Origin of the sequence: Acidovorax sp. NPDC077693, from assembly GCF_044542805.1 — a bacterium.
Classification (GTDB): domain Bacteria; phylum Pseudomonadota; class Gammaproteobacteria; order Burkholderiales; family Burkholderiaceae_C; genus Acidovorax.
In genome coordinates, this window is sequence record NZ_JBITVD010000005.1 from 1 (window position 1) to 114,835 (window position 114,835).

Consider the following 114,835-nt stretch of genomic DNA (forward strand, 5'->3'; position numbering starts at 1 on the left):
GGGCGACTCCCGGCCTCCGCCCTTGAACCAGGCACGCGGTACAAACCAGCGAGCCTGCGAGCGCACCCCGGTTTCGACAAGCTCAACCCGAACGGACGTGGATCGATGTGCCCTGGTTTCGACAGGCTCAACCCGAACGGCCATGGGTCGATGCGCCCAGGTTTCGACAAGCTCAACCCGAACGGCCATGGGTCGATGCGCCCAGGTTTCGACAAGCTCAACCCGAACGGACGTGGATCGATGTGCCCAGGCTTCGACAAGCTCAGCCCGAACGGATGGGCGGCAGGACAACCTCAATCCACAGACAGCACCGCTTCAGAACGGATAGTGCCGCGCAGTCGTCTGCACCGTAATCCACCGCAGCTCCGTAAACTCCCGCACCCCCGCCATCCCCCCAAAACGCCCATACCCCGAACTCTTCACGCCCCCGAACGGCATCTGCCCCTCGTCATGCACCGTCGGCCCGTTGATATGACAAATCCCCGACTCAATGCGCGCCGCCACATTCCACGCCTTCGCCACATCGCGGCTGAACACGGCAGATGACAGGCCAAACTCGTTGTCGTTGGCGCAGCCGATCGCCTCCTCCACGCCGTTCACCCGCACCACCGGCTTGACCGGGCCGAACGACTCCTCGCGGTAGATGTCCATCTCGGCCGTCACGTGGTCCAGGATAGTGGCGGCCATCAGCGTGTTCTCGCTCTTGCCGCCGCACACCAGCGTGGCACCCTTGGCCAGCGCGTCGTCGATCAGCGCGTTGCAGCGGTGCACCGTGGCCATGTCCACCACCGACCCCAGCACCACCGGGCCCTTGCGCGGGTCGCCCAGGGGCAGGGCCTTGGCGCGCTCGCCCAGCTTGGCCACGAACTCGTCGGCCACGGCGTTGTCCACGATGATGCGTTCGGTGGACATGCAGATCTGCCCCGAGTTGGCGAACGAGCCGAACACGGTGCCTGCCACGGCGGCATCCACGTCCGCATCGTCCAGCACCAGCAGCGGGGCCTTGCCGCCCAGCTCCAGTACCACCGGCTTGAGGTACTTGGCACACGTCTGCGCGATGATGCGGCCCACCTTGGTGGAGCCGGTGAAGTTCACGCGGCGCACGGCCGGGTGGGACACGATGGCCTCGACCACCGCACCGGCGTCGGCGGGTGCGTTGGTCACGAAGTTCACCACGCCCGGGGGCAGGCCGGCTTCCTGCAGGGCCTCGATGATCAGGCCGTGCGTGGCGGGGCTCAGCTCGGAGCCCTTGAGGATGACCGTGTTGCCGCAGGCCAGCGGTGTGGCGATGGCGCGCACCCCCAGGATGATGGGCGCGTTCCACGGCGCGATGCCCAGCACCACGCCTGCGGCCTGGCGCACGCCCATGGCCAGGCTGCCGGGCACGTCGGACGGAATCACCTCGCCTGCGATCTGCGTGGTCAGGGCCGCAGCCTCCTGCAGCAGTCCTGCCGCCAGGTGCACGTTGAAGCCCGCCCACAGGCCCGATGCGCCGGTCTCTGCGGCCATGGCGGCAGCAAAGGCGTCGCCCTTGGCTTCGAGTGCGTTCGCCGCCTTGAGCAGCAGCGCGCGGCGCGCATTGGGGCCCAGGGCCGACCAGGCCGGGAAGGCCTTGGCGGCGGCGTCTGCGGCGGCCTGGGCATCGGCCACGGTGGCAGCGGGGGCCGTGGTGGCCACGGAGCCGTCGAGCGGGTTGCGGCGCTCGAAAGTCGCGCCGCCGGTGGCCTGCACGCGCTCGCCGTGGATCAGCATGGAAATGGCAGTCATGGAATCAGTCTCCTGAAGGACAAGGGAAAAAGTCGGATACGAGTGGGTCGAAAAGATTCAGGCCACGCCCAGGTAGGCCTGGCGTACCGCATCGGATTGCAGCAGCGTGGCAGCCTCGCCAGAGGCCACGATGCGCCCGCGCTCCAGCACATAGCCGCGCTGGGCCACCTGCAGCGCCTTGCGCACGTTCTGCTCCACCATGAGCACGGTGACGCCCTGCGCCGCGATGCGCTGCACGATGGCCAGCAGTTCGTCCACCATGCGCGGTGCCAGCCCCAGCGAGGGCTCGTCCAGCATCAACAGGCGCGGGCCGCTCATCATGGCGCGGGCCACGGCCACCATCTGCTGCTCGCCGCCGCTCATGGTGCCGGCCAGTTGCTGGGCGCGTTCCTTGAGGCGCGGAAAGTCCTCGAAGGCCTGGGCCAGGCGCTCGGCGCGCACCCGCGAGGGCACCAGCCAGCCGCCGAGTTCCAGGTTCTCGGTCACCGTCATCTGCGGGAATAGTTGGCGGCCCTCGGCCACCAGGGCCAGGCCGCGCTGCACGCAGGCCGTCGCATTCATTGCGGGCATGGCCTGACCGTCGAGCAGTACCGCGCCCTGGCGCGGGAGCAGCCCTGCCAGCGCCTTGAGCAGCGTGGTCTTGCCCGCGCCGTTGGGGCCGACGATGACGGTGATGCCGGGCTGGGCTTCGAGCGACAGGTCCTGCAGCACCTGGAAGCCGTTGTAGCCCGTGGTCAGGCCCTGTACCGAGAGGTGTGCGCCGCTCATGCCGCAGCTCCTTCGGGCGTGGCCTGTGTGCCCATCTCGTCGCCCAGGTAGGCCTCGATGACCTCCGGGTTGCGCACCACCTCGGCCGGGGTGCCGTCGGCGATCTTGCGGCCCTGGTGCAGCACCAGCACGCGCTCCACGTACTTGAGCAGCGTGGTCACCGCATGCTCGATCCACACCACAGTGAGGCCCCAGTCGTCGCGCAGGCGGCGGATGCGTTGGGCCATCGCGTCCACCTCGGCCTCGGTCAGGCCAGCGGCCACCTCGTCGAGCAGCAGCAGGCGAGGGCGCGTCCCCAGGGCCATGCCGATCTCCAGCAGGCGCTGCTGCGAAGGCGTCACGTCGGCTGCGGGTCGGTCTGCCAGGGCCGACAGGCCCAGCATGGCCAGGATCTCGTCCTCATTGCGCAGGCCCACGGGCCCCTGGCGGTGGCGGCCCGCGAACTGCATGCCGAAGCGCACGTTGTCGCGCACCGTCATGTCCGGGAACACGCGCGGTGTCTGGAAGGTACGCGCGATGCCGTGGGCCGCATAGTGGTGCGGCCCCTTGCCTGTGAGGTTGTCGGCACCGCAGTGCAGCGTGCCCGAGGTCGGTGGCTGCACGCCCGAGATCGCGTTGAAGAACGTGGTCTTGCCCGCGCCGTTGGGGCCGATGATGCCGATGAGCTCGCCCGCATGCAGCGTGGCGCTCACGCCGTCCACGGCGGTCAGCCCGCCAAAGCGCACGGTCACGCTGTCGATGGTCAGCAGGGCCTCAGACATGGCCAGCCTCCGTGGCAGGTGCGGCGGGCGTGGCCGCCCGCTTGCGCTGCCACAGCGTGGCCAGTCCGTTGGGCAGGTACATCACGCACAGGATGAGGAGCAGGCCCAGCACCATCATGTAGCCATAGGGCAGCTGCAGGCGCAGCGTCTCGGCCAGCAGGCTGAAGACGATGGCCGCGAGCACCGGGCCGCCGATGCTGGCCGCGCCGCCGATCAGCGCGATCAGCACCGTCTGGAAGCCGATGAAGGGGCTGAACACGGCCGCCGGTTCGATGTAGGTCCAGCGCACCGCCATGGCCGCGCCCACGGCGCCGGCAAACGCGGCGGTGATGCCGAAGCCCGCGATCTTGGCCAGGCGCGTGTCCACGCCCAGCGTCTGCGCGCGCTGCTCGTCGGCGCCGATGCCCGAGAGCGCCAGGCCAAAGCGGCTGCGCTGGATGGCAATCGATGTGGCAATGGTGGCCGCCGCGATCAGCAGCACCGTGAGGTACACCGTCTCGTTGCTGGGCACCACCGTGAGCACACGGCCCACCGTGCCCGAGACCTGCTTTTCGACAAAGGTCACCGCATGGCGGATCAGCTCCGTCATGCCGAAGGTCAGCACCGCGAAATAGGTGCCGCGCAGGTGCAGCACCGCCGCACCCATCACGATGGCCACCACGGCGGCGATCAGCGCGCCGGCCACGATCACCAGCGGCCAGGGCAGGCTACCGAGCAGCGTGGCGCTGGCATACGCCCCGATGCCGAAGAAGGCAGAGGTGGCCAGCGAGAGATAGCGCGTAGCGCCGCAGAACAGCGACCAGCTGGTGGCGAGTGCGATGTACATCAGGCAGCTGAGCAGCACCGAGGCCATGAACTCGGACACCAGCCAGGGCAGGGTGCCGACTACGGCCGTGCCCACGGCGAGCGCGAGCCAGGGCTTGTTGGAATGGAGTTTCATTTTTTGCTGAACAAACCGTTGGGGCGCCAGATGAGCACGCCGATGAAGACTGCGTAGCTCAGCAGCATCTTGAGAGATGGGCTGCTGAGGTGCATGCCCAGGGCTTCGACCACACCCAGCAGCAGGCCTCCAGCCAGGCTGCCCGCCAGGCTGCCGAAGCCGCCCAGCGTGATCACGATCAGCGAGGTCACGGTGTAGGGCTCGCCCATGGAGGGCGAGATCTCGTAGGTCATCGACAGCAGCGCCCCCGCCACACCCGACAGGCCCAGGCCGATGCCGAACATCATCGGGTGCAGGCGCCGGGTGTTGATGCCCACGAGCTGCGCCCCCGTGGGCGACTGCATCAGCGCCCGCACGGCCTTGCCCAGCAAGGTGAGCTTGAGGAGCGCGATCAGCGCGGCCGACAGCGCCAGTGCCACGCCGAACAGCACCAGCTTGTTCTCGGTGAAGCGCATGCCTGCCACCTGCACCGGGTCGGCCAGGTATTCGTAGCCGCGCAGGTCGCCGCCCCAGATCAAGAGGGCGGTGTTCTGCACCAGGAACATCAGGCCGAAGCCCACCATCAGGCTGCGCGCCTCGAACACGTCCACGTTGGGTGCGCGCGCCGCCAGGCGCTTGAAGCACAGCGCATGCACCGCCACCCCCAGCGCGAACAGCGCGATGAAGGCGATGGGCATCAGCAGCAACGGCGACCAGCCCCAGGCGGTGTGCGCCCACCAGGTGATGAAGGCACCGAGCATCAGGAATTCGCCATGCGAGATGTTCATGATGCGCATCAGCCCGTACTGCAGGTTCAGGCCCATGGCCACCAGCGCGTAGATGCCGCCGGTAATCAGGCCGCTGGCGACCAGTTCGGCCCAGGAAGTCAAAGACACTGTGTTATTTCCAGGCTGGTTTTGCGGTGTTCAGCTGCGCCGTGGCGCGGTCCTTGGGCCACACCACTTCGAAGTCGCTGCCCTGCCACTGGCTCACCGTGCCGGGGATGGAGGCGTTCTCGCTGCCTGCAAAGCGGATGCCGCCCAGGATGGTCTTGAACTCGTTCTTGGCGATGTGCTCGCGCAGCGCCTTGCGGTCCAGGCCCACCTTCTCCACGGCCTGCTGCAGGATCTGCAGGCCCGCCCAGGCATGGCCGCTGGCCCAGCGGTCGGGCTCCTTGCTGAACTTCTTCACGTGGGCGTCGAAATACGCCTTGGCCTCGGGGCTGGTCTTCACGCTCCACGATCCCATGCCGATCACGCCTTCGGTGTTGGCCTGCATCACGTTCTTGTACAACTGGAAGGCGGTGCCCACCGAGGCGTAGAAGAACTTGGGGTTCAGGCCCACCTCGCGCGCCTGGCGGCTGGCCAGGATGGTGTCGGGCGGGTAGGTGATGCCGATGAAGGCGTCAGGGTTCAGGTCCTTGATGCCGCGCAGCACGGGCGCCAGGTCCTTCACGCCCAGCGGGTAGCTCTTCCTCTCCACCACCTGGATGCTGGTCTTCTTGAGCGCGCTGTTCAGCGCCGCGAAGTTTTCCAGGCCGAACAGGTCGTCCATGTAGACGATGGCCACAGACTTCACGCCGTTGGCGACCAGCATGTCCACCAGCGCGCCCATCATCTTGTCGGGCTGCTGCAGCAGCGAGAAGAAGTAGGGCAGGTTCATGTCGATCAGCTTGCGCGACAGGGCGGTGGGCGCCAGCAGCGGGTAGCCGAAGCGGTTGGCCAGCGGCGCGATGGCGAAGTTGGCGCCCGAGCCCCAGGGCGGCAGGATCAGGTCCACCTTGTCGCTGCCCATGAGCTTTTCAAACGTGCGCACGCAGGTCTCGGTTTCGCTGCGGTCGTCGTAGCCGATGAGTTCGATGGGGCGCTTGGCGCCCTTGATGCTCAGGCCGCCGGCGGCGTTCACCTGTTCAGCCCACAGCAGGTAGTTGGGCTCCTGGCTGACCTGGGCGCCCGCAGCCCAGGGACCCGTGCGGGCAATCGCGTAGCCGATGCGCACGGGGCCGCTGCCATTGCCTTGGGCCAGCAGTTGCGGCGCCACGGCCAGCGCGCCCACGGTGGCGGCGGCCCCCTTGATCCATTGGCGCTTGGAGGGTTGGGACGGTGGATGCGTTGTCATTGTGTGTCTCCTCGGATGGGAGGCCCGCGCAGTGCAGGCCGTACCCGGATCGTAGGAAGACGCCGCCCGGTACGCTGGGCTGAGCGTGCACAAAAGCCTTGTCCCAGCGTGCACGGCGCAGGGGGTTTACCCGGATTTCCGTGCCCGCCGCAGGAATAGCGGCGCGGCCGATAATCCCGCTGAGACAGGCGGCACCGTCTGCATGACGACTGGAGACACCCATGGCCCACCCTCTTACCGAGGTATCGACCGACACCGTGCCACCGCGCGACCGCCTGCACCTGTGGGGCGATGCGGTGTGGCGCCTCATTGGCGGGCTGGAGTCCGATGCCTTCGGCGACGAGGCCTTTGCGGGCCACATCACGTCGGGCCAGGCCGGCTACGTGAACCTGTGCCAGCTCGACGTGAGCCGCCACCGTGTGGTGCGCACCCCCAGCCTCATCCGCAGCAGCGACCGGGCCTACATCAAGGTGGTGGCGCAGCTCGAAGGGCGCGCCTGCTTCGAGCAGAATGGCCGGCAGGTGTGGCTGTCGCCCGGCGAATGGAGCGTGTACGACACCACCCGCGCCTACGCCGTGAGCAACCCCGAGGCCGTGCGCCAGATGGTGCTGATGATCCCCAAGGAACAACTGCCCGAGCGCAAGCTCAAGCTCGACGACCTGATGGTGCAGCGGTTTTCAGGCACCACGGGCGTGTCGCGCCTGGCGTGGGACACCATGCGCGCGGCGTTCACCGAGCTGCCCAGCATGTCCGACGCTGCCGCCGACGGTGTGGCCGACGTGATCACGCACCTGGTGCAGCTGTCGCTGCTGGAGCGCAACGGCCAGCACAGCGCCGTGTCGCAGCGCGAGGCCCTGCGCGACCGCATCGGCCAGTTCATCGACCGCCACCTGGGCGACCCCGAACTCACCATCGACCGCATGGCGCAGGCGCTCAACTGCAGCAAGCGGCACCTCTACAACGCGGTGGCCGACGACGAGGAAACGCTGGCCGCCATGATCCAGCGCCGGCGGCTGGAGGCCTGCCTGCGCGACCTGCGCAGCAGTGCGCAGGCGCAGCGATCAGTGACGGACATCGCGCTGTCCTGGGGCTTTTCGAACAGCGCGCATTTCAGCCGCGTGTTCCGCACCCATGTAGGCTGCAGCCCCAGCGAGTACCGCGTGCGGGCCCGGGGGCCTGCACTGCCACACTGAGCGCGCCCGGGCTGCTGCGCAGGCCTGCCGGCAGGTCGTTTTACAAGAAAAAACGCCCCTACCGCTTGCGGTAAGGGCGCTTTCAGCTATTGAATCAATAGCAGTTGTGCTGGTGGCTGGTTGCCCGCCCTGTGTGGGCGGGCAACTGTGCAACAAGCGCAGCCGTTTACTGAATGCTCAGCGACGTGGCCCGGCTCACGGGCTCCAGGCGGGCCAGCGTCAGGGTCAGCACGCCGTTTTCCAGCTTGGCGGAGCTGTTGGCGGCGTCGATGTCGGTAGCCAGCTCCCAGGCGCGCTGCACCTGGCGGGGCGCGCCTTCCACGCTGTGCAGGCGGACCTGGTTGCCTTCGATCTGGATGGACAGTTGCTCGCGCGCCAGGCCGGGCACATCGAGCTGCAAGGTGGTGGTTTTTTCGTCCTGGGTCACGCTCACGCCGGCAGAGCCTGCAGGGGCTGCATTGGCGAAGCTGCCCAGCAAAAAGCGTTGCAGCGCCAGGTCGGCAGAGCGGGGTGCGTTGAAGGCGGAACGGCGGGCGACGGGGGCGAAGATCATGGAAAGTACTCCTATACACTGCGCGGCTCTCGACGTGGTCGCCGCATGGACAGGAGTTGTGTACGGCCGCATCGCTTTTCAAGGGAAAAAGTGGCATGAATAAATTGCGTTCCGGGGGCTTGAAAACAGGCACCACGGCATTACGTCCATCGGTTTTTGCCGCAGTTGTCGGCATCGCCGGGGTGTTGTTCTCGGCGACTCCGGCGGCGGCCCAAGGCAGCGCTTCGACAGCTGCCAGTGCGCCCGCCAAACCGGTGAAGGTGGCACTCATCGAAAGCCTCTCCGGCGCGTTCGCCAACACCGGCGAGGCCGTGTACCGCAACGTCTACTGGGCCATGGAGCGTGTGAACGCACGCGGCGGCGTGCAGCTGCCCGCCAGCAGCGGCGGCCCCCGCCCACTGGCGCTGGAGCGCTACGACAGCAAGGGCCAGAACGAAGAGGCCTTGTCGGCACTGCGCGCGGCCATTGACGACGGCGCCCAGGTCATCCTGCAGGGCAATTCGTCGGCCACTGCGGCGGTGCTGATCGAAGCCATCAACAAGCACAACGAGCGCGAGCCGAACAAGCGCGTGATCTTCCTGAACTACTCGGCGGTGGACCCCATCCTCACCAACGAGAAATGCAGCTTCTGGCACTTTCGCTTCGACGCCCATGCCGACATGCGCATGGCCGCGCTCATGGAAGTGATGCGCGAGGACAAGGCCTTGAAAAGCGTCTACCTCATCGGCCAGGACTACAGCTTCGGCCAGGCTGTGCTGCGCGAGGCGAAGAAGCAACTGGCCGCCCAGCGCCCCGATGTGGCCGTGGTGGGCGACGAGCTGCACCCCATCGGCCGCGTGAAGGACTTCGCGCCGTATGCGGTGAAGATCAAGACCAGCGGCGCGCAGGCCGTGGTCACCGGCAACTGGGGGAACGATCTCACGCTGCTGGTCAAGGCCGCGCGCGAGGTGGGCTACGAAGGCAGCTTCTACACCTTCTACGGCAACGCACTGGGTGCGCCCGCCGCCATCGGCGACGCGGGCATCGGCAAGGTGGTGGCCGTGGCCGACTGGCTGCCCAACGTGCCGGGCGCGCAGAGCGAGGCGTTCTACCAGTCGTTCCGCACACGCTTTCCCAAGCCGCAGGACGACTACGTGCACATGCGCATGCAGCTCATGGTCGAGGCGCTCGCCCAGTCCATCGAGCGCGCGGGCAGCACCGACGCCGTGGCCGTGGCGCGGCAGATGGAGAGCGCCAACGTGCAGCTGTCGGGCCAGGGCGGCAGCATGCGCGCGGCGGACCACCAGTTCCAGCAGGCGCTGGTGGTGGGCGTGATGGACAAGAAGGGCGCACCGGGCGTGAAGTTCGACGTGGAAGGCTCGGGCTACGGCTTTCGCGTGGTGCGGCAGATTGCCGCCGCCAAGGCACAGCAGCCGCACAGCTGCACCATGACGAGGTTCTGACCCACGGCGTGGGCGGTAGGCGGCGCAGCGCGCGCCGCATATCGATATGAAAAGTTAGCGCAACCGGTGCAGGCCGTCGGGCCACAGAATTTGTCGCATTGATCACCCATGCGCGAATCGCTGCCTCCACCGTGTCCTACGCCCTTTCCCTGCTCGACAAAAGTCCCATCCCCGAAGGGGCCACGGCGGCCGAGGCGCTGCAGCGCACCGTAGCGCTGGCCCAGCGCGCCGAGCAACTGGGCTACCGCCGCTTCTGGGTGGCCGAGCACCATGGCAACCCGGGCCTGGCCGGCTCGGCGCCCGAGGTGCTGGTGGCCCACCTGCTGGCGCGCACCTCGCGCATCCGCATCGGCTCTGGCGGCGTGATGCTGCAGCACTACAGCCCCTTCAAGGTGGCCGAGGCGTTCAAGGTGCTCGCATGCCTGGCCTCCGGCCGCGTGGACCTGGGCGTGGGCAAGGCGCCCGGCGGCCTGCCGCTGTCCACCCGGGCGCTGCAAGCGCTGCACGACAAATCCAGGCCGTCCGATTTCAGCGCGCGCTTTGCGGAGCTGGACGCCTTCCTGCACGGCACGCTGGACCCGGACCACGCGCTGGCGGGCGCCGTGGCCTACCCCGCACCGCCCAGCCTGCCCGAGCGCCATCTGCTCGGCGGCAGCCCCGACAGCGCGGCGCTGGCGGCGCGCCACGGCTGGCACTTCACGTACGCGGGCCATTTCAACGGCGACCCCGTCAACATCGAGCGCACGGTGCGCGTGTACCGCGAAGCCGCTGGCCGGGCCCCCTCGCTGGCGCTCTATGCGCTGGTGGCCCCCACGCAGGCCGAGGCCGAAAGCCTGGTGGGTGCCTTGCGCGTCTTCAAGTTGCATTTGTCCACCGGGCAAAGCGTGAACCTGCCCAGCGCCCAGGCCGCTGCGGAGTTTGCGCGCCAGGCCGGTGTGGCCGACTACCGGCTTGAAGAAACCCGGCCCCACGTGATCGCCGGCTCGCCCGAGCATGTGCGCGAGCAGCTCGATGCGCTCAGCGAGCGCTACGGCATCGAAGAGTTCGTGGTCGACACGCCCGTCACGGGCTTTGCCGACCGCCTGGCCTCGGTGGAGCTGCTGGCGGGCGCCTATGCCACCGCAGAGGCCTGACCCGCTGGCCGCCCCCCTTTCCCCAGGAACAGACACCATGAGCAACACCCCACAACCCATCCGTTTCGGCGTCATGCTGCACGGCGCCGGCGGCCACATGAATTCGTGGAAGCACCCCGCAGGCCCTGCGGATGCAAGCGTCAACCTCGACTTCTACATCGAGACCACGCGGAAGGCCGAGACCCATGGCATCGCCTTCGCCTTCGTGGCCGACGGGCTGTTCATCAACGCCAAGTCCATCCCGCATTTCCTGAACCGCTTCGAGCCCATCTCCATCCTGTCGGCGCTGGCCGTGGCGACGTCGAAGATCGGGTTGGCGGGCACCATCTCCACCTCGTACAGCGAGCCTTTCACGGTGGCGCGGCAGTTCGCGTCGCTGGACCTCATCAGCCAGGGGCGCGCAGGCTGGAACGTGGTGACCACTCCGCTGGAGGGCACGGCCAGCAACTACAGCCGCAACCACCCTGACCATGCGTTGCGCTACGAGATCGCCGACGAGTACCTGCAGGTGACGCAAGGCCTGTGGGACAGCTGGGACGAAGACGCCGTGGTGCGCAACCGCGCCACGGGCCAGTTCTTCGACCCGGCCAAGCTGCACACGCTGAACCACAAGGGCCGCTTCTTCCAGGTGGCAGGGCCGCTCAATATCGGCCGGTCGCCGCAGGGGCAGCCGGTGATCTTCCAGGCGGGTTCATCCGACGCGGGCATTGGCCTGGCGGGCAAGTACGCCGATGCGGTGTTCACCCACTCGCCGTCGGTGGAGGAGACGCGCAGCTTTCTGCGCAAGGTCAAGGCCAGCGCCGTGGTGCATGGCCGCCAGGCCGACGATGTGAAGATATTCCCCGGCATCGGCCCCGTGGTGGGCGCTACGCAGGAAGAGGCGGACGCCAAGTACCAGGCCATCCGCGAGCTGCTCACGGTCGATGAGGCGCTGGCCTACCTGGGCCGCTACTTCGACCACCACGACTTCAGCCAGTACCCGCTGGACGCGCCCTTCCCGGAGCTGGGCGAGATCGGCCGCAACAGTTTTCGCTCCACCACCGACCGCATCAAGGCCGATGCCATGGCGCGCGGCCTGACGCTGCGCCAGGTGGCGCTGGAGGCCGCCACGCCGCGCTCGCAGTTCGTGGGCACGGGTGAGCGCGTGGCCGACGAGATCATCCGCTGGGTGGACGAGGGCGCGGCCGATGGCTTCATCCTGGGCTTTCCCGTGCTGTCGCAGGGGCTTGATGATTTCATCACCCACGTGATCCCCGTGCTGGAGGCGCGCGGCCGCTACCAGCGCACGCTGCCGGGCCACACGCTGCGCGACCACCTGGGCTTGCAGCGCAAGGCCAGCCGGTATGCACAGGCCGATGTGGATGCCGCCACGGCGCCAGAGAAGAAGGTCGCGTGATGGGCGCCGCATTGCCAGCAGCGGCTTCGGCGCATGACATGCAGCGGGTGAAAAGCGTGGAAGAGGGCATTGCCGCCTTCATCCACGAGTTCCAGGCATTGCGCCGGGACCTGCACCAGCACCCGGAGCTGTCGTTCCAGGAGCACCGCACCTCGGCCATTGTGGCCGAGCGCCTTGCGTCCTGGGGCTACGAAGTCACCACCGGCATCGCGGGCACCGGCTTGGTGGGCACGCTGCGCAAGGGGCAGGGCACCAAGACCCTGGGCATCCGTGCCGACATGGACGCACTGCCCATCACCGAGGCCACGGGCCTGCCGTATGCCAGCCAGAACGCTGGTGTGATGCATGCGTGCGGACACGATGGGCACACCACGGTGCTGCTGGCTGCCGCGCGCTTTCTGGCCGAGTCGGGCCGCTTCGACGGCACGCTCAACCTGATCTTTCAGCCCGCCGAAGAGAACGGCGGCGGTGCACAGCACATGATCGGCGAGGGCCTGTTCGAGCGCTTTCCATGCGACGCGGTGTTCGGCCTGCACAACTGGCCCTGCGTGGGCGCGGGGCACTTCGGCTGCGTGACCGGGCCTGCCATGGCCTCGGTGGACCAGATCACCATCACCGTGCGCGGCAAGGGCGGCCACGGCGCCGCGCCGCACGAGACGGTGGACCCCGTGGTGGCCAGCGCGCACATCATCACCGCGCTGCAGACGGTGGTCTCGCGCAACGTCGATCCGCTGGACATGGGCGTGGTCACCGTAGGCTCCATCCATGGCGGCAACGCGCCCAACGTGGTGCCCGAGAGCGTGGAGCTCAAGCTCACCGCCCGCGCCTTCAAGCCCGAGGTGCGCGAGGTGCTCAAGGAGCGCATTCCGGCCATCGCCCGCGCGCAGGCCGAGAGCTTCGGCGCCACGGCCGATACGTTGTACCGGCCCGGCTATCCGGCCGTGCTCAACCATGAGGCCGAGACGGAGCTGGCACGCAGCGTGGCCATCGACACCTTTGGCGCAGCCCGCGTGGACGCAGGCTTTCGCCCGCGCACAGCCAGCGAGGACTTCGCCTTCATGCTGCTCAAACGCCCCGGCAGCTACGTGTTCGTGGGCAACGGCGATGGGGCATCGCTGCACAGCCCGTACTACGACTTCAACGACGCCATCCTGGCGCCCTCGGCCACGTACTGGGTGCGGCTGGCCGAGCGGTTTCTGGCCTGAGCCCCTTTCACGAGAAAGCCCTCCCCATGAGTGACCGCTTCATCTACACCTCGCCTGCCGATCCCCTGGCGCGCCCGCTCATCGACGAGCTGTCGCACGAGTACGAGTCGCGCTACGGCGAGTTCTATGACCGCGAGGGCGGGCAGCGCGAGATGGAGAAGTACCCGCCCGAACTGTTCACGCCGGAGCACGGTGGCAGCTTTGTACTGCTGCTGCGCGGCGGGCAGGCGATTGGCGGCGGCGCCTTCAAGCGTCACAGCGATGCGCACACGGCTGAGCTCAAGCGCGTGTGGACGCACTCGGCCCACCGTCGCCAGGGCCTCGCCGCCAAGGTGCTGCTGGAGCTCGAAGCCCAGGCGCTGCGCCAGGGCTATGCGCGGCTGTACCTCACCACCGGCTTTCGCCAGCCCGAGGCCGTCGGGCTGTATCTGGGCCATGGGTACACGGCGCTGTTCGACACATCCCTGCCGCACGAGACGTACCGCCATCTGCCGTTTGAGAAGACTCTGCGCGCCGTGGCGGGCCTGGAGTCCACCGCCACGTTGACGGCGCCCGCCACACCGCACGCCCTGGGCGTAGGGCGCGCCGCGGTGGTTGCGCAAGCGGCCTGAAACCGTCACGCGCACCGGCCCAGCCTGCCCCCGCTTTTTTTCCACGAACCCCGACAGCCTGCGAGACCTCACCACCATGTCCACCTCCACCACCCTGGACGCCGCTGCCGGTCTGCCGCTGGGCCCCGGCCATGCCGCACCCCCTGGTGCCCACAGCCATGGGCCCGGCGCGCCTGCCCTCACACCCTCGTCCTCCCCGGCCCCTGCCCCGGTGAAGGGCGACTATTCCCACTACAAAGTCGTACCCGCGCGCTACCGGGCACGGGCGGCCGGCACGGTGTTTGCCGCCGTGGTCATCGCGCTGGTGCTGTACTCGGTGTTCACCAACCCGCGCTGGGGCTGGAGCATCTTCGGCGAGTATTTCTTCTCGGAACCCGTGCTGGTGGGCCTGGGCCGCACGCTGTTGCTCACCGCGCTGGGGGCGCTGTTCGGATTCACGCTGGGCACGGCGCTGGCGTTGGCCCGCGTGTCGCGCTCGCCGCTGCTGGCGGGGCTGTCGTGGACCTTCATCTGGATCTTCCGGTCCATCCCGGTCATCGTGCTGCTGCTCATCATCAACAACCTGGGCTACCTGTACGAGACCGTGAGCCTGGGCGTGCCGTTCACCGGCTGGACGTTCTTCTCGTACCCCACCACGCAGCTCATCAGCCCGTTCGTGGCGGCGCTGATCGGCCTCACGCTGAACCAGGCAGCGTTTGCGTCGGAGATCGTGCGCGGCGGCATTTTGTCGGTAGACCAGGGGCAGCTGGAAGCGGCCGCCGCCCTGGGCCTGCCGCGACGCCGCCAGGCGTTTCGCATCGTGCTGCCGCAGGCCATGCGGTCCATCTTGCCCGCAGGCTTCAACGACATCATCGGGCTGGCCAAGGGCACGTCCAACGTGTACATCCTGGCCCTGCCCGAGCTGTTCTACACCATCCAGATCATCTACCGCCGCAACCTGGAGGTGATCCCGCTGCTGATGGTGGCGACCGTGTGGTACCTCGTGATCCTCACGGTGCTGTCGCTGCTGCAGTACTACATCGAGCGGCATTTTTCCAAAGGCGCGCTGCGCAGCCTGCCGCAGTCGATCTTCGGCGGCATTGCGCAGCGCCTGCGGCCAGCGCGGCGCGTGGCCGTTCAAGGTGATACAGCCGTGACCGCACCGGCAGCAGCGCCCACGCCCGCCGTGGCCACCGTGCCGCGCTGGACGGGCGAGCGCAACCGCGGTGGTGAAGTCACCATCCACGGCGTGTCCAAGAGCTACGGCGCCCTGCGAGTGCTCAAGGACGTGACGCTGACGGTGCCGCCCGGCAGCGTCACAGTGATCCTGGGTCAGTCGGGCTCGGGCAAGTCGACCTTGCTGCGCACCATCAACCACCTGGAGCGGGTGGACGATGGTTTCATTGCCATCGATGGCGAGCTGATCGGCTACCGCCAGGACGCGGACACCCTGTACGAGCTGGGCGAGAAGGACATCCTCCAACGCCGGGTGGATGTGGGCATGGTGTTCCAGAACTTCAACCTGTTCCCGCACCTCACGGTGCTGGAGAACATCGTCGAGGCACCGGTCACCGTGCGCCGGCTGCCCCGTGCAGAAGCCGAAGCGCTGGCGCTGGAGCTGCTGGCGCGCGTGGGCCTGTCCGACAAGGCACACAGCTATCCGCGGCAGCTCTCCGGCGGTCAGCAGCAGCGCGTGGCCATAGCACGGGCCCTGGCGCTCAAGCCCAAGGTGCTGCTGTTCGACGAGCCCACCTCTGCGCTCGACCCCGAGCTGGTGGGCGAGGTGCTCGATGTGATCAAGGAGCTGGCGCGCACCGGCACCACGCTCATCATCGTGACGCACGAAATCGGCTTTGCCCGCGAGGTGGCCGACACGGTCGTCTTCATGGAACAGGGCCGCGTACTGGAGACCGGCACCCCCGCCAAGGTGTTCAGCCAGCCCGACCACCCCCGCACGGCGGAGTTCCTGGCCAAGGTGCTCTGAGCAGCCGGCCGCCTCATATTCCCTCACCCGCAACGGCCCTTATGGGTCAGCCGGCCGGTAGCCCAGGCCGGGCTGCGGCATGGGTGCCGCTGTGATCTATCCGATTTTTTGCTTCTTCCTTTGTCTGTTTTCGTGACCCATCCATCTCATCCCCGGAGCCGATCCATGACCCTTGTGAACCGAACCCTCGCAGCCCTGGCACTGGCCGCTGCCTCCATCGCCGCACTGGCGCCCATCCACGCCTCTGCGCAGGCCATCGACCTGAGCCCCGAGCAGCCCACGCGTCCGCGGTCGCAGAAGGTGGACGAGGCGATCAAGCTCGTCGCCAAGGATTTCAAGTTTGCGAAAGATGGTGTGCTCACCGTGGGCACCACCACGGGCCGGCTGCCGTTTGGCGCCTATGCCACCGACAACAAGACGCCCGTGGGCAACGCGCCGGACATCGCGCAGCTGGTGGCCGACAGCCTGGGGCGCAAGCTGGAGCTGGTGTCGGTGGCCTGGGCTGACTGGCCGCTAGGCTTGCAGTCGGGCAAGTTCGACGTGGTGATCTCCAACGTCACCGTGACCGAGGAGCGCAAGGAGAAATTCGACTTCTCGACCTACCGCAATGACCAGCTGGGTGTGTACGTGAAGGCCGACAGCAAGATCACGTCGGTGAAGGAACCCAAGGATGTGGCTGGCCTGAAGGTGGTGGTGGGCGCGAGCACCAACCAGGAGCAGATCCTGCTGCGCTGGAACCAGCAGAACATCGCCGCAGGCCTCAAGCCTGTGGACATCCAGTACTACGACGACGATGTGGTGCTGTACCTGGCGCTGGCCTCGGGCCGCGCCGACGCGTACCTGGCCCCCAACGGCATCGCCGCGCACAACGCGCGCGATGGCAAGACGAAACTGGTGGGCACCTTCTCGGGCGGCTGGCCGCAGGCGGCCGAGATCGCCGTGACCTCGCGCAAGGGCTCGGGCATTGCCGACGCGATCACCGCGGCACTGAACGCGCAGATCAAGAACGGCAACTACGCCAAGGCCCTTGAGCGCTGGAACCTGCAATCCGAGGCGATCCAGGTCTCGCGCACCAACCCGCCCGGCCTGCCCAAGAAGTAAGCCTGCGGCCTTCAAGGACTATTCATGACTCTCCATTCCTTATCGCGCCGCAGCCTGGTGGCCCTGGCCTCGGCGTGCGCGCTGTGCTGCGCATGGACCGTGGCCATTGCTGCCACTGCGTTTGATTTCAGCCCCGAGCAAAAGGGCCGCATCCGCGCCGAGAAAGACGCAGCGGCTGTGCAGGCCATTCCGAAGAATTTCAAGTTCGTGAAGGAGGGCGTCTTCACCGTGGCGATCGCGCCGTTTGCGCCGCCCATCGCTACGTATGCCAGCGACGCCAAGACGGTGGTGGGGTCCGATCCGGACTATGCACAGCTGATCGCCGACGCCCTGGGGCTCAAGCTCGAATTGCTGCCGATTGCCTGGGCCGACTGGCCGCTCGGGCTCACCTCGGGCAAGTACGACGCGGTGATCTCCAACGTGGGCGTGACGGAGCTGCGCAAGGAGAAGTACGACTTCTCCACCTACCGCCTGGGGCTGCACGGCTTTTATGTGCGGGGCGACAGCAAGATCACCTCCATCAAGGAGCCCAAGGACATTGCGGGACTCAAGGTCATCACCGGATCGGGCACCAACCAGGAGCGCATCCTGCTGGAGTGGAGCAAGCAGAACGTCGCCGCGGGCCTCAAGCCCGTGGAGCCTGTGTACTTCGACGACGATGCTGCGCGGCTGCTGGGCGTGGTGTCGGGCCGGGCCGACGCCAACTTCAACCCCAACGCGCCGCAGGCCTACCACGCGACCAAGGACGGCAAGATCAAGCTCGTGGGCACGGTGAACGCGGGCTGGCCGCTCAAGTCCGACGTGGCCATCACGACGCGCAAGGGCTCGGGCCTGGCCGATGCGCTGACGCTGGCCACCAACGGGCTCATCAAGAACGGCAAGTACACGCAGGCGCTGCAGCGCTGGAGCTTGCTGGAGGAGGCCTTGCCCAAATCGGAAACCAATCCGCCCGGCCTACCGAAGTTTTGAGCCCTTGGAGCCCCCATTGCTTTAAAAAAATACAAAACCGTTCGCGCTGAGCTTGTCCAAGCGTCGCGCAAGGCTTCGACAGGCTCAGCCCGAACGGTATGGGTGTCCCGGGAGGGGGCGCATCTGTGGACTGGCGGAGCCAGATCCACGGGTGCGCTGGTATTGGGGCGCGCGGATTGCGAGTGCTGTGGGCACGTCGCACGAGATTCTGGAGCGCCTGCGACAGGACCCCGTCGTGCCGCAGGTGCAGGTGCAGGTGCAGGTGCAGGTGCAGGCGCTGCGGCTGGAGCTGCCGTACGACTTCAGCGTCGACAACTATGCGCAGATTCTGAGCGACACCGCGCGGTACATCGCACCGGAACTCGGCTGGTCACCGGCTGCTGCGGAGCCCGGGGCCCCCGGTGGTCACTGCCCGGCGCGTGCGGCGGACACTTCGCGGCCCAGCTCGATCACGGCCATCGCGTAGTAGCTCGACCAGTTGTAGCGGGTGATGGCGTAGAAGTTCTCGGTGCCTGCCACGTAGCTCGCGGCATCGCCGCCGTTTTGCAGTTCGATCAAAGCCAGCGGGCCGGTGTGCTGCACGCCCGCGGCGTCCAGCACCGCGCCCTTGGCCTGCATGCTGGCCACGCTGAAAGTGGGCAGGATGTCAGGGGCCATCAGGTCATCGAGCTGCAGGCGTGCGGCATCGAACTGCACGCCGAAATGCGTGGGCATGCCCGGCGTCCACCCGTGGCCGCGAAAGTAGTTGGCGACCGAGCCGATGGCGTCGGCCGGGCTGTTGAACAGGTCCACACGCCCGTCGCCATCGAAGTCGATGGCATAGCGCACCCAGCTCGACGGCATGAACTGGCCCAGGCCCATGGCGCCGGCGTAGCTGCCGCGGGCGTCGAACGGGTCGGTGTTGCTGCGGTTGGTGAAGCTCAGGAACTGCTCGAGCTCGCGGCGGAAGAACTCGGTGCGCTCCTTGGCGCGCGGGTGGGCCGAGGGGAAGTCGAAGGCCAGCGTGGCCAGGGCGTCCATCACGCGGAAGTTGCCCATCTGCTGGCCGTAGATGGTTTCCACGCCGATGATGCCCACGATGATCTCTGCGGGCACGCCGTACTCGCGCTCGGCCCGCGCAAGCGCTGCCTCGTTCTGCTGCCAAAACCGCACGCCCGCGCGGATGCGGATGGGCTCGACAAAGCGGCTGCGGTACACGCGCCAGTTCTTGGCCGTGCCCTTGGCAGGTGGCAGCATCAGGCGGGGCACGTGCGTGAGGAACTGGGCCTGACCGATGGCCTGGCGCACCCACTCGCGGTCCAGGTCGCGGCGCGCGGCCAGGTCGTCGGCAAACTGCAGCGCTTCGGGGCGGGTGGCGTACAGGACGGCGGGCTGCCGGGCGGGCGCTGCGCTGCTCTTGCCCGTGGGTTTCGGGGCTTTTTGCGTGTTAGCGCTGGCTGGGATGGAGAGGAATGCTACTAATGTGATAGCAATTGCAAGGGCGGTCCGGCTCAAGGGGTTCAGCATGTCCGATGTCGGTGGATTCAATGGGGTGCGGGCTTGGGCCACGGCAGGCTGCGGAACTCGCTGCGCAACGTGCCGAGTTCAGCGCCGGGGTCGGGGGCATAGCGCAGGCGCTCCAGGCGCAGCAGCCAGTCGGCCACCGCGGCGGCCGGGGTGCCGAATTGTGCCTGCACACGCTCGGCCATCGCGCGGGGCGGCAGGTTGTCCGGCAACGCCAGGCCGGCCCGCGCCAGCCGCTGGCGCGTGCGCGCCAGCAGCCGCAGCCACGGGTCGTGCTGGCTGCGCTCCCACAGGCCCCAGGCCCCGGCCACCACGGCAGCCGTGATGATCAGGTAGCCGAGCACCGTGGTCAGGTCCTGCCAGCTGGGTGATTCGAACCCCAGGGCCTTGAGCAGGTCCATCTGGCGGCTCTGGGTGTAGTTGAGCACCCATTGGTTCCAGCTGTTGTTGACGGCTTCCCAGACGGCGCGCAGGCTTTGCGCCATGCCAGGGCTGATCGTGCCGATGGCAGCTTCGAATGCGCCTTGCGGCGCGCGCAGGCGCTGGAATGCGCCCACCCGGTTGGGCGACACGGCGCCGGTCGGGTCCACGCGCACCCAGCCGCGGCCTTCCATCCAGACTTCGGCCCAGGCATGGGCATCGGCGTTGCGCACGGTCCAGTAGCCATCCACCGGGTTGCGCTCGCCGCCCTGGTAGCCGGTGACGATGCGCGCAGGCACGTCCATGGCGCGCATCAGGATCACGAACGCGGAGGCGATGTGCTCGCAAAAGCCCTCCTTGCGGTCGAACCAGAATTCGTCGGCGGTGTGCTCGCCAAAGACGCCCGGGTCCAGGGAATAGCTGTATCCGCCGGTGCGCAGGCGTTGCAGGGCGGCATTCACCAGAGCTTGCGGACCGCCTGTTGCCAACGCAGGGTCGGCACGCAGCTGCGCGGCCAACTCCAGGGTGCGGGGGTTGAAGCCCGGTGGCAGCTCGGTGTAGACCCGCAACTGCCGAACGGACTGGTGCGGGCCATGTCTAAAGCTGGGGTAGCTCACCGCTTGGTAGCGCAAGACATCGGTGATTGGTCTTGTGGTCAGCCACTGCAGGTCCTGCGTCATGTACGCCTGCATGTTGGGCAGGCTGGGCGCTTCGGGTGTTGCTTCAAGCACCATCAGCCACGGCTGGCGCTGAGGCTCCAGCGTGACCTCATACTTCACCGGCGTACCGCTCACCTGTAGGTTGGCAGGTAGAACGGCGCGCGCGGCCCAGGCGCTGTCTTCGCGGAAAGGCTCGGCCTGCCATTGCCTGCCGTCGAATGCCGTCATGACCGGACCGCGAAAGTACAGCATGGACTGCGGAAGTCCTTCGTTAGCTTCACCTTCAAAGCGAATGCGGATCGCCACGCGCTCATCAAGCGCAATCTCGGCCATGTCGCCGATCTTCATCGTGCCCGACAGGCCGCTGCGCCCAGTGAGGTTCTCGCTGGGCATGCCCCACAACGGCGCCATGCGGGGGAACAACATGAACAGCGCCACCATGATCGGGGCACCCAGCAATGCCATGGTGCCTGCGATGCGGAAGGTCTGCGCAAGGGCAGGACGCCCGACGGGCATGTGCGCATTGACCAGGGCCATGAGCAGGCCCAGCAGCGCCACCAGCATGGCCGCCGCCGTGGGCAGCGACTGCGAGAAGAAGAAATTGCTGAGCATCGTGAAGAAGCCCAGGAAGAACACCACCATGGCGTCGCGCCGGGCGCGCAGCTCCAGCATCTTGAGCACCAGCAGCAACACGATCAGCGTCACCCCGGCGTCGCGACCAAGGATGGTGCGGTGGGTGAGCAGCGTGCCTACCACCGCCAGCGCCAGCAGCGCGGCCACCGTCCAGCGGCCCGGCAGGGCCTTGCCCTGGATGGCCAGCCAGCCGCGCCACAGCAGCAGCCCGCCCGCAAGCACGGTGGTCCACACCGGAAGGTTAGGGACCTGCGGGGCGATGACCCAGACGATCACGAACAACAGGAACAGCGTGTCGCGCGCGTCGCGCGGCAGGGAGGTCAGCGTTTGGCGCAGGGTCATTGCGAAAGGGTCACGCTCGGCGTTCCGATGAATGGTTTGCTATTGAAAACATAGCTTTTGGGGCGGATGGGTGTTGCGGAGGGGGCTGATCCGGTGCTGTGGTCAGCACAGCGCCAGCGCCTCCAGGCAACGCCTGCGGTGCGCGACGCCGGTGTCGGGGTGGATTTCCACGCCCGGCAGGCGCAGTCCATATTCCAGCCCCAGCCGGTCGGCCTGCAGCACCCAGGCCGCAAGGCGCGAAATGCGTGCCTCATGGTCGGGCAGCGTGGCGCGCGCCAGGTCCAGCCACAGCTCCTGCCGCTGGGCCTGTTGCGCATCCCGGCTGACCAGGTCATCCGTGCCCGTGCCCAAGGTCTTGGCCGCCTTCTTCCAGACCACCAGCTTCAAAGGGTCGCCGCGCCGGTAGGCGCGCACACCGTCGAACTCGCCGATGCCCTGGGTCGGCGTGCTGCCGGAGCCGCCCGCGCGCGGCTCCCCCGCAGGCAGGGGTGGGGCGGGTGTTTCCGGCATGGGGTAGACCAGCACCTGGGCGGCGGGGCGCCAGTATGTCCACACCCGGAAGGTGCCCAGCGGAAACCGGGTCTCGGCGGTGAGGGTGGGCACACGGTGCAGACCCCGGCGCTCTGGCTTGAAGGCCACCTGCACGCTGGCCTGCCCCTGCGCCGGCACGTCCGTCCAGGCCCAGTGGTGCGGCTCCTTGCCCGTGCCGTGCACCGACAGCGCAATGCCGTAGCGGGGCGTCTTGCGCTCGCTGGACACCTGGATGTCGAACGCCGTGCTGGTGCCCATGAAATGCGGATCCGGCGCTTTCAGGTGCAGCGTGAGGCCGCGCAGGTTGGCGTGACAGATGTGCATGCCGATCACCGCGCTGCCTGCGAGCAGAAACGTCAGCAGATAGCCCAGGTTGAGCTGGTAGTTGATGGAGGCGATGAGCAGGACGATCAGCGTCAGCGCCAGCATCCAGCCCGCTCCGGTGGGCAGGATGTACACATTGCGCTGGGTGAGGGTCAGCGTGTCGTTCAGCGGCAACCGGCCCTGCCACCAGTGCTGAAAGCGCCGGCGCAGCGGGGCCAGGGGGCTCAGCCGGGCCGCCAGGGCGCGCCAGCGCGCCAGGGGCGATGGGGGGAGCGATGCGGCGGAGTCCATGGGTCAGGGCAGGGGAACGGCTTCCACCATGGCCCGCACCTGCTCCACCGCCCCGCGCCCCGCATCCCCCACGGGCACCAGGCGGTGGGCGATCGTCTGCGGCAGCACGGCCTGTACGTCGTCGGGGGCCACGTAGTCGCGCCCGCTGATGAGCGCCTGGGCCTTGGCGGCGCGCACCAGGGCAATGCCCGCGCGTGGCGACAGGCCCTGCAAGAACCAGCGGCCCGAGCGGGTGGCGGCGATCAGGTCCTGCACATAATTCAGCAGCGGGTCGGCGGTGTGCACAGCCACGACCTGGCGCTGCAGTTCGGCCAGCTCTTCGTCGGACAGCAGCGGCAGCATGGTGTCCACCATGTCGCGGCGGTCGGCGCCCGCCAGCAGCACGCGTTCGGCCGCGCGGTCGGGGTAGCCGATGGAGATGCGCATCAGAAAGCGGTCGAGCTGCGACTCGGGCAGCGCGAAGGTACCCAGCTGGTCATGCGGGTTCTGCGTGGCGATGACGAAGAACGGGTGGGGCAGGGCGCGCGTCTCGCCCTCGACCGACACCTGCTTTTCTTCCATGGCCTCGAGCAGCGCGCTCTGGGTCTTGGGGCTGGCGCGGTTGATCTCGTCGGCCAGCAGCACCTGGGCAAACACCGGGCCGGGGTGGAACACGAAGGACTCCTTGCCCCGCTCGTACACCGACACCCCGGTCAGGTCGCTGGGCATGAGGTCGGCCGTGAACTGAACGCGGGAAAACTGCAGGCCGAAGGTGCGTGACAGCGCATGCGCCAGCGTGGTCTTGCCCACCCCGGGCACGTCTTCGATGAGCAGGTGCCCGCCCGCCAGCAGGCAGGCCACGCAGTCCTGTACCTGGGCCTGTTTGCCCACGATCACCGTGTTAAGCTGATCCAGTAAGGATTTGATCTTGTGCTGTGCATTCATAGCGCGACGTTATCCGAAAAACACCAAAAATTGCGATACGCGGGGACAAGACTGTGAGCAAGACGGGCTATTTCACCCACCGGGACTGTTGGAAGCACGAGATGGGCCCGGGCCACCCTGAATGCCCCGAACGGCTGGATGCCATCGAAGACCGCTTGCTGGTCACCGGTGTGGGCGATGCGCTGGAGCGCTACGACGCCCCTGAGGCGTCGCTCGCCGATATCGAACTGGCCCACGGCCGCATGCACATTGCCGCGTTGCGAGGACTGTCCGACCGGCTCAACGAAGAGCTGATGGCGGGCGGCCCCCATTACGCGCAGATCGACACCGATACCTCCATCAACGCCCACACCTGGAAGGCCTCGCTGCGTGCCGCCGGTGCGGCGCTGGCCGCGACCGATGCGGTGATGGCCGGGGAGATCGAGAACGCGTTCTGCTCGGTGCGCCCGCCCGGCCACCACGCATGCCGCGACAAGGCCATGGGATTTTGTTTCTTCAACAACGTGGCGGTGGCGGCCAAGTACGCGCTGCAGCGCTACAACCTGCAGCGGGTGGCGGTGGTGGACTTCGACGTGCACCACGGCAACGGCACCGAGGACATCCTGGCCGGCGACCCGCGTGCGCTGATGGTCAGCATCTTCCAGCACCCTTTCTACCCCTACAGCGGCGACCAGGATCCGGCGCCCAACATGGTCAACGTGCCCGTGCCGGCGTACACCCGCGGCATGGACATCCGCGAGATCATCGAGATGATGTGGATGCCCCGGCTGGAGGCCTTCAAGCCCGAGATGATCTTTGTGAGCGCGGGCTTCGACGGCCACCGCGAGGATGACATGGGCCAGCTGGGCCTGACCGAGCAGGACTACGCCTGGATCACCCAGCGGGTGAAGGATGTGGCGCGCAGGTTCTCCAAGGGGCGGATCGTGTCGTGCCTGGAAGGCGGCTATGTGATGGGGCCGCTCGCGCGCAGCGTGGAGGCGCATCTGCGGGTCCTTGCGGATCTTTAGGGATGCTCTGCACGAATCAAGCGGAAAGTGGGCGCTGCGGATCGGGAGGGGCTGCAAGGCGCAAAACACAGCAATAGCTGGAGCTATTGCGAGTATTTGCAACGCTGCAGACTGCCCGAGCCCGCAGATGCCCACGACGCGCTGATTCGTGCAGAGCATCCCTGGCTCCCCCTGAGCCGCCTGCGGCGTCTTCCCCCTGAGGGGGACGCCACCCGTGGCCTGGCGGAGCCAGTTCCACGGTGGCGCTGGCATGGCAGCGTGCTTGGTTTGACGCTCGCTGTCTATGAATAGAAAAGATATGACGACCTTGAACTCTGAACAATTGCTGCTGGTCACCCGCGATGCGCGCGGCGTGGTCACCCTGACCCTGAACGACCCTGCGCGCTTCAACGCGCTGGGCACCGAGATGCTGTCCGCGCTGCAGCAGGCGCTGGACGCTGCGGGCCGCGACGAGTCCGTGCGGGTGGTGGTGCTGGCCGCAGCGGGCAGGGCCTTCTGCGCGGGCCACAACTTGAAGGACATGGCGGCGAACCCCGAGCCCGCCTACTACCAGAAGCTGTTTGCCCAGTGCAGCCGCATGATGCTCACCATCCACAAGCTGCCCGTGCCGGTGATTGCGCGCGTGCAGGGCATGGCCACCGCTGCGGGCTGCCAGCTGGTGGCGCAGTGCGACCTGGCCGTGGCGGCCGACACCGCCAGCTTTGCGACCAGCGGCATCCACTACGGTCTGTTCTGCGCCACGCCCAGCGTGCCGCTGGTGCGCAATGTGCCGGCCAAGCGGGCGATGGAGATGCTGCTGACGGGTGACTTCATCGACGCGCCCACGGCGTTGGCCCAGGGGCTGGTCAACCGCGTCGCACCGGCCGAAGCGCTGGAGGCCGAGGTGGAAAAGCTGGTGCAGTCGATCGTGAACAAGCCCCGCGTGGCGGTGGCCATGGGCAAGGCGCTGGTGTACCGGCAGCGCGAACTGGGCATGGACGCTGCCTACCAGTTGGCGGGCCAGGCCATGGCCACGAACATGATGGACGCCGCTGCGCAGGAAGGCGCGCGCGCCTTTGCCGACAAGCGCCAGCCTGCATGGAAACAATGAACGCCATGGCTGCCGACCCGACCTTGATGCTCGACGACCTGGGGCGCTGGGCCGAAGCCTTTGTGCGGCCCACGGTATTGGTGGAACTGGCCGCGCTGGTGGCCTGTGTGGGCCTGGCCTGGTGGCTGGTCACGCTGCTGCAGCGCGGGCTGCACCACGGGGACTCCCGATCGATCCTGTTCGGTGCCCGCGTCATCGACGGCGCGCTGTTCCCATTGGCGCTGCTGAGCCTGGCCTACGTGGCCCGCACCTCGCTGATGCACTGGATGCCGCTGGCGGTGTTCCGCGTGGCGATCCCGGTGCTGGTGTCATTGGTGGTGATCCGCATCGGCGTGAAGGTGCTGCAGGCCGCGTACCCGGACGCCGCCTGGGTGCGGCCCATCGAGCGGTCGATCTCGTGGCTGGCGTGGCTGGGGATGGTGCTGTGGGTCACGGGCCTGCTGCCGATGGTGCTGGAGGAGCTGGACCAGATCCACTGGAAGGTGGGTGGCTCCAACCTGTCGGTGCGCACCCTCATCGAAGGAGCGCTCACCGCAGGCGCCGTGCTGCTGATCGCGCTGTGGATATCGGCCGCCATCGAGGCGCGCCTGCTGCGCGCGGCCACGGGCGCCGAGCTGTCGCTGCGCAAGGCGGTGAGCAATGCGGTGCGGGCCCTGCTGATTTTCGTGGGCCTGATCATGGCGCTTTCGGCCGTGGGCATCGATCTGACGGCGCTGTCGGTGCTGGGCGGGGCCATCGGCGTGGGGCTGGGCTTCGGCCTGCAAAAACTCGCGTCCAACTACGTGAGTGGCTTCGTGATCCTGGCCGAACGCAGCATGCGCATCGGCGACAACGTGCGCGTGGACAATTTTGAAGGCCGCATCACCGACATCAGGGCGCGCTACACCGTGGTGCGCTCGTCCACGGGCCGGGAGTCGATCGTGCCCAACGAGATGCTGATCATCCAACGGGTGGAGAACCTGTCGCTGGCCGACACCCGGGTGTGGCTCTCCACGGTGGTCAGCGTGGCGTACGAGACCGATGTCGAGCTGGTCACCGGCCTGCTGGCCGAGGCGGCACTGGCCAGCAGCCGCGTGCTGCGCGACCCCGCGCCCAGCGTGGCCTTGTCGGCGTTCGGGGCCGATGGCCTGGAGTTCACCGTGGGCTTCTGGATCGCCGACCCGGAGAACGGCTCGCTCGGCCTGCGGTCCGAGATCAACCGCGCCATCCTCAAGGCTTTGCGCGCCCACCAGATCGAAATCCCTTACCCCCAGCGGGTCATGCATGTGCAGGTCGATGGGGCACTGCCTGCGGCTCTGGCGCCGGCGGCTGCGCCTGCCACGCCGTCAAATGCGGCGCCGTAGGCCCTGACGCAGACCCCGGTTGCCGCATGCGACAGCCAGACTGGACAAGTGGCCGCTGCAGTCGCCTATAATCCGTAAAAAGCACGATCGTTCTTTTTTCTGATCCTGCACGCTGTGTCCCGGCTCCGTAGCACTCTCGCTGCAGCGCGGCATAGAATGTTCTAGTTTACGTAAACGTCAATTCAACCAACTCTAGGAGCCGCAGCAATGAAGGTCTTGGTCCCTGTCAAGCGCGTGGTGGACTACAACGTGAAGGTCCGCGTCAAATCGGACAACACGGGTGTGGACATCGCCAACGTGAAGATGAGCATGAACCCCTTTGACGAGATCGCCGTCGAAGAGGCCGTGCGCCTGAAAGAAAAGGGCTTGGTGACCGAAGTCATCGCTGTGTCCTGCGGCGTGGCCCAGTGCCAGGAAACCCTGCGCACCGCCATGGCCATCGGCGCCGACCGCGCCATCCTGGTCGAGACCGATGCCGAGCTGCAGCCCCTGGCCGTGGCCAAGCTGCTCAAGGCCCTGGTCGACAAGGAACAGCCCGGCCTCATCATCCTGGGCAAGCAGGCCATCGACGACGATGCCAACCAGACCGGCCAGATGCTGGCGGCCCTGGCCGACCTGCCGCAAGCCACGTTCGCCAGCAAGGTCGAACTGTCGGCCGACAAGGTCAGCGTGACCCGTGAAGTCGATGGCGGCGCTGAGACGCTGTCGCTCACACTGCCAGCGGTCATTACCACCGACCTGCGCCTGAACGAGCCCCGCTACGTCACCTTGCCCAACATCATGAAGGCCAAGAAGAAGCAGCTCGATACCGTCAAGCCCGAAGACCTCGGTGTGGACGTGGCGCCGCGCCTGAAGACACTGAAGGTGACCGAGCCGGCCAAGCGCGGCGCAGGCGTCAAGGTGGCTGACGTGGCCGCCCTGGTCGACAAGCTCAAGAACGAAGCAAAAGTCATCTAAGGAGAACAAGAAATGACCGTACTCGTTATTGCTGAACACGACAACGCGACCATCAAGGGCGCAACCCTCAACACCGTGACCGCCGCTGTGGCGTGTGGCGGCGACGTGCACGTGCTGGTGGCCGGCCACAACGCAGGCGCCGCCGCAGCCGCTGCGGGCCAGATCGCCGGCGTTGCCAAGGTCATCCATGCCGATGCCCCGGGCCTGGAGCACGGCCTGGCAGAAAACGTGGCCGCCCAGGTGCTGGCCATCGCGTCGAGCTACAGCCACATCCTGTTCGCGTCCACCGCCAGCGGCAAGAACGTGGCACCCCGCGTGGCCGCCAAGCTCGATGTCGCGCAGATCAGCGACATCACCAAGGTCGTCGCCGCCGACACCTTCGAGCGCCCCATCTACGCCGGCAACGCCGTCGCCACGGTGCAAAGCGCCGACAGCGTGAAGGTCATCACCGTGCGCACTACGGGCTTTGACGCAGCGGCCGCCACCGGTGGCTCCGCCGCGGTGGAAACCGCAGCTGCAACCGCCGACGCCGGCAAGAGCACCTTCCTGGGCAGCGAGATCGCCAAGAACGACCGCCCCGAGCTGACCGCCGCCAAGATCATCGTCTCCGGTGGCCGCGCGCTGGGCAGCAAGGAAAAGTTCGACGAAGTCATCACGCCCCTGGCCGACAAGCTGGGCGCGGCCATCGGCGCATCGCGCGCCGCGGTGGATGCGGGCTACGCACCGAACGACCTGCAAGTGGGCCAGACGGGCAAGATCGTCGCGCCGCAGCTGTATGTGGCTGCCGGCATCTCGGGGGCGATCCAGCATTTGGCCGGCATGAAGGACTCCAAGGTGATCGTCGCGATCAACAAGGACCCGGAAGCGCCGATCTTCAGCGTGGCCGACTACGGCCTGGAGGCCGACCTGTTCACGGCTGTGCCTGAATTGGTCAAGGCGCTCTGAGCACGCCGCTGGCCCGCAAAAAGGCATCGCTTGCGGTGCCTTTTTTTTGAGTTTTTTCCGCTATCTCGGAGACTTTCATGAGTTACATCGCCCCCGTCAAGGACATGCTGTTCGCCATCGAGCACCTGGCCCGCATTGAACAGATCGCGCAGATTCCCGGTTTTGAAGACGCGGGGCTCGACACCGCGCAGGCCGTGCTGGAAGAATGCGCCAAGTTCAACGAGGGCGTGCTGGCGCCATTGAACTTCGAGGGCGACAAGAACCCGTCGAGCTGGAAAGACGGCGTGGTCACCACCACCCCCGGTTTCAAGGGCGCGTTCCGCCAGTACGCCGAGGGCGGCTGGCAGGGCCTGCAGCACCCGGCCGACTTCGGCGGCCAGGGCCTGCCCAAGACCATCGGCGCGGCCTGCATCGAGATGACCAACAGCGCCAACATGAGCTTTGCGCTGTGCCCATTGCTGACCGACGGCGCCATCGAGGCGCTGCTCACGGCCGGCAGCGACGAGCTCAAGGCCACCTACCTTGAAAAGCTGGTGACCGGCGAGTGGACCGGCACCATGAACCTGACCGAACCCCAGGCGGGCTCGGACCTGGCCCTGGTGCGCACACGCGCTGAGCCCCAAGCCGATGGCAGCTACAAGGTCTTTGGCACCAAGATCTTCATCACCTACGGCGAACACGACATGGCCGAGAACATCGTCCACCTGGTGCTGGCACGGGTGGCGGGCGCGCCCGAAGGCGTGAAGGGCATCAGCCTGTTCGTGGTGCCCAAATTCATGGTCAACCAGGACGGCACGCTGGGCGCGCGCAACGACGCGCACTGCGTGAGCATCGAGCACAAGCTGGGCATCAAGGCATCGCCCACGGCGGTGCTGCAGTTCGGCGACCACGGCGGTGCGGTGGGCTACCTGGTCGGCGAGGAAAACCGCGGCCTCGAATACATGTTCATCATGATGAACGCCGCCCGCTACGCGGTGGGCATGCAGGGCATCGCGATCTCCGAGCGTGCGTACCAGAAGGCCGTGCAGTACGCCAAGGACCGCGTGCAGAGCCGCCCGGTGGACGGCTCCATGGCCGCCAGCGCCCCCATCATTCACCACCCCGATGTGAAGCGCATGCTCATGACCATGCGCGCCACGGTGGAAGGCTGCCGCGCCATGGCCACCGTGGCGGCGGCCGCGTTCGACGCCGCGCACCACCACCCGGATGCCGACACGCGCAAGCAGAACCAGGCGTTCTACGAATTCATGGTGCCGCTGGTCAAGGGCTACAGCACCGAGACCAGCCTGGAAGTGACCAGCCTGGGCGTGCAGGTGCATGGTGGCATGGGCTTCATCGAAGAAACCGGCGCCGCGCAGTACTACCGCGACGCCAAGATCCTGACCATCTACGAAGGCACCACCGCCATCCAGGCCAACGACCTCGCGGGCCGCAAGACCGCGCGCGATGGCGGCCAGGTGGCCAAGGGCATTGCCGCGCAGATCGAGACCACCGAAGGCGAGCTGCTGGCCAGCGGCACCCCGGCCGCCCTGGCCGTGGCCAAGCGCCTCACGGCGGCGCGCAAGGCGCTGCTCGACGTGATCGACTTCGTGGCGGGCGGCACCAAGACCCAGCCCAACGCCGTGTTCGCGGGCAGCGTGCCCTACCTCATGCTGGCAGGCAACGTCGTGGCGGGCTGGCAGCTGGCGCGCAGCCTGCTGGTGGCCCAGGAGCTGTTGCACAAGGGACAGGACGCCGCGTTCATGCAGGCAAAAATCACGACAGCGCAGTTCTACGCCGAGCACATCCTGGTCAAGGCACCCGGCCTGCGCGACAGCATTGTCGAAGGTGCGGCCAGCGTGACGGAACTGGCGCTCGACGCGTTCTGATCGGCACCGGCCCACCCGGGCCCTGCCGTCGATGGTGAGGAGACTCGCCTTGGGTGATGACTCAAGGCGATTGCTATAAAAATAATAGCTGCTAGCGCTTGTCTATCAAGCGGTAGGGGCTGTTTTGAATCAAATTCTTTGTCCTGGAAGTCGCTGCCATGTCCACACTGCCTCCTGTTTTGCAGAACCTCTCGCTCCCCGTCATCGGGTCGCCGCTGTTCATCATCAGCAACCCCAAGCTCGTGATCGAGCAGTGCAAGGCGGGTGTCGTGGGTTCCATGCCCGCGCTCAATGCGCGCCCGGCCGAGTTGCTCGACGAATGGCTGGCCGAGATCACCGAGACGCTGGCCGCCTACAACAAGGCGAATCCGGACAAACCCGCTGCGCCCTTCGCCATCAACCAGATCGTGCACAAGAGCAATGACCGGCTCGACCACGACATGCAGGTCTGTGCCAAGTACAAGGTGCCGATCATCATCACCAGCCTGGGCGCCCGCGAGGACGTGAACCAGGCCGTGCACGCCTGGGGTGGCGTGGTGCTGCACGACATCATCAACAACAAGTTCGCGCACAAGGCCATCGAGAAGGGCGCCGACGGCCTGATCGCCGTGGCGGCCGGTGCGGGCGGCCATGCGGGCGTGAAGAGTCCGTTCGCGCTGATCCAGGAAATCCGCCAGTGGTTCGACGGCCCCGTCGCGCTCAGCGGCTCCATCGCCAGCGGTGATGCGGTGCTGGCCGCGCAGGCCATGGGCGCGGATTTCGGCTACATCGGCTCGGCCTTCATCGCCACGCACGAGGCGCGGGCCAGCGACGAGTACAAGCAGGCCATCGTGGCCGGCAACTCCGACGACATCGTCTACAGCAACCTCTTCACCGGCGTGCACGGCAACTACCTGGCGCCGTCCATCCGCGCGGCTGGCATGGACCCCGACAACCTGCCCGAGTCCGACCCCAGCAAGATGAACTTCGGCGGCGACGCCAAGAAGGCATGGAAGGACATCTGGGGCTGCGGCCAGGGCATTGGTGCCATCGACGCCGTGACCAGCACCGCCGACCTGGTGGCTCGCCTGCGCACCGAGTACCAGGCCGCCCGCGCCCGCCTCAAGCTCTGAGTTCTGCATCCCTGCTGGCCGGCTCTGGGGTCGGCCTGTTGATCTCTGTCTTGCGCCCGCAGCGTGTCACGCGCTGCGGGCGTTGTCGTTCGCGCCACGCCCTGGCAGGAGGTGTGTGGGCCGGTCGCGACAGGGCAAACCCCCAATAGACGGCGCTGCGTGGCGTGGTGAATGATGATGATAAATAACCAGATCAGCGCAGCATGCTGCAGCGCTGGTCGTCATCGCCGTGAGGGGACATGCCATGCTTCGTTCGTGTTTGCTGGGGCTGTTGCTGGCCTTGGGTGCCAGCCAGGGCGCGCACGCCCGCAATGAGGGCGTGACGAACGACGAGATCCGCCTGGGCGCCTCGGCCGTGCTCTCCGGTCCCCTGGGCCCGCAGACGGCGCAATACGGCGAAGGCTCGCGGCTGATGTTCGACGCCGTGAACGCGCAGGGCGGCGTGCATGGCCGCATGATCCGCTACACCACGCTGGACGACGCCTTCGACACCGCCAAGGCCGTGGAGAACACGCGCCAGCTGCTGGAGACCGACAAGGTCTTCATGATCTACAACAGCACCGGTACGGCGCAGACCGCTGCCATCCTGCCGCTGATCAAGGAGCACCGCACGCTGCTGTTCGGCCCGGTCACGGGGGCATCCGCGTTCCGTGAGACGCTGAACCCGCTGGTCTTTCACGTGCGCGCAGGTTACGCCAGCGAGGCCACCAAGATCGTGTCCCAACTGCGCCAGCAGGGCATCAGCCGCGTGGCGGTTTTCTACCAGGACGACGGCCTGGGCAAGACGCTGCTGGCCGAGCTGAAAAAAGCCTCTGACGAAGAAAAGCTCGCCTTCGCCGCCGAGATCAAGGTCGACCCCAAGCAACCCGACTTCGCGGCCGCCGCGCAGGCCACCGAGAAGGCGCAGCCCCAGGCCGTCATCGTGGCCACGGCGGGCACCACGTTCACCAGCTTCGTCAAGGCCGTGCAGGGCACGGCGGCGAGGCCGGCGTACTACGGATTTTCGGTGGCCAGCATGGACGTGATCCAGCGCGAGCTCAAGGACAAGGCGCGCGGCATCATCCTGGCGCAGATCATGCCGTCGCTGCGCAACACCACCGTGCTGGTGGTGGCCGAGTACCTGGCCCTGCTGCGCGCCAAGTCGCCCAACGCCCAGCCGTCGGCCTCGCAGTTCGAGGGCTTCGTGCACGCCCGGCTGCTGGTGGAGGGCCTGCGCCGCACCGGCCGCAACCTGACCACCGAGTCGTTCACCAAGACCATGGAAGACGCGGGCGAGATCTCGTTCGGGCGCTTCAACGTGAAGTACTCGCCCAGGAGCCACAACGGGTCTACCTATGTGGAGCTGGCCATCGTGGATGCGGAGGGGAGTTTGCGGTATTGAGCAGGTGCAAATGGTTAGGTGTTGGGTGGGTTGAGCGGATCGTCAGACGGAGCAACTTCTGCACCCCCACCGCCGTTCGGGCTGAGCCTGTCGAAGCCTTGCGCAGCACTTCGACAAGTTCAGCCCGAACTGTCTTGGTGGTGTGCGGCCTGCATCGCTGACCCTTCACAACCCATACGTCAGTTCCCGCGCCTTGCCCCAGAACACCCGGTACATGAACACCGTGTACACGATGATCGCCGGCAGCGTGATGGCCATGCCGATGCCGATCACGACCAGCGACTCCGGTGCGCTGGCAGCGTCCCACACCGTGAGGCGGTCGATCACGATGTACGGGTAGATGCTGTAAGCCAGGCCCAGGAACGCCAGCATGAAGATCAGCACCGTGGCCACGAACACGATCCAGCCGTAGCCTGCCTGCACCACGCGCGGCGTGCCCAGCACGTGGCGGATGGCGAAGAACGCCGCCACGCACGCCAGCGGAATCGGCAGCAGCGCGAACAGCTCGGGCAGCACGAACCATTTGGCGAACACCGTGTGGCTGACCAGCGGTGTGGCCAGCGAGATGCCCAGCAGCGCCAGGCCCATGGGCCACAGCACGCGCTGGCCCCACTTGGCGGCCTTGGTCTGCAGGTCGCCATCGGTCTTCATCAGCAGCCAGCCCACGCCCAGCATGGCGTACGCCGCTGGCAGCGTGAGCGCGATGCCCGCCGAGAACAGCAGGCCCCAGGCGTCGTTCTGGAAACCGGTGACGTACGCGCCCAGCATCCAGCCCTGCGCCAGCGTGGTGACCAGCGACCCACCGGCAAACAGCTTGTTCCAGGTGGCCTTGTGCGCATCGCGGGCCTTGACCCGAAAGTCGAACGCCACGCCGCGCAGGGTCAGCCCCAGCAGCATGGCGGCCACGGGCAGGTACAGCGCCGACAGCACCACGCTGTGCGCCATCGGAAAGCAGATCAGCAGCACGCCCACGCCCAGCACGAGCCAGGTTTCGTTGGCGTCCCAGAAGGGACCGATGCTGGAGACCATCACATCCTTTTCGGCATCGGTGGCCAGGGGCAGCAGGATGCCCACGCCCAGGTCGTAGCCGTCCAGGATCACGTAGGCCAGCAGCGCCAGCCCCATGACGGCCATGAACACCAGGGGCAGCGTATGGGCCAAGGTCATTTCCATGGTGTTCTCCTTAAGCGGCAGGGGGTGTGGGCAGCGGCGCCTGCGCCGGCGGCGGCACGGCCGGTACGGGCATGGCCGGGTGCTCGGACATGTACTTGATCACGCCGATGTAGGCCACGAGCAGCAGCACATAGACCGTGAGGTAGGCCGCCAGCGTGGTCGCCACCATGCCCGGCGGGTGCGTGGCCACGGCGTCCGCGGTCTTGAACAGGCCGTAGACCAGGTACGGCTGGCGGCCGATCTCCGTCACGTACCAGCCGGCCAGCGTGGCCACCCAGCCCGAGAATGTCATGCCCACCAGCGTGAACAGCAGCACGCGGGGCAGGGCGGCGGTTGCCTGCCTGCGGCGGCGGTACAGCACCCAGGCGCTGGCCCACGCCACCGCCAGCATGAGCATGCCCATGCCCACCATCACGCGGAAGGCCCAGAACACCGGTGCCACCGGCGGGTGAGCACCCGGAAACTCGTTCAGCCCCTTGAGCTCGGCGTCGATGTCGTGTGCCAGGATCAGGCTGGCGGCCTTGGGGATCTGCAGCGCGTAGTCGGTGCGGCCTTCCTTTTCGTTGGGCAGGCCGAACAGCGTGAGGGGCGCGCCTTTCTCGGTGTGCCAGATGCCCTCGATGGCCGCGATCTTGGCGGGCTGGTGCTGCAGCGTGTTCAGGCCGTGCATGTCGCCCATGAGGATCTGCAGCGGGATGGCGATGGCCACGGCCGTGACCGCGGTGCGCAGCGCCTTGCGCGTGCCCTCGTTGGCCGCCCCTTTGATCAACTGCCACGCGCTGACGCCTGCGATGAGGAAGCCCGCCGTCAGTGCCGAGGCCAGCAGCTTGTGCCCCAGGCGGTAGGGGAACGAGGGGTTGAACACGATGGCGAGCCAGTCCACCGCGTGGAACTTGCCGTCGATGATCTCGTAGCCTTGCGGTGTCTGCATCCAGGAGTTCAGGCTCAAGATCCAGAACGCCGACAGCGTGGTGCCGAACGCCACCATCAGCGTGGCGACCAGGTGCACCCGCTCGGACACGCGGCCCCGGCCGAACAGCATGATCCCGAGGAAGGTGGCCTCCAGGAAGAAGGCCGTGAGCACCTCGTAGCCCAGCAGCGGCCCGGCGATGTTGCCCACGTGCTCCATGAAGCCCGGCCAGTTGGTGCCGAACTGAAAGCTCATCGTGATGCCCGAGACCACGCCCAGCGCGAAGGTGAGCGCGAACACCTTGGTCCACAGGTAATAGGCCTGCTCCCAGCCCTTGGCCGCCGGCGTGCCGCGCGTGGCGGTGTACCGCAGGCGAAAGAACACCAGGAACCAGCACAGCGCGATGGTGATGGTCGGGAACAGGATGTGAAAGCTGATGTTGGCCGCGAACTGGATGCGCGACAGCATGAAGGTGTCCATGGCCTCAGGCCCCCTTGTTGTCCTTGGCCGGCGAGCCCTTGCCCGTCAGCCGGTCCTTGAACTCCAGCACCCGGGTCACCGCAGTGCCCATGCCCATGAGCTGCATCGCGGTCTCGGGCGCCAGGCGCTGCACGTCGTCGAACCAGGTCATGAGCCGGTCGATGAGCTCGTGCATCTCGCGCATGCGCTCCTGGGCGTGGCGCTCCGCGTCGGTCCCGGGGTCTTCGAGCAGCGCCATGCGCAGCATCGACAGCGTGGGCTCGATCTCGCGGCGGCGGCGCTCCTCGGCCAGCACGCGGAAGATCTCCCACACGTCCTTGGGCGCCTCGAAATACTCGCGCCGGTCGCCGGGCTGGTGGCTGAGCTTGACCAGGCGCCAGGCCTGCAGCTCTTTCAAGCCCATGCTCACATTGGAGCGCGAGAACTCCAGCGTCTCGGCTATCTCGTCGGCATTGAGCGGGCGGGGCGACAGGAAGATGAGCGCATACATCTGCCCCACCGTGCGGTTGATGCCCCATCGGCTGCCCATCTCGCCGAAGTGGGCGACGAACTGGCGGTTGAGGGGGGGCAGATGGCTGATGTACGTCATGGCCATGCATTGTGCCCGTAATTTCTGAATTTTCAGTATTTACTGAAAATTCAGAATATGCTGGAGTTGCGTGCGGGGTTATCGGTGGTCCCTGTGCGATGGGGTGTGCGGGTGGGCTGCAGACACCTAGGTGACGAGCATTTGTACTGCGTCAGGAGACAATAGAAGGTTTTTGGCCTGTGCACTTGTCGGTGCGGGGCCTGCGGCACCTTTACCCTGCGCCCTCCAAACACCATGTCTCCACCCACATCCCGCACGCCAGTCATCGATATGGCCAAAGGCCTGGCGTGCATCGCCATCGTGTGGCACCACCTCGCGTTCTACGGGCCGATGTCGGACATCGCCCAGCCCCTGGCCCCCGCACTCATCGCCTGGCTGTACGACTACGGCCGCATGGCGGTGCAGGTGTTTCTGGTGCTGGGCGGCTATCTGGCTGCCGCCAGCCTGGCGCCGCAGGGTGTGCCGCGTTTTGACCACGCGGGCCACGCCATCGCCAAACGCTTCGTGCGGCTGGTGGTGCCTTATGCGGTGGCGCTGCTGCTGACGGTGATCGTCGCCGCGCTGGTACGGCCCGGCCTGGACCACGCCTCCGTGCCGGACGAACCGACGCTGGCGCAGCTGCTGGCCAATGCGCTGCTGCTGCAGGACATCGTGGGCGAGAGTGCCTTGTCGGCTGGCGTCTGGTACGTGGCCATCGACTTTCAGCTGTTCGCCCTGAGTGTGCTGGTGTGGGCCGGCGCGCGCGCGTTTCCGGGCGCCCGGGCACAGCAGCATGCGGCGCTGCTGGCCAAGAGCGCCATCGTGGCCGGCATGGCGGCGTCGCTGTGGGTTCTGAACCGCATGCCCGAGCTCGACATGTGGGCGGTGTACTTCTTTGGCTCTTACGGTCTGGGCATGCTGGCCTACTGGGCGGTGCAGGCGCCGCGTGCGCAGGGCTGGGTGGCCCTGATGGTGGTGCTGGGGGGCGTTGCCCTGGCCATCGACCACCGTGGCCGCATCCTGGTGGCGCTGGCCACTGCGTTGTGCCTGGTGGCCGCCTTGCGCTCCGACAGCGTTCGGTCGTGGCGGGGCGTGGCGCCGCTGGTGCAACTGGGGCAAATGTCGTACTCGGTGTTCCTGGTGCACTTTGCGGTGTGCCTGCTGGTCAATGCGGTGATCAGCCGCCTGTGGCCGGAGTCGCCGGTGCTCAATGCCCTGGGCATGCTGCTCGCGTTCGCGCTGTCGCTGGCCGCGGGCCGGCAGCTGTATCTGCATGTGGAGCGCCATGTCCCTTCGTGGACCACGGCCCTGCGCTGGCAGGTGGGGCTGGTGGGGGCGGGCATGCTGGTGGCGGTGTCCAGCAACTGGGCCTAGCGCGGGGCGTGGCCCCTCAGGCGGGCGGCAGGCGTTCCCGGCGCTTGCGTTGCCGGTCCAGAAACCAGGCCATGAAGGGCAGGATCAGCATCGATCCGGGAATGACCCAGATGAAAAGATAGGGGCTCACGGACGAGGCCGAGCGCATCACGTCGCGCAGGTGCGTGCGCTCGTCGGCCGTCCAGTTGCCCTGGCGGCGCTGCTGCACCAGCCACACCACCGATCCCCGCATCGTCGCCATCTCGCGTTTTAGACGGCTCTTCTCGCGGCTGTTGCCGGCCAGGAACGAGCAGAACCACTCGGGCGCGCGCTCAATGCGGCGCTGGAATGCGAGGGTCGAGTCCGGATCGAACGCGTCGATGGACGGGGGCGTGTCCGGAGGGCGCGGCGTGGGCCGTGTAGGTGGCGGCGCGGGCGGCCGGGGCTGCTGGGGCGGCGTGGTCATGGCGGGTGCCATTGTCACTGCTCGCACGGCAAGCGCCAAGCCGGGTGTGGCGCCGGCGCCCGGGGGCGGGGCACCATCCGCGCAGCCGCGGTGCCTCAGCGGTGCAGTTCGCCAGCGCTTTCGGGCTGGTACAGCAGGTCCTTCACCCGCACCGTCATGGACTTGCCGCCGGGGCCCGGCCAGGCCAGTTCGTCGCCCACCGACAGGCCCAGCAAGGCACTGCCCACGGGGGCGAAGATCGACAGCCGGTCGGCGCTGCCATCGGTATCGCGCGGGTAGACCAGCGTCAGGCAGAACTCCTTGCCTGTCTCCAGGATGGAGAACTGCACGGTGGAGTTCATGGTCACCACGTTCGGCGGCATGTCTTCGGGCGCCACCACGTCCGCCCGGTCAAGCTCTGCCTGCAGCTCGGCCTTGCCCGGAAAGACGCTGGCCGGAATCACGGCCAGCAAGGCCTCGATGCGGTCAACGTCGAGCGACGACAGGATGATCTGGGGCTTGCGCGCCATGGCGGTACCTCTGGGGTTGTGGCAAAGCGCGGGACTGTAGACCATCCGCAATCTCGCACTGCCGCGCGCGGACATTCAGCGACCGCGCGCAACGCAGCGCACACCGTCAATCGCCCGTGATGTTGCGCGCCTTGATCAGCGCACCAAAGCGCGTGCTGTCGATGGCGGCGCGGGCATTGAAGTCGGCCGGCGACATGGGCGCGGGCACTCCGCCCAGCGCGTGGATGCGCTCCTTCACCGCCGGCGTGGCCAGCACCTTGTTGATCTCGCGGTTCAGCCGACTCACCACGTCGGGCGGTGTGCCTGCAGGGGCGTAGAAGCCGAACCACGTGTCGGCATCGAAGCCCTTGAGGCCCACCTCTTCCAGCGTCGGCACATCGGGGAACAGCGGTGAACGCCGGGAGCTGCCCACGGCCAGCAGCTTGAGCTTGCCCGCCTTCACATGCTGCAGTCCGATGCCCGGGTCGAACATGAAGTCCACCTGCCCGCCCAGCAGGTCCTGCATGGCGGGGGCGGCGCCGCGGTACGGCACGTGCACCGCGAACACGTTGGCCTGGGCCTTGAGCATCTCGGCGGCCAGGTGCGGCGAGCTGCCGTTGCCCGGCGTGCCGAAGCTCAGCTTGCCCGGATTGGCCTTGATGTACTTCATGAACTCCTCGATGTTGTTCACCGGCAGTGTGGGCCGAACCTCGAGGAACACCAGCACCCGCGCGGCGGCGGCCACGGGCACCAGGTCCTTGGTCGGGTCGAACGGCATCTTGGGGTACAGGTGCGGGTTGACCGACACCATGCCGCCCGAGCTCATGAGCAGCGTATAGCCGTCTGCCGGCGACTTGGCCACGGCCTCGCCGCCGATGTTGCCGCCAGCGCCGCCGCGGTTCTCGACCACGACGGGCTGGCCGAGGGCCGCCTGCAGCGGCACCGTCACCGCGCGGGCGATCTGGTCCGCGGCGCCGCCCGCCGGGAAGTTCACGATGACCTTGATCGGCTTTGCCGGCCAGGTCTCGGCCAGTGCCGTGGCGGGCAGCAGCAGGCCCGCTGCGGTGCCGGCCAGTGCCAGCGTGCCCAGCAGCCGGCGGGTGGTGCGAAGGGGAAAGGAATGCATGTTTGTCTCCGGTGGGTGCCCAGGTGTTCCGGGTCTTGTGCGAGGTATCCAGAAAGCCGCACGGTTTATGCCGTGCCGGGGTGGGTGTCGTCAGGCCACGTCCACCTCCACGAGGATCGGGCGGGGATGGGACAGGGCTTGCCGCAGCGCATGCGCCAACTGGGCCGCATCGCTCACGCGCACGGCGTCGCAGCCCTGTCCCCGTGCCAACGCGAGGAAGTCCAGGTCGGGCAGGTCGGTGCCTTCGAGCTTGTCGTTTTCGTGGAAGCCGAAGGTGGGTGCGAATTCCTGCAGCGCTGCATAGCGCCGGTTCTTCAGGATGATGAAGGTGATGGGGAGTTTGAGTTGCGCCGCGCTCCACAGCGCCTGGATGGAGTACATCGCCGAGCCGTCGCCGATGAGCCCGATGACCTTGCGGTCGGGCTTTGCCAGCGCCACGCCAACCGCGGCTGGCAGGCCGTAGCCCAGGCCGCCGCTGCACATGGTGTAGAAGGTTTCGCTCTGCAGGATGGGCAGGTGGGCATGCATGGCGGCGCGGGAGCTGGGCGCCTCTTCCACGACGATGGAGGCTGCATGGCGCACCTCGGCCAGGGTCTGCATCACGTAGGGCACGCTCATCAGCGCGCCCGGTGCCGACGGCTCGGAACGCGGGCGGGCTGCGCGGTGCGGGGGCAGGGCACGCGCTGCGGGGGCGGGCCGTGCCAGCAGGTCCTGCACGCCCAGGCGCACGCTGCCCACGGCCGAGGTGCCCTCGGGCGTCCAGGCGGCGGTGCCCGGGTCGTCGATGAGCTGCACCAGTTGCGCGCCCGGCGGCACGTGGGGTCCAAAACCTTCCACGTGGTACGTGAAGGCCGCAGCACCGAGCGCAAACACCAGGTCGTGTCCGCCCAGCAGCGCCACGATCTTCTCGCGCATGGCGGGCAGCACGCCTGTAAACAGGCGGTGGTCTTGCGGAAAGCCGCAGCGGCCGGACATGGGTGCGATCCACACGGCGGCGTTGTGCCGCTCGGCCAGGGCCAGCACATCGTCCCAGGCGCGGTCGCGGTCCACGGCGGCGCCGACCACGAAGACCGGGCGCTGCGCGGCGTCGAGTGCGTCGCCGATGGCCTGCAGCACGCGCGGCTCGGGGCGCGTCTCGGTGCTCACGGTGCGCGCCTGCAGCGGCTCGCAGGGCTTGTCCCAGTCGTCCGCAGGAATGGACACCAGCACCGGCCCGCGCGGCTGCTGCATCGCGATGTAGTAGGCCCGCGCGATGGCCAAGGGCACGTCTTCGGCACGGGCGGGCTCGATGCTCCACTTCACATAGGGCTTGGGCAGCTCGGTGGCCTGGCCCGAAAACAGGAACGGGTCGAACGGCAGGATGGACCGCGCCTGCTGCCCGGCTGTGATGACCATGGGCGTGCGGTTCTTGTGCGCCGTGAAGATGTTGCCCATGGCGTGGCCCACGCCAGCGGCGGAGTGCAGGTTCACGAAGGCTGCGTTGTGCGTGGCCTGGGCATAACCGTCGGCCATGCCCACCACCACCGATTCCTGCAGGCCCAGGATGTAGCGGAAGTCCGCAGGGAAGTCGAGGAACAGAGGCAGCTCGGTCGAGCCCGGGTTGCCGAAGATGGTGTCGATGCGAAGGCCGCGCAGCAGGTCGAGCACGGCCTCGCGCACGGTGGGGAGCAAGTTTTCTGAAGGCATCCCCCGATCTTCTGCGTGCATTGTTCATCCATCAATACAATGAAGTGACTAAGCGGTATTCATCCAATGCATATCAAGGACATCGACCTCAACCTGCTGCGCCTGTTCGATGCCGTCTACCGCACGCGCAACGTCAGCCGCGCTGCCGAGCTGCTGGACCTGACGCAGCCTGCGGCCAGCCAGGCGCTGACGCGCCTGCGCCTGCTGATCAAGGACCCGCTGTTCGTGCGCGCAGGCGGCGGCGTGGAGCCCACGCCCAAGGCCGACCGGCTGGCCGATGCGGTGCGCAGCGCGCTCGGCCTGCTGGAGGAAGCCCTCAACGAGTCCGCGCTGTTCAACCCCCACGAATCGCGCAAGGTGTTCCGCATCCACATGAGCGACATCGGCGAAGGCCGCTTTCTGCCGGACCTGATGGTGGCGCTGCGGCGGGAGGCTCCCGGTGTGCGGCTGGAGACGCTGCCCGTGCCACGCAGCGAGATCGCGCAGCGGCTGGACAGCGGCCGCATCGACTTTGCGTTTGGCTTCTTGCCCACGGTGAAGGACACGCAGCGCGTGCAGCTCATCAAGGATCGCTACGTGGTGCTGCTGCGCGCGGGCCACCCCTTTGCGGCACGCAGGCGCAGCGGGCCGGCCTTGCTCAAGGATTTGCGGCAACTGGAGTTCGTGGGCGTGCGCACGCATTCGGACACGCTGCGCATCCTGGAGATGCTGCAGCTGCAAGACCGGCTGCGGCTGACCACCGAGCACTTCATGGTGCTGCCTGCCATCGTGCGGGCGACCGACCTTGCGGTGGTCATGCCGCGCAACATCGCGCGCACCTTTGCTGCCGACGGGGGCTACGCCCTCATCGAGCCGCCCTTTCCTCTGCGCGACTTCACCGTGTCGCTGCATTGGAGCCGCCGGTTCGAAAGCGACCCTGGCAACCAGTGGCTGCGCGGACAGATCGAGACCCTCTTCAGGGAATAGGTTGGCAGGGCGATCCGGTGGCCGGTGGTTTTGCGGGCCTTGAGTGCCTGGGCACATCACTGCGTGCAGGGTGCTTCGAATAACTGTATATTTGTACAGTTATGACGCTGAAACCCGACTTCGACCCCGACCTGCCCGAGGGACCGGTGGAGGTGCGCGTCCCCATCCAGGCCATTCGCGGCCGGGGTGCCGCCACCGCCATGCCGCACCGGTTCACGCGCGATGTGCGGGAGGTGGCGGACGATGGCTGGGGGCCTATCGGCGAGAGCGGCGAAGGGTGGGGAGACGACGGGGAGGGCGGCGCATCGGCACCCTCCACCACCGTGCACCTGGAGACCGCGCGCAGCGCCATCTGCGCCAACGACTCGCCCGACATATTTTTCGAGTTGTCGGTGAACCCCTACCGGGGCTGCGAGCATGGCTGCATCTACTGCTACGCGCGGCCCACGCACAGCTACCTCAACTTTTCGCCCGGCCTCGATTTCGAGACCCAGATCGTGGCCAAGCAGAACATTGCCGAGGTGCTGCGCCACGAGCTGGCGCAGCCGCGCTATGTGCCGCGCCTGCTCAACATCGGCTCGGCCACCGACTGCTACCAGCCCGTGGAGCGCGAGCTCAAGCTCACCCGCAGCCTGATCGAAGTCATGCGGGATGCGCGCCACCCGTTCTCGCTGATCACCAAGTCGAGTGGTGTGGAGCGTGACCTGGACCTGCTCGCGCCGCTGGCCGCGCAGCAGCTCACGGCCGTGTACGTGACCATCACCACGCTGGACCCCGTGCTGGCCCGCCGCATGGAGCCCCGCGCTGCCGCGCCCCACCGACGCCTGCGCACCCTGCGCACGCTGGCCGAGGCCGGCATCCCGGTGGGCGTGAGCGTGGCCCCGCAGATCCCGTTCATCACCGAGGACATGGAGCAGGTGCTGGAAGCAGCGCGCGATGCCGGCGCACAGAGCGCGTTCTACACAGTGCTGCGCCTGCCCTGGGAGCTTGACGCCGTCTTTCGGGAGTGGCTGGAAGTGCATTACCCGCAGCGCGCGGCGCGGGTGATGGCGCGTGTGCAGGACCTGCACAGCATCGACCCCACCCAGCGCAGTGCGGGCAAGAGCTACGACAGCAACTTTGCGACCCGCATGAAGGGCAGCGGGCTCTGGGCGGATTTGTTGCGCCAGCGTTTTGCGGGCGCGTGCCGGCGGCTGGGGCTCAACCGCGCACGGGTCGAGCTGGACCTGTCGCAGTTCAGGCCTGGACTGGCGCGGGGGCAGGGCAGTCTGTTCTGAGGCTGCGCATGCACGGCCACGGGATGCGGGCCGAGTTTGCGGTGCGGGTGGATGCGGTTCGCCCTCTGCCCGGCTCGAACCGCCAAGGGGGTGGCGAAAAAATGTGCCGATGGCACGATGCAGTGCTACAGGGCCCGCGTTGTGTTGCACGGCTGCCCGCGCCCCGTGTGCCGCGCGCCGCGCCCCGTTCCCGTGTCCCGTGTCCCGTGTCCCGTGTCCCGTGTCCCTGTCCCTGTCCCTGTCCCCTGTGGGCGCCAAGACCTCAGGGCAGCGCCCGCACTGCGTTGGGCTGGCTACGCAACCACCCACACCTTGCGGACGGTTTGCACGGTGCGCCACGTCCCGGTGTAGCCCGGCTTCATGATGAAACAGTCCCCTGCCCGGAACGTGATCGGTGCGTAGCCATCTTCGGTGATTTCTGCCTCGCCGGAGAGGATGTAGCAGAACTCCCAGGTCTCGCCCTTGATGGAGCGGTTGGTGCCGGGCGTGGACTCGAACACACCGGCGCGCACGGTGCCTTCCTTGGCGCTGTCCACATCCCAGTTGCGCACGACGATGTCCCCGTCGATCACGCGGTCAGCCGGCGGGCGGTACTCACGGGGCTCGCCCAGGTCGTGCAAGTTGAAGGTGACGAGATGGCGTGTCATGGGAAGACCTTTGGTTTGAGGGGTAGAGGCTGGTGACAAGGGGCGCAGGGGCAGTGACTGGGATGCCTGTGCAGCTGCATCAGCGGGTGCCATCCCATGAAAGCTCGGTCGGCATCAACAACCGGGCGGCTGGCTGCTGTGCATCGACGCTGTCGGTAGTGGTCTGGATTTGTGGGGTGGTGGGGGAATCCGTGTGGGCCTGCATGGTTGATCTGCCAGGGACGGCCGGGGGCGCTGGTAGTGCGGGTGGCGCGGGTAGCGCGGGTAGCGCGGGTAGCGCTCGTGGCACTGGCGGGGCGCCTGGCTCAAGACTCTGTGGACAGGCGGTTGTGCGTGGCAAACCTTCCGATCGCGTAGCGCTCCAGCGGGATGCTGGTCCTGCTGGTGGCCATCAGCTCGGCCATGGTCTCACCCACTCCGGGGCTGATGGCGAAGCCTTCCCCGTTGAAGCCGAACGCATAGTGCAGCCCCGGCACCTTGGCGCTCTGGCCCATCACGGGCTGCCAGTCCGGGGTGTACCCCTCGATGCCGCTCCACACGCGGATCAGCTGCACGTTGCCGAAGGCCGGCACGAAACGTCGCAGCTCGCGCATCTGGCGCAGCACGTTGTCAGGCTGGACGTAGGCGCGCACGTGGTCGGCGTGCGCCGGGCCCTTGAGTCCACCGCCGAAGACAATGTTGCCGCGCGCGATCTGGCGAAAGTACAGCCCCTCATGCTCCACGGGTGACGACAGCCCGATGGACGGCCCGAGGGCATACGGCAGCGGCTCGGTCACGCCCATCTGGGGGCCCCGGGCCTCCAGCGGCACACGTTCGCCAAACTGCTCGGCCATATGGTGGGACCAGGCCCCACAGGCAACCAGCATCTGCGGTGCATGAAAGCGCCTGCCGTCGGCCGTGTGGGCTGTGAAGCCGCGACCATCGTGCTCCACCTGCAGGACTTCGGCGTGCTCGATGATCTGCGCCCCTGCGCGCTTCGCCGCCCGGGCAAACGCCGGTCCGGCAATGCGGGGGTTGGCGTGGCCATCTTGCGGGGAGTACGAGCCCGCCACGATCCCTGGCGCAAAGATGCCCCAGCGCCGATGCAATTGCGCCGCGGTGTACAGCTCCAGATCCAGCCCCAGCGGCTTTGCATCGTGCGCGTGCTTTTCCAGTGCGGCGGCCTGCTTTTCGGTGTAGCACACCCGCAGGTGGCCGTAGGGCACGAATTCGGCGTCCTCGCCCAGAAGTTCGCGGATGCGGCCCCACACGGCGCGGGCGCGGTTGGCCAGCGGCATCTGGTGCAGCTCGCGCCCCTGGCGGCGCACATTGCCAAAGTTGGTGCCGCTGGCCTGCCGGCCTACCAGTTCACGCTCCAACAGCGTCACCGACAGGCCGTGCTGGCGCAGGAAGAAAGCAGTGGTGGCGCCCATCAGGCCCCCACCCAGCACCAGCACGTCGGCCCCGCGGGTCGTGGTGGGGGGCGCGGTCATGCCTGCACCTCGCGCGTGTTCATCATCAGGGGCTTGACCGGGGCTTGCGAGCGCATACGGCCCACCTGCTCCACCGGAATGCCGCAGGCCTGCGCCACGATCTCTGCGGCTGCATGCCCGCAGAACCGCCCCTGGCAACGGCCCATGCCCACGCGGCTGAAGGCCTTGGCGCGGTTGAGTTCCTGGCTGTCCAGTTCGGTCACGCAGCGCCGCAATTCACCCACCGTGACGGATTCACAGCGGCACACCACGGCTGTGTCGGGCAGTGCTGCGGCCTGTGCGTGGGGCCATGGAAAGGCGTGCGCCAGGCCCTGTCTAAAGCGGTCCAGGCGTGCCAGCTGGCCGCGCAGTGCAGGCGCCTGCTGGAGGTGCGCGGCCTTACCCGCCGCATGGTGCAGGTCTGCCAGCGCAGCCAGTGCCGCAAGCCGGCCTGCGGCTTCGGCACCGTCTGCACCCAGGATGCGTGTGCCGTCGCCCGCCAGGTACACGCCCCGCGTGCTGCTGCGTCCGTCGGCATCGATGCGGGGCAGCCACTGCCGTGTGATGGGCTCGAAGTAGGAATCGCACCGTGCCAGGTCGGCCAATTGTGTCTCGGCGCGCAGATGCCAGCCCAGGCCGACGGCATCGCATTCGAAGCGGCGCTCCAGGCCCTGGTCAGTGCGCACGGTCACCGCATGCACGCCCTGCACGCTGTCGCCCTCGATGTTCAAAGGGGTCACGCCCTGCACCACCGGTACCCCGGCAGCGCGCAAGCTGCGGATGAGGCCCAGGCCCCGGAGGGCCAACAGGGGCCGGGCGAGCATGCCAGACAGCGCTTTCCATGACTTGATGGTCGGCGCGGTGTCAAGCACCGCTGCCACGCGCGCGCCGGCCTGCACATACTGAGAAGCCACCAGGTACAGCAGCGGGCCGCTGCCCAGAAAGACCACCTGCGAACCGATGGCACAGGCTTGTGCCTTCAGCGCGATCTGCGCACCGCCGAGGCTGTAGCAGCCCGCGTGTTGCCAACCGGGCACCGGCATGAGCCGGTCGGTGGCGCCTGGGCACAGCAGCAGGGCGTCGTAGGGCAAGGTGTCGGGCTCGCCCGCGCGCACCACGTGCAACTCGCCGGCGGTCACGTTCCAGGCCAGGGTGTCGGGGCGGTAGTCGATATGCGCGCGCAGGGCGGCAAAGTCTTTGTGCAGGGACCCCGCCTTGGATGCCTCGGCGCCATACAGCTTGGCGTAGGGGCGTTGGAATCCTTCGGGCTGGCGGCGGTAGATCTGGCCGCCATCGCGCTGGCCTTCGTCCACCACCGTGGGTCGCAGCCCCGCACTCACCACCGCCTGGGCTGCGCGCACGCCTGCGGGGCCTGCACCGACGATAACGATGCGCGGCGCTGCATCTGGTGCCGAGTCAGGGGAGGGGGCAGGCCGCCCAGGCGTGCGCGCAGCCAGCGTGCTCATGCAGAACCTCTGGCAGGTTCTTCGGGCGTGGCGGCCGCGCCATCAACGCCCAATGCGGCCGCAGCGGCGGCGCCATCTGCGGCGTCATCGGCGACTGTCCCGGTAATTGCCCGAGTGTGCCGTGCCAGAGACTCCCGCAGGTCGGGTGTGACCGGCCAGTATTGCGCTGGAGGGCGGGTCAGCACCACCATGCCAGCCTGCACCGGAGTAGAGCATGCACGCAGCCGCTCGCCTGCTGGCGTCCACACCCAGCAGTCCTGGCAGGCTCCCATCAGGCAAAAGCCGGCGCGGGGCCCGTCGCCAAACTCGCTGTCGCGCACCCTGCGCCCTTGGCACAGCAATGCCACCAGCAGCGTGTCGCCTTCCAAGGCCCAGCAGGGTGCGCCGTCAACAGTGAGCGGGATGGTCGAGCGGTGGGTTTCAGCCAGCCGCACAAAGCGCGCTGGTGGCATGGAGGCTGGGGCGTGCATGCGGGCCATCGGGCGGGTGTGGGGCGTCAGCGCTGATTGGGGAAGAGCCGCTCGATGGGGCAGTGCGTCTTGATAAACGGCGACTTGATGACGATGTAGCTGAAGTACTTGGCGATACCGAGGTTGCGCTCCAGCAGGTCTTCGATGATTTCCTGGTAGTGGTTCACCCCGCGGGTGACAAAGCGCAGCAGGTAGTCGTAGCCGCCGCTGACCAGATGGCATTCGAGGACTTCGTCCACTTCGCGCAAGGTCGTTTCAAACCGCGTGAAATCTTCGCGGCGGTGGTCGGCCAGCGTGATTTCGGTGAACACGGTGAGCGTATCGCCCAGCTTTTCCAGCCGCAGATGTGCGCCATAGCCTGCGATATACCCCGCCTGCTCCAGGCGCTTGACGCGGATGAGGCAAGGGCTGGGCGAGAGGCCCACGGCATCTGCCAGGTCCACATTGGTCATGCGGCCGTTTTTTTGAAGCTGCGCCAGAATGCGCAAATCCAGGCGGTCGATCTTGAAAGCTTCGTTCATCATGGTATGCAAGCGAGGAGAGAGTGCGTCGATTTTGCTCGGCGGCGGGCGGTTGAGGTCAATCTTTGAGGGCGGCGCGCACGTCGGGCGCGGCCAGCACCTCGTCCAATGTGGCGCGCACCCGCTCGAAAAGGAGTGCGAAGTCATCCCGTGTGTAAGTGAGCGCTGGCGCAAACCCCAGGATGTTGTCGCCAAAAGCCCTGAAGACAACGCCTTGGCGGTAGCTGGCGGCGGCGATGCGGTCTGGCAGCCCCAATGCTGGCGCGAAGCCGGTCTTGGTGCGTTTGTCGCTCACCAGCTCAAGGGCTCCCAGCAGGCCGAGATGGCGTGAGTCCCCGACCAGTGGGTGGTCCAGCAATGCGTCGAGCCCGTGGGCGAAGGTGCCGGCCATGCGCCGGCCATTGACCAGAATGCCGCCTTCTTCGTAGAGCCGCAGCACCTCCAGCGCCACGGCGGCGCTGACGGGGTGGGCCGAGTAGGTGGCGCCATGGCCGATAGCGGCGCCAGCGGGGGCCGCATCGGCAATAGCGGCATAGACCGTATCCGACATGAGGGTGGCGCCCATGGGTACGTAGCCGGACGTCAGGCCTTTGGCAACGGTCATGAGGTCGGGCTCCGCACCCTCGGCGTCGCACGCGAACATCGGGCCGGTGCGGCCGAACCCGGTGATGACCTCATCGACCACGAAGAGGATGCCCAGTTCGTGCGCGGTATCGCACATGGCCTTGAGCCAGCCTTTGGGCGGCACGATGACCCCGCCGGAGCCCTGGACGGGTTCGCAGAAGAAGGCCGCGACCCGGTCGGCTCCCAGCTCGGCCACCTTGGCGCGCAGCGCAGCCACCGATGCGGCAATGATGGCTGCCCCGTCTTGCGGGTCCGGCGCGCGGTAAGGGTGGGGCGAAGGGATGTAGTGCTGCGTGGCCAGCGGCAGGTCGAACCCCCGGTGGAACACCGGCAGCGCCGTCAGGCCCGCGCCGGTGGACGACGAGCCGTGGTAGCCGCGCTCCAGCGTGATGAAATGCTTCTTGTCGGGTTTGCCGATGGCGTTGCAGTACTGGACGATGAAACGCACCGCCGCGTCAATGGAATCGGACCCGCCGAGGGTGAAGTAGACATGCTGCAATGGCGCTGGTGTGATCTGCACCAGCTTTTCTGCCAGCCGGATGGCTGGCTCGCTGCTGAAGTGAAAGTAGCCCGTGGCGTAAGGCAGCTTGCGCATCTGGTCGGCGGCCGCTTGCACCACGCTCTCCTGCCCGTAGCCGACATTCACGCACCACAGGCCGGCAAAGGCGTCCAGCAGGCGATGGCCCTTGGCATCGGTCAGCCAGACGCCCTGCGCGGAGGACAGGATGGTGGGGCCCCTGTGCTCGTGGGTGCGCCATGCAGCTACCGGGTGGATCAGGTGGGCGCGGTCAATGGCATCCAGGGCGGCGATGTGGGGCAGGGCTTCGGCGTGGGTCATGGCGGCTATCCGTGAAAGCGAGGCACAAAGGGTGGTGGCAAGAGGCCTTTCCATCGACCGCTCATGACGCCAAGGTTACACGGCACTCTTGACAAGGTTGTGCTGCTTTGGTGCGTTTGTGTGCGGCAGGCTGCGGTTGTTTGGGGTTGGACGGCACATCGTTCTGCTGTGGTGCGCCGGGCAGGCCGCAGGCGGGCCATTGCGGACGGGCCGCCTCAGTAGCCGCGGCTTCGGTCCACCCGCCCAGTCATGGGTTGGCCGGCCTGGAATCGGCGCACGTTGTCGATGGTGGCGAGCGCCGCGCTGTGGGCCTGGGTCATGCTGGCGATATGGGGCGTCACCTGGACTTGTGGATGGCGCCACAGTGCATGGGCGCCAGGCAGGGGCTCGGGGTCGGTCACGTCCAGCACCGCCTCGGCCAGCTGGCCGCTGTCCAGCGCCGCGAGCAGATCGTCCGTGGCCAGTTGCGGTCCGCGGCCCGCGTGCACCAAAGACGCACCTCTGGGCATCTGGCGGAAGAGATCGGCGTTCAGAAGTCCTCGCGTGGCGTCCGTCAGCGGCAGCAGGCACACCAGGATGTCGAGGTGCGCGAGACATTGGCTCAGACCACCCGGGCCGGCAAAGCAATCCACGCCTGCCAGCGTGTGGCGGGAACGGCTCCACCCCGCACAGGCGAACCCCAGGCCCTGCAGTTGCCGCAGAACCGCCTGGCCCAGCGAGCCCAGGCCCAGCACGCCGACACGGCGCTGGTTGGCGGGGCGTACCGGCAGCGGGCGCCACACACCCTGCTGCTGCTGGCGCCGGTATTGGGGCATGTCGCGGTGCAGGTCGAGCACGGCGCGGGTCACGTACTCGACCATCCCTTGGACGATGCCGGGCTCCACCATGCGGACCACGGGCAGATGGGCGGGCAGGGCCTGCAGGTCGAATTGGTCCACCCCGGCGCCGGAAGAAAACAGTACCTCCAGCTGAGGGAACCGTTCGCCGATGCGATCGGGAGGCTCCCACGCCGCCAGAAAGCGCACGTTGGCAGGGGCGCCGATGTCGGGCCAGATGCGAAATTCGATGTCCGGCGCATGCTCGCGGAAAACTTCCGCCCACTGCTGCCCGCGGACGGGGTCTGCCTTGTAGACGAAGGTGGCCAGGGAGGGGGCGGCGGGGCCATTCATGGGCGCTATCCGGTACTGCGGTGTGTGGCGTGGCCGGGTCGGCAAGCGGCAGCCTCGGTCGGCGCAACTTGCTAGCCCACAGCCTGTGTGACCAGGGCGTAGAGCCTGGAGGCACCAGCTGGGTGCTGCAGGGGCTCGCCACGCACCATGGTGGTGGGCGCATCCACCCGCAGCAGGCCGATGCTCTCCAGCCATTCGGTCATGCCGCTGTCGAAGTCCACGTCGATGCGCGTGAAGCGGCCGGCATTCATGCCTGCCAGATGGGCGATCAGCGCCTTGGCGCCCTCTACATCGGGTGCGATCACCGGGCCGATGGCATGGCCGCGGCCGAATCGGCGCAGCATGGCAAAGCCCAGCTGTTCGCCCTCGCAGTCGAGCACCACGCAGGCTTCGGACTGCTTGAGCAGGTCGTCGATCAAGGCGGGGCGCGGCATGCCGCGCGCCTGGGCGTCCAGTCGGTGCAGCGCCTGCGACTCGTTGAGCCCCGCGGGGCGCAGGCGGCAGCCCCGTGCCAGCGCGATCAGCGGCGTCGGCAAAGCCATGCCCTGGTGCTGGCGGACTTCTCCGGTGCGCACAAAGCCCAGCCTTTCATACAGACCTCGCCCCTCGGCGGTGGCATGCAGCAGCACGGTACGGCCTTCCAGGTCCTGCAGCAGCGCGCTCATGAGGCGGTGGCCGATGCGGCGGCCCTGGTAGGCGGGGGACACGATGACCAGGCCAATGGTGGCGTGGCCATCGCCCCACAGCCAGCGCAGGGCCGTGGCGACGATGTGCCCGTCGCGCACTGCCACCATGCCCTCTGCGTGCGCGAACGTCTGCTCCCAGTCAGAGGCGCGATGGGGCCAGCGCAGTTCGGCCGACAGGGCATGCGCTGCTGGCAGATCTTCCGGTGTCATGGCGCGCAGCACAACGCCGTCGTCGGCAGTGAAAGTGCCGGGAGGCAGGGTAGTGGGGTGCGTCGAAGACATGAAAATCAACCTCGTGTCAATGGAAATTGGCGCCCATCTTGGACGACATCGCCTTTGTCTACCAGCTTGAATCGAGGTCTGCGCGCAACTTGCAAGCATCATCTGTGTAGCACCAGGGTTTTGCAATTCGCTGCGGCATATTCCACTCTTACGGGCACAAATGCTGGGGCTTACTGCCTAGCATCAGGCAACCGTCCACCGTTGCGGGGTCATCCCCCGCGTTCCCGACCATGCCTGTTTTCGACCCCCATGCCGTCGCTGTTCCCTTCGGCCATTTCATCGATGGCCGGCTTGTTTCCGACGCTCCCCGCCGGACAGTACTGCGTCCCTCCGACGGTCAGACCCACGCCGAACTGCCCGTGGCAGATACGGGCACGGTGGATGCCGCGGTCTCAAGTGCTTCGCGGGCCTGGCGCCATTCGGACTGGGCTCGCCGTGCCCCTCGGGACCGTGCCCGCGTGCTGCGGCGGTGGGCCGACCTGGTGGAGGCCGATGCGCCATTGCTGGCAACAATGGAAGCCGTGTGCTCTACCCGCCCTCTGCGCGATGCCCTGTCGTGGGACGTGCCCTTCACGGCAGAGGGGCTGCGGTTCTTCGCAGAATATGCTGACAAACTGGGTGGCGAGGTGGCCGCGACACGGCATGATCATCTGGGCATGGTGGTGGCCGAGCCCTACGGCGTGGTGGGTGCGATCACACCGTGGAATTTTCCGCTGGTGATGGTGTCCTGGAAGGTGGGGGCGGCGCTGGCAGCAGGCAATGCGGTGGTGCTCAAGCCGTCGGAGTTGACGCCATTTTCTGCGGTGCGGCTCGCGCAACTGGCGGTCGAGGCGGGCGTGCCGCCCGGGCTGTTCAATGTGGTGCAGGGCGACGGGCGTGTCACGGGGGATGCGCTGACGCGCCATCCGTTGATCGCCAAGATGACCTTCACCGGCTCGACCCGCACGGGCGCGGCGATCATGGCCACCTGCGCCCTGCAGGGCCCGAAGCCCGTGACCCTGGAGCTGGGCGGCAAAAGTCCGCAACTCGTGTTCAACGATGCGCCAGACCTTGACCGGCTGGCCAGCATCATTGCCGGCGCCATCGCGGGCAATGCGGGCCAGGTCTGCGTGGCGGGCTCGCGGCTCATCGTGCAGCGCGGCATCGGCGAAGCGCTGGTGGAGCGCATCGCAGCGCGGTTTGCCGCGCTGCGGCCCGGCGCCACCTGGGATGCCGACGCCACGCTGCCGCCCATCATCTCGTCGCCACAGGCGGCACGCATCCTCGACATCGTGGAGCGTTCACGCGACGCGGGCGGGCAGATGCGGTGTGGAGGGGGGCTTTTTGACGACGGCCCGGGCGGAGCGTATTTTCAGCCGACCATCATTGAAGGCGTGGCAGCAGATAACCCCGCGGTACGGGAGGAGATCTTCGGCCCGGTGCTCACGGTGCAGACCTTCGATGACGAAGCGGAGGGACTGGCGCTCGCCGGACACGGTCAGTACGGCTTGGCGGCGGGGGTTCATACGGCAGACCTCGGTCGCGCCCTGCGCGCAATGCGCGGTATTTCTGCCGGCACCGTCTGGGTCAACCGGTACGGGCGCAGCGCAGATTTCGTCATTCCGACCGGCGGTTACCACCAATCGGGCATCGGCAAGGACCTGGGGCGCCAGGCGGTGGAAGCCAACCTGCGTTTCAAGAGCGTGTTGATAGATTTTTCTGCGGCTCTGTAGCGGCAGTTCGTGCGTTCTCTCGGTGCGCGGGTGCACGGGGACGGTGCAGACCGCATTGCATGCTGCGGTGGTGCCGTCAAACGGGGCATTCTCGTGCTGTGTGCCCGCATTTCCCTACGAGTCGGTCGAAGCTGCATGCTTCAATTGCTCCACCCCATTTCGTAATGACACTGTCGCAAACCCCGCACAGGCAGGCGTCCCACCCCGGGCTGTGACCGCAAGACCCCAAGGACACACACCATGACTTTTCGTCCCAAGTACGTGACTTTCGACTGCTACGGCACGCTGACGAGGTTTCGCATGGGCGAAATGACGCGTGAACTGTTCGCCGACCGGATTCCGGCCGAGCGCATGGACCAGTTCATTGCCGACTTCACCGCCTATCGCTTTGACGAAGTGCTGGGTGACTGGCAGCCGTATGAGGTGGTGTTGAAGAATGCGGTGCGCCGGCTGTGCAAGAAGTGGAAGATCCAGTACCTGGACGCTGACGGACAGAAGATCTATGACGCCGTCCCCACCTGGGACGCCCATGCCGACGTCCCCGCAGGCCTGGCCAAGGTGGCCAAAGAGATTCCGCTGGTGATCCTGTCGAATGCATCCGACGATCAGATCCAGAAGAACGTCGCCATGTTGGGCGCGCCGTTCCACCGGGTGTACACCGCCCAGCAGGCCCAGGCCTACAAGCCGCGCCTCAAGGCCTTCGAGTACATGCTGGACTCGCTGGGCTGCAACCCGCAGGATGTGCTGCATGTCTCGTCCAGCCTGCGCTATGACCTCATGTCCGCCGACGACATCGGCATCGTCCACAAGGTGTTCGTCAACCGCGGCCATGGCCCGGGCAACCCCGCATACCGCTACACCGAGATTCAGGACATCGGCGGACTGCCCAGCGTGGTCGGGCTCTGAGCCATCGACCCCCGCCACCGAGCTTTTCCATCGCCGCCACGACACCCCGCCTGATATGAAGCTCGACTCCTACTGGAACGACGCCCTGCCCGTGTGGCCGACAGGGACGCGGCGCAGCCTGCCCGTCCAGGTGGATGTGGCCATCGTCGGTGCCGGATTCACGGGCTTGTCCGCAGCGCTGGAGCTGGCCCGCAAGGGGGCCACCGTGGCCGTGCTGGAAGCCGGCCCGACGGTCGCGCCGGAGGCCTCGGGCCGCAACGGAGGGCATGTCAACAACGGGCTGGCCGTCGACTACGCCGATGTTGCGGCGCGCGTGGGCGTGCAGCAGGCCCGGGCCTGGTACCACGCCTACGACGACGCCGTGGACACCGTCGCCAGGCTGGTGCGCGAGGAGTCGATCGACTGCGACTTCCTGCGCCACGGCAAGCTCAAGCTCGCCACGCGGCCCCAGCAGATGGAGGCGCTGCACCGCAGTGCGCAGCGGCTGGCGGACGATGGCGTCGACACCGACGTGGAAGTCCTCAGTGCCGCCAGCGTGCGCAGCGAGGTGCAGAGCGATCGATTCCACGGCGGGCTGCTGTACAAGCGCAGTGCGCAGATGCACATGGGCCGCTTTGCGCTCGGACTGGCGCGCGCCGCCCAGCGCAGGGGTGCCGAAATCCATACCGGCGCGCTGGTGGACCGGCTGGAGCGGGTGCAGGGGCGCACGCACAAGCTGCACACGGCCCACGGTGTGGTCAAGGCTGGTCAGGTGCTGCTGGCCACGGGCGCATCGCGCCACGGGGGCTACGGCAGCTTCGGCTGGCTGCGGCGGCGCATCGTTCCCATCGGTAGCTTCATCGTGGTGACCGAGCCCCTGGGTGCCGACCGCGCCAACGCACTGCTCGCCGCACGCCGCACCTATACGACCATTGCCAACATCCACCATTACTTCCGTCTCACCGCGGACCACCGGCTGGTCTTCGGAGGGCGCGCCCGCTTTGCGGTGTCGAGCCCTCAGTCGGACGCCGCCAGCGGCGAGATCCTGCGGGCCGGGCTGGCCGAAACCTTCCCCAGGCTGGGGCCTGTGGGGATCGACTATTGCTGGGGTGGCCTGGTGGACATGACGCGGGACCGTCTGCCCCACGCGGGTGAGCGCGACGGCCTGTTCTATTCCATGGGCTACAGCGGCCACGGCACCCAGATGTCCGTGCACATGGGCCAGTGCATGGCCGCTGTGATGGCCGGCAATGCCAGTGCCAATCCGTGGCAGGGCCGGGATTGGCCGGCCATTGCCGGCCACTTCGGCCCGCCGTGGTTTCTGCCGGCCGTGGGCCTGTACTACCGTCTGAAAGACCGGCTGACCTGAGGCCCAGGGCGACCTGCCTCCGACGAAGCTTTCCATTCGATCAACTCCCCCCGTGCTTTTCAACCAGGAGCTGCACCATGAGCGACAACCATCCACTGTTCGAGCAATTAGTCGGTTCCCGTGACAGCCTCCGCGTGATGAACGCGCTGCGACGCGGCGCCTCGCGCCGCGATGTGCTGACCATGCTGGCGGCGTGCGGCATGCAAGCCACGGTGGCCGGCAGCGTCGCCGGGCTGGCCATGACGGCGCACGCGCAGACACCCAGGCGCGGCGGTCGCATCCGTGTGGCCGGCGCGACGGCGGCGGCCACCGACACCCTGGACCCCGCCAAGCAGTCGAACCAGACCGACTACTCGCGCGGGACCATGCTGTACAACGGGCTCACGGCGCTCGATGGCTCGCTCACGCCCCAGCCCGCCCTGGCCGAGTCCTTTGCCTCGCAGGACGCCAAGACCTGGGTTTTCGCCCTGCGCAAGGGCGTGGTGTTCCACGATGGCAAGCCGCTGACGCCGGCCGACGTGGTGTTCTCCATCCAGCGCCACAAGGACCCGGCCACGGCCTCCAAGGCCAAGGTGCTGGCAGAGCAGATCGAGACAGTGCGCGCGAGCGGACCGAACGAAGTCACCATCGTGCTGTCGGCGCCGAATTCGGACCTGCCGGTCATCCTGGGGACCTTCCATTTCCACATCGTCAAGGACGGCACGACCGACTTCAATGCGGGCATCGGCACCGGCCCCTACAAGCTCAAGGAGTTCAAGCCGGGGGTGCGCTCCCTGGTGGTGCGCAACGATGCGTACTGGAAGCCCGGCAAGCCCTACCTCGACGAGATCGAGTTCGTGGGCATCGGCGACGAGAGTGCGCGGGTCAACGCGCTGCTGTCGGGCGGCATGGACCTGGTGGCCTCGATCAACCCGCGGGCGGTGGCGCGTGTGAGCGGCACGCCCGGCTACGCCGTCTTCACCACCCAGTCGGGCCAGTACTCCGACCTCATCATGCGCAAGGATGTGGGGCCGGGCATGAGCCCCGACTTCGCGCTCGGCATGAAATACCTGTTTGACCGCGAGCAGATGAAGAAGACGATCGCGCTGGACTACGCGGTGCTGGGCAACGACCAGCCCATCGACCCCACCAACCGCTTTCACTTCAAAGGCCTGCCGCAGCGCGCGTACGACCTGGACAAGGCCAAGTTCCACCTGCAGAAGTCCGGCGTGACGGGCAAGATCCCGGTGGTGGTGTCCCCTGCTGCCATGTATTCGGTCGAAATCGCGCTGCTGCTGCAGCAGTCTGCCCAGCGCGTCGGGCTCGACCTCGACATCAAGCGCATGCCGGCGGACGGCTACTGGTCCAACCACTGGCTCAACAGCCCGGTCGGGTTCGGCAACGTCAACCCCCGTCCGAGTGCGGACACCATCCTCACGCAGTTCTTCAAGTCGGATGCGGCCTGGAACGAATCGCGCTGGAAGAGCGCGCAGTTCGACCAGCTGCTGCTCGCATCGCGCGCCGAAACCGATCTGGCCAGGCGCAAGCAGATGTATGCCGACATGCAGACCATGATCCATGGCGAGGCGGGCATCGGCATTCCCCTGTTCCTGGCCAGCATCGACGGGCATTCCAGCAAGCTCAAGGGTTTGTCGCCGATTCCCTTGGGCGGGCTGATGGGCTACTCTTTCGCCGAGCACGTCTGGCTCGACGCCTGAGGCGCCGCGCCCGGCAATCGTCATCCCAGCCCTCGCATGAACCATGTGATCCTTTCGCTGTTGGCCAAGCGCCTGCTGCTCGCGATCCTGTCGCTGCTGGCGGTGTCGGTCATCGTGTTCGCGATCACGGCGGTGCTGCCGGGCGATGCCGCGCAGGAGAAGCTCGGTCAGGACGCCACGCCCGACGCACTGGCCGCGCTGCGCGCCCAGATGGGCCTTGATGTGCCCGCGCCCGCGCGCTACCTGCGTTGGCTGTGGGGCGTGGTACGGGGCGACCTGGGGCAATCGGCCACCACCCAGATGCCCGTCGGCGACCTGGTGGCCAGCAGGCTGCCCAACTCGCTGCTGCTCGCGGCAGTGACCGCACTTTTTTCCGTGCCGATCGCGCTGGCGCTGGGCATTGCATCGGCCGTGTGGCGGGGGTCCTGGCTGGACCGGATTGCCTCCAACCTGTCCGTGGCGGTGGTGTCGGTGCCTGAGTTTCTGGTGGCCACGCTGGCAGTGCTGGTGTTTGCCGTGCAGCTGCGCTGGCTGCCCGCCCTGTCGTACGTGAACGATATCGAATCCGTGGGGCAGTTGCTGCGCGCTTTTGCCATGCCGGTGCTCAGCCTGTGCTGCGTGATCGTGGCCATGATGATGCGCATGACCCGCGCGGCCGTCATCGACCAACTGCAGGCGCCTTACATCGAGATGGTGCGGCTCAAGGGCGCATCGTCGCTGCGCATGGTGATGGTCCACGCGCTGCCCAACGCGGTGGGCCCGATCGCCAATGCGGTGGCGCTGTCGCTGTCGTACCTGCTGGGCGGCGTCATCGTGATCGAGACCATCTTCAACTACCCGGGCATTGCCAAGCTGATGGTCGATGGCGTGACCCAGCGCGACATGCCGCTGGTGCAGACCTGCGCCATGATCTTCTGCACCGGCTACCTGCTGCTGGTCACGCTGGCCGATGTGTGCGGCATCGTCGCCAACCCGCGCTTGCGCCACCGCTGAAACCTGTCGAGCGAGGATCGCACCATGCAGACCTGTCCCCCCGCCGCCACGCCCGAGGCCACCGCCGACCGCCACCGCAACGGGCTGCTGCGCCGGCTGGGCAGCTTCGGCTGGGCGGGCTCGCTGGGGCTGCTGCTTCTGCTGTTCTGGCTGGTGGCCGCGCTGGCGGGCCCCTGGCTGCTGCCGCGCCATCTGGTGGACCTGCAGGCGTCAGTGGTGTACGGCCCCATCAACGCGACCCACTGGCTGGGCACCGACTACCTGGGCCGGGACATGCTCGTGCGCGTGGTGCAGGGGGCCCGCTACACCGTGGGTGTGGCGCTGGTCGCCACGCTGCTGGCCAGCGCCACGGGCACAGTGCTGGCCTTGTTGGCAGCTGCCAGCGGTACGGTAGTGGACAGCGTGCTCAGCCGCCTGCTCGATACGCTCACGTCCATCCCCAGCAAGATGTTCGCGCTGGTGCTGGTGGCCGGGTTCGGGTCCTCGGTCGGGATGCTGGTGTTCACGGCTGCGCTCATCTATGTGCCGGGCGCCTACCGCATCGCGCGGTCGCTGGCCGTCAACATCAATGAGCTCGACTATGTCACCGTGGCCCGCGCGCGGGGCGAGGGCACGCTCTACATCATGCTGCGCGAGATACTGCCCAACATCCTGGGCCCCATGCTGGCCGACCTGGGGCTGCGCTTCGTCTATGTGGTGCTGCTGCTGGCCAGCCTGAGCTTTCTGGGGCTGGGCATTCAGCCGCCCGCCGCCGACTGGGGCTCGCTGGTGCGGGAGAACATCGGCGCCCTGCCAGATGCGGGCGCGTCGGTGATCGCGCCGGCGCTGGCCATCGCCAGCCTCACCATCGCCGTCAACCTGGTGATCGACAACCTGCCCGGCCGGTCTGCCCGTTCGCGGGGAAGGTGCTGACATGGGCGCTTCTGTGGTGGTCAAGGACCTGCACATCACCGCCGGTGGCCAGACGCTGGTGGACCGGCTCAGCTTTGCCATCGAGCCGGGCGAGGTGCTGGCGCTGATCGGCGAGTCCGGCTCGGGCAAGACCACCACGGCGCTCGCCTTGATGGGCTATGCCCGGTACGGCTGCACCATCGCGGGGGGCAGCGTGCACATCGGCGATACCGATGTGCTCCACCTGTCGGCTGCAGGCCAAAAGGCGCTGCGAGGGCGCACCGTGTCGTACATCGCGCAGAGCGCCGCGGCGTCGTTCAACCCGTCGCGCACCATTCTCGACCAGGTGGTGGAGCCCACCCGCATCCACGGCACCCTGCGCCGCGGCGAGGCCGAAGCCAAGGCCGTGCAGCTTTTCAAGGAGCTGGCCCTGCCGAGCCCTGACACCATAGGCCAGCGCTATCCGCACCAGGTGTCGGGCGGCCAGCTGCAGCGCCTGATGGCCGCCATGGCACTCATCACCGACCCTGAGGTGGTCATCCTGGACGAGCCCACCACGGCGCTGGATGTGACCACCCAGATCGAGGTGCTGCGCGCGTTTCGCCGTGTGGTGCGGGAGCGGCGGACCACCGCGGTCTACGTGAGCCACGACCTGGCCGTGGTGGCGCAAATGGCCGACCACATCCTGGTGCTGCGCGGCGGGCAGACGCAGGAGGTGAACACCACGGCGCGCATCCTGCAGTCACCTGCGCACGCGTACACGCAAAGCCTGCTGGCGGCCGCCCGGCCCGCACCCCGAGTGGCCGGGCACTGCAAGGGCGAGGGCGAACTGCTGCTCGATGTGCGGGGCCTGTCGGCCGGCTACGGCCCGCTGGATGCACAGGGCCAGCCCTCCACGCTGGTGCTCAAGGACATCAGCTTCCAGCTGCACCGGGGCCAGGCCATCGGCGTGATCGGCGAGTCCGGCTCGGGCAAGACCACGCTCGCCCGTGCCATCGCAGGGCTGATGGCGCCGTGCCGGGGAAGCGTGCTGTTCCACCAGCGCGAGCTCCAGCCCGAATTGCGCGAGCGCAGCAAGGACGAACTGCGGCGCATCCAGATCGTGTTCCAGATGGCCGACACCGCCCTGAACCCGTCGCAGACCATCGAGCGCATCCTGGCGCGCCCCCTGCAGTTCTACCAAGGCTTGCACGGCGATGCGCTCAAGCACCGCATCCATGAGCTGCTCGACCTGGTGCGCCTGCCGCATTCCGTGGCGCAGCGTTTGCCGGGCGGGCTGTCGGGCGGCCAGAAGCAGCGGGTCAACCTGGCGCGCGCCCTGGCCGCCGAGCCCGATTTGATCCTGTGCGACGAGGTGACGTCGGCGCTGGACACGGTGGTGGGCGCTGCCGTGCTGGACCTGATGGCCGACCTGCGGCGCGAGCTGGGGGTGTCCTATCTGTTCATCAGCCACGACCTGCACACGGTGCGCGCCGTGTGCGACGAGATCATCGTGATGCAGCACGGCTGCAAGCTGGACCAGGTGGCCCGTGCCGACTTCGACCGGGGGCCGCACCACCCCTACTTCGAGCTGCTGGCGCGGTCGGTGCCAGAGCTGCGCCAGGGATGGCTGGACCAGCAGGATACCGCACGCGGCGCGGGGGTGGCCCCTGGATGACAGCCCCCGGGGGCTGCCGCGGGGCCGCGAATGCCGGCGTCCGGCGATCGCCCGCGTGCTCCTGTTTTTATAGCTGTTCGCGTTCTACACACCAGCGGCAGGGGCCAATTTCATTCCAATGGGTGATCTGGTGACAGTCCCGGGATGCCGGCAATGGCTCGTTCCAGACCTTCCACCCGCTTGCCCCGACCGCACGTCGGCCCAACCTGAGTGGGCTCTATCGGGGGTGGCGTGCGCCATTCTGGCGAGGTCGTGCAGTTCGGTGGCGCCAAGGATCGGGCTGTCGATGCGAGGGGCGGTATTGGCCGGCTGGAGGACTCGACCCTCTGCAGGCCCGCTACGTTTCGAGCCCCGACAGACCGACCCTGGGCCCGCTGGCTGCGCTGCGGCAACCTGGGCAACGACCGATTCCGATGGCGCTGCCGGAGCGCAGCCTACGGCCGGCTGCCGGCGGTACCCGCAGCAGCCACCGACTGCGCTTTCTGCCGGCACGGCGTGAACATGTCCAGGTCCTGGTTGTAGGCACCCGTTTTCACATCCATCAGGCCCAGCACCGAGTGGAAGTAGTTGTCGTGCGTGATGCGCCGCTGCGCCAGGTCCTGCTGCAGGCAGCCTGTGGGCAGGCTGGTGCGGGACTGCATGGCAGGCGACAGCCAGGTCACCCAGGGCACATGCTTTTGCACATCGGGCGCGATGGCGTAGGGCAGGCCGTGCAGGTAGATATTGTTCTCGCCCAGCGATTCCCCATGGTCTGCTACGTAAATCATAGCTGCTTGCGCTTTCCCGGAGCGCGCTGACAGCCATTTCAGCACCGAGTCGAGGAACACATCCGTCTCGCGGATGCTGTTGTCGTAGGCGTTCACCACCTGCTGGCGTTCGCATTCCTGCAGCGCGGTCGACGTGCACTCGGGCATGAACTTCTTGAGCTCGGGCGACGAGCGCTTGGAGTACGCGGGGCCGTGGCTGCCCAACTGGTGCAGCACCACCACCGTGCCGCGTTGGCGCTGCTCTGCAGGCAGCGCAGCGATGTGCGCGTCCAGGTCCTGGAGCATGATGCGGTCCAGGCATTCGCCGCGGGTTGCGCACAGTGTGGTGTCTTTCAGGGACGAGGTATTGATGTCGTTGCTCACCCGGTCGCACACACCCTTGCAGCCCGACTGGTTGTCCACCCACAGCACGGCCAGGCCGGCATGGTGCAGCACGTCGATCAGGCTCTCGAAATTGGCGGCGCGCGCCTCGTAGCCGGTGCGCCCCAGGTGCGAGAACATGCACGGCACGGAGGCTGCGGTGCTGGTGCCGCAGGACCAGGCGTTGCGCGCGCTGACCAGGTCGGTGCGCGCCGACAGCAGCGGGGTGGTGTCGCGCTCGTAGCCGTTGAGCCCGAAGTTGCCGCTGCGGCCGGTTTCGCCCAGCACCAGCACCAGCAGGGGCGGTGCTTTCTGGCCCACGTAGCTCGCACCCAGCTGCGCATCGCGGCCCAGCGGCAGCAGCTTGCTGCCGTCGATGCGCAAGGGCCGGGTGGCGATGTTGCCCAGCGCATACACGGTGTTGAGCGGGTTGATGAGGTAGCGCAGCTTGGTGTGGTTGCGCATGGTGGAGGCAAAGTCCTGGAACACCATCAGCAGGCACACCACGATGACGGCGATGGCACCCAGCAGCAGCGCGCCGTTGTGCGCCACCTGCCGCACCGTGCTCAAGCGCCGCACCGGCGTGCGGTACAGCCACACCAGGGGCGGCGCCAGCAGCGCGAACACGGTGCCGGCCATGCGCCAGCTGAGCAGGTCGGCGGCCTCATGGGCGTCGGTCTGCAGCACGTTGACAAGCATGCTCGCGTCGATGGTGATGCCGTAGGCCAGCATGAAATACGCGCCGAAGGCCGCCATGACCACCAGCACCGCAGCGGCGGGTTTGAGCGTGAGGCGCCACGCCAGCAGGCTGAGCAGCGCTGCATTGCCCGCCGCCACGATGACGAAGAATGCCGCCGCAAACAACCAGCCGCGCAGGCTGCCATGCCCGGGCAACTGGGCCACCTCGCGCCACAGCGGCACATTGCACGCCGCGGCCAGCCAGACGCTGATGAACACCACCACCCAGGCAGGGTGCAAGGCACGGGGCGCGGCGGCAGCGCCAGACCGGGGGGCAACGCCCACGGCCGCGGGGGAGAGCAGCAGGCGCTGCAGGATCAAAGGCATGGGCGCACTGTGGCGCCCGAGACTTAAGGCCGCATTAACGTGGAATGAGCTGCAAGTGAGCGGCGTGGTGCTTCAGGTGGTCGGCCATGAAGGTCTGGATGAAGTAGTAGCCGTGGTCGTAGCCGGCGTGCTGGCGCAAGGTCAGCGGCTGGCCGATGGCCTGGCAGGCGGCGTCGAACAGGTGGGGGTGCAGCTGCGTGGCCAAGAATTTATCGGCCAGCCCCTGGTCGATGAGAATGCCCGCGGGGTAGGGCGCCACCGGCTGGTGCTGCATCAGCACGGTGGCATCGTGCTCGATCCAGCCCGTGCGGTCCGCGCCCAGGTACCCGGCGAAGGCCTTTTCGCCCCAGGGGCACTGCGTGGGCGCGCAGATGGGCGCGAACGCCGACAGGCTCTTGAACCGCCCCGGATGGCGCAGGGCCAGCGTCAGCGCGCCATGCCCGCCCATCGAATGGCCGAAGACGCCCAGCCGTTCGCCGTCCACCGGCAACTGCGCCAGCACCTGGGGCAGCAGTTCCTTCATCAGATAGCTTTCCATGCGCCAGTGGCGTGCCCAGGGCTCTGCGGTGGCGTCGAGGTAGAAGCCCGCACCCACGCCAAAGTCCCAGCTCTCCGCCTCGCCCGGCACGTTGGCGCCACGCGGGCTGGTGTCGGGAGCGATCAACGCCAGCCCCAGCTCGGCCGCCAGGCGCTGCGCACCGGCCTTGACCATGAAGGTCTCTTCGGTACAGGTCAGCCCCGCCAGGTACAGCAGGGCTGGCACGGGCCCCTGCTGCGCCGCAGGCGGCAGGAATACCGAGAACTTCATCGGCAGACCGATCTCGGTGGAGGCGTGCTGGTAGAAGTGCTGCTCGCCGCCAAAGCAGGCATGGCTGCTGAGCAGTTCCAGGGAGGTTGTCATGGTTTTGCTCTCAAAAATATAGCTGGATGCGCTTGATAGGCAAGCGGTAGGGGCTGTTTTTATCTGAAATCAGGCCGCTGCACAGTCAAAAACGAGAACCCCGGTCACGCTGAGCCTTGTCGATGCGTAGCGCGAGGCTTCGACAGGCTCAGCCCGAACGGGTTGCGGGCTCGTCAGGCCACACGGCGAGGCGTCGCCAAGCTCGACCCGAAAGGGCGGAGGAAGGCGTCCGCGCATCGTTGCACGCGTGCTGGCATGCCAGCTGGGGCATGTGCACTAAGACCGACGCCCGGCACCTGCTTCCGCCACCCCCTTGTTCACCCGATCGATCAGGCAGCGTACTTGACCACCGAGCGGATCGACTTGCCTTCATGCATCAAGTCGAACGCTTCGTTGATGTCCTTGAGGCCCATCGTGTGCGTCACGAACGGCTCCAGCTGGATCTTGCCGGCCATGGCGTCTTCCACCATGCCGGGCAGCTCGCTGCGGCCCTTCACGCCGCCAAACGCCGTGCCCATCCACTTGCGGCCCGTGACCAACTGGAAGGGGCGGGTGGAAATCTCCTGCCCCGCACCCGCCACGCCGATGATCACCGACTGGCCCCAGCCGCGGTGCGCGCATTCCAGTGCCGCACGCATCACGTTCACGTTGCCGATGCACTCGAAGCTGTGGTCCACGCCCCAGGTCGTCATCTCCACGATCACCTGCTGGATCGGTTTGTCGTGGTCCTTGGGGTTGATGCAGTCCGTGGCGCCGAAGGTGCGGGCCAGGTCGAACTTGGAGGGGTTCGTGTCCACGGCGATGATGCGGCCCGCTTTGGCCAGCTTGGCGCCCTGGATCACCGCCAGGCCGATGCCGCCCAGGCCGAACACGGCCACCGTGTCGCCCTCCTGCACCTTGGCCGTGTTCTTCACCGCGCCCAGGCCGGTGGTCACGCCGCAGCCCAGCAGGCACACCTGCTCGGGGTTGGCCTTGGGGTTGATCTTGGCCAGCGACACCTCGGCCACCACCGTGTACTCGCTGAAGGTCGAGCAGCCCATGTAGTGGTAGATCGGCTGGCCGTTGTAGCTGAAACGCGTGGTGCCGTCGGGCATCACGCCTTTGCCCTGCGTGGCGCGCACCGACACGCACAGGTTGGTCTTGCCGCTCTTGCAGAACAGGCACTCGCCGCATTCGGCGGTGTACAGCGGGATCACATGGTCGCCGGGCTTCACGCTGGTCACGCCTTCGCCCACCTCCACCACAATGCCCGCGCCCTCATGGCCCAGCACCACGGGGAACAGGCCTTCAGGGTCGTCGCCGCTCAGGGTGAACGCATCGGTGTGGCACACACCGGTGTCGGTGATGCGGATCAGCACCTCGCCCTTTTTCGGCGGTGCCACGTCGATCTCGACGATCTGCAGGGGTTCTCCGGCCTTGAAGGCCACGGCGGCTTTGGATTTGATGGTCATGGTCTGTGGGAATGGGTTGGCAGAGGGGAGGGGCGCCAAAGGCTCTGTGGCCTTGTGGCGTGCGTTGACGTCGTGACTGTAGGCCATGTGCGCCGTGCCCAGAAACCCATGGCCGCAGACCTTGGGGGTATGGCCGAATACCACTGTTCATGGCTTTGGCGGACATGGGCTCTCGTATAGTTCATCGCCTCTTTGCACCCACCCGTTCAATGGATCACCACCACCATTCCCATCCCCATCACCACCCCGCCGGACAACCCCATCGCATCGACCTCGTCGTCTACCCCGGCTTCAAGGCGCTGGAGGCCGTCGGCCCCATGTCCGTGTTCGACTACGCCAACGTGCACCTGCGCCAGCACGGCCGGCCCGATGGCTACGTGGTGCGGGTGGTGGCGGCACAGGCCGGCGCCGTGCAGTCCGACACCCTGATGGCCCTCACGGCCACGCACACCCTGGCCGAGCTGGAACAGCAGCAGGGGCATGGTGACGGCCCCGGCTGTACCGTGGTGCTGGTCGGCTCCCGCAACATCGAGCAGGTGCTCGCGGCCTCGCCCGACCTGGTGGCCTGGGCCGCCCGCGTCGCGCCGCGCGTGGACCGCATGATCGCCCTGTGCTCGGGCAGCTTCTTCCTGGCCGCGGCCGGTTTGCTCGACGGCCGCCGCGCCGCCACCCACTGGAGCGTGGCCGCCCTGCTGCGCCAGCGCTACCCCGCCATCGATGTGGACCCCGACGCCATCTATGTGCGCGACGGCCCGCTATGGACGTCGGCGGGCGTCACGGCGGGCATCGATCTGGCCCTGGCTTTGGTGGAAGAAGATTTTGGCCACGCCCTGGCGCTGGAGGTGGCACGGGACCTCGTCATGTACCTGAAGCGCCCCGGCGGGCAGTCCCAGTTCAGCGTGCAACTGGCCAGCCAGGGCACCGCCCATCGGGATATCCAGGCCGTGCAGACCTGGGTACTGAACAACCTGGCAGAGCCCATGCCCCTGGCTGCGCTGGCGGCGCGCGCGGCCATGAGCGAGCGGCACTTTCGGCGGGTGTTCGTGCAGGAGACGGGGCAGACGCCCTCGGCGTTTGTGGATGCGGCGCGGTTGGAGGGCGCGCGGCGGTTGCTGGAGTCAACCTCCCAGCCGCAGGCCGCGCTACCGCTCAAGACCGTGGCCGCGCGTGTGGGCATGGGGTCGGAGCAGGCGCTGCGGCAGTTGTTTGTGCGGCACCTGGGGATCACGCCGCAGGCGTATCGGGAGAGGTTTGGGGGGCCGGGGAGGAGATGATCAATATCTTGAAATCTCCACACCCTAAAATCGCATTTGACGCTGCGAAGAGTTATTTTGTTATAAATCTGCTTTTGATAATTTTTCAAGGGGGGTTTGAATAATCATAGTTGATGATGTGGATTATAATAAATAAAAGTTAGAAAGCGAAATGCGAATCCCTTCCCAAAATCGCGTTTTTCTGTTCAAGAAACCTATAAGAAGTTCTTTATGGCCTTCTATCTCGTTGTTTTCAATAGGGCTTAACTCTGAAATCCGCGAAACTCCCAGCGAATTAGCAGAAGTTCCAAGTCGCAGCCCTGAGTTTTCTGCAACGAACCACCTGTCGTGCACTGGGTGATCTCCATCATTGTTAACTCCGATTATCGCTATCTCTATGTCGGATGACGATGCGTCGCAAACGTCACGCCATGCATTTGCGAATGTGTCTTCGAAATTTCCGTCTGGAATTGACTTCTTTACATGGCGTCGCCCAGTGAGAATTCTCATTGGCGATTTCGGTGCGACCTTTGAAATTTCAAAAAGTAGATCAACTTCATCTGGCCCGAAAAATGGGTCGGAAATGATAATGGTTTCCCCATCTACGGATTTTGCCCATTCCAATATTCTTCCTACGGCCGTTGCTCGATCTCCAGGGCCTATGATTCCTGAGTTTTGAATTCCCCGGGCGCCAAGAATATTTGTCGTACCATGAAGAAGTGATATTAAAAGTTCTCCGGATTTTGTGGATGATTTGAAAATATTGAAAACCATTTTTTCGCCTTTGGAATTTGCCCCTCCCTTTCTGATTGAGTTCTCCAATATCCAACTCCAAACGCAGTAGGCGCTTTCAAATGGCAGAGAGGGCGCGCGTGTAAGCAGTCGCTTAAAGTCTTCAATGGGCCGTGGGCTAATGCGATTAGCATTTAAGGCGCCAAGGTTTCTAATGGAAATTTCAGAAATATCTTTTTCCGATTTTTCAGCAAGATCAATTTTTTCTGGATCAGCCGCCATTTCCCTTTGTAACTTTTGTAGTTTTATACGAGATTCTAAAGCGGTCCTGTCATTTTTTCTGGCTCTGTCCCTATCTGCAAGCTCAATAAAGTCTTCCGCTAAGTCTGGATCGATGTTATATACAATATCAAGAAGTCGCTGTTTTCTTTCGTAAACATTCACTTCAGGATCAGCATCGTTTGTGAGCTTCATTCCATATCGAGCAAGCGATAGTGATCCCTTTTTGTCGCAATCACCGATGATCTCTGCTAGCCATGCACATCTATCAATTCGATCCAAAATTGTTGGACATGAATCTACATCTGATTTGATCTGAATCTGCCAATCTTCTGGTATTAAATTAATTTTCGCTTTTGCTCCGGCGGCAACGAAAGCGGTCACGACCGCTCGATCAGAAACATTCGACAATTTGCGTGCTTCCGTATAAAGATTTTTCCATACAGACGCGGGAATTTGCAAGCCGATGGCTTGTCGTGCTTTGTAAATATGTGCCAAGCTGGAGATAAGAAATCCTTGATGAGCAATATTTTTTTGATCAGGCAGGCGATTTCGGCATATACCTTCAAGACTTGTGAGAAATTCTGCAACTTGATTTCTTCTAAATTTTCTTTCATTTTTTTTTGCACTCAAGGCGTTTGTGAATGCTTCTAAGACATTAAAAATGACCCAATCAGTGCTTAATTTTCCAATTAATGAAATTATTGATGCGGCTGTTGTTGCATCGATTTCATGTCCGTCAATTCCTGGATCTTTATACGAATCCGTATCTGCTACTTTTCGAAGGAGGGTGAAGCATATGCTCGCAATCGCGCTGTCTCTGCGCGCACTTGCTGAAATTTTATCGACCAGGAGCTGACCAGAAGCCTCATGAGTAATGTAGAGAAATGGAGCAGCAAGTGAAATTGTTATTTCATCGCTAAATCGTTGGAAATCATTTTCTAAGGATGGGAGCATTGGTTCCACAAATTTTTTAAAAATGTATTTGCTTGTTTGCTGCTTCCCCGAGAAATGAAGGCGAATCCCAAGTTCACACCACAGTTGAAGGCGTTCATCAGTGACAGCAATAGCGTGTATTAGGTCTTTAATTTTGGCAAGATCTTCAGATTCAACTTCTGACTCAATGGCGATGTATGAATAAGCGCGAACTGCAAGACTTGCCGTAAGCTTTAAAACGTCGCTAAGCGCCTCTGAGGGGGCTGTGATGGACTGCTCTTCTTTGGTGATTTTTTGCAGCCATGTGATGGCAAGTTCTCTATCATGACTAAAAATGTTTCTAACTAAACTGTAGCCAAGATCCCAACGCACCCAATCGATATCTATATTGCTCCAGCATTCCGTTAGCTCGCGTTTGAGAATGTCCATTTTCGCTGGCTCGGCACTGAGGAGCATCTCTATTTGAAGGCTATGTCTTAGTGCAATAAAACGATAATTTGCTACTCGCAGCCTCTTCCATAGCGACTGGACAGCTTCATTGCAGCCATTTGCTTGATCCGATTTCAAATGCTCTTCGATTTGATAAAGAGTGCTTAAAATTGCAGTGGAACGTGAATTTTCGTCTTCGATGCTTTCTGCGCATTGAAGAATATATTTGGGATTGCCTGCATATTTTTTTAAAGAGATTAACTCAGCTAGCAATAATGCATAAGCAGAATCCCGTCTGGACTCCGTATTCAGCGAGCGGCAAATTCGGATGGCAAGTTCAGTGTCGGCACGAGCGAGTGCTGGTAAAGCTGTTTTTGTTGCGGCAAAATGATCGGCGGAATTTGCTAAGAGCTCTTCAAGCGAGTGCATCAAAGAGTTTGTTGCATGAGAGATTAGTGAAGTTTTTTCTTCTAAGCTATCACACTCAGGAAACTGCTTGAGAGCATGTAGCATCCATGATAAGCATGCCGCTCGAATGCTTATATCATTTTGATCTTCGATATTTACTAGTATTTCCAAAAGAGTAAGTTCGGCATCGCAAGGGCGGAGCCGATATTCAGCCTCAGCAAGCAACATCCTCAAACGAATTCCTTCAGTAGAGCTCCCTAAAAAAAACTCGCTGGTTAACTGAGTTTGAATTCTCTTGCTTAGTTTTTCTACTTCATCAAGGTTCTGGGTGTGTGGAATAACTAGTGAGATAGCTCGAAGATCTTCAATTCGTGGTGAGCGAGTGAGATCTTTTAATATTGCATCAAGAGCCGCACTAGCTACGCTATATGCTCCTGGATCAGATCGTCTTCTACCAATCCATTCTTTTACGAACCATAAATCGCTTGTAATATCTGATGATTGTTGAATGCGCGTACAGATTTTATCCGCTGGGGTTCTGTCTACCATCTGGCCTAGCACTGCAGCAAAGCGCTTATGGTACTGCTCTGACATCCGAATCTCTAATTCGCTACTTTTATAGAGATCTGCATCGATATTTATGCTGTTTGATGTGCCCGGATTGTTTGGGCTGGTTGATTCCGGAATGTCTCTGCGACTAACTAACGCATTTGCGCTATTAAACAGTGATACGGCAGCCTCGAGGTCGACAACTATTAAGTCGCATGCGATTGGAATTGCAAGACTTCCTAGGTTTTCGGGTGTGATTTCATCGAGCAAGAGCTTTATTTCTTCTTTTAGCACCTGAGGGATAGTCTTGCGCTCACTAAAAAGTGATTTTGCTGTACTGGCAAGTAATTTTAATCTTTCCTCGCGAGTAGCAGCGGAGGAGGAAATTTCAATTGCTTGCTCCGTATCTCCCATACTGATGAGAGCCTCTATTCGCCGCTGTGATCCAACGGAAAATGTTAAACCACTCACGATACTTTTTCCCATGCCATAAATAGATATTAGGGATTCATTGTTATATTCGCGTGCGGCCTTCAAACCGAGTTCAAAATTTGCACGAAGTGCGCGCAAAGATTTTTCATTATTTAAAAGGCGGCAAAAGTGATCCGTATTTAGCTTGGAAAACAATTCATCATACTTGCCCATCTGCAGAAGCTGACTTGGTAGGTGACGGTCGGCTTCGATGCTTTCGGAACGAGCAAGAAGGTCATCCATTAAATTCTGATTGACTTCGTTTTCGTACATTGAAAGTTTCTGGCGCAGATACTTTCTTTCGAGATCGGAGTTTACGGAAATGTAATCGGTTTCTGTGTCGTAAGCAGCAAAGGAGGTTTTTTGACAAAATATTTTGATATTTGAAAGGTCAAAATGAGTGAAGCGTTTGATATCGTCTGTTGTTAGTGGTCGATTGGAGTAGCATAAATATGCAAGAACTGCCTTGTCCTCATCTGCATTTATTGACTCCCATTCAATATCCATCAAATCATCAAGCTCCCCGGTGTTGCCTGAAAAAATTTCATCCAAAGAAATGCTGCCACCTTTGATGATGGCTTTGAATTTTGTCATCCTGCCGATCGAATTTCCGCAGAATTTTTTAATATCTGAAATGTCTTTTCCGGTTAATCCAGAAATATCGGAAAAGAATTCTGTAGCTTCCTCTTGTGCTATTGGAATCAATGGAATGCTTTTTATGGATTTGCACTTTGCTCGAATATCAGAATCTATGTCGCCGCTGCAAGAAATTAAAAATCTAAAATCTTGCTGCCCGAAAGGCAAAAGATCCAAAATCTCAGATTTGAGTCTAGCTTCCGGAGACGATTTTCCAACTAGTCCATCCAGTACGAAAGTTATGGGCTGCTGCTTTGCATGCTTTTGCAAGCGAAATAGCATTCTTTTATACTCTACTGAGTCAAGTGAATCGAAACTTGCAGATTTTCCATTTAATATCCAATGAATTTGCTCTCCTGGCACTAGTCGAGCATATTCCGGCGAATAGAAATAGCTATCGCCTGGAGATAAAAAAACTCCAATTGAATTTTGTGGATGCCGATGCATGTAACCTGCAAGAAATTCGGTTTTCCCACCTTGCACTTCGCTTTCAATAAGCACGCAGCGAGCGGTTTCTTTTAAAATTGATTCAACATAGTCATAAAGATTATCTCTTGAGATGGTCTTGGAAGGCCTTCTTGGGAAGTTTCTGCAAAAGTCACTTGTTCCAACTACTAACTCGAGTGATTCTTTAGAATTCATTTTAAAAATCGTTTAAAAATGTAAGCACAACCTTTATAGCGTTAAATGGCGATGTGGTCAATATTATTTTTGCACGCGGATGGGCCGCAGCCCGCCAACCTATTAGAAAGAGTTGTATGGGCATTAAGCAAAAAAAAACGCCTACGCGGGTTCTTGTATTTCGCGACGGCCTGGAGGGTTTTCGCTGGCTACCGATCTGCGCTTGTTGATGCGCTGTACGCCGCAACAGGGAATCAACGACTAGCTCGCTTGGGCTGTCATAGAGTAATCGCGGTCGCCGAAAATCTCGGTCGGGTAGTCCAATTCAGACCCCGCTGCGGGCCAAGCTGAAGGTCACGGTGTAATGTTCACCTAGAAGCCGATGGCGCGCCGCACTGTGACGGATTGAAAATCAAAACTGGATAAAGATCTTGCAGCGTCTGGTAGGAATTTCCGTCAATCTTCCTCAACCGCCTCCTCCCGCTTCCTGCTAACCGCAGGCAGCAACACAATCGACAGTCAAATCGCTGCAATCGCTAGTAGCTACGCGGATAGGGGCTGGATCGCGACAGCAGCAGCGCCAACTCAGGTTATCTATCCTTATTGGGACCGGCACCGGCGGTGCGAGTTCGCAGCTGCGTTTGTGGAATACATAGCCCGGTACGCCAAAGACTGCCTAATCCAGAACTTAAAGGTCGTGTTTTGTCCGAATACGCGCCGATCGCGCGGAACAGCACGAAGGCAGGTAAAACCCTTGTAGGGAGGGACAGTAGATTGAGGCAAAGGCCGACAATAGGCAGGTTCAACATCAAGAGCATCAGGTTGTCGATTCATAGCGATGCAATCACGCCCCTGAGCAGCTTGGTCGCTAGTTGTCGCATCCCGGATGATTGCATCGACTCTAAACGCTATCCACTCTTCATGGCCCGAGCTGTTTTGAAGGAGTTGATAGAGTCCTTGCAATCTATCCAGGGAGTGAAGCCATGTTGATAGCCCTGCACAAGAACGCCCGCACCACTCCCGCAGTGCGCGCCGAGATCGCAGCAATGAACCAGCCAGCGTCCTGGCCCAGCGCTTTGGGATCACTGAGCGGACGGTCTACAAGTGGATAGAAGCGCGATGTCTTTGCAGACCGCTCGCACACGGCCCATCGCCTGCAGACGGTGCTCACGCCTGCGCAAGAGACCGTGGTGGTTCACTTGCGACATACCCTGCTGCTGCCCCTGGATGACCTGCTGGCGGTCACGCGAGAGTTCTTGAGCCCCGATGTCTCACGCTCAGGTTTGGACAGGTGCCTGCGCCGCCATGGAGCGGGCAACCTCAACGCCCTCAAGCCCCACGAGCCTGCGGTAGCCCACAAGGCCTTCAAGAGCTACGAGCCAGGCTACGTGCACATGGACGTGAAGTACCTGCCCCAGATGCAGGACGAGAGCAGCAGGCGCTATCTGTTCGTGGCCATCGACAGGGCCACGCGCTGGGTGTTCGTGCAGTTCAAGGCCAACAAGACAGCGGCCAGTGCCAGGGCCCTTCTCAAAGCACTTCACAAGGCGTGCCCGATCAGGATCAACAAGCTGTTGACCGACAACGGCAAGGAGTTCACAGACCGACTGTTTGCCAGCCGGGAGCGCGAACCCAGCGGCAACCATGAGTTCGACCAACTGTGCCAGGAGCTGGGCATAGAGCACCGGCTGACCAAGCCCAGGACTCCGAGAACCAACGGCATGGTGGAGCGGTTCAATGGCCGCATAGCGGACGTCCTGAAGACCCACCGATTCAACAGCCGTGAAGATATGGAGCAGACCTTGCAGCGCTATGTGGCCTTGTACAACCACCAGTTGCCACAGTCAGCGCTCAAGAGCAGAACGCCAATGCAGGCCATGAAAGGGTGGTACCAAGAGCACCCGGATCTGTTTCACAAGCGGCCATATGATCGTCCGGGATGTGACAGCTAGTCACCACATGCGGGCCGGGCTGGATCTTGTGGATGGTCATGGGCCTGCCATCAGCTTCATCACGGCATTTAGCGGAATGCCCCACGGCCAGCAACAGGATGGAAAGAGGTCTGCTCACCGGCCTTGTTCGCAGGTCAGCGCAGGACAAAGCGCTTTCCCATAAAAAAAGCCCGCCGAAGCGGACTTTCCTGCGCAAGGGCCTCGAAGACAGGAGCCTTCGAAAACCCGCTTGCCAATCAACGCTTGCCGATAGGCGGCACATCACGGCGCACAGAGCCCGTGAACAGCTGGCGGGGGCGGCCGATCTTGTACTCGGGGTCGCCGATCATTTCGTTCAGCTGGGCGATCCAGCCCACGGTGCGGGCCAGGCTGAAGATGCCGGTGAACAGGTTCACGGGGATGCCGATGGCGCGTTGCACGATGCCGGAGTAGAAGTCGACGTTCGGGTAGAGCTTGCGCTGCACGAAGTAGTCGTCTTCCAGGGCGATCTTTTCCAGTTCCTTGGCCAGCTTGAACAGGGGGTCGTTTTCAAGGCCCAGTTCGGCCAGCACTTCATTGCAAGTCTCTTGCATGAGCTTGGCGCGCGGGTCGTAGTTCTAGTACACGCGGTGGCCAAAGCCCATGAGCTTGACGCCGGAGTTCTTGTCCTTGACCTGCTTGATGAAGTCGCCGATCTTCTCCACGCCGCCTTGGGCCTGGATGTCGTACAGCATGTTCAGGGCTGCTTCGTTGGCACCGCCGTGGGCAGGGCCCCACAGGCACGCCACACCGGCGGCGATGGCCGCGAACGGGTTGGTGCCCGACGAGCCGCACAGGCGCACGGTGGAGGTCGATGCGTTCTGCTCGTGGTCTGCGTGCAGGATGAAGATGCGGTCCAGTGCGCGTTCCAGCACAGGGTTGACCTTGTACTCTTCGCAGGGCGTGCCGAACATCATGCGCAGGAAGTTGCCTGCGTAGGACAGGTTGTTCTGCGGGTACATGTAAGGCTGGCCCACGCCGTACTTGTATGCCATGGACACCAGCGTCGGCATCTTGGCGATCAGGCGGATAGCAGCGATCTCGCGGTGCTGCGGGTTGTTGATGTCGGTGCTGTCGTGGTAGAAGGCCGACAGGGCGCCCACCAGACCGGTCAGCACGGCCATGGGGTGCGCGTCACGGCGGAAGCCACGCAGGAAGAACTGCATCTGCTCGTTGACCATGGTGTGGTTGGTCACGCGGCTGGTGAAGTCGGTCTTCTGGGCTTCGTTGGGCAGGTCACCGTACAGCAGCAGGTGGCAGGTTTCCAGGAAGTCGCAGTTCTGCGCCAACTGCTCAATGGGGTAGCCGCGGTACAGCAGCTCGCCCTTGTCGCCATCGATGTACGTGATGGCCGACTGGGTGGCTGCGGTCGACAGGAAGCCCGGGTCATAGGTGAACATGCCCGTTTGCGCATACAGCTTGCGGATGTCGATGACGTCCGGGCCGATGCTGCCCTGGTAGACCGGCAGGTCCACGCTGGGGCTGCCGTTACTGAACGACAGGGTGGCTTTGTTGTCAGCTAGCTTCATTGTTACTTTCCTTGGGTAGGTTGCCGGTAATCCGGGGGTTCAGGCCTTGTCTCAGGTCTCTATGGTTCAGGGCCGTGGCCGTACTGCGCCACCACTGAGCCGCAGCATGCCGAGTACTTCACGCACTTCTTCTGTATCCAGTTCACCTTCGGGCTCGCGCCGGGCGAGCACCAGGTCCAGGAGGTCGTTGTCCGCCAGGTCCATGAGCGTGTTCATGCCGTAGGCCTGGCGCCAGGTCAGGCCCGCCCCGTGCTTGGCGAAGAAGTTCTCGATGTAGAGATCGTTCTCCAGCAGGCCGCGCCGGCAGCGCCAGTGCAGCTTGGCGCGTTCGCGGTCGTCCAGCACATCGGAGGGCGACGGCAGGACGGGGTTCGGGGTATCGGACATGAAATGGATGCTCTGGACAAGGTCAGACGGCGCGGCGCACCATCAGTTCCTTGATCTTGCCGATGGCCTTCGTGGGGTTCAGGCCCTTGGGGCACACGTCCACGCAGTTCATGATGGTGTGGCAGCGGAACAGGCGGTACGGGTCTTCCAGGTTATCCAGGCGCGCACCCGTGGCTTCGTCGCGGCTGTCGGCGATGAAGCGGTAGGCCTGCAGCAGGCCGGCGGGGCCCACGAACTTGTCGGGATTCCACCAGAAGCTGGGGCAGCTGGTGGAGCAGCTGGCGCACAGGATGCACTCGTACAGGCCGTTGAGCTCTTCGCGCTCTTCGGGGCTCTGCAGGCGTTCCTTCTCGGGGGCCAGGTCCTCGGTGATGAGGTACGGCTTGATCGAGTTGTACTGCTTGAAGAACTGCGTCATGTCCACGATCAGATCGCGGATCACCGGCAGGCCGGGCAGGGGCTTCAGAACGATGGTGCCCTTGAGGGTGTTCATGTTCGTCAGGCAGGCCAGGCCGTTCTTGCCGTTGATGTTCATCGCGTCGGAGCCGCACACGCCTTCGCGGCACGAGCGGCGGAACGACAGCGAGGGGTCTTGCTCCTTGAGCTTGACCAGGGCGTCGAGCAGCATGCGTTCGTGGCCGTCGAGTTCGATCTCGATGGTCTGCATGTAGGGCTTGGCGTCCTTGTCCGGGTCGTAGCGGTAGATTTGAAAGGTGCGCTTCATGTTGTTCTTTCGTGAGGCTGCTGGATCTTCAGAACGTACGGACCTTGGGAGGCACGCTGTCCACCGTCAGGGGCTTGAGGTTGACGGGCTTGTAGGTCAGGCTGTTGTCGGCGCTGTGCCACAGGGTGTGCTTCATCCACTCCTTGTCGTTGCGGCCCAGCGGGAACTCGGCGTGGTCGGCAGGGTGTTCGTAGTCGTACACGGTGTGTGCGCCACGGCATTCCTTGCGGGCTGCGGCCGAGGTCATCGTGGCCTGGGCCACTTCGATCAGGTTGTCGACTTCCAGCGCTTCCATGCGGGCCGTGTTCCAGACCTTGGACTTGTCCTTCAGGGTCACGCCGCTCACGCGTTCACGGATGGCGTTGATCTTGACCGTGCCTTCGTCCATGCTGGCCTGCGTGCGGAACACACCGGCGTGCAGCTGCATGCCGGCGCGGATGTCGTTGGCCACGTCCTGCGCGTAGATGCCTTCGTTGGAGTCCTGCAGCTGGTTCAGGCGGGCCAGGGTGCGCTCCGCGCCGTCGGCGGGCACGGGCTGGTGTTCGCCGGAGCCCTTGACGAAGTTGACGATGTGCTTGCCGGCCGACTTGCCGAAGACCAGCAGGTCCAGCAGCGAGTTGGTGCCCAGGCGGTTGGCGCCGTGCACCGACACGCAGGAGCATTCGCCCACCGCGTACAGGCCGTTGACGATGTGGTTCTGCTGGCCGTCGTGCACGACCACCTGGCCGTTGATGTTGGTGGGGATGCCACCCATCTGGTAGTGGATGGTGGGCACCACGGGGATCGGTTCCTTGGTGATGTCCACGTTGGCGAAGTTGTGGCCGATCTCTTCCACCGATGGCAGGCGCTTCCTGATGGTGTCCGCGCCCAGGTGGTCGAGCTTCATCAGGATGTAGTCCTTGTTCGGACCGCAGCCACGGCCTTCCTTGATTTCCTGGTCCATCGAGCGCGACACGAAGTCGCGGGGTGCCAGGTCCTTCAGGGTGGGCGCGTAGCGCTCCATGAAGCGTTCGCCATTGCTGTTGAGCAGGATGGCGCCTTCGCCGCGGCAGCCTTCGGTCAGCAGCACGCCCGCGCCGGCCACGCCGGTGGGGTGGAACTGCCAGAACTCCATGTCCTGCAGCGGGATGCCGGCGCGTGCCGCCATGCCCAGGCCGTCGCCGGTGTTGATGAAGGCGTTGGTCGATGCCGCGAAGATGCGGCCTGCGCCGCCGGTGGCCAGCAGCACGGCCTTGGCGTGAAGTTCGTACAGGTCGCCGGTTTCCAGCTCCAGCGCGGTCACGCCGACCACGTCGCCCTGGGTGTTGCGGATCAGGTCCAGCGCCATCCACTCCACGAAGAAGTTGGTCTTGGACTTCACGTTCTGCTGGTACAGCGTGTGCAGCATGGCGTGGCCGGTGCGGTCGGCGGCGGCGCAAGCGCGCTGCACGGGCTTTTCACCGTAGTTGGCGGTGTGGCCGCCGAAGGGGCGCTGGTAGATGGTGCCGTCGGGGTTGCGGTCGAACGGCATGCCGAAGTGTTCGAGCTCGATCACCACGTTGGGTGCTTCGCGGCACATGAACTCGATGGCGTCCTGGTCGCCCAGCCAGTCCGAACCCTTGATGGTGTCGTAGAAGTGGTAGTGCCAGTTGTCTTCGCTCATGTTGCCCAGCGATGCGGACACGCCGCCCTGCGCCGCCACGGTGTGCGAGCGGGTGGGGAACACCTTGGACAGGCAGGCCACGTTCAGGCCTGCGCGGGACAGTTCCAGCGATGCGCGCATGCCGGAGCCGCCGGCGCCGACGATGACGACGTCGAACTTGCGCTTGGTGATGTTAGCTTTGGTGTAGCTCATTGTTGTTTGCCTTCAGTCGCGGGGGATCGGTATCAGAGACGCCACAGAACCTGGATGCCCCAGCCGGCGCAGCCGACGAGCCAGACGATGGTGAAAACCTGCAGTGCCAGGCGGATGCCCACGGGCTTGACGTAGTCCATCAGGATTTCGCGCATGCCGATCCACGCGTGCCACGCCAGCGAGATGATCACGGTGAAGGTCAGCACCTTCATCCACTGGGCCGAGAAGATGCCCGCCCATTTGTCGTAGCCCAGGGGGCCTTTGGAGAAGATCACCTGGGCCAGCAGGGCCAGCGTGAACAGGGCCATCAGGATGGCGGTGACGCGCTGGCTGAGCCAGTCGCGCAGGCCGTAGTGAGCGCCGACGACGACGCGTTTGGAACCGTAATTGACAGACATCGCTGCTTTCCTCTGGTGCGGCGGTGTTGGCTGCGGAATGGCAGCAGTCACCGCTTTTTTTATCGGGGGTGGTGGATCGATCAGTACAGGCCGAAGAGCTTGGCGCCCAGTGCGAGGGTCAGCGTGATGCTGACCACGAAGACTGCGATGGACGAGGTCTTGCCGAATTCCTTGTTCACGGCGCTGTGGCTCACGTCCATCCACAGGTGGCGCAGGCCGGCGCTGAAATGGTGCAGGTACGACCAGATCAGGGCCAGGGCCACGAGCTTGATGAACCAGCCAGGCACGAAGCCGATGCCGATGCTGAACGCCGCGGTGAACCGGGCGAACGAGAATTCAGACGACACCGAGGTGTCGAACATCCAGATGATGAAAGGCAGCAGCAGGAACATGATCAGCCCGCTGCCGCGGTGCAGGATCGACACCCACGCTGCAGGCGTCATGCGGTAGGTGGTCAGGTCCTTGAACGCGTTGATGTTGCGAAATTCAGGCCGTTTTTTGGCGAGCTCGGTCATGTTGAGTGCTTTCGTGGATGTAACTTCTTTGTAATTCGGAGATGCAAAGAACGCAAAATTCTATTGCAACGCAACAACCGGGGTTTCAAGCGGGTCGCAATATTCGAGGTTAATACTCGGGTGCCAGCTTGAAGTCAGCTCAATTCGTTACGGTAGTGGTGGGTGTCGGTCAGGTACAGGCCACGCCGTAACTCCATCGGAACGTCGTTGTAGGTGTAGGCAATGCGCTCCACGCTCAGCAGCGGCGTGGTGGACGCAATGCCCAGCAGGCCGGCCTGCTCCGCGTCTGGCAGCACGGCCCGGATCTTTTCTTCGGCCCGCACCATGCGCACGCCGAAGTCGAGCTCGAACATCGCGTAGGTGGGACCCTGGTAGCTGGCCAGCTGGTCTGCCGTCAGCCCTTTGAAAGCCTGGCCGGGCAGCCAGATGTCTTCCAGGATGGTGGGCACGCCTGCAAAGGCGAGGATGCGCCGGGCCTGCATGACGGCATCGCCGCTGCGCAAGGCCAGCGCCCGCGCCACTTCGGCATTGGCCCGCACGCGGCGGCAGTCGATCACGCGGCGCTGGGCGGGGCCCTCGACGCGGGCGTCGCCGGTGTCGGGCAGCAATTTCAGAAAGCGGTACTGCACATGCTGCTCGGCATGTGTGGCCACGAACGTGCCCTTGCCCTGGCGGCGCATGACCAGATTCTCGGCCGCCAGTTCGTCGATCGCCTTGCGCACCGTGCCCTGGCTGACCCGAAAGCGGGCGGCCAGCTCCATCTCGCTCGGAATGGCTTCGCCAGGCTTCCATTCGCCCTGTTGCAGGCTCTGCAGGATCAGTCCCTTGATCTGCTGGTACAGCGGGCTGAACGCCGGCGTGGCACCGCCCGCGGTGCCCGGTGGCGCAGCAGGGTTGTCGGCGGCGAAAGGAAGCGAGGACATGGCAGGCGGGCGCGGTGGAGCCCTGCGTTGCGGCAGGGATTTGCGGACGACGAAGAGGCCTCAATCATATCTTATATAAGACATAAGACAAATTGACCGGGGTGTCCAATCAGCGGTACACTCCAAGGCTGTTTTGCGGGGCACGGGCTGCTGGTAACAGAGGCTGGTGCTTGTTTGCATCACCTTCTGTTTTTTCACTTCCTGGAGTTTTCACCATGAGCAAGAAGCCTGTTCGCGTGGCCGTTACCGGCGCCGCTGGCCAAATCGGTTACGCCCTGCTGTTTCGCATCGCCTCCGGCGAAATGCTGGGCAAGGACCAGCCCGTCATTCTTCAACTGCTCGAAATCCCCGACGAGAAGGCCCAGAACGCCCTGAAGGGCGTGATCATGGAGCTGGAAGACTGCGCATTCCCGCTGCTGGCCGGCATCGAAGCCCACAGCGACCCGCTGCAGGCCTTCAAGGACACCGACTACGCCCTGCTGGTGGGTGCCCGTCCTCGCGGCCCCGGCATGGAGCGCGCCGACCTGCTGGCCGCCAACGCCCAGATCTTCACTGCCCAGGGCAAGGCCCTGAACGCAGTGGCTTCGCGCAACGTCAAGGTGCTGGTGGTGGGCAACCCCGCCAACACCAACGCCTACATCGCCATGAAGTCGGCCCCCGACCTGCCAGCGAAGAACTTCACCGCCATGCTGCGCCTGGACCACAACCGCGCTGCCTCGCAACTGGCGGCCAAGACCGGCACGAAGGTGGGCGATATCCGCAAGCTGACCGTGTGGGGCAACCACTCGCCCACCATGTACGCCGACTACCGCTTTGCCACCACCAACGGCAAGTCGATCAAGGACCTGGTGAACGACCAGGTCTGGAACGCCGACACCTTCCTGCCCACCGTGGGCAAGCGCGGCGCGGCCATCATCGCCGCCCGCGGCCTGTCGTCGGCCGCTTCGGCTGCCAACGCCGCCATCGACCACATCCGTGACTGGGCCCTGGGCTCCAATGGCGAGTGGGTCACGATGGGCGTGCCATCAAACGGCGAATACGGCATTCCTGCCGGCATCGTGTTCGGCTTCCCGGTCACCACCGAAAACGGCGAGTACAAGATCGTCGAAGGCCTGGAGATCGATGCCTTCTCGCAAGAAGCCATCAACAAGACCCTGGCCGAGCTGCAAGGCGAGCAGGACGGCGTCAAGCACCTGCTGTAAAGCCAGCCCGCACCATGCAGCCGACGCCACAGGCATCGGGCCTTCGGGCCGCCCCAGCCCCTGAACAGGGGCAGGGCGCTGCACAACCCCATCCGCGCGATGTGCTTCTAGGCGCCCAGGCGCAGACCGGTTTTCTGCCGGTCTGCGACCACTACAGCGGCGTGGAAGCGCGCATGCGCAAAAGCCTGCAATTGCAGGCCGAGATGACGCAAGAGTTCGGAACCTGCGTCTTTGATGTCACCCTCGATTGCGAGGACGGAGCGCCCGTCGGTCTGGAGTCCGAGCACGCGCGGCTGGTGGCTGCACTGGCCGTTGCCGCAGCCCCCGGCGCCCGCGTGGCCGCCCGGGTGCATGCGGTGGACCACCCCGCATTCGCCAACGACGTGGCCGTGATCGCCGGCGAGGCGGGCCACAGGCTGTGCCACATCATGGTGCCCAAGGTCGAGTCGGTGGACGATGTCCTGCTGGCCGAGCGCGCCATCGACCGCGCGTCGCCCTCGCAGCTGCCCATCCATGTGCTGATCGAATCCCCGGCGGCTGTGCACCGTGCCTTCGAGATCGCCGCCCATCCCCGCGTGCAGAGCCTGAGCTTCGGGCTCATGGACTTCGTGTCGGCCCATGCCGGTGCGATCCCGGCCCATGGCATGACGTCGGCCGGGCAGTTCACGCACCCGCTGGTGGTGCGCGCCAAGCTGGAGATCGCCGCGGCCTGCCACGCGCACGGCAAGGTGCCGTCCCATTGTGTGGTGACGGAGTTCGCCGACACGGCGGCCATGCAACGTGCGGCCAGCCAGGCGGCCCACGAGCTGGGCTACACCCGCATGTGGAGCATCCACCCGGCGCAGATCCGCCCCATCCTGCAAGCGTTCGCGCCGCAGCAGGACGATATCGAGCATGCTTCCAAAATAATAGCGGCTGCCGCCGATGCTGATTGGGCTCCGATCAGCATGGATGGCACGCTGCACGACCGTGCCAGCTACCGTTTCTTCTGGCAGGTCATCGAGCGCGCCCACAGCACCGGGCGCGCGCTTCCCCAGGCGGTGCGCCATTGGTTTGACGCGCCGGCTTTCGCTTGAGTTGTAGATACCCGCCCACACCCCCACGCAGGACCCTCCATGAAATTCCTTATCGCCTCTGCCTTGATGCTGCTGGCCCCAGCCCTCGCCCTGGCGCAGACGGACGCCAAGCCTGCGGCCAAGTCTGAAACCAAGGCCGCTGCCAAGCCTGCCGCCAAGCCGGCGGCGAAGTCCGAAGCCAAGTCTGCCAAGTCCTCCGAGAAGGCGGCCCCCAAGAAGGCCGTGGCCAAGAGCGAATCCACCAGCAGCCGCACGCAGCTCAAGAGCGCGACCAACCAGGTGGCCGCCGGCATCATTGCCGCTGAAGCTGCGCTGTCGCCTGCCGAGCTGGCCATTGCCGATCGCGTGCACACCGGCCGCATCCCCTGCGAGCTGGGCGCCTTCGTGACGGTGACTGCCGAGCCTGCATCGCCTGGCCACTTCCACGTGGAAGGCAAGGGCTTCAAGTACTTCATGTCGCCCGTGGCCACCACCACCGGCACCGTGCGCCTGGAAGACCAGAAGGGCGGCGCGGTCTGGCTGCAGATCGGCAACAAGTCCATGCTGATGAACCAGAAGGTCGGCCAGCGCCTGGCGGACGAATGCATGAGCCCCGAGCAGCAACTGGTGGCCGAGGCCATCAAGAAGAACCCGCCCGTCAGCGTGCTGGAGCCGATGTCGGCCAAGTAGCCAGCCCTGCCGGGCCGGATTTGCCGCACACCGCCCGCATGACAACCCCATAACAACACAGACATAAAGACAGACTGAACTGCGTGCAGCCGGCCGTGCCGTCACGATGACGGTGCCAGCCGCCGCATGCCGCCCCACTTTAGAACGCAACCGGAGAAAAATGATGTTGAAAGCCTACCGTGACCATGTGGCCGAGCGCGCCGCCCTGGGCATCCCGCCGCTGCCGCTCGAAGCCAAGCAAGTGGCCGAGCTGATCGAGCTGATCAAGAACCCGCCCGCCGGCGAAGACGCTTTCCTGCTGGACCTGCTCACGCACCGCGTGCCGCCCGGCGTAGACGACGCTGCCAAGGTCAAGGCCAGCTTCCTGGCCGCCGTGGCGCACGGCGACATCCAGGTGAGCCTGATCTCCAAGTCCAAGGCCACCGAGCTGCTGGGCACCATGGTGGGTGGCTACAACGTGCACCCGCTGATCGAACTGCTGGACGACGCCGAGGTGGCGGGTGTGGCCGCTGACGCGCTCAAGAAGACGCTGCTGATGTTCGACTTCTTCAACGACGTGGCGACCAAGGCCAAGGCCGGCAACGCCAAGGCGCAGGAAGTCATGCAGAGCTGGGCCAACGCCGAGTGGTTCACCTCGCGCCCCGAAGTCGACAAGAAGATTACCGTCACCGTGTTCAAGGTGCCCGGCGAAACCAACACCGACGACCTGTCGCCCGCACCCGATGCCTGGAGCCGCCCCGACATCCCGCTGCACTACCTGGCGATGCTCAAGAACACCCGTCCCGACGCGGCCTTCAAGCCCGAAGAAGACGGCAAGCGCGGCCCGATGCAGTTCATCGACGACCTGAAGAAGAAGGGCCACCTGGTCGCCTACGTGGGCGACGTGGTGGGCACCGGCTCGTCGCGCAAGTCGGCCACCAACTCCATCGTCTGGGCCACCGGCCAAGACATTCCGTTCGTGCCCAACAAGCGCTTCGGCGGCGTCACGCTGGGCGGCAAGATCGCACCGATCTTCTTCAACACGCAGGAGGACTCGGGCTCGCTGCCGATCGAAGTGGACGTCTCCAAGCTGGAGATGGGTGACGTCATCGACGTGATGCCCTACGACGGCAAGATCGTCAAGGACGGCGCCACCGTGGCGGAGTTCCAGCTCAAGAGCGACGTGCTGTTCGACGAAGTGCGCGCCGGCGGCCGCATCAACCTCATCATCGGCCGCTCGCTGACCAGCAAAGCCCGCGAATTCCTGGGCCTGCCAGCCTCCACCGTGTTCCGCCTGCCCACCGCCCCCGTGGCGACGCAGGCCGGCTTCACGCTGGCGCAAAAGATGGTCGGCCGCGCCGTCGGCCTGCCCGAAGGCCAGGGCGTGCGCCCCGGTACCTACTGCGAACCCAAGATGACCACCGTGGGCTCGCAAGACACCACCGGCCCGATGACGCGCGATGAGCTCAAGGACCTGGCCTGCCTGGGCTTCTCGGCCGACCTGGTGATGCAGTCCTTCTGCCACACGGCTGCCTACCCCAAGCCCGTGGACGTGAAGACGCACCGCGAACTGCCTGCGTTCATCTCCAACCGCGGCGGCGTGGCCCTGCGTCCTGGCGACGGCGTGATCCACAGCTGGCTCAACCGCCTGCTGCTGCCCGACACCGTGGGCACCGGCGGCGACTCGCACACGCGTTTCCCCATCGGCATCTCGTTCCCGGCGGGCTCCGGCCTCGTGGCCTTCGGCGCTGCCACCGGCGTGATGCCGCTGGACATGCCTGAGTCCATCCTGGTGCGCTTCAAGGGCGAAATGCAGCCCGGCGTGACCCTGCGCGACCTGGTGCACGCGATTCCCCTGTACGCCATCAAGCAGGGCCTGCTGACGGTGGCCAAGGCCGGCAAGATCAACGCCTTCTCGGGCCGCGTGCTCGAGATCGAAGGCCTGCCGGACCTCAAGGTTGAGCAAGCCTTCGAGCTGTCCGACGCGTCGGCCGAGCGCTCTGCCGCTGGCTGCACGATCAAGCTCAACCCCGAGCCGATCAAGGAGTACCTGACCTCCAACATCGTTCTGATGAAGAACATGATCGCCGACGGCTACGCCGATGCCAAGACGCTGCAGCGCCGCATCGAGAAGGTCGAAGCCTGGCTGGCCAAGCCCGACCTGCTCGAAGCCGACAAGGACGCCGAGTACGCCGCCGTGATCGAGATCGACCTGGCCGACATCAAGGAACCCATCGTCTGCTGCCCCAACGATCCGGACGACGCCAAGTTCCTGTCCGAAGTGTCGGGCACCAAGATCGACGAAGCCTTCATCGGCTCGTGCATGACCAACATCGGCCACTTCCGCGCTGCAGCCAAGCTGCTGGGCGGCCAGCGCGACATCCCCGTCAAGCTGTGGGTGGCGCCGCCCACCAAGATGGACGAGAGCGAGCTGATCAAGGAAGGCCACTACGCTGCGTTCGGCACGGCCGGTGCGCGCACCGAAATGCCCGGCTGCTCGCTGTGCATGGGCAACCAGGCACAGGTGCGTGAAGGCGCGACGGTGATCTCCACCTCCACCCGCAACTTCCCCAACCGCCTGGGCAAGAACACCAACGTGTTCCTCGGCTCGGCGGAACTCGCCGCCATCGCCTCGCGCCTGGGCTACCTGCCTTCCAAGGAAGAGTACCTCAAGGAAATGGGCGTGATCGATGCCGACAAGGCGAGCGTGTACCGCTACATGAACTTCGACCAGATCGAAGAGTACGCAGAAGCCGCCAAGGCTGCGCCTGCGTCGGCGGCCGTGGCCTGCTGATCCCGCGGCGGCGGCCAGACCGTTGCCTGCCAAGCGGCCCTTCGGGGCCGCTTTTTTTATGGGTGCCCGCGTTGTGGGAGGGGGCTCGTGACAGTGGTTTGTCGGCAACATGACAGTCACCGATTTGTCATATGTTGGCAGCTAAGCTCGCGGCATAACAACAACCACCACGACAAGGGAGGGATTCATGAAAAACACAATGGGGCGCGCAGGGGCGCTGGTGTTCAGCGCGATTTTTGCCGTCGCCTTCGGCCTGGGAGGCTACTTCTTCGGTTTGAAGCCTCTGGCTCAGACACTGTGGACCGCCTGGCAGGTGGGGCAGTGGCAGCAGGTACCTGCGCAGGTGATCAGCGCCGAGCTGAAGCGGCACCCGGGCAGCAAGGGCGGCACGACGTACGAAGTGCAGGCCCGCTACCGCTACGAGTTCAACGGCGCGCGCCACGAGGGAACACGGGTGGGGCTCGATGCGCAGAGCGGGTCCGACAACATCGGCGACTGGCACCAGCAGTGGCACGGCCGGCTGCAGCAGGCGCAGGCCCGCGACCAGCCCATCACGGTACGGGTGAATCCGGACAACCCTGCCCAGTCGCTGATCGACCCTTCCATCCGGTGGCGGCTGCAGATCTTTCGTTTGCCGTTTGCTCTGATCTTCACCGCGGTGGGGGTGGTGGCGGCTTGTGTCTTTGTGCTGCTGCTCATCGGTCGCGGCGAGTCGATGGGCCTGGCGCAGCCCGCGCAGGGCGAGCTGCCAGCCAGCGGGCCGGCCCCGCGCAATTCACTGCACGGCACGGCGGTCGGGGCCTGGATTTTCAGCCTGCTGTGGTGCGGCCTGTCGTTCCCCATGGCCGCGCTGCTCTGGTCCGACCGCAATGCGTCGGGCTGGGCCCAGGGGTTCATCGGCGTCTTCGTGCTGGTCGGTGTGCTGATGCTGGGCCTGGCCATACGCCAGACCCGCATGGTGTGGCGCTACCGGGGCTCGGCGTTCACGTCGTTGCCCCAGCAGCCCCAGGCGGGCCGCTTGGTGGAGGTCACACTGCGGTTGCCGCACCGTGCTGCTGCACAGCCCGGCGCCCAGGCCCTGCGCCTGCGCCTGGCGCAGTACCGGGTGGACGAATCGAGCTCCGGCTCGCCCGAGCGGCAGGTCGAAGCGGTGGACGCCCCGGCCTCGCTGCAGCCCACGCCCGACGGCGGCCTGCGGCTGGTCGCACGCTTCGAGGTGCCGCCAGACGCACCCGCCCACGGTGCGCAGCGGGGCCGGGAGCGGGTCGACTGGAGGGTCGAACTGCTGGGGGCCGATGGTTCGGTGGAGCTGTCCTACGACCTGCCCGTCAAGGCCGCCCCCGTGGGTTTTGGCGATTCGGTGCCCGAGGACCGCTTCGACCCCCGCGCAGTGTGGAAGCGAGAGGAGCCCATTGCCCCGCCAGAAGCCGCGCAGATCGCGGGCACCATCCCCGCGTGGCCTGCAGGCGCTGTCCTGCAGGAGTTGCCGCAGGGCGTGCAGATCAGCTTTGAGCAGCAGGCCTGGCGCTGGGGAGCCGGCATCGCGCTGGCGGCGCTGGCCATGGAATGGCTCGTCAATGACCGTATCGGCCTGCATGGCGTGGTGCTGCCCCGGTCGTGGGGCGGGCTGGCCGTGACGGCAGGGCTGCTGGCCGTGGCGCTGCACGCGGCAACGCGCAATTGGGTGACCCGGGTGCAGGACGATGGCGTGGTGGCGCGCTGCAGCTCCTGGATGTGGACCACCGTGAGATCGGTGGCGGGCGATGCCAGCCAGTCGCTGGTGCACAAGGTCGTGTATGCCACGGGCAGCGGCAGCGCACAGAACAACCACCACGCGGTGTATGGCCGCAACGCGCAGGGCACGCTGGTGCAGCTCACGCCGGCGCTGAACGGGCCCGATGCTGCGGCCGGCGTGGGCCGGGCCATTGCCAAGGCCTGGCAGGACCGCCGCGGCCGCTTCACGCCGGGCGCACGGCGTTCGCAGCGCCAGGACGTGTCGCGCCCCGCCTGGGGCTGGTTGTTCATCGGCGCAGTGGTTGTGGCCCTGTGGTGGGCGCCACGCAGTCCCGTGGGCGTCGCCACCATCAACGCAGCCGGCGGTGCCGCGTCGCACCGGACCTGGTCGGGCCCGGACGGCCGGCTGATGGATGCGCAGAACGCGGGCGATGCCGCTGCGCTGGAGCAGGCCCTGCGCGATGGCGCCAACCCGAACCTGCTGGCGGACAACGGGTCTTCCATGTTGATGCTGGCGGCGCACCGGGGGCAGATGGCCCACGTGGAGCTGCTGCTCAAGGCGGGCGCGCAGCCGGACCTGCGCCAGACGCAGAAAGACAGCGAGCGGGGCGACACCGCGCTGCTGCGCGCTTTTTGGGGCGGCCATCTGGCCGTGGCGCAGCGGCTGGTGCAGGCCGGTGCCAGCCTGCAAGCCCGCAACCGCTGGGACTGGGGCCCCGTGCACATGGCTGCGCAAAGCGGGTGCGTGCCGTGCCTGCAATGGCTGGCCGACCAGAGCCAGCCGCTGGATGAACCCGCACCCGCCAGCCGCGGCGAGACGCCCGCCATGCTGGCGGCCGCCAAAGGCCGGGTGGCGGTGCTGCAGTGGCTGGAGGGCCGCGGCATCGACCTGTGGCGCCGCGACCCGCACGGCAAGACGGCCCTGGACTGGGCACGCTTCGGCCAGCAGGCCGACGCCGAGCGCTGGCTCCTGGAGCGCCAGCGCTGACGCGGTGCCCTGCGGCTCGATGCGGCGCGACGCGAGAGTGGGGCGCTGTGATGGAAATGCGGGCTGAGAGAAGGTGCAGGCAGCGAGGCCACGACACGGACATCGGCCAGAAAGAACCGTGAGCCAGCCACGGAACGTTCGCGCGACGCCGCGATCACATTCCGCAGAACCATAACAACTCGGCATCCACGATGTTCAAGTCCTTCTTTTTCTCCCGCCGGTGGTGGGCCTGGTCGATCCTGGGCTCCATCGTCATCCTGCTGGCCACCTGGTACCGCGTCGAGCTCGACGTGCAGATCAACGACTGGTTCGGCAGCTTCTACGACCTGGTGCAAAAGGGACTGAGCCAGCCCGGCAGCATCACGATGCAGGAGTTCTGGCGCCAGCTGTCCACCTTCACGCACGTGGCCATGCTGTATGTGACCACGGCGGTGCTGGTGGACTTTTTCTCCAAGCACTACATCTTTCGCTGGCGACAGGCCATGAACGAGCACTACATGGCCGCCTGGCCCCGGCTGCGCCACATCGAAGGCGCGGCGCAGCGGGTGCAGGAGGACACGATGCGCTTCGCCCGCATCATGGAAGACCTGGGGCTGAGCTTCATGCGCAGCCTGATGACGCTGGCCGCGTTTTTGCCCATCCTGTGGACGCTCTCGGACAAGGTCACGGCGCTGCCGGTGTTGGGTGCCGTGCCGCACTCGTTGGTCTGGGTGGCGCTGCTGTGGTCGCTGGGCGGCACGCTGCTGCTGGCGCTGGTGGGCGTGAAGCTGCCGGGGCTCGAATTCCAGAACCAGCGCGTGGAGGCGGCCTACCGCAAGGAACTGGTGCTGGGCGAGGACGACGCGGCCCGCGCATCCCCGCCCACTGCCGCCGCGTTGTTCCAGGACGTGCGGCGCAACTACTTCCGGCTGTTCTTCCACTACCTGTATTTCGACGTCGTGAAATGGTCCTACCTGCAGGTGAGCGTGCTCGTGCCGCTGGTGGCGCTCGGGCCCACGCTGGTGGCCGGGGCCATCACGCTGGGGGTGATGCAGCAGATCGCGCGGGCGTTCGACAAGGTGCTCGAGTCGTTCCAGTTCCTGGTGCTGAACTGGAGCACGGTGGTGGAGCAGATCTCGGTCTACAAGCGCCTGCGCGCCTTCGAGCGGCAGATGACGGCGCCGATGGCAGAGGGGCTGGCGGGCTGAGGCGGCAGAGCAGGGCGGGCGCCGGCTGGTACCTGCACCGCGGGCCATTCGTTGGCCTGGCAGTGACTTGCTATATTTTTAATAGCTGCTGGCGCTTGTCTAGTGCGCGGTAGCGCCATTTTTTATTCGATATTCGGGCTGCAGCAGCGCCCACTGGTCATTCGCGTGCAATGGGCGTCGCGCCCGCCACCAGGTGCTGCAGCAGTTGCAGCGCATGCTGCGGCAGCTCGCCGGGGCTGCGGGTGCACAGCACCAGGCTGCGATGGGCCCACCCGTCGGTCAGCCGCAGAGCCTTGATGCCGTGCGCACGGCGGTGCCGTTGGGCGGCGGCCAGGGGCACGATGCCCACTCCGGCGCCCAGCCCCACCAGCTGGCAGACGGCCTCGAAGTGCCGCAGCCGCACCCGAAAGCGCAGCCGCTGGCCCATGCGCTGGGCGTGCCGCGCCACATGGCTTTGCAGTGCGCTGCCTTCGGCCAGGCCTATGAAGTCCAGGTGCGCCGCGTCGGCCAGTGCCAGCCGTGGCGCGCCGGCCAGGGCGTGGTGGCGCGGTACGACCAGCACCAGCGGGTCCGGCCGCAGCGCCCAGGTGGCAAGCCCTTGCAGGTCCGCCGCATCCGACGCCAGGCCCATGTCGCACAGGCTGGAACGCACGGCATCTGCCACGTCTTCGCTCGGGGCTTCCTGCACATCGATGGAGATGCGCGGGTGCTGCTGCAGAAAGCCCGCCATCGCCGCCGGCAGAAATTCGCTCAGGGCCGACGAGTTGCACCGCAGGCGCACGTGGCCCGCCAGGCCGTTGCCGTAGTCGCCCAGGTCGCCGCGCAGGTGCTCCATCTGGCGCAGCACCAGCCGGGCGTGATGCAGCAGCGTGTGGCCCGCCGGCGTGGGCTGCACGCCCCGCTGGGCGCGCACCAGCAGCGGCACGCCCAGTGCGTCTTCCATGCCGCGAATGCGCTCGCTGGCCGATGCCAGCGCCATGTGGCTGCGCTCGGCGCCGCCGGTGATGGTGCCCGCCTCGTGCACGTGCACGAAAAGCCGCAGGTCGGTCAGGTCAAAGCGCATGGGCGCAAAACTACCACAGCCCACCGCAGCAGGCTTCGGCTGTGCCTGAGGCTGGCTGCGCGGCTTCCGCATTTCCAGGCGCGCCGGTGTTGCGAACAATGCGCCCATGGCCCGCCGCATGGTGCGGGCCGTGGAGTGGTGGCAATGCATCAGACGAAACCTGCCGGATACCGGCGTGCGGCGCGCAAGGCCCGGCGCATGCCGGCGGAGCCGCACCCATGACGGGCCTCGGCCTGGGCGCCCACGGCGGAACGTGGCTGGTGGCGATGGCTGCCGTGTTCGTGCTCGCGGGCTGCATCAAGGGCGTGGTGGGCCTGGGGCTGCCCACCGTGTCGATGGCCTTGCTGGCGCTGCTGGTGGTACCGGCCGAGGCGGCGGCGCTGCTCATCGTGCCGTCGCTGGTCACCAACCTCTGGCAGCTGCGCCCCTGGGCCACGCTGTGGCCGCTGCTGCGCCGCCTGGGTGGCCTGCAGTGGGGCATCTGCGCGGGCACGTGGCTGGGCGCCTGGCTGCTGGGGGCGCCCGCGGGGGCCTGGTCGCGCGCCTTGCTGGGCGTGGCGCTCATCGCCTACGCGGTGTGGGGACTGCTGGGGGCGCGCCTGCATGTACCGCCCCGGGCGGAGGCCTGGCTGTCGCCCCTGGTGGGCCTGGCCACGGGCGGGGTCACGGCCGCCACCGGCGTGTTCGTGGTGCCCGCCGTGCCCTACCTGCAGGCCCTGGGCCTGCACCGGGATGCGCTGGTTCAGGCGATGGGCCTGTGCTTTACCGTGTCCACCCTGGCGCTGGCGGGTGGGCTGGCGCTCAATGCGAGCTACCCGGTCTCGACCCTGGTGTTGTCCGCGTGGATGCTGGTGCCCGCACTGCTGGGCATGGCCCTGGGCACGCGCATCCGCCAGCGCATGTCGGCCGTGTGGTTCAGGCGCTGCCTGATGGTGGGGCTGCTGGCCCTGGGGGTGTACATGGTGGCGGATGTGGTGGCCTGGCACGGCTTTGCATCTCGGTGACGGCGGCTGGCAAAGCGCTCCTGGCGCCGTTGTCGGGTCTTGCCGTCCTTGCAGTACTGTCTGCGACCCAACGCCTGGTCAGGACCGCTGCGCTGAGTTTTGCCAGCCGCTGGAAGGGCGTAGGACTGGCGTCGTTGCGGAACCTGGAGAGGCTCCCGGTCTGGCTGCCAACGCGTCTCAGACCGGGCCGGGCAACACCGGCTTGGCCGCGCTCTCCAGCACCCACAGCGCGGCGCGGGCCCGGGTGGTGGCCACGTACAGCATGTTGCGCTCACGGTAGGCCTCCTGCTGGGGCGCCGGGCCCGGGAAGCGGCCGCGCTCCACAAAGGGCACGGCCACGAAGGTGAACTCGCGGCCCTTGCAGGCCTCCACGGTCAGCAGGCGCAGGCTCACGGGTTCGCCCTGCTCGTGCATGGCGATGCTGGCGGTGGCGATCAGCGTGAGGCGGCCCAGAAACTCCGCCACCGGGATCTGCCGCGCAAGCCGGCCCAGGCTTTCCAGGCTGGCCAGGCAGGCGCGCCGCTCGCGGTCCTGGATGGGCGCATCGGCAAAGATGCGCTGCACCAGTGGGTGCTGGCAGAACGCGCCCGCATCGGCCAGCACGGCCGCCTTGTCCGTGGGCTCCAGCGCCATGATGCGCGCGCAGGCATCGGTCAGCTCCGGCGCCGTGGGGGCCAACGCTCCATGCGCAATGAAGCGCCGCATGCGGGCGCTGCTGCTGTGCAGCGTGGCGGCCAGCTTCTGGCCTTCGTCGGCACCGGGCAGGCCTGCCCAGACCGCGGTGTCGAACTGGCCCTGCGCCAGCAGGTCGGTGTCCACCGCATCGGTGCGGGGCGCGCGGCGGCCGTAGTGCAGCAGCCCCTCGATGGCGGCGCCCACGATGCCGGGGGTGAGATGGCGCTCCCCTGCGTCGGCATGGGGATGGTCGCCCTCGCTGCCGTGCAGCGCCCACATCAGCGCCAGCGCCAGCGCCACCTCGCGCCGCAGGTAGAACGGGCTCAGGCCCTGGGTGCCGTAGTGCACGCCTTCGTGGCCGAACACCCATTCCAGCAGGATGCTGTCCTGCGGGTTGCGCAGCACGACATTCAGCGAGCTGTGCTGCGCGTTCTGGGCAGCCGTCTGGCCATTGCGCGCCACTGGGCCTTTCTGCTCCTGCAGCGCGCCCCAGCCGTTCACGATCTGCGCGTGCAGCTCCACCAGTTGCTGGGCGCAATGTTCGTCGCTGTCGTAGGCCAGGTGCAGGAAGGCGTCCGAGCTGCCCGCCACCGGCGCAAACTCCACGCCGAACAAGGGGTTGAGCGCCGCGCAGATGTCGGCGCCGAAGCGGCGCGTGGTGTGGATGTTGAACACCTCGGTGCCCGCGGGCAGGCAGGCCAGGATGTGCTGCATGCCACCGCCGAACACCGAGAACGAGCCTTCGTGGATGTGCTGGTTGAAGTCCCCGGCGCCCACGAAGAAACCGTTGTCGCCCCGCACCAGCGCGCGCAGCACGGTGAGCGCGCCTTCGTCCAGATCGTGCAGCTCGTCGAACAGCACAGCGCTGTAGCGCCCCTGCAGCCCTTCGAAGGGCTGGTCCCAGTCCAGCTCGCCCAACTGGCGGCATAGCTCGAAGGTGCAGTCGCCCTCGGCGTAGAAGCGCGGTTCATGGTTCATGCCCACGCGCATGCGCTCGTACTGGCCGTACAGGCGGTACAGGGCGTGGTCGATGTCCCGGTCTTCACAAAACGCGCGCAGCGACAGCCCCGAGGCCTGCGCCTCCTGGTCCAGGAGCTTCTTCTTGGCCAGCGCCTCGAAGGCCAGGAACGCGTCGACGTCCACGCTGTGCGAGAACAGTTCGTCGTCCAGGCCATCGCTGCCCGCGCTGCGCTCAAGCTCCTGGCGCAGCGCCTGCTGGGCCTGCAGGATCAGAAAGCGACGGCGTACGGGGTCGTCCAGCATCTCCACCGGGTCGCCCTGCTCACGCAGCAGTTGCTCGCACAGCTGCTCCATGGTGAGGATCTCCAGGCTGCGCGGCACGGCGCCGTGAAGTTGCAGCATGCGGTCGCGGATGGCCGTGACGCCGGCCCGGGAGTACGCCAGCACCAGGATGCGCGCCGCGGCCTTCTTCTGGTCCCCCAGCGTGGCCAGCAGGTTGCAGGCCTTCATGCACAGCGTGGTCGTCTTGCCCGTGCCCGCCAGCGCGCTGATGATGGACGCCGTGGCCTGGGAGTCCAGCACCCGCCGCTGCTCCGCGGTGGCCGTGATCCGGGTGTGGGCCCAGCTGCGTGCGGGAGATGGCGCGGTGGCGGAGGCGGAGGCAGAGGCGGGAGAGCGTGGAGCGGGCATGGAGTCGGTGGGCGGGGCGGGGTGCCATTGTCCTTGACTGGCGGCCGGGCCCTGCACCGCAAGCCCCTGCCGCGGTGCGGGCCCGCCGCACAGGTCACCGGCAGCCCGTCGCCCGCATGTCCTCCGACGCCACCCGCACGCTGCGGCCCGGCTGGGTGATCGCGCAGCGCGACTGGTAGTAGAACGACAGCCGGTCGCGCACCGGCGTGCCGCCCACCAGGTAGGGCCGGTTGCCCTTCAGGACCGAATCCCCCGCAACCGTTTTGTCGTACAGCCCCTGGCTGATGTTGTGCCGGTCGGCCGAGTCGTCGAAGGTTGGGGCCGTGAGGCGGCGGAACGCATCGGCCGCCAGCGCCGGGTCGTGCGCGCCCTTCAGGTAGCGGTCGAACCAGGCCAGGGTGTAGTAGTTGACGACACTCTCGCCATAGCGGCTGGCCGGCCCGCCGAAGAGCGAGAAGTCCAGGTGCGTGCCCGCGCGCAGCACCACCAGCATGGTGTCCACCCCGGCGCTTTTGAGTTCCTGGTAGCCCGGGTCCTTGGGGTGGGGCTCGCCACCCCGCCCCCGGCCGCCCTGGGTGTTGGCCTTGGCGGGCTCGGGCGGTTCGGTGGTGGGCACCACCTTGAAGTAGTAGTCCGCCCCCAGGCCCAGTGCTGGCGTGCGCAGGGCCAGGTCGGCCGGTGGGTCCATGCCGATCTTGTCGACCCAGCCGGTCTTGAGCGCCGTGAGGTTGTCCCAGGCCACGATGGCGCTGATGCGCTTGTCCGCCTGGCCGATCAGGCTGGCCGTGCTGCCGCCTTGCGAGTGGCCGGCAATGCCCACCATGCGCACATCCAGCTGGTCCCAGTGCGGGAAGAATGGTGTGGCATCTCCCGCCAGCGGAGCCTTGGGTGTGGCAAACACCCAGTCCACCACGCTTTGCGCATCGGGCCCGTGCGTGCCCATGGGGGCCGTGGTTTCCAAAGCAATCGTCATGTAGCCCGCCTCGGCCAGCACCTGCGCGGCCGAGCGGTGCAACCGCTTGGAGCTGTAGCCCCCGTGCACGATCACCACCGCAGGGTAGGGCGGCTCGAAGGTCTTGAGCCCGGCCGGCATGCCGGTGCAGGTGCCCGCAGCGCAGGGCCGGTAGATCTCCACCGCAATCGGCTTGCCCGATGCGGAGGGCGTGCTCGCCTCGGTGTACCGAAAGCGTGTGTTGGCATGGCTGGCCGGGTTGCGGTAGGCGTCGAGCGCGGGCGTCTTGCCGGGTGTGAACAGCGCGGCGGGCTGCTGCGCAAAGTCATCGATGCGCTGGCGCGCGCAGGCCATGTTGTCGGCATCGCGCTGCTGCCATTCGGGCGAGCCGGGGGCGGGCGCTTCGTGCTGCACCGGGCCCAGGCAGTCCAGCGGCGCGGGCTCTGCCGCATGGGCCGTGGCGCCCAGGCTGCCCAGGGCCAGCAGCGCTGCGGTGGCAAGGCAACTGCTGCGCATCACTTGGCACCCCCGGCGCTCGCGTTGCGCTGCAGGAACGCCGCCAGCGGCCGGATCACGTTGTTCGTCGCATCGTCGTCGGCCGTCACGATGTCCACGTGCGAATAGCCCTCGCTCATGTGCACCTCGAAGCCGCCCTCCACCCCGCCGTACTGGCGGTTGGCGACCAGCGTGGGCTGGCCGGCGGGCGTGCGCGCCATGCCGGCCTTGCAACTGGCTGCGGCGCAGGGCGCAATGGCCTCGGCAAAGCCGCGCCATATGCCGGCCACGGGCGTGAGGCCATTGGTGCCGCCGAAGGCGATGACGGGGATGTCGATCTTCCTGGCCTGCGTCTGGTTCACGATGTCGGCACGGCCGCGTCCGCCCTGGGCCACGGGCAGCGACAGCGCGCTGGTATCCAGCCCCAGGTTGGCGCCTCCGCTGCCCTCGGCATTGGCGAGCAGCAGGCCTGAGCTGGGGTAGTACCAGTCGCTGTAGGTGGTGTTGCCCAGGTACAGCGCGCGCGACAGGCGTTGGAGGTTGGTGGGCTCGACCTCCTTGCCCCAGGCGGGTGGGTTGGCCACCAGCGTGGCCGGCTGCGGGCCGAAGTCGCGGAACGCTGCGGGTGGCAGTGGGTCGGTATTGTCCAGCCAAGTGCGCAGGCCATCAGCGCGCGCCGGGCCCAGGGCGCCCATCGACACGGAATAGAACACCGTGCGCTGCAGGTTGTCGTCGTCCATGAAGGTGCCGATGGCCGCGCCCGCCGTGACCGGGAAGTCGCGCTTGGTGAAGTCCGCCACGCGGCTGTACACGTTGTTGCCCGCCACGCCCCCCTGGTCTGCCTGCAGCAGGGCCTGCGTGCCGTTGATCGTGCCCTCGAAGGCCATCTGCATGCCCGCGATCTCGGTCGATGCGCTCACGCGCGGCGTGAGGCCGGGGCGCGAGACAAAGCCAGGCTCGGCCCCCGAGGCCACCGCTGCATACAGCCCGCCATCGGCCGCGCGCACCACTGCATCGAGCTGCGCCGCCGTGGGCGCGCTGGAGGCCAGCGCACCGCCCGGCCCCTCGAACAGCACCAGCCCCTTGAGCTTGGCGTAGCCCGGCTGCGCCGGCCCCGTGCCCGTGAGGTTGAAGTCTGTGGCCGCATAGCGCGCCACAAAGCCCGTGCCCGCCGAATGCCCGCTCAAGAAGACATTGCCATGGCGCGCCACCGTGTGCGCCTGCGTCACCACCGCGTCCAGGTCCAGCGAATGCACCTGCGGCGTCCAGTCCGCGAGAAAGGGGATCTCGCGGCTTTCATGGAACACCGCGCGCCGCGCCAGTTGGGCCGGCAGCGGCAGCCCTAGCTCGCCACCGTAGAGAAAATTCAGGCCCAGCGCCGCATCGCGCTCGCGCTCTGCTGTCTGCAGGCCTTCCATGTCCTGCAGCGCCACGGACCGGCGGTCTACGCCCCACACCTCCACCACCGCCTGGTGGTCGGTCCACATGCGGCGCACCAGGTTCTCGGCCAGGATCAGGTAGCTGTGCGACGCGGCCAGCGTGCCCGGCATGGCCACCAGCACCGCATCCACCGGCTTGCCGGCATTGGCCGCCAGCCCGTAGCGCGTGTAGCGCACCCGGTTGAGGTCCGGCCCCGCCGCGCCGAACTGCGTGGCCAGCTTGCTGCCCGGCGCTACCGTGACGCCTGCCGTGCCGGGCGTGTGCGCCGCCTTGGCGCGGCTGGCCAGCTCGTGCGTGCTGATGGTGAAATCACCCGTGGTGGTGACACCGCCATTCACCAGCGCCTGACCGCCACCGCCGCAGGCGGTGAGGGCGGTGAGGGCGGTGGCCAGGGCCAAGCCCAGCAGGGTGCGGCGCGCGGGCATGCCGGGCCGGGCAGGGGTGGTGCTGTTGCATTGGTTCTTTGTCATCGTTGTTGTCTCCGTGGTGGCGGTTGAAACTGGCAAGAAAAAAATGGGCGCAGGCTGGCGCTGCAGGTGCGTTGCCCAGGCAACGCACACGCGTGGTTCATCACAGGGGGGTCAAAGCGGTGAAGAAAGCCTCTCTGGCCAGGCGCTTGTGCCGCAGACAGTTCCGCCCGTACTGCAGGGCAGAGCAACTGCGCCAGGGAGGTTTTGTTAGCCGCTCAACCCCGCCACCAGGTAGTCGAGGAATTCTTCGTGCTCGCGCGCCTCGCTGCCGGGCATCGACAGGTCCATGGCACCAAAGGGCGATCGCCGCATGTAGCTGCGGTACGAGATGCCGTAGTACACGGCGTTCATGGTCAGCAGCAGGCGGAACTGGATCGTCTCGCGCCCCACGGCGGGCATCAGCGCCTGCAGCCGCGCCAGCGTCAGCTCCAGCGTGCGGCGGTGCAGGGCGGCCGAGATCTCCTGCCCCTTCTCGCCATAGTCCCACCCCAGCCGCCCGATGAAGTTGACCGCATCGCGCCCCAGCGCGGGCGCGCTCAGCATGGCGATCACAGGGCCGAAGGCGGCCTCCACCACATCGCGCACGGTGTAGGGCTGCGCCTGGCCCTCCAGGGCCTGCAGCCGCGCACAGGCCCGGGGCTCCAGCCACTGCTGCAGATAGCTGGCAATGGCCGCCACCAGCTCATCGCGCCCACCAAAGTGGTAATGCAGCGCCGAAGGGTTCTGCGCCCCCGCCGCGATCACGATGCGCCGCAGCGACACCGCATTCATCCCCTCGCGCGCCATGAGTTGCAGGGCCTCTTCGATCAGGCGGGTGCGGGTGGCTTGCGGGTCGGTGGCGGATGGGGCTGGCAGATGGGTAACAGCCGAGACAAGGACAGAGTTCATGGGGTGGATAATGCATTTGAATTAATTCACATGCATTAGGGCTTGCCCTCAATGGAGTGCCAGCACACCCCCGTTCACCCGGTACGCTTCACCATGGGCCACCTGAACCACAACGACCAAGACGACGATGCCTGGTTCGAGCGCGAACGCCTGCACCGCGCCGCCGCCGAAGGCAACCGCGACGAAATGTGCCGCCTGCTGGCCGCAGACGGCCATGTGCTGCACACCTTCGACGACCTGGGCCGCACCCCGCTGCACTACGCGGTGGAGGGCGACCACTACCGCGCGGCAGAGTGGCTGATCCAGCAGGGCGCAGTCGTCAATGCCAACGACGAGCCCACGATTGGCGAGACCCCGCTGTGCCTGGCGGTGCGGCGCGGATACCCCGAGATGGTGGAACTGCTGCTCGCCCATGGTGCCGACCCCGACATCACGGGTTGGATGGGCCACACCGCCCGCATGCGTGCAGAGCGCCGCCAGGACGAAGACGGCAAGGCGATCGCAGCCCTGCTCCAGCGCTACCGGCCCCGCTGATCCCACACTGCACCAGCACGGCAATGCCGTCGCATCGCGGCGCACAATGGCGCATTTCTTGCGCTGCCGGGTGGCCTGCTTTGTTGATTGCTTGCTTGCAGCATCCATGTGCGTGCCGAACCCGGCGCGGCAACGTTCTTTTTTCTTGCCAAGGTGTCTTCGATGCGCTCCTTCTCCCTTTTCTTGCTCTCCTCCCGCCCCTCTTTCCAGCCCACGCGCTGGCTGCTGCCGGTGCTGGCCGCCACCACCCTGGCAGGCTGCGCAAGCGCGCCCCCTTCGTCTGCCACCACCGGCGCCCATGCGGGGAGCGCCCCCATCCGCGTGAAGGTCTTCGTCGCCGCCATGTTCGAGATCGGCAAGAACACCGGCGACCGCGCGGGCGAGTTCCAGCACTGGTACGAGCGGTATTGGAAAGACGCCACCCCCATCACCGTGCCCGGCGCCCTCGGCCCCGTGTACTGCAACACCGACGGTGTCTGCGGTGCCGTGCTGGGCATGGGCAAGGTCAACTCGTCATCGTCCATGCAGGCCATCCTGCTGAACCCGAAGTTCGACTTCGCGCAGTCGTACTACGTGATCTCCGGCGTGGCCGGCACACCGCCGCAGCGCGGCACCATCGCCGATGTGAGCTGGGGCACCTGGCTCGTGGACTACGACCTGGGCCACCGCTGGGCGCCTGAAGAGAACACCCCCGGCGCCCCCACCTTCATGCCGCGCAAGGGCTACGAGGAATACCGCCGCTTTCAGCTGAACCCGCTGCTGGTGGACTGGGCCATGAACCTCACGGTGGACATGCCCCTCAAGGACTCGGACAGCGCCCGCACCTACCGCCTGCGCTACCCCGACGCAGCGGCCCGCCGCGGCCCCGCCGTGACCAGCGGCACCCACATGACGGGCGACACGTTCTTCCACGGCCCCGGCATGTCCAAGCAAGCCCAGTACATCGCCAAGCTCTATGGGGCGGATGACTATGTGATCACCGAGATGGAGGCCGCCGCCATTGCCCTGGTGGTCAAGCGCACCCACGGCACCGACCGGGTCATGAGCCTGCGCGGGGCGGTCAATTTTGACCAGGGCAACCCGAACGAGACCACGCTGCAGCACCTGGACCCTGCGCCGGGGGAGACGGCAGGGGGCTTTGCCGAGACAGTGGAGAACGTCGCGCTGGTGGGCACGCGGGTGGTGGACCACATCGTGCGGAATTGGGGGCAGTGGCAGGGTGGGGTGCCGGCGCGGTAAGGCCCGTGCCGTATGTTCTCAACCAGCTTGGAGGGCGGGCAATGACTGCGCGGCCTCCCTTGATCAATGTTCCGGCGCGGCGACAGAACGGACTGGGAAACTGTAGACGTCTTGTTCAGCTAACCTGCTGCTTCTCCAGCTTGCGCGCCAGCGTGCGGCGGTGCATGCCCAACCGCCGCGCCGTCTCCGAGATATTGAACCCCGTCTCGGCCAGCACTTCGTGAATCCGCTCCCACTCCAGCGTCTTGAGCGAGCTGGACCGGTTGGTCACGTCCACCTCGGTGTCGCCCGCCTTCAAGCCGAAGGCGGCCTCGATGTCGTCGGTGTTCGAGGGCTTGGCCAAGTAGTGGCAGGCGCCCAGCTTCACGGCCTCCACGGCGGTGGCGATGCTGGCAAAGCCGGTGAGCACGACGATGAGCATGCCTGCGCTGGCGGCATGCAGCTTCTGCACGCAGGCCAGGCCTGAGGCGTCGCCCTTGAGCTTCAGGTCCACCACGGCGTAGCCCGGCGTGTGCTGGGTCAGCACCGCCTCGACCTCGGGCAGGCTCGCGGCTTGCAGGACGCGGTAGCCGCGCCGCTCGAAGGAGCGGGCCAGCGTGCGCGCAAAGGCCTCGTCGTCTTCCACGATCAACAGCAGGGGCTTGTCGGCGGCCTGGGCGTTGGCGCCGGGTGGGGCGGCGGGGGCGCTGGGGGTGTTGCGGGGGCTGCTGGTGTCCATGGCGGTGGTCCGGGTGGTCCTTCCTCTCTTTTCTTTGTTTCTTTGTTTCTTTGTGGTGTCTGTCTGCGTCTCTGCGGTCTTGTCTGGGCGGGCTCTGGAGGCGTTGGCTGGTGCAGCCGCCATTGTCCTCCCGCGCCGCAGTGGCTGCTGGCCGCAGGCGTGTTTGCCGCTCAGGCGGGGCGGTGCGCCTTGGGCAGCGCGATGGCTGCCAGGGGCAGGCGGATGCTCACCTGCGCGCCGCCCACAGCCGTGCGGTTGCGGGCCGCTACGCTGCCGCCGAGCGTGCGGGCCACGTTCATCACCAGGTACAGGCCGAGGCCACTGCCCGGCCGCTGCTTGGTGGACTGGTAGGGCTCGCCCAGGTGGTCCAGCATGCCGGGTGCAAAGCCGGGGCCTGCGTCGTTGACGGTGATGCACAGCGCGGGCGCTTCCGCTGCGTCGTCGCGGGTGATGAGCAGTTCCACCCACTGGGGCGAGGCGTCCCGTGCATTGTCCAGCACATTGAAAACCATCTGCTTCAACGTGGTGTCCGACACCATGGGCGTGTCGTCGCCGAAGTCGTTGCGGTACGAGAACGCGGGGATGGAGCGCGTGGTGCGCCATTCTTCGGCCAGCGCGTCCACGAACTTGCACACCGTGGTCTGCTCCGAATGCTCGCCGCGCGCCTCGCCGGCCGACAGCAGGATGCCGCTGACGATGCCCTTGCAGCGCTGCACCTGGGTGCGCATCTCGTCGATGTCTTCGCGCAGCACCGGGTCGGCCATGAGTTCTGCGTCGTGCTGCCAGTCGCCCAGGATCACGGCCAGCGTGGACAGGGGCGTGCCCAGCTCGTGCGCGGCGCCGGAGGCCAGCAGGCCCATGCGCACGATGTGTTCTTCTTCCACGCGGCGGCGGCGCGCGGCGGCCAGGCGGGCGTCGCGCTCGCGCAGGTTCAGGTTGATGCGGGTGATGAACACCACGACCAGGGTGGCGTTGAGCACGAAGCACACCAGCAGCCCGATGACGTACAGGCTGGACAGGCCCTGGTGCAGGTCCTGCGGCAGCTCCAGCGGCAGGTGGTAGGTGGCCAGCGCGCCAAAGCACACGGCCGTGATCGCCACCATGGTCCAGATGTAGGCGCCGCGCAGCAGGATGGCGCCCAGGGCGATCTGCAGCAGGTACAAGAAGACGAACGGGTTGCTGGTGCCGCCGCTCAGGTACAGCTGGGTGGTGAGCACGGCCACGTCCACCAGCAGCGCGAGGAACACCTCCACATTGCGCACCTGCACGCCCATGCGCAGCCGCAGCAGGCTGACCACGTTGAACACGGCCAGGCAGGCCACCACCAGCAGCATCGGCACCAGCGGAATGCTCAGCCGCAGGCTGTGGTGCGCCACCTCGATGGTGAAGATCTGGCCGATGACGGCCATCCAGCGCAGCTGGATGAGCTGCTGCAGGTTCTTGATGCCAGCGGCGGCATCGGCAGCGCGCGGGCTGCTGCGCAGGAGTCCACCGCTTTTCGCGATGCGTTGCAGGGGCATGGTGGGCGGAGTCTACCGGCCTGTGCCGCCCGGGCCTGCGTTGGCCGCGCCGCCGCCGTTCAGGCCTGCACGGCGCTCGTAGCGCACCACCAGCCAGGCCGCGCCCACGACCATCAGGGCCAGGCCGTACCAGGTGATGGCGTAGACCAGGTGGCTGTTCGGAAAGCGGATGGTGGTCATGCCTGCGCGGGGCCATGGGGTGCTGGCCGTTGCAGCGGCGCCTGCCACCTCGACGGCCTCGGCGGTCAGCGCTCGCGTGCCGGCGGTGGGCAGGCCGGCATCGATGAAAAAGGGTGCCGCGTGGTTCAACTGCAGGGCCTGCGCAATGGCCGCCACATCGCGGGAGAACCAGCGTTGCTGTGCCGGGTCGTTGGTGCGCAGGAAGCCGCCCTTGGGCTCGGTCATGCGGATCAAGCCCTGCACGGTGACGCGGGAGGGCGGTGCAAGAGGGGTTGTGGTCGGCGCCGCGGGGGCAGGCGGGGCCCACTCGGCGCGCTGCTCTTGCGGTATGAAACCGCGGTTCACCAGCACCGCGGTGCCGTCGTCCTGCTGCAGTGCGCTGACGACCCAGAAGCCCGACCCCAAGGCCGTCACGGCCTGGGTGAGCACGGTCTTGCCCGGCAGCCATTGGCCGCGGACGGTGACCGGAAGGTACTCATGGCGCACAGCGTCGATGCCGGGCCATTCGCTTGCCGAGGGCAGGGGCACCGGTGCGGCATGGACCCGCTGGTCCACGCGCTCGATGAGATCGAGCTTCCACACCCGCCGCTGTACCTGCCACGTCCCCAGGGACACAAAGCCGACGAACAGCGCGATGCCGACCACCAGCAGCACGGCCCGGCGCAGCGCGCGGTGGGCGGCGGGGCGTGCGGTGGCGGGCGGCGCGGCGGTCGTCAAGGCGTGTTGTGCCCGGTCGCCTCGTGCTTGGGCGGCGTGGGCGTGGGGTGGTCGGGCATCATGTTGCTGTTCATGTGGAACATGACCCACAAGGTTCCGCTGATCGCGATGGCGACGAACACCACGGTGAAGATGGTGGACAGCAGCGTCCAGCCGCCTTCGACCTTGCCGTTCATGTGCAGGAAGTACACCATGTGCACCAGGATCTGCACCACCGCGAAGGCGCCCAGCACCAGCACGGCGGTGTTGCGGTCGGCGATCACCTTGGCCATGACCAGCCAGAAGGGGATGGCGGTGAGGATGACCGACAGCACGAAGCCGATCGCGTATTCGCGCAGGCTGCTGTGGGGGCCCACATCGCCATGGTGGTCGTCATGGCCGTGGCCATGGTCGCCGTGCGCAGGGTGTGCAGTTGCTTGTGCGTGTGTGTGTTGTGCGCTCATTTACAGCACTCCCATCAGGTACACAAAGGTGAAGACGCCGATCCAGACCACGTCCAGGAAGTGCCAGAACATCGACAGGCACATCAGGCGGCGCTTGTTCTCGTGGATCAGGCCGTGCTTGCCGATCTGCACCATCAGCACCACCAGCCAGATCAGGCCGAAGGTGACGTGCAGGCCGTGGGTGCCCACCAGCGTGAAGAAGGCCGACAGGAAGGCGCTGCGCTGGGGCGTGGCGCCCTGGTGGATCAGGTGGTGGAACTCATACAGCTCCAGACCCAGAAAGCACAGGCCGAAGAAGCCCGTGACGGCCAGCCACAGCAGCGTGCCTTTGACGTCGCCGACCTGCTTGCGCAGCATGGCAAAGCCGAAGGTGATGGACGACAGCAGCAGGAAGGCCGTGTTGATGGCCACCAGCGTCAGGTCGAACAGCTGCGCGCCCGTGGGGCCCGCCGCGTAGCTGCGGCCCAGCACGCCGTAGGTGGCGAACAGGGCGGCGAAGATGAGGCAGTCGCTCATCAGGTAGAGCCAGAAGCCCAGGGCCGTGCCGTTTTCGGGATGCGGCTCGTGCGCGGGGTGGTACTGGCGCAGCGGGAGCGCTGCGGTCGCGGCGCCTGCTGCGCCGGGGGTGGTACGGATATCAGACATGGCTGGCGCGCAGTTGTTGGGTGCGAAGGTGTTCCGTCTCCGTCACTTCAGAGGCGGGTATGTAGAAGTCGCGCTTGTAGTTGAACGTGTGGATGATGGCCACCAGGATCACGGCCGCGACCGATGCGCCGGCCAGCAGCCACATGTGCCAGATCAACGCGAAGCCCAGCACCAGCGACAGTGCGGAGATCACCGCACCCGAGCCGGTGTTGGCCGGCATGTGGATGGGCGCGTAGCCGCTCAAAGGGCGCTGGTAGCCGTGCTTCTTCATGTCCCACCAGGCATCGATCTCATGCACCACGGGCGTGAAGGCGAAGTTGTAGTTGGGCGGGGGCGAGGACGTGGCCCACTCCAGCGTGCGGGCATCCCAGGGGTCGCCGGTCACGTCGCGCAGCTCTTCGCGCTTGAGGTAGCTGACCACGATCTGGATCAGGAAGCAGGCGATGCCGGCGGCGATCATCGCAGCGCCGAAGGCGGCCACCACGAAGTAGGGCTGCAGGGATGCGTCCTCGAAGTGGTTGGCACGGCGCGTGACGCCCATCAGGCCCAGCACGTACAGCGGGCCGAAGGCCACCCAGAAGCCCACCACCCACAGCCAGAAGGAGCGCAGGCCCCAGGTGCGGTCGAGCTTGTAGCCGAAGGCCTTGGGGTACCAGTAGTTGATGCCGGCGAACAGGCCGAACAGCACGCCGCCGATGATCACGTTGTGGAAGTGGGCGATCAGGAACAGGCTGTTGTGCAGCACGAAGTCGGCCGGTGGCACGGCCAGCAGCACGCCGGTCATGCCGCCGATGGCGAACGTCACCATGAAGGCCACGGTCCACATCATGGGCAGCTCGAAGCGGATGCGGCCCTTGTACATGGTGAACAGCCAGTTGAAGATCTTCGCGCCCGTCGGGATCGAGATGATCATCGTCGTGATGCCGAAGAAGGTGTTCACGCTGGCGCCCGAGCCCATCGTGAAGAAGTGGTGCAGCCACACCAGGTACGACAGGATGGTGATCACGACCGTGGCGTACACCATGGAGGTGTAGCCGAACAGGCGCTTCTTGCAGAACGTGGCCACCACTTCGGAGAAGATGCCGAAGCAGGGCAGGATCAGGATGTAGACCTCGGGGTGGCCCCAGATCCAGATCAGGTTCACGTAGAGCATGGGGTTGCCGCCCAGATCGTTCGTGAAGAAGTTGGTGCCCGCATAGCGGTCGAGCGACATCAGCACCAGGGCTGCCGTCAGCACGGGGAACGACGCCACGATCAGCGCGTTGGTGCACAGGGCCGTCCAGGTGAAGACGGGCATGCGCATCAGGTTCATGCCGGGGGCGCGCATCTTGATGATGGTGACGATCAGGTTGATGCCCGACAGCGTCGTGCCCACCCCCGCGATCTGCAGCGCCCAGATGTAGTAGTCCAGCCCCACCCCCGGGTTCTGCGCCCCCAGGTTGGACAGTGCCAGCCAGCCGGCGGTGGAGAACTCGCCCAGGAACAGCGACACCATGACCAGCACGGCACCGGCCGTGGTCATCCAGAAGCTGAAGTTGTTCAGGAACGGGAACGACACGTCGCGCGCGCCGATCTGCAGCGGCACCAGGTAGTTCATCAGGCCCGTGACCAGCGGCATCGCCACGAAGAAGATCATGATCACGCCGTGGGCCGTGAAGATCTGGTCGTAGTGGTGCGGTGGCAGGTAGCCCAGGTTGTCGCCGAAGGCCATTGCCTGCTGCAGGCGCATCATCACGGCGTCGGCAAAGCCGCGCAGCAGCATCACCAGGCCCAGGATCATGTACATGATGCCGATGCGCTTGTGGTCGATGCTGCAGATCCAGTCGCGCCAGAGCGGGCCCCAGAGCCGGAATTTGGTGATGCCGGCCATCACGGCCAGGCCGCCCAGCATGGTGGCGATGAAGGTCCACAGCACGATGGGCTCGTGCGCCATGGGCACGGAGTCCCAGGTGATTCGGCCCAGGGCCCAGTGCGGTTCGGTTACAACGGGTGAGGTGGACATGTTCGTCGGTCTCTTATGCGCGGATCATTGGCGGGAGAGGGTGCGGTCGTAGACCGCGGCGTGGCGCGCTTCGAGGGCGGCCACCACCTGGGCGGCGTTGCCCACGGTGCAGACGTCCTGGGGCAGGTTCAGGCCCTGGGCCTTCATGAAGGCCTCGCCACCGCGCTCGTCGATGGACATCATGTGGTGCATGCACATCTTGCCGTCCTCGACGCAGCGGTTCAGCACCTTGTCGTACAGGCCGTCTTCCACGCTGGCGAAGCGCTGCACGGGGTCGCGCTCGCTGGGCTTGACCAGGTCCAGGTAGGTCTGGCGCGTGAGCGGCTTGCCTTCGGACTTGTTCTTGGCAACCCACTGGTCGAAGTCGCCCTGGCTCAGGCCATGGAACTTGAACGTCATGCCCGAGAAGCCCGAACCGCTGTAGTGCGAGGACATGCCCTTGTACACGCCGGGCTGGTTGATCACGGCGTTCAGCTCGGTCTGCATGCCGGGCATCGCGTAGATCATGCCCGCCAGATCAGGCACGTAGAACGCGTTCATCGTGGACGTGGCGGTGAGCTTGAAGAGGATGGGGCGGTCCACCGGCGCTGCCAGTTCGTTCACCGTGGCAATGCCCAGTTCAGGGTAGAAGAACAGCCACTTCCAGTCCATGGCCACCACCTGCACCTCCAGCGGCGTCGATTGCGCATCAAGCGGCTTGGACGACGAGATGCGGTCCAGCGGACGGTAGGGGTCGAGCTTGTGCGTGCCGATCCAGGTCAGCGCACCCAGGGCGATGATGATGATCAGAGGCACCGTCCAGATGACCAGCTCCAGCGTGGTGGAATGGTGCCAGTCGGGGTCGTAGTCGTCTTCGGTGTTGGCGGCATTGTTGTGCCGGTACTTCCAGGCGAACCACAGGGTCAGCGCAATGACCGGCACGATGATGATCAGCATCAGCAGCGTGGCCTGGATGACCATGTGGCCTTGCTGCGCGGCGATGTCACCGGCAGGGTTGAGGACGACCGCCTTGCTGCAGCCGGCCAGGCTGCCCACGGCAGCCAGCGCGGCGAGCCAGACAGGCACGCGGGTCAGAGGGATTTTGGGCATGGGATGAGCGCAATCGGGGCGTTTGTTTAAGGGTAAACGCGGATAACGGAGTGCCGTCGAATGTAATAGCTCTAGCTTTTTTGTACATTGGACATTTTGTCCAAGGTCAAAAAATTTTGCCCCAAACTGGTGTAAAAGCACATGGTTACGGCTTTGTCCTGCATCCGTCATAGTGAAACCGCACTTGTCGGCAGCCGAACTTGGGTGTAGAACAAGGCTGTCTTATTCACACAACGAAGGAGCCCTGTTCATGAGCAGCCCCGCCACTGCCACTTTCCCTGCGGCCGGCTTTGAAGAAAGCGCCGCCTCTCTCTCGCGGGCTGATACGCATGAGGACGTCACCCCCAGCGAAATCGCTGTGGGCGTGATCATCGGACGCTCGTCCGAGTATTTCGACTTCTTCGTTTTCGGGATCGCCTGCGTTCTCGTCTTCCCGTCGTTCCTGTTCCCCTTCCTGTCGCGCCTGGACGGCACCCTGATGGCGTTTGCGTTGCTGGCGGTGGCCTTCGTGGTCCGCCCGATCGGCACCGCCATCTCGATGGCCATCCAGCGTCGCTGGGGGCGTGGCACCAAGCTCACCATCGCCCTGTTCCTGTTGGGCGTGTGCACCGTCGGCATGGCCTTCTTGCCGGGTTACAAGGATGCCGGCGTGGTGGCCATCGTCGCTCTGCTGATCCTGCGCATCGGCCAGGGCTTGGCGCTGGGCGGTTCGTGGGACGGCCTGCCGTCGCTGCTGGCGATGTCGGCCCCCAAGGATCGCCGCGGCTGGTACGCCATGATCGGCCAGCTGGGCGCACCGCTCGGGTTCGTGCTGGCGGCCGGCCTGTTCACTTACCTGTACAGCAACCTCTCGGTGCAGGAATTCCTGGCCTGGGGCTGGCGCTATCCGTTCTTCGTGGCGTTTGCCATCAACGTGGTGGCGCTGTTTGCCCGCCTGCGCCTGGTGGTGGGCCAGTCTTACGCCGAGCTGCTGCAAGAGCGTGAATTGCAGCCCGTGCCCGTGAGCCGCGTGATGCGCGACGAGGGCAGCAACGTGCTGCTGGGTGCGTTTGCGGCACTGGCCAGTTTTGCGCTGTTCCACCTGGTCACCGTGTTTCCCCTGTCGTGGATCACGCTGTACTCGGACCAGCCCGTGACGCAGATCCTGGGCGTGCAGATCGTCGGGGCCTTCCTGGCCGCTGGTGCCATCATGGTGTCGGGCTGGCTGTCGGACCACCTGGGCCGCCGCAAGCTGCTGGGCGGCATGGCGGTGCTGATCGGCGTGTTCAGCTTCATGGCGCCCGTGCTGCTCAACTCGGGCGAAGTGGGCAGCACCATGTTCCTGCTGCTGGGCTTTGTGCTGCTCGGCCTGTCGTACGGCCAGGCTTCGGGCACGGTCACGGCCAACTTTTCGCCGCAGTACCGCTACACGGGCGCTGCGCTGTCGGCCGACCTGGCCTGGATCATCGGCGCCGCGTTCGCGCCTCTGGTGGCCTTGTACCTGTCGTCGCAGTTCGGGCTGCTGGCCCTGACGGTGTACCTGCTCTCGGGTGTGGCCTGCACGCTGGGGGCGCTGAACCTGAACCGCCGGATGGAGCGGCGGGATCGGTAGGCGACCTGTGGGCAGGTGGTGCGCGACCTGCGCTCTGCCCACCTGATGCACAACAAAAACCCGGTGGCTGCCTGTGCAGCCACCGGGTTTTTTGCTTGACATGGGGCGCTATGGGTTTGCGTGGTCCGGCGGTCCATGGCGCCGCCGCAGTCGGTACGCTGGCACGGCTGGCACGGGTGGCACGCAGAGGACAAGCGGTAGTCCGATCAAGCCGCGGGCTTGATTGGACCCTTGCTCTCAGTTCCAGGCGTCAGTCCTGGGGCCGGAAACCGATCGTGAGGGACGAGGGCACCCGACCGTCCACATCGCGCGGCAGCGTCTCGGTCTTGTCCAGGGCGCGCAGCACCGCGTCGTCCCAGGCCTTGTTGCCGCTCGATTGCACCAGCCGCTTGCCCACGATGGTGCCGTCGGGCGACAGGCGCACTTCCACCTCGGCACGCGGGTTGCCCGATATGGCATCGGGGTACACGATGTTGGGCTTGACCTTGGCCGCGACCTTGCCGCCGTAGCTGCCCGACGGGCCTGCGCTGCGCTGAGCGGTGCCGGTGGCGGTTTCACCGCCGGTAGCGCCCGCCATGCCTTGCATGCGGCGCAGGTTGTCTTCGCGCAATTTGGCCAGCTGCTTGTCTTCCGCCTCGGCCTTTCGCTTGGCCGCTTCGTCCGCCTTGCGCTTGTCCTCGGCCAGCTTCTTTTGCTTGTCCTGCTCGGCCTTCTTCTGCTCGGCCAATTGCTTCTCGCGCTGTTCCTTTTCCTTCTCGCGTTCTTTTTCTTTCTGCAGGCGGTCCTTCTTCTCCTGCTCCAGGCGGTCCTTGCGTTCTTCTTCCTTGCGCTCGCGTTCGCGCTTGTCGCGCTCCTGCTGCTGTTCGCGGGCCTTCTTCTCCTGCTCCAGGCGTTTCTTCTCGCGTTCGATGGCGATGTCGGCCTCGCGCGTGTCGGGCGGCTCTACCGCCCGCGGTGGCGGAGGGGCAGGTGGTGGCGGCGGGGCTGGCGGGCGGACTTCAGGCGGTGCAGGGGGCGGCGGTGGGGGCTCCACGGCGCGGGGCGCAGCCTGCACGGGCACGTTAGCCCAGATTTCGGCTTCCACCGCCGGCTGGTCTGCGGTGTTCTTCCAGTTCACGCCCCAGGTGAGGGCGCCAATCAGCGCCGCATGCACGAGCACCGCCAGCGTGATGGCGCGCAGTCGCGCGGGCGGGCGCGGCGGGGCAAACTGGTCGCGGTCGTTGTGGGCTTGCATGGGCGTAGGTGAGAGCGTCTGGAGCGGGTTCGGTTCAACCGCCCTGCTTGACGGACAGGCCCACGCGTTGCACGCCGGCCTTCTGCAGGGCGTCCATCGCTTTCACCACGTTTTCGTACTGCACGCCCTTGTCGGCGCTGATGACCACCGCGCTGGCGCTGTCGGTGCCCTGGGCCTTTTGCCAGCGGCTGGCGGCATCGCCGATCTCGCGCTGGCTCAGGCTGCGCGTGGCCTCGGGGGTCTTGAACTGGAGCGATCCGTCCTTGTTCACGATCACCTGGGCCACCACCTTGGGCATGTTCTTGCCCTTGCCGACGCTGGGCACGTCGACCACACCGGGCGTGAGCATGGGCGCCGTCACCATGAAGATGATGAGCAGCACCAGCATCACGTCGATGAAGGGCACCATGTTGATCTCGTTGATGGTGCGGCGGCCTCGGCCGCGGGATGCCATGGCGGGCATGGTGTCAGTGCCCCGAGGCCGTGTGGCCGGTGGTGGGCGCTGGCTGGGCACCCAGGTTGCGCTGCAGGATGTTGGAGAACTCTTCGATGAAGGTTTCCTGGTGCGTGGCCACGCGGTCGATGTCGCGGGCGAAGCGGTTGTAGGCGATCACGGCGGGGATGGCGGCGAACAGGCCGATGGCGGTGGCCACCAGGGCTTCGGCGATGCCGGGTGCCACCGTGGCCAGCGTCACCTGCTCCATGCCGGCAAAGCCGGTGAACGCATGCATGATGCCCCACACCGTGCCGAACAGGCCGACATACGGCGACACGGAGCCGACCGATGCCAGGAAGGAGAGGCTCGATTCGACCACGTCCATCTCGCGCTGGAAGCTCGCGCGCATGGCGCGGCGTGCGCCGTCGAGCAGGGTGCCGGGGTCCACGATGCGGCGCTCGCGCAGCTTTTGGTATTCGCGCATGCCGCTGGCAAAGATGCGTTCCATGGGGCCGGCCTGCTTGGCGTTCTGGGCCGCGCTGGCGTACAGGTCGTTGAGGCTGGTGCCCGACCAGAACTCGCGCTCGAAGTCGTCGTTGAGCGTCTTCACGCGCTTCAAGGAAAACAGCTTGCGGAAGATGGCCGCCCAGCTGGCCACCGACACGCCCAGCAGCAGCAGCATGACGAGTTGCACCACCCAGCTGGCGTGGAGCACCAGGGAGATGATGGACATGTTTTGGGAGTTCATGGTGTGAGTTGTTCCAGAAGGGTGCTCGGTATTCTTGCAGGGCGCAGGGTGGCAGCATCCACCCATCCGATGCGGATGGTGCCTTCGGTCAGCAAGGTGGTGCTCGGGTCGGTCATCTGCTCTGGTTTCAGGAGCGCGCGCTGCACTATTGTCAACGATGCCCGGCCTGCGGCCTGTAGGCCGGCGGTAACAATGAGTTCATCGTCCAGCCGTGCGGGGCGGTGGTAGCGCAGCTGCGCATCGGTTACGACAAACATGCCGCCGGTTTGTTCCCGAAGAAGCTGCTGGCCCACGCCCAGCGAGCGCAGCCACTCGGTGCGGGCGCGCTCGAAGAACTTGAGGTAGTTGGCATAGAACACGATGCCGCCTGCATCGGTGTCTTCCCAGTAGATGCGGATCGGAAATTCAAACGCCATCGTGGGTCCGCTCGCTGTCTGTCATCGTTCAGCCGAGAAGCTTGCGCAGCCGCTCCACCGACTCCTCGAGCTGCGCCATGGAGTTGGCGGTCGAGAAGCGGATGAAGCGCTCGGGCTCTGCCGTGCCGAAGTCGCGCCCCGGCGTCACCGCGATGTGGGCGCGGCGCATGACCTCGAAGGCGAAGTCCCAACTGCAGTTCTTGCCAGAGGCAACGCCCAGGCGCTGCGCGGCCTCGGTGCAGTCGGCCCAGGCATAGAACGCGCCGTCGGGCATCACCGGCACGGCCAGGCCCAGTGACTGCAGTGCCGGGATGAAGAAGTCGCGCCGGGCCTTGAACTCGGCGCGGCGGCGTTCGTACTCGGCAATGCTCTCGGCCTCGAAGCACGCCAGCGCCGCATGCTGCGCCACCGTGCTCGCGCAGATGAACAAGTTTTGCGCCAGGCGTTCGACCACCGGCACCATCGCGTCGGGCACCACCATCCAGCCCAGGCGCCAGCCGGTCATGTTGAAGTACTTGCTGAAGCTGTTGATGCTGATGATGCTGTCGTCGATGGCCAGGGCCGTGTGGCCGAATTCTTCCTCGTACGACAGGCCCAGGTAGATCTCGTCGATGAGCGTGATGCCATCGTTCGCACGCACCACCTCATGGATGCGCCGCAGCTCGCCGGGCGCAATCGACGTGCCCGTGGGGTTCGACGGCGAGGCCAGCAGCACGCCGCGGGTCTTGTCGGTCCAGGCGGCGCGCACCTTGTCCGCGCTCAGCTGGTAGCGCTCTGCGGCCGTGGTGGGCAGCAGCACGGCCTTGCCCTCGGCCGCGCTCACGAAGTGGCGGTTGCAGGGGTAGCTCGGGTCGGGCATGAGGATCTCGTCGCCCGACTCGATGAGCGCCAGGCACGCCAGCTGCAGCGCGGCCGATGCACCCGCCGTGACCACGATGCGGCGTGCGGGGACCTGAACACCGAATCGGCTCTGGTACCAGCCGCTGATGCGCTCGCGCAGCGCGTCCAGGCCCAGGGCGTTGGTGTACTGCGTGGCGCCGCTGTGCACGGCGCGGGCGGCGGCCTCTTGCACCAGCGGCGGTGCGGTGAAGTCGGGCTCGCCGATGTTCAAGAAGATCATGGGCTCGCGCGTGCCCGCCACCTCGCGTGCCAGGGCCTGTGCGGCCTTGGCGACTTCCATCACATAGAACGGTTCGATGCGCTCGGCGCGCGTGGAAAACTTCATGGAAACCTCATGGCAAAAGGTCCGTGGTGCCCATCGGTCCTGGGCAGCGGCGATGCTCTGCCGCCAAAAGAAAAAGCGCCAGGGTGGCGTCCGCCGACAGCGTGCAACGCAGGTGCCGGCAGTGGTGCGCGATGAAGGCCGGGCGCTCAGGCCGCGGGAGTTTCGTCGTCGTTGTGGTTGCCGGTGTCGTCGTCGGCGGCGACGCTGCTGCCTTTGCCTGCAGCCTTGTCGGCGGCCACTTCGACGGCGCGCAGCTTGGGCGCCAGGCCGTTGAGCACCGCGTTCACGTATTTGTGGCCGTCGGTGCCGCCAAACTCCTTGGCGAGTTCGATGCATTCATTGAGAACCACGCGCCACGGCACGTCCAGGCAGTGCTGGAACTCGTACACCCCGATCCACATCACGGCATGCTCGATGGGCGATATCTCGGCCATCTTGCGGTCCAGCAGCGGGGTGATCAGCGCATCCATGTCGGCCGCGGTGGCGATGGAGCCGTGCAGCAGCGCGTCGTAGTGCACCGAGTCGGCCTTGTGAAAACCCGCCAGGTCGCGCGTGAAGGCGTCGATGGCATGGGCGTCGTTGCCGCCCACGAGGTGCTGGTACAGCGCCTGCAGCGCGAATTCGCGGGCGCGGCTGCGGTTGGACTTGGAGGCCGCCTTGCGCGCGCCCGTGGTCTTGAGGCCGGTGCGCACCTGCTTGGGCGGGCGGCTGCTGGAGGGGGTGTTGCTTTCGCTCATGACAGTTCGTCCAGCAGGTTGGCCATCTCCACCGCGACGCGGGCCGCGTCCACGCCCTTGTCGGTCTGGCGGGCGATGGCTTGTTCCATGTTCTCGGTGGTGATGATGGCGTTGGCGATCGGGATCTGGTAGTCGAGCGTAAGGCGCGTGACGCCCGCGCCGGACTCGTTGGCCACCAGCTCGAAGTGGTAGGTCTCGCCGCGGATGATGCAGCCCAGTGCGATCAGCGCGTCGTATTCGTCGGCCTCGGCCATGGCCTGCAGGGCCACGGGCACTTCGAGGGCGCCGGGCACCAGCACGTGCTTGATGTTCTTTTCCTGCACGCCCAGCGCCAGCAGCTCGGCGCGGCATGCGGCGGCCAGGGCGTTGGTGATGCCTTCATTGAAGCGGGCCTGCACGATGCCGATGTGCAGTTTCTTGCCATCGAGCTTGTCCGCCGTTCCTTTTTCTGCGCCAAACATAGTGATCCTGTACTTTTACTCTTTGGGGATGAAACCGGTGATCTCGAGGCCGTAGCCTGCCATGCTGGGCATGCGGCGCGGCTGGCCCATGAGGGCCATGCGGTGCACGCCGCATTCGCGCAAAATTTGTGCGCCCACGCCATAGGTGCGCAGGTCCATGCGGCCGCGCTCGGGGGCTTGCGCCGCGCGGGCCGTGCCTTCGAACTGGGCGAGCAGCTGGTCCGCCGTTTCGCCGCAGTTGAGCAGCACCGCCACGCCCTTGCCCTGCTCGGACAGGTACTGCAGGCTGGTGTCCAGGCTCCATGAATGCATGGAGCGGTTGACCTCCAGCGCGTCCAGCACCGACAGCGGCTCGTGCACGCGCACTGGCACCACGTCGTCGGCGCCCCACTGGCCCTTGACCAGGGCCAGGTGCA

Annotated in this window: 94 protein-coding genes and 3 pseudogenes (1 of these 97 cut by a window edge); 40 read left to right on the forward strand and 57 right to left on the reverse strand. The window is 65.9% G+C overall.

Features of this window, described 5'->3' with window-relative positions; translation table 11 throughout:
- Positions 1–315 precede the first annotated feature (315 nt).
- Genes ACIGHN_RS07745 through ACIGHN_RS07770 form a run of 6 tightly spaced genes read right to left on the reverse strand, consistent with a single transcriptional unit; the run spans position 316 to position 6,333 of the window.
- On the reverse strand, positions 316–1,767 hold the full coding sequence (locus tag ACIGHN_RS07745; RefSeq protein WP_396503924.1) for an aldehyde dehydrogenase: 1,452 nt from the start codon (positions 1,765–1,767) through the stop codon (positions 316–318).
- A 57-nt stretch (positions 1,768–1,824) separates the two neighbouring features.
- A complete protein-coding gene (locus ACIGHN_RS07750) occupies positions 1,825–2,535 on the reverse strand; it encodes an ABC transporter ATP-binding protein (protein WP_396503925.1) in 711 nt (236 codons plus the stop codon).
- Positions 2,532–3,296, reverse strand: a complete 765-nt coding sequence (locus ACIGHN_RS07755) for an ABC transporter ATP-binding protein (RefSeq protein ID WP_396503926.1) — start codon at positions 3,294–3,296, stop codon at positions 2,532–2,534. The genes ACIGHN_RS07750 and ACIGHN_RS07755 overlap by 4 nt, the downstream gene beginning before the upstream one ends.
- Positions 3,289–4,236 carry a branched-chain amino acid ABC transporter permease gene (locus ACIGHN_RS07760; protein ID WP_396503927.1) on the reverse strand — a complete coding sequence of 316 codons (948 nt, stop codon included), beginning with the start codon at positions 4,234–4,236 and terminating at the stop codon, positions 3,289–3,291. The genes ACIGHN_RS07755 and ACIGHN_RS07760 overlap by 8 nt, the downstream gene beginning before the upstream one ends.
- Entirely contained in the window at positions 4,233–5,111 is an 879-nt protein-coding gene (locus tag ACIGHN_RS07765; protein ID WP_396503928.1) for a branched-chain amino acid ABC transporter permease, read from the reverse strand. The genes ACIGHN_RS07760 and ACIGHN_RS07765 overlap by 4 nt, the downstream gene beginning before the upstream one ends.
- 4 nt (positions 5,112–5,115) lie before the next feature.
- Positions 5,116–6,333, reverse strand: a complete 1,218-nt coding sequence (locus ACIGHN_RS07770; protein WP_396503929.1) for an amino acid ABC transporter substrate-binding protein — start codon at positions 6,331–6,333, stop codon at positions 5,116–5,118.
- 221 nt (positions 6,334–6,554) lie between these two features.
- On the opposite strand from ACIGHN_RS07770, the gene ACIGHN_RS07775 reads away from it, so the two are divergent.
- Positions 6,555–7,526 (forward strand): helix-turn-helix domain-containing protein, encoded by a 972-nt coding sequence (locus ACIGHN_RS07775; protein WP_396503930.1) that lies wholly within the window; start codon positions 6,555–6,557, stop codon positions 7,524–7,526.
- Between the two features lie 166 nt (positions 7,527–7,692).
- Here ACIGHN_RS07775 and ACIGHN_RS07780 read toward each other — a convergent pair whose 3' ends face one another.
- Positions 7,693–8,079 carry an Hsp20/alpha crystallin family protein gene (locus ACIGHN_RS07780; RefSeq protein ID WP_056416980.1) on the reverse strand — a complete coding sequence of 129 codons (387 nt, stop codon included), beginning with the start codon at positions 8,077–8,079 and terminating at the stop codon, positions 7,693–7,695.
- A 95-nt stretch (positions 8,080–8,174) separates the two neighbouring features.
- On the opposite strand from ACIGHN_RS07780, the gene ACIGHN_RS07785 reads away from it, so the two are divergent.
- The 9 genes from ACIGHN_RS07785 (at position 8,175) to ACIGHN_RS07825 (ending at position 18,365) form a co-directional block, all read left to right on the forward strand.
- Positions 8,175–9,521, forward strand: coding sequence for a branched-chain amino acid ABC transporter substrate-binding protein (locus ACIGHN_RS07785; protein WP_396503931.1), 1,347 nt, complete (start codon positions 8,175–8,177; stop codon positions 9,519–9,521).
- 131 nt (positions 9,522–9,652) lie between these two features.
- Entirely contained in the window at positions 9,653–10,654 is a 1,002-nt protein-coding gene (locus tag ACIGHN_RS07790; RefSeq protein WP_396503932.1) for an LLM class flavin-dependent oxidoreductase, read from the forward strand.
- Between the two features lie 37 nt (positions 10,655–10,691).
- The gene (locus ACIGHN_RS07795) at positions 10,692–12,050 is read left to right on the forward strand and encodes an LLM class flavin-dependent oxidoreductase (protein ID WP_396503933.1); all 1,359 of its coding nucleotides are present in this window, start codon (positions 10,692–10,694) and stop codon (positions 12,048–12,050) included.
- A gap of 38 nt (positions 12,051–12,088) precedes the next feature.
- Positions 12,089–13,255, forward strand: coding sequence for a M20 aminoacylase family protein (locus ACIGHN_RS07800; RefSeq protein WP_396503934.1), 1,167 nt, complete (start codon positions 12,089–12,091; stop codon positions 13,253–13,255).
- Positions 13,256–13,281: 26 nt separating this feature from the next.
- Positions 13,282–13,866, forward strand: a complete 585-nt coding sequence (locus ACIGHN_RS07805) for a GNAT family N-acetyltransferase (RefSeq protein ID WP_396503935.1) — start codon at positions 13,282–13,284, stop codon at positions 13,864–13,866.
- Positions 13,867–13,942: 76 nt separating this feature from the next.
- Complete coding sequence (locus ACIGHN_RS07810) at positions 13,943–15,829, forward strand: amino acid ABC transporter permease/ATP-binding protein (RefSeq protein WP_396503936.1); 1,887 nt, start codon at positions 13,943–13,945, stop codon at positions 15,827–15,829.
- A gap of 165 nt (positions 15,830–15,994) precedes the next feature.
- Positions 15,995–16,930: an ABC transporter substrate-binding protein gene (locus ACIGHN_RS07815; protein ID WP_396503937.1), complete on the forward strand. Its 936-nt coding sequence runs from the start codon at positions 15,995–15,997 to the stop codon at positions 16,928–16,930.
- A 24-nt stretch (positions 16,931–16,954) separates the two neighbouring features.
- Positions 16,955–17,899: an ABC transporter substrate-binding protein gene (locus tag ACIGHN_RS07820; protein WP_396503938.1), complete on the forward strand. Its 945-nt coding sequence runs from the start codon at positions 16,955–16,957 to the stop codon at positions 17,897–17,899.
- Positions 17,900–18,086: 187 nt separating this feature from the next.
- A complete protein-coding gene (locus ACIGHN_RS07825) occupies positions 18,087–18,365 on the forward strand; it encodes a hypothetical protein (RefSeq protein ID WP_396503939.1) in 279 nt (92 codons plus the stop codon).
- Here ACIGHN_RS07825 and mltB read toward each other — a convergent pair.
- From mltB to ACIGHN_RS07845, 4 genes are all read right to left on the reverse strand, one after another.
- Positions 18,305–19,405: a lytic murein transglycosylase B gene (mltB, locus tag ACIGHN_RS07830; protein WP_396503940.1), complete on the reverse strand. Its 1,101-nt coding sequence runs from the start codon at positions 19,403–19,405 to the stop codon at positions 18,305–18,307. The genes ACIGHN_RS07825 and mltB overlap by 61 nt on opposite strands.
- 17 nt (positions 19,406–19,422) lie before the next feature.
- Positions 19,423–21,456 carry a transglutaminaseTgpA domain-containing protein gene (locus ACIGHN_RS07835; RefSeq protein ID WP_396503941.1) on the reverse strand — a complete coding sequence of 678 codons (2,034 nt, stop codon included), beginning with the start codon at positions 21,454–21,456 and terminating at the stop codon, positions 19,423–19,425.
- Positions 21,457–21,558: 102 nt separating this feature from the next.
- Positions 21,559–22,602 (reverse strand): DUF58 domain-containing protein, encoded by a 1,044-nt coding sequence (locus tag ACIGHN_RS07840; protein ID WP_056417004.1) that lies wholly within the window; start codon positions 22,600–22,602, stop codon positions 21,559–21,561.
- Between the two features lie 3 nt (positions 22,603–22,605).
- On the reverse strand, positions 22,606–23,526 hold the full coding sequence (locus ACIGHN_RS07845; RefSeq protein ID WP_056417005.1) for a MoxR family ATPase: 921 nt from the start codon (positions 23,524–23,526) through the stop codon (positions 22,606–22,608).
- Positions 23,527–23,579: 53 nt separating this feature from the next.
- On the opposite strand from ACIGHN_RS07845, the gene ACIGHN_RS07850 reads away from it, so the two are divergent.
- The 8 genes from ACIGHN_RS07850 (at position 23,580) to ACIGHN_RS07885 (ending at position 33,229) form a co-directional block, all read left to right on the forward strand.
- Positions 23,580–24,533, forward strand: coding sequence for a histone deacetylase family protein (locus ACIGHN_RS07850; protein ID WP_396503942.1), 954 nt, complete (start codon positions 23,580–23,582; stop codon positions 24,531–24,533).
- Between the two features lie 298 nt (positions 24,534–24,831).
- Positions 24,832–25,623, forward strand: a complete 792-nt coding sequence (locus ACIGHN_RS07855) for an enoyl-CoA hydratase (protein WP_396503943.1) — start codon at positions 24,832–24,834, stop codon at positions 25,621–25,623.
- Positions 25,620–26,966, forward strand: coding sequence for a mechanosensitive ion channel family protein (locus tag ACIGHN_RS07860; RefSeq protein ID WP_396504134.1), 1,347 nt, complete (start codon positions 25,620–25,622; stop codon positions 26,964–26,966). The genes ACIGHN_RS07855 and ACIGHN_RS07860 overlap by 4 nt, the downstream gene beginning before the upstream one ends.
- Before the next feature lie 207 nt (positions 26,967–27,173).
- Complete coding sequence (locus ACIGHN_RS07865) at positions 27,174–27,923, forward strand: electron transfer flavoprotein subunit beta/FixA family protein (protein ID WP_396503944.1); 750 nt, start codon at positions 27,174–27,176, stop codon at positions 27,921–27,923.
- Between the two features lie 12 nt (positions 27,924–27,935).
- Entirely contained in the window at positions 27,936–28,868 is a 933-nt protein-coding gene (locus tag ACIGHN_RS07870; RefSeq protein WP_056170308.1) for an electron transfer flavoprotein subunit alpha/FixB family protein, read from the forward strand.
- Positions 28,869–28,945: 77 nt separating this feature from the next.
- Positions 28,946–30,736, forward strand: a complete 1,791-nt coding sequence (locus ACIGHN_RS07875) for an acyl-CoA dehydrogenase (RefSeq protein WP_396503945.1) — start codon at positions 28,946–28,948, stop codon at positions 30,734–30,736.
- A gap of 158 nt (positions 30,737–30,894) precedes the next feature.
- Complete coding sequence (locus ACIGHN_RS07880; RefSeq protein ID WP_396503946.1) at positions 30,895–31,848, forward strand: NAD(P)H-dependent flavin oxidoreductase; 954 nt, start codon at positions 30,895–30,897, stop codon at positions 31,846–31,848.
- Positions 31,849–32,092: 244 nt separating this feature from the next.
- Positions 32,093–33,229 (forward strand): ABC transporter substrate-binding protein, encoded by a 1,137-nt coding sequence (locus tag ACIGHN_RS07885; protein WP_396503947.1) that lies wholly within the window; start codon positions 32,093–32,095, stop codon positions 33,227–33,229.
- Positions 33,230–33,394: 165 nt separating this feature from the next.
- Here the strand turns inward: ACIGHN_RS07885 and ACIGHN_RS07890 are convergent, their stop codons facing one another.
- Genes ACIGHN_RS07890 through ACIGHN_RS07900 form a run of 3 tightly spaced genes read right to left on the reverse strand, consistent with a single transcriptional unit; the run spans position 33,395 to position 36,381 of the window.
- Entirely contained in the window at positions 33,395–34,396 is a 1,002-nt protein-coding gene (locus tag ACIGHN_RS07890) for a cytochrome d ubiquinol oxidase subunit II (RefSeq protein WP_396504135.1), read from the reverse strand.
- 16 nt (positions 34,397–34,412) lie between these two features.
- Positions 34,413–35,792: a cytochrome ubiquinol oxidase subunit I gene (locus ACIGHN_RS07895; RefSeq protein ID WP_396503948.1), complete on the reverse strand. Its 1,380-nt coding sequence runs from the start codon at positions 35,790–35,792 to the stop codon at positions 34,413–34,415.
- 4 nt (positions 35,793–35,796) lie between these two features.
- Positions 35,797–36,381 (reverse strand): GbsR/MarR family transcriptional regulator, encoded by a 585-nt coding sequence (locus ACIGHN_RS07900; protein WP_056419244.1) that lies wholly within the window; start codon positions 36,379–36,381, stop codon positions 35,797–35,799.
- Positions 36,382–36,615: 234 nt separating this feature from the next.
- On the opposite strand from ACIGHN_RS07900, the gene ACIGHN_RS07905 reads away from it, so the two are divergent.
- A complete protein-coding gene (locus ACIGHN_RS07905) occupies positions 36,616–37,734 on the forward strand; it encodes an acyltransferase (protein WP_056419085.1) in 1,119 nt (372 codons plus the stop codon).
- A gap of 16 nt (positions 37,735–37,750) precedes the next feature.
- Here the strand turns inward: ACIGHN_RS07905 and ACIGHN_RS07910 are convergent, their stop codons facing one another.
- From ACIGHN_RS07910 to mdlC, 4 genes are all read right to left on the reverse strand, one after another.
- Complete coding sequence (locus ACIGHN_RS07910; protein ID WP_396503949.1) at positions 37,751–38,179, reverse strand: hypothetical protein; 429 nt, start codon at positions 38,177–38,179, stop codon at positions 37,751–37,753.
- Between the two features lie 95 nt (positions 38,180–38,274).
- Positions 38,275–38,688, reverse strand: coding sequence for a nucleoside diphosphate kinase regulator (gene rnk / locus ACIGHN_RS07915; RefSeq protein ID WP_056419082.1), 414 nt, complete (start codon positions 38,686–38,688; stop codon positions 38,275–38,277).
- Positions 38,689–38,794: 106 nt separating this feature from the next.
- Positions 38,795–39,793 carry a tripartite tricarboxylate transporter substrate binding protein gene (locus ACIGHN_RS07920; RefSeq protein ID WP_056419078.1) on the reverse strand — a complete coding sequence of 333 codons (999 nt, stop codon included), beginning with the start codon at positions 39,791–39,793 and terminating at the stop codon, positions 38,795–38,797.
- 90 nt (positions 39,794–39,883) lie between these two features.
- On the reverse strand, positions 39,884–41,479 hold the full coding sequence (gene mdlC, locus ACIGHN_RS07925; protein ID WP_156370816.1) for a benzoylformate decarboxylase: 1,596 nt from the start codon (positions 41,477–41,479) through the stop codon (positions 39,884–39,886).
- 66 nt (positions 41,480–41,545) lie between these two features.
- Between mdlC and ACIGHN_RS07930 the strand changes: the two genes are divergently transcribed.
- Both ACIGHN_RS07930 and ACIGHN_RS07935 read left to right on the forward strand, forming a co-directional pair.
- Complete coding sequence (locus ACIGHN_RS07930) at positions 41,546–42,445, forward strand: LysR family transcriptional regulator (protein ID WP_200912445.1); 900 nt, start codon at positions 41,546–41,548, stop codon at positions 42,443–42,445.
- Positions 42,446–42,546: 101 nt separating this feature from the next.
- Positions 42,547–43,722 carry a PA0069 family radical SAM protein gene (locus ACIGHN_RS07935; RefSeq protein WP_056419070.1) on the forward strand — a complete coding sequence of 392 codons (1,176 nt, stop codon included), beginning with the start codon at positions 42,547–42,549 and terminating at the stop codon, positions 43,720–43,722.
- A gap of 293 nt (positions 43,723–44,015) precedes the next feature.
- Here the strand turns inward: ACIGHN_RS07935 and ACIGHN_RS07940 are convergent, their stop codons facing one another.
- The 8 genes and pseudogenes from ACIGHN_RS07940 to ACIGHN_RS07975 form a co-directional block, all read right to left on the reverse strand.
- Positions 44,016–44,369 (reverse strand): cupin domain-containing protein, encoded by a 354-nt coding sequence (locus ACIGHN_RS07940; protein ID WP_056419067.1) that lies wholly within the window; start codon positions 44,367–44,369, stop codon positions 44,016–44,018.
- A gap of 305 nt (positions 44,370–44,674) precedes the next feature.
- The gene (locus ACIGHN_RS07945; RefSeq protein WP_396503950.1) at positions 44,675–45,841 is read right to left on the reverse strand and encodes an NAD(P)/FAD-dependent oxidoreductase; all 1,167 of its coding nucleotides are present in this window, start codon (positions 45,839–45,841) and stop codon (positions 44,675–44,677) included.
- Entirely contained in the window at positions 45,838–47,286 is a 1,449-nt protein-coding gene (locus ACIGHN_RS07950) for an FAD-dependent oxidoreductase (protein ID WP_396503951.1), read from the reverse strand. Before ACIGHN_RS07950 ends, ACIGHN_RS07945 begins: the two co-directional genes overlap by 4 nt.
- Before the next feature lie 116 nt (positions 47,287–47,402).
- Positions 47,403–47,756 (reverse strand): annotated as a pseudogene (locus ACIGHN_RS07955) ((2Fe-2S)-binding protein); the annotation flags it as partial.
- 26 nt (positions 47,757–47,782) lie between these two features.
- The gene (locus tag ACIGHN_RS07960; RefSeq protein ID WP_056419236.1) at positions 47,783–48,277 is read right to left on the reverse strand and encodes an Lrp/AsnC family transcriptional regulator; all 495 of its coding nucleotides are present in this window, start codon (positions 48,275–48,277) and stop codon (positions 47,783–47,785) included.
- Between the two features lie 58 nt (positions 48,278–48,335).
- Positions 48,336–49,739 carry an aminotransferase class III-fold pyridoxal phosphate-dependent enzyme gene (locus ACIGHN_RS07965; RefSeq protein ID WP_396503952.1) on the reverse strand — a complete coding sequence of 468 codons (1,404 nt, stop codon included), beginning with the start codon at positions 49,737–49,739 and terminating at the stop codon, positions 48,336–48,338.
- Between the two features lie 215 nt (positions 49,740–49,954).
- Positions 49,955–50,908, reverse strand: a complete 954-nt coding sequence (locus ACIGHN_RS07970) for a 2-hydroxyacid dehydrogenase (protein WP_396503953.1) — start codon at positions 50,906–50,908, stop codon at positions 49,955–49,957.
- Between the two features lie 71 nt (positions 50,909–50,979).
- Positions 50,980–51,876 carry a GNAT family N-acetyltransferase gene (locus tag ACIGHN_RS07975; RefSeq protein ID WP_396503954.1) on the reverse strand — a complete coding sequence of 299 codons (897 nt, stop codon included), beginning with the start codon at positions 51,874–51,876 and terminating at the stop codon, positions 50,980–50,982.
- A gap of 230 nt (positions 51,877–52,106) precedes the next feature.
- On the opposite strand from ACIGHN_RS07975, the gene ACIGHN_RS07980 reads away from it, so the two are divergent.
- The 7 genes from ACIGHN_RS07980 (at position 52,107) to ACIGHN_RS08010 (ending at position 61,080) form a co-directional block, all read left to right on the forward strand.
- The gene (locus ACIGHN_RS07980; RefSeq protein ID WP_396503955.1) at positions 52,107–53,588 is read left to right on the forward strand and encodes an aldehyde dehydrogenase family protein; all 1,482 of its coding nucleotides are present in this window, start codon (positions 52,107–52,109) and stop codon (positions 53,586–53,588) included.
- Between the two features lie 240 nt (positions 53,589–53,828).
- Positions 53,829–54,494: a haloacid dehalogenase type II gene (locus ACIGHN_RS07985; RefSeq protein ID WP_056419054.1), complete on the forward strand. Its 666-nt coding sequence runs from the start codon at positions 53,829–53,831 to the stop codon at positions 54,492–54,494.
- 55 nt (positions 54,495–54,549) lie between these two features.
- Positions 54,550–55,842 (forward strand): NAD(P)/FAD-dependent oxidoreductase, encoded by a 1,293-nt coding sequence (locus ACIGHN_RS07990; RefSeq protein WP_396503956.1) that lies wholly within the window; start codon positions 54,550–54,552, stop codon positions 55,840–55,842.
- Positions 55,843–55,919: 77 nt separating this feature from the next.
- On the forward strand, positions 55,920–57,539 hold the full coding sequence (locus ACIGHN_RS07995) for an ABC transporter substrate-binding protein (RefSeq protein WP_396503957.1): 1,620 nt from the start codon (positions 55,920–55,922) through the stop codon (positions 57,537–57,539).
- A 36-nt stretch (positions 57,540–57,575) separates the two neighbouring features.
- Positions 57,576–58,532, forward strand: a complete 957-nt coding sequence (locus tag ACIGHN_RS08000) for an ABC transporter permease (protein ID WP_396503958.1) — start codon at positions 57,576–57,578, stop codon at positions 58,530–58,532.
- A gap of 24 nt (positions 58,533–58,556) precedes the next feature.
- A complete protein-coding gene (locus ACIGHN_RS08005) occupies positions 58,557–59,444 on the forward strand; it encodes an ABC transporter permease (RefSeq protein WP_396503959.1) in 888 nt (295 codons plus the stop codon).
- Between the two features lies 1 nt (position 59,445).
- A complete protein-coding gene (locus ACIGHN_RS08010) occupies positions 59,446–61,080 on the forward strand; it encodes an ABC transporter ATP-binding protein (RefSeq protein WP_396503960.1) in 1,635 nt (544 codons plus the stop codon).
- Between the two features lie 434 nt (positions 61,081–61,514).
- On the opposite strand, the gene ACIGHN_RS08015 is transcribed toward ACIGHN_RS08010, so the two are convergent.
- The 3 genes from ACIGHN_RS08015 to ACIGHN_RS08025 all read right to left on the reverse strand — a co-directional run bounded on the left by ACIGHN_RS08015 (position 61,515) and on the right by ACIGHN_RS08025 (position 65,618).
- A complete protein-coding gene (locus ACIGHN_RS08015) occupies positions 61,515–63,272 on the reverse strand; it encodes a phosphoethanolamine transferase (protein WP_396503961.1) in 1,758 nt (585 codons plus the stop codon).
- A gap of 34 nt (positions 63,273–63,306) precedes the next feature.
- Positions 63,307–64,173, reverse strand: a complete 867-nt coding sequence (fghA, locus tag ACIGHN_RS08020) for an S-formylglutathione hydrolase (RefSeq protein ID WP_396503962.1) — start codon at positions 64,171–64,173, stop codon at positions 63,307–63,309.
- 329 nt (positions 64,174–64,502) lie between these two features.
- Entirely contained in the window at positions 64,503–65,618 is a 1,116-nt protein-coding gene (locus ACIGHN_RS08025; RefSeq protein ID WP_396504136.1) for an S-(hydroxymethyl)glutathione dehydrogenase/class III alcohol dehydrogenase, read from the reverse strand.
- 215 nt (positions 65,619–65,833) lie between these two features.
- On the opposite strand from ACIGHN_RS08025, the gene ACIGHN_RS08030 reads away from it, so the two are divergent.
- The gene (locus ACIGHN_RS08030; protein ID WP_396503963.1) at positions 65,834–66,898 is read left to right on the forward strand and encodes a GlxA family transcriptional regulator; all 1,065 of its coding nucleotides are present in this window, start codon (positions 65,834–65,836) and stop codon (positions 66,896–66,898) included.
- Between the two features lie 123 nt (positions 66,899–67,021).
- Here the strand turns inward: ACIGHN_RS08030 and ACIGHN_RS08035 are convergent, their stop codons facing one another.
- Entirely contained in the window at positions 67,022–71,959 is a 4,938-nt protein-coding gene (locus tag ACIGHN_RS08035) for a hypothetical protein (protein WP_396503964.1), read from the reverse strand.
- Between the two features lie 962 nt (positions 71,960–72,921).
- Between ACIGHN_RS08035 and ACIGHN_RS08040 the strand changes: the two are divergent.
- Positions 72,922–73,890, forward strand: a pseudogene (locus ACIGHN_RS08040) (IS481 family transposase).
- A gap of 236 nt (positions 73,891–74,126) precedes the next feature.
- Here ACIGHN_RS08040 and ACIGHN_RS08045 read toward each other — a convergent pair.
- From ACIGHN_RS08045 to ACIGHN_RS08075, 7 genes and pseudogenes are all read right to left on the reverse strand, one after another.
- Positions 74,127–75,437, reverse strand: a pseudogene (locus ACIGHN_RS08045) (citrate synthase).
- A 66-nt stretch (positions 75,438–75,503) separates the two neighbouring features.
- Positions 75,504–75,824, reverse strand: a complete 321-nt coding sequence (locus ACIGHN_RS08050) for a succinate dehydrogenase assembly factor 2 (RefSeq protein ID WP_056419026.1) — start codon at positions 75,822–75,824, stop codon at positions 75,504–75,506.
- Between the two features lie 22 nt (positions 75,825–75,846).
- Positions 75,847–76,548: a succinate dehydrogenase iron-sulfur subunit gene (locus ACIGHN_RS08055; RefSeq protein WP_056170220.1), complete on the reverse strand. Its 702-nt coding sequence runs from the start codon at positions 76,546–76,548 to the stop codon at positions 75,847–75,849.
- Positions 76,549–76,576: 28 nt separating this feature from the next.
- Positions 76,577–78,382 carry a succinate dehydrogenase flavoprotein subunit gene (gene sdhA / locus ACIGHN_RS08060; RefSeq protein WP_056419025.1) on the reverse strand — a complete coding sequence of 602 codons (1,806 nt, stop codon included), beginning with the start codon at positions 78,380–78,382 and terminating at the stop codon, positions 76,577–76,579.
- Positions 78,383–78,414: 32 nt separating this feature from the next.
- Positions 78,415–78,780, reverse strand: coding sequence for a succinate dehydrogenase, hydrophobic membrane anchor protein (gene sdhD / locus ACIGHN_RS08065; protein ID WP_056170214.1), 366 nt, complete (start codon positions 78,778–78,780; stop codon positions 78,415–78,417).
- 80 nt (positions 78,781–78,860) lie between these two features.
- The gene (gene sdhC, locus ACIGHN_RS08070) at positions 78,861–79,295 is read right to left on the reverse strand and encodes a succinate dehydrogenase, cytochrome b556 subunit (protein WP_056170211.1); all 435 of its coding nucleotides are present in this window, start codon (positions 79,293–79,295) and stop codon (positions 78,861–78,863) included.
- A gap of 134 nt (positions 79,296–79,429) precedes the next feature.
- Positions 79,430–80,218, reverse strand: coding sequence for a GntR family transcriptional regulator (locus ACIGHN_RS08075; RefSeq protein WP_056419024.1), 789 nt, complete (start codon positions 80,216–80,218; stop codon positions 79,430–79,432).
- Positions 80,219–80,433: 215 nt separating this feature from the next.
- Between ACIGHN_RS08075 and ACIGHN_RS08080 the strand changes: the two genes are divergently transcribed.
- The 6 genes from ACIGHN_RS08080 to sbmA all read left to right on the forward strand — a co-directional run bounded on the left by ACIGHN_RS08080 (position 80,434) and on the right by sbmA (position 89,847).
- A complete protein-coding gene (locus ACIGHN_RS08080) occupies positions 80,434–81,420 on the forward strand; it encodes a malate dehydrogenase (RefSeq protein ID WP_056419023.1) in 987 nt (328 codons plus the stop codon).
- 14 nt (positions 81,421–81,434) lie between these two features.
- Positions 81,435–82,496: an HpcH/HpaI aldolase/citrate lyase family protein gene (locus ACIGHN_RS08085; protein ID WP_396503965.1), complete on the forward strand. Its 1,062-nt coding sequence runs from the start codon at positions 81,435–81,437 to the stop codon at positions 82,494–82,496.
- Positions 82,497–82,535: 39 nt separating this feature from the next.
- Complete coding sequence (locus ACIGHN_RS08090; RefSeq protein ID WP_396503966.1) at positions 82,536–83,165, forward strand: hypothetical protein; 630 nt, start codon at positions 82,536–82,538, stop codon at positions 83,163–83,165.
- A 163-nt stretch (positions 83,166–83,328) separates the two neighbouring features.
- Complete coding sequence (gene acnB / locus ACIGHN_RS08095) at positions 83,329–85,938, forward strand: bifunctional aconitate hydratase 2/2-methylisocitrate dehydratase (protein WP_396503967.1); 2,610 nt, start codon at positions 83,329–83,331, stop codon at positions 85,936–85,938.
- A gap of 187 nt (positions 85,939–86,125) precedes the next feature.
- Positions 86,126–88,660 (forward strand): ankyrin repeat domain-containing protein, encoded by a 2,535-nt coding sequence (locus tag ACIGHN_RS08100; protein WP_396503968.1) that lies wholly within the window; start codon positions 86,126–86,128, stop codon positions 88,658–88,660.
- A 191-nt stretch (positions 88,661–88,851) separates the two neighbouring features.
- The gene (sbmA, locus tag ACIGHN_RS08105) at positions 88,852–89,847 is read left to right on the forward strand and encodes a peptide antibiotic transporter SbmA (RefSeq protein WP_056170194.1); all 996 of its coding nucleotides are present in this window, start codon (positions 88,852–88,854) and stop codon (positions 89,845–89,847) included.
- Between the two features lie 157 nt (positions 89,848–90,004).
- Here sbmA and ACIGHN_RS08110 read toward each other — a convergent pair whose 3' ends face one another.
- Entirely contained in the window at positions 90,005–90,910 is a 906-nt protein-coding gene (locus ACIGHN_RS08110; RefSeq protein WP_396503969.1) for a LysR family transcriptional regulator, read from the reverse strand.
- 218 nt (positions 90,911–91,128) lie between these two features.
- Between ACIGHN_RS08110 and ACIGHN_RS08115 the strand changes: the two genes are divergently transcribed.
- Positions 91,129–91,914 carry a sulfite exporter TauE/SafE family protein gene (locus ACIGHN_RS08115; protein WP_396503970.1) on the forward strand — a complete coding sequence of 262 codons (786 nt, stop codon included), beginning with the start codon at positions 91,129–91,131 and terminating at the stop codon, positions 91,912–91,914.
- Positions 91,915–92,091: 177 nt separating this feature from the next.
- Here the strand turns inward: ACIGHN_RS08115 and ACIGHN_RS08120 are convergent, their stop codons facing one another.
- The 4 genes from ACIGHN_RS08120 to ACIGHN_RS08135 all read right to left on the reverse strand — a co-directional run bounded on the left by ACIGHN_RS08120 (position 92,092) and on the right by ACIGHN_RS08135 (position 98,484).
- A complete protein-coding gene (locus tag ACIGHN_RS08120) occupies positions 92,092–94,239 on the reverse strand; it encodes a UvrD-helicase domain-containing protein (protein WP_396503971.1) in 2,148 nt (715 codons plus the stop codon).
- A gap of 94 nt (positions 94,240–94,333) precedes the next feature.
- Positions 94,334–95,707, reverse strand: a complete 1,374-nt coding sequence (locus tag ACIGHN_RS08125; RefSeq protein ID WP_396503972.1) for an alpha/beta hydrolase family protein — start codon at positions 95,705–95,707, stop codon at positions 94,334–94,336.
- Positions 95,707–97,596: a hypothetical protein gene (locus ACIGHN_RS08130; RefSeq protein WP_396503973.1), complete on the reverse strand. Its 1,890-nt coding sequence runs from the start codon at positions 97,594–97,596 to the stop codon at positions 95,707–95,709. Before ACIGHN_RS08130 ends, ACIGHN_RS08125 begins: the two co-directional genes overlap by 1 nt.
- A 207-nt stretch (positions 97,597–97,803) precedes the next feature.
- Complete coding sequence (locus ACIGHN_RS08135) at positions 97,804–98,484, reverse strand: TetR family transcriptional regulator (RefSeq protein WP_396503974.1); 681 nt, start codon at positions 98,482–98,484, stop codon at positions 97,804–97,806.
- A gap of 93 nt (positions 98,485–98,577) precedes the next feature.
- Between ACIGHN_RS08135 and ACIGHN_RS08140 the strand changes: the two genes are divergently transcribed.
- Positions 98,578–99,018 carry an ankyrin repeat domain-containing protein gene (locus tag ACIGHN_RS08140; protein ID WP_396503975.1) on the forward strand — a complete coding sequence of 147 codons (441 nt, stop codon included), beginning with the start codon at positions 98,578–98,580 and terminating at the stop codon, positions 99,016–99,018.
- Between the two features lie 162 nt (positions 99,019–99,180).
- Positions 99,181–100,257, forward strand: coding sequence for a purine-nucleoside phosphorylase (locus ACIGHN_RS08145; protein ID WP_396503976.1), 1,077 nt, complete (start codon positions 99,181–99,183; stop codon positions 100,255–100,257).
- Between the two features lie 115 nt (positions 100,258–100,372).
- Here ACIGHN_RS08145 and ACIGHN_RS08150 read toward each other — a convergent pair whose 3' ends face one another.
- From ACIGHN_RS08150 to cyoA, 7 genes are all read right to left on the reverse strand, one after another.
- A complete protein-coding gene (locus ACIGHN_RS08150; protein WP_235504072.1) occupies positions 100,373–100,975 on the reverse strand; it encodes a response regulator transcription factor in 603 nt (200 codons plus the stop codon).
- Positions 100,976–101,145: 170 nt separating this feature from the next.
- Complete coding sequence (locus tag ACIGHN_RS08155) at positions 101,146–102,495, reverse strand: ATP-binding protein (protein ID WP_056419001.1); 1,350 nt, start codon at positions 102,493–102,495, stop codon at positions 101,146–101,148.
- Positions 102,496–102,507: 12 nt separating this feature from the next.
- Complete coding sequence (locus ACIGHN_RS08160; protein WP_396503977.1) at positions 102,508–103,392, reverse strand: SURF1 family protein; 885 nt, start codon at positions 103,390–103,392, stop codon at positions 102,508–102,510.
- Positions 103,389–103,835, reverse strand: a complete 447-nt coding sequence (gene cyoD, locus ACIGHN_RS08165; protein ID WP_056419000.1) for a cytochrome o ubiquinol oxidase subunit IV — start codon at positions 103,833–103,835, stop codon at positions 103,389–103,391. Before cyoD ends, ACIGHN_RS08160 begins: the two co-directional genes overlap by 4 nt.
- On the reverse strand, positions 103,836–104,480 hold the full coding sequence (gene cyoC / locus ACIGHN_RS08170; protein WP_396503978.1) for a cytochrome o ubiquinol oxidase subunit III: 645 nt from the start codon (positions 104,478–104,480) through the stop codon (positions 103,836–103,838).
- Entirely contained in the window at positions 104,473–106,413 is a 1,941-nt protein-coding gene (cyoB, locus tag ACIGHN_RS08175; RefSeq protein ID WP_396504137.1) for a cytochrome o ubiquinol oxidase subunit I, read from the reverse strand. The genes cyoC and cyoB overlap by 8 nt, the downstream gene beginning before the upstream one ends.
- A gap of 93 nt (positions 106,414–106,506) precedes the next feature.
- A complete protein-coding gene (cyoA, locus tag ACIGHN_RS08180) occupies positions 106,507–107,571 on the reverse strand; it encodes a ubiquinol oxidase subunit II (RefSeq protein WP_056418991.1) in 1,065 nt (354 codons plus the stop codon).
- Between the two features lie 250 nt (positions 107,572–107,821).
- Between cyoA and ACIGHN_RS08185 the strand changes: the two genes are divergently transcribed.
- Positions 107,822–109,162 (forward strand): MFS transporter, encoded by a 1,341-nt coding sequence (locus tag ACIGHN_RS08185; protein WP_056418988.1) that lies wholly within the window; start codon positions 107,822–107,824, stop codon positions 109,160–109,162.
- A gap of 250 nt (positions 109,163–109,412) precedes the next feature.
- Here ACIGHN_RS08185 and tolA read toward each other — a convergent pair whose 3' ends face one another.
- From tolA to ribBA, 8 genes are all read right to left on the reverse strand, one after another.
- The gene (gene tolA / locus ACIGHN_RS08190; RefSeq protein WP_396503979.1) at positions 109,413–110,396 is read right to left on the reverse strand and encodes a cell envelope integrity protein TolA; all 984 of its coding nucleotides are present in this window, start codon (positions 110,394–110,396) and stop codon (positions 109,413–109,415) included.
- A 34-nt stretch (positions 110,397–110,430) separates the two neighbouring features.
- Entirely contained in the window at positions 110,431–110,859 is a 429-nt protein-coding gene (locus tag ACIGHN_RS08195) for an ExbD/TolR family protein (RefSeq protein ID WP_056418982.1), read from the reverse strand.
- Positions 110,860–110,863: 4 nt separating this feature from the next.
- Positions 110,864–111,580: a protein TolQ gene (tolQ, locus tag ACIGHN_RS08200; protein ID WP_056170148.1), complete on the reverse strand. Its 717-nt coding sequence runs from the start codon at positions 111,578–111,580 to the stop codon at positions 110,864–110,866.
- Positions 111,577–111,996, reverse strand: coding sequence for a tol-pal system-associated acyl-CoA thioesterase (gene ybgC, locus ACIGHN_RS08205; RefSeq protein ID WP_056170144.1), 420 nt, complete (start codon positions 111,994–111,996; stop codon positions 111,577–111,579). The genes tolQ and ybgC overlap by 4 nt, the downstream gene beginning before the upstream one ends.
- 28 nt (positions 111,997–112,024) lie before the next feature.
- Positions 112,025–113,221, reverse strand: a complete 1,197-nt coding sequence (locus ACIGHN_RS08210) for a pyridoxal phosphate-dependent aminotransferase (protein WP_056418969.1) — start codon at positions 113,219–113,221, stop codon at positions 112,025–112,027.
- A 146-nt stretch (positions 113,222–113,367) separates the two neighbouring features.
- Complete coding sequence (nusB, locus tag ACIGHN_RS08215) at positions 113,368–113,958, reverse strand: transcription antitermination factor NusB (protein WP_396503980.1); 591 nt, start codon at positions 113,956–113,958, stop codon at positions 113,368–113,370.
- Positions 113,955–114,419 carry a 6,7-dimethyl-8-ribityllumazine synthase gene (gene ribH / locus ACIGHN_RS08220; RefSeq protein ID WP_056170136.1) on the reverse strand — a complete coding sequence of 155 codons (465 nt, stop codon included), beginning with the start codon at positions 114,417–114,419 and terminating at the stop codon, positions 113,955–113,957. The genes nusB and ribH overlap by 4 nt, the downstream gene beginning before the upstream one ends.
- A gap of 15 nt (positions 114,420–114,434) precedes the next feature.
- A protein-coding gene (gene ribBA, locus ACIGHN_RS08225; protein WP_396503981.1) for a bifunctional 3,4-dihydroxy-2-butanone-4-phosphate synthase/GTP cyclohydrolase II crosses the window boundary here: on the reverse strand, positions 114,435–114,835 show its 3' portion. Its footprint extends 721 nt past the window's final position; only the last 401 of its 1,122 coding nucleotides appear in the window; the start codon falls outside the window, past its right edge; its stop codon occupies positions 114,435–114,437.

Bases quoted from the DNA above. Each gene is read 5' to 3' on its own strand.
- ACIGHN_RS07745 (WP_396503924.1), bottom strand. From the start codon at position 1,767: ATGACTGCCATTTCCATGCTGATCCACGGCGAGCGCGTGCAGGCCACC.
- ACIGHN_RS07750 (WP_396503925.1), bottom strand. From the start codon at position 2,535: ATGAGCGGCGCACACCTCTCGGTACAGGGCCTGACCACGGGCTACAAC.
- ACIGHN_RS07755 (WP_396503926.1), bottom strand. From the start codon at position 3,296: ATGTCTGAGGCCCTGCTGACCATCGACAGCGTGACCGTGCGCTTTGGC.
- ACIGHN_RS07760 (WP_396503927.1), bottom strand. From the start codon at position 4,236: ATGAAACTCCATTCCAACAAGCCCTGGCTCGCGCTCGCCGTGGGCACG.
- ACIGHN_RS07770 (WP_396503929.1), bottom strand. From the start codon at position 6,333: ATGACAACGCATCCACCGTCCCAACCCTCCAAGCGCCAATGGATCAAG.
- ACIGHN_RS07775 (WP_396503930.1), top strand. From the start codon at position 6,555: ATGGCCCACCCTCTTACCGAGGTATCGACCGACACCGTGCCACCGCGC.
- ACIGHN_RS07780 (WP_056416980.1), bottom strand. From the start codon at position 8,079: ATGATCTTCGCCCCCGTCGCCCGCCGTTCCGCCTTCAACGCACCCCGC.
- ACIGHN_RS07785 (WP_396503931.1), top strand. From the start codon at position 8,175: ATGAATAAATTGCGTTCCGGGGGCTTGAAAACAGGCACCACGGCATTA.
- ACIGHN_RS07795 (WP_396503933.1), top strand. From the start codon at position 10,692: ATGAGCAACACCCCACAACCCATCCGTTTCGGCGTCATGCTGCACGGC.
- ACIGHN_RS07800 (WP_396503934.1), top strand. From the start codon at position 12,089: ATGCAGCGGGTGAAAAGCGTGGAAGAGGGCATTGCCGCCTTCATCCAC.
- ACIGHN_RS07805 (WP_396503935.1), top strand. From the start codon at position 13,282: ATGAGTGACCGCTTCATCTACACCTCGCCTGCCGATCCCCTGGCGCGC.
- ACIGHN_RS07810 (WP_396503936.1), top strand. From the start codon at position 13,943: ATGTCCACCTCCACCACCCTGGACGCCGCTGCCGGTCTGCCGCTGGGC.
- ACIGHN_RS07815 (WP_396503937.1), top strand. From the start codon at position 15,995: ATGACCCTTGTGAACCGAACCCTCGCAGCCCTGGCACTGGCCGCTGCC.
- ACIGHN_RS07820 (WP_396503938.1), top strand. From the start codon at position 16,955: ATGACTCTCCATTCCTTATCGCGCCGCAGCCTGGTGGCCCTGGCCTCG.
- mltB (WP_396503940.1), bottom strand. From the start codon at position 19,405: ATGCTGAACCCCTTGAGCCGGACCGCCCTTGCAATTGCTATCACATTA.
- ACIGHN_RS07835 (WP_396503941.1), bottom strand. From the start codon at position 21,456: ATGACCCTGCGCCAAACGCTGACCTCCCTGCCGCGCGACGCGCGCGAC.
- ACIGHN_RS07840 (WP_056417004.1), bottom strand. From the start codon at position 22,602: ATGGACTCCGCCGCATCGCTCCCCCCATCGCCCCTGGCGCGCTGGCGC.
- ACIGHN_RS07845 (WP_056417005.1), bottom strand. From the start codon at position 23,526: ATGAATGCACAGCACAAGATCAAATCCTTACTGGATCAGCTTAACACG.
- ACIGHN_RS07855 (WP_396503943.1), top strand. From the start codon at position 24,832: ATGACGACCTTGAACTCTGAACAATTGCTGCTGGTCACCCGCGATGCG.
- ACIGHN_RS07860 (WP_396504134.1), top strand. From the start codon at position 25,620: ATGAACGCCATGGCTGCCGACCCGACCTTGATGCTCGACGACCTGGGG.
- ACIGHN_RS07865 (WP_396503944.1), top strand. From the start codon at position 27,174: ATGAAGGTCTTGGTCCCTGTCAAGCGCGTGGTGGACTACAACGTGAAG.
- ACIGHN_RS07870 (WP_056170308.1), top strand. From the start codon at position 27,936: ATGACCGTACTCGTTATTGCTGAACACGACAACGCGACCATCAAGGGC.
- ACIGHN_RS07875 (WP_396503945.1), top strand. From the start codon at position 28,946: ATGAGTTACATCGCCCCCGTCAAGGACATGCTGTTCGCCATCGAGCAC.
- ACIGHN_RS07880 (WP_396503946.1), top strand. From the start codon at position 30,895: ATGTCCACACTGCCTCCTGTTTTGCAGAACCTCTCGCTCCCCGTCATC.
- ACIGHN_RS07885 (WP_396503947.1), top strand. From the start codon at position 32,093: ATGCTTCGTTCGTGTTTGCTGGGGCTGTTGCTGGCCTTGGGTGCCAGC.
- ACIGHN_RS07890 (WP_396504135.1), bottom strand. From the start codon at position 34,396: ATGACCTTGGCCCATACGCTGCCCCTGGTGTTCATGGCCGTCATGGGG.
- ACIGHN_RS07895 (WP_396503948.1), bottom strand. From the start codon at position 35,792: ATGGACACCTTCATGCTGTCGCGCATCCAGTTCGCGGCCAACATCAGC.
- ACIGHN_RS07900 (WP_056419244.1), bottom strand. From the start codon at position 36,381: ATGACGTACATCAGCCATCTGCCCCCCCTCAACCGCCAGTTCGTCGCC.
- ACIGHN_RS07905 (WP_056419085.1), top strand. From the start codon at position 36,616: ATGTCTCCACCCACATCCCGCACGCCAGTCATCGATATGGCCAAAGGC.
- ACIGHN_RS07910 (WP_396503949.1), bottom strand. From the start codon at position 38,179: ATGACCACGCCGCCCCAGCAGCCCCGGCCGCCCGCGCCGCCACCTACA.
- rnk (WP_056419082.1), bottom strand. From the start codon at position 38,688: ATGGCGCGCAAGCCCCAGATCATCCTGTCGTCGCTCGACGTTGACCGC.
- ACIGHN_RS07920 (WP_056419078.1), bottom strand. From the start codon at position 39,793: ATGCATTCCTTTCCCCTTCGCACCACCCGCCGGCTGCTGGGCACGCTG.
- mdlC (WP_156370816.1), bottom strand. From the start codon at position 41,479: ATGCCTTCAGAAAACTTGCTCCCCACCGTGCGCGAGGCCGTGCTCGAC.
- ACIGHN_RS07930 (WP_200912445.1), top strand. From the start codon at position 41,546: ATGCATATCAAGGACATCGACCTCAACCTGCTGCGCCTGTTCGATGCC.
- ACIGHN_RS07935 (WP_056419070.1), top strand. From the start codon at position 42,547: ATGACGCTGAAACCCGACTTCGACCCCGACCTGCCCGAGGGACCGGTG.
- ACIGHN_RS07940 (WP_056419067.1), bottom strand. From the start codon at position 44,369: ATGACACGCCATCTCGTCACCTTCAACTTGCACGACCTGGGCGAGCCC.
- ACIGHN_RS07945 (WP_396503950.1), bottom strand. From the start codon at position 45,841: ATGACCGCGCCCCCCACCACGACCCGCGGGGCCGACGTGCTGGTGCTG.
- ACIGHN_RS07950 (WP_396503951.1), bottom strand. From the start codon at position 47,286: ATGAGCACGCTGGCTGCGCGCACGCCTGGGCGGCCTGCCCCCTCCCCT.
- ACIGHN_RS07960 (WP_056419236.1), bottom strand. From the start codon at position 48,277: ATGAACGAAGCTTTCAAGATCGACCGCCTGGATTTGCGCATTCTGGCG.
- ACIGHN_RS07965 (WP_396503952.1), bottom strand. From the start codon at position 49,739: ATGACCCACGCCGAAGCCCTGCCCCACATCGCCGCCCTGGATGCCATT.
- ACIGHN_RS07970 (WP_396503953.1), bottom strand. From the start codon at position 50,908: ATGAATGGCCCCGCCGCCCCCTCCCTGGCCACCTTCGTCTACAAGGCA.
- ACIGHN_RS07975 (WP_396503954.1), bottom strand. From the start codon at position 51,876: ATGTCTTCGACGCACCCCACTACCCTGCCTCCCGGCACTTTCACTGCC.
- ACIGHN_RS07980 (WP_396503955.1), top strand. From the start codon at position 52,107: ATGCCTGTTTTCGACCCCCATGCCGTCGCTGTTCCCTTCGGCCATTTC.
- ACIGHN_RS07985 (WP_056419054.1), top strand. From the start codon at position 53,829: ATGACTTTTCGTCCCAAGTACGTGACTTTCGACTGCTACGGCACGCTG.
- ACIGHN_RS07990 (WP_396503956.1), top strand. From the start codon at position 54,550: ATGAAGCTCGACTCCTACTGGAACGACGCCCTGCCCGTGTGGCCGACA.
- ACIGHN_RS07995 (WP_396503957.1), top strand. From the start codon at position 55,920: ATGAGCGACAACCATCCACTGTTCGAGCAATTAGTCGGTTCCCGTGAC.
- ACIGHN_RS08000 (WP_396503958.1), top strand. From the start codon at position 57,576: ATGAACCATGTGATCCTTTCGCTGTTGGCCAAGCGCCTGCTGCTCGCG.
- ACIGHN_RS08005 (WP_396503959.1), top strand. From the start codon at position 58,557: ATGCAGACCTGTCCCCCCGCCGCCACGCCCGAGGCCACCGCCGACCGC.
- ACIGHN_RS08010 (WP_396503960.1), top strand. From the start codon at position 59,446: ATGGGCGCTTCTGTGGTGGTCAAGGACCTGCACATCACCGCCGGTGGC.
- ACIGHN_RS08015 (WP_396503961.1), bottom strand. From the start codon at position 63,272: ATGCCTTTGATCCTGCAGCGCCTGCTGCTCTCCCCCGCGGCCGTGGGC.
- fghA (WP_396503962.1), bottom strand. From the start codon at position 64,173: ATGACAACCTCCCTGGAACTGCTCAGCAGCCATGCCTGCTTTGGCGGC.
- ACIGHN_RS08030 (WP_396503963.1), top strand. From the start codon at position 65,834: ATGGATCACCACCACCATTCCCATCCCCATCACCACCCCGCCGGACAA.
- ACIGHN_RS08035 (WP_396503964.1), bottom strand. From the start codon at position 71,959: ATGAATTCTAAAGAATCACTCGAGTTAGTAGTTGGAACAAGTGACTTT.
- ACIGHN_RS08050 (WP_056419026.1), bottom strand. From the start codon at position 75,824: ATGTCCGATACCCCGAACCCCGTCCTGCCGTCGCCCTCCGATGTGCTG.
- ACIGHN_RS08055 (WP_056170220.1), bottom strand. From the start codon at position 76,548: ATGAAGCGCACCTTTCAAATCTACCGCTACGACCCGGACAAGGACGCC.
- sdhA (WP_056419025.1), bottom strand. From the start codon at position 78,382: ATGAGCTACACCAAAGCTAACATCACCAAGCGCAAGTTCGACGTCGTC.
- sdhD (WP_056170214.1), bottom strand. From the start codon at position 78,780: ATGTCTGTCAATTACGGTTCCAAACGCGTCGTCGTCGGCGCTCACTAC.
- sdhC (WP_056170211.1), bottom strand. From the start codon at position 79,295: ATGACCGAGCTCGCCAAAAAACGGCCTGAATTTCGCAACATCAACGCG.
- ACIGHN_RS08075 (WP_056419024.1), bottom strand. From the start codon at position 80,218: ATGTCCTCGCTTCCTTTCGCCGCCGACAACCCTGCTGCGCCACCGGGC.
- ACIGHN_RS08080 (WP_056419023.1), top strand. From the start codon at position 80,434: ATGAGCAAGAAGCCTGTTCGCGTGGCCGTTACCGGCGCCGCTGGCCAA.
- ACIGHN_RS08085 (WP_396503965.1), top strand. From the start codon at position 81,435: ATGCAGCCGACGCCACAGGCATCGGGCCTTCGGGCCGCCCCAGCCCCT.
- ACIGHN_RS08090 (WP_396503966.1), top strand. From the start codon at position 82,536: ATGAAATTCCTTATCGCCTCTGCCTTGATGCTGCTGGCCCCAGCCCTC.
- acnB (WP_396503967.1), top strand. From the start codon at position 83,329: ATGTTGAAAGCCTACCGTGACCATGTGGCCGAGCGCGCCGCCCTGGGC.
- ACIGHN_RS08100 (WP_396503968.1), top strand. From the start codon at position 86,126: ATGAAAAACACAATGGGGCGCGCAGGGGCGCTGGTGTTCAGCGCGATT.
- sbmA (WP_056170194.1), top strand. From the start codon at position 88,852: ATGTTCAAGTCCTTCTTTTTCTCCCGCCGGTGGTGGGCCTGGTCGATC.
- ACIGHN_RS08110 (WP_396503969.1), bottom strand. From the start codon at position 90,910: ATGCGCTTTGACCTGACCGACCTGCGGCTTTTCGTGCACGTGCACGAG.
- ACIGHN_RS08115 (WP_396503970.1), top strand. From the start codon at position 91,129: ATGACGGGCCTCGGCCTGGGCGCCCACGGCGGAACGTGGCTGGTGGCG.
- ACIGHN_RS08120 (WP_396503971.1), bottom strand. From the start codon at position 94,239: ATGCCCGCTCCACGCTCTCCCGCCTCTGCCTCCGCCTCCGCCACCGCG.
- ACIGHN_RS08125 (WP_396503972.1), bottom strand. From the start codon at position 95,707: ATGCGCAGCAGTTGCCTTGCCACCGCAGCGCTGCTGGCCCTGGGCAGC.
- ACIGHN_RS08130 (WP_396503973.1), bottom strand. From the start codon at position 97,596: ATGACAAAGAACCAATGCAACAGCACCACCCCTGCCCGGCCCGGCATG.
- ACIGHN_RS08135 (WP_396503974.1), bottom strand. From the start codon at position 98,484: ATGAACTCTGTCCTTGTCTCGGCTGTTACCCATCTGCCAGCCCCATCC.
- ACIGHN_RS08140 (WP_396503975.1), top strand. From the start codon at position 98,578: ATGGGCCACCTGAACCACAACGACCAAGACGACGATGCCTGGTTCGAG.
- ACIGHN_RS08145 (WP_396503976.1), top strand. From the start codon at position 99,181: ATGCGCTCCTTCTCCCTTTTCTTGCTCTCCTCCCGCCCCTCTTTCCAG.
- ACIGHN_RS08150 (WP_235504072.1), bottom strand. From the start codon at position 100,975: ATGGACACCAGCAGCCCCCGCAACACCCCCAGCGCCCCCGCCGCCCCA.
- ACIGHN_RS08155 (WP_056419001.1), bottom strand. From the start codon at position 102,495: ATGCCCCTGCAACGCATCGCGAAAAGCGGTGGACTCCTGCGCAGCAGC.
- cyoD (WP_056419000.1), bottom strand. From the start codon at position 103,835: ATGAGCGCACAACACACACACGCACAAGCAACTGCACACCCTGCGCAC.
- cyoC (WP_396503978.1), bottom strand. From the start codon at position 104,480: ATGTCTGATATCCGTACCACCCCCGGCGCAGCAGGCGCCGCGACCGCA.
- cyoB (WP_396504137.1), bottom strand. From the start codon at position 106,413: ATGGCGCACGAGCCCATCGTGCTGTGGACCTTCATCGCCACCATGCTG.
- cyoA (WP_056418991.1), bottom strand. From the start codon at position 107,571: ATGCCCAAAATCCCTCTGACCCGCGTGCCTGTCTGGCTCGCCGCGCTG.
- ACIGHN_RS08185 (WP_056418988.1), top strand. From the start codon at position 107,822: ATGAGCAGCCCCGCCACTGCCACTTTCCCTGCGGCCGGCTTTGAAGAA.
- tolA (WP_396503979.1), bottom strand. From the start codon at position 110,396: ATGCAAGCCCACAACGACCGCGACCAGTTTGCCCCGCCGCGCCCGCCC.
- ACIGHN_RS08195 (WP_056418982.1), bottom strand. From the start codon at position 110,859: ATGCCCGCCATGGCATCCCGCGGCCGAGGCCGCCGCACCATCAACGAG.
- tolQ (WP_056170148.1), bottom strand. From the start codon at position 111,580: ATGAACTCCCAAAACATGTCCATCATCTCCCTGGTGCTCCACGCCAGC.
- ybgC (WP_056170144.1), bottom strand. From the start codon at position 111,996: ATGGCGTTTGAATTTCCGATCCGCATCTACTGGGAAGACACCGATGCA.
- ACIGHN_RS08210 (WP_056418969.1), bottom strand. From the start codon at position 113,221: ATGAAGTTTTCCACGCGCGCCGAGCGCATCGAACCGTTCTATGTGATG.
- nusB (WP_396503980.1), bottom strand. From the start codon at position 113,958: ATGAGCGAAAGCAACACCCCCTCCAGCAGCCGCCCGCCCAAGCAGGTG.
- ribH (WP_056170136.1), bottom strand. From the start codon at position 114,419: ATGTTTGGCGCAGAAAAAGGAACGGCGGACAAGCTCGATGGCAAGAAA.